The 113,203-nt window shown below is 69.5% G+C and carries 107 protein-coding genes (2 of these 107 cut by a window edge); 49 read left to right on the top strand and 58 right to left on the bottom strand.

The genetic code is table 11. The features are described 5' to 3' along the window. On the bottom strand, positions 1–15 hold the 5' end (the start) of the coding sequence (locus K0817_RS06625) for a TetR/AcrR family transcriptional regulator (RefSeq protein ID WP_219980584.1). 642 nt of this gene lie to the left of the window's left edge; only the first 15 of its 657 coding nucleotides appear in the window; its start codon is at positions 13–15; its stop codon lies beyond the left edge, outside the window. A 157-nt stretch (positions 16–172) separates the two neighbouring features. On the opposite strand from K0817_RS06625, the gene K0817_RS06620 reads away from it, so the two are divergent. Further along, positions 173–3,199 (top strand): MMPL family transporter, encoded by a 3,027-nt coding sequence (locus tag K0817_RS06620; RefSeq protein WP_219980583.1) that lies wholly within the window; start codon positions 173–175, stop codon positions 3,197–3,199. Beyond that, entirely contained in the window at positions 3,196–5,226 is a 2,031-nt protein-coding gene (locus K0817_RS06615; protein WP_219980582.1) for a YhgE/Pip family protein, read from the top strand. The genes K0817_RS06620 and K0817_RS06615 overlap by 4 nt, the downstream gene beginning before the upstream one ends. Positions 5,227–5,274: 48 nt before the next feature. Here K0817_RS06615 and K0817_RS06610 read toward each other — a convergent pair whose 3' ends face one another. From K0817_RS06610 to K0817_RS06565, 10 genes are all read right to left on the bottom strand, one after another. Beyond that, positions 5,275–5,481: a CDGSH iron-sulfur domain-containing protein gene (locus K0817_RS06610; RefSeq protein WP_219980581.1), complete on the bottom strand. Its 207-nt coding sequence runs from the start codon at positions 5,479–5,481 to the stop codon at positions 5,275–5,277. After that, the gene (locus tag K0817_RS06605) at positions 5,478–6,431 is read right to left on the bottom strand and encodes a glycosyltransferase family 2 protein (RefSeq protein ID WP_219980580.1); all 954 of its coding nucleotides are present in this window, start codon (positions 6,429–6,431) and stop codon (positions 5,478–5,480) included. The genes K0817_RS06610 and K0817_RS06605 overlap by 4 nt, the downstream gene beginning before the upstream one ends. Before the next feature lie 4 nt (positions 6,432–6,435). Further along, positions 6,436–7,500, bottom strand: coding sequence for an iron-containing redox enzyme family protein (locus K0817_RS06600; RefSeq protein ID WP_219980579.1), 1,065 nt, complete (start codon positions 7,498–7,500; stop codon positions 6,436–6,438). 129 nt (positions 7,501–7,629) lie between these two features. Then, on the bottom strand, positions 7,630–8,712 hold the full coding sequence (gene ccsB, locus K0817_RS06595; protein WP_219980578.1) for a c-type cytochrome biogenesis protein CcsB: 1,083 nt from the start codon (positions 8,710–8,712) through the stop codon (positions 7,630–7,632). A gap of 49 nt (positions 8,713–8,761) precedes the next feature. Then, on the bottom strand, positions 8,762–10,510 hold the full coding sequence (locus tag K0817_RS06590; protein ID WP_374209529.1) for a cytochrome c biogenesis protein ResB: 1,749 nt from the start codon (positions 10,508–10,510) through the stop codon (positions 8,762–8,764). Continuing rightward, a complete protein-coding gene (locus K0817_RS06585) occupies positions 10,491–11,336 on the bottom strand; it encodes a cytochrome c biogenesis CcdA family protein (RefSeq protein ID WP_219980577.1) in 846 nt (281 codons plus the stop codon). Before K0817_RS06585 ends, K0817_RS06590 begins: the two co-directional genes overlap by 20 nt. Then, complete coding sequence (locus K0817_RS06580; protein ID WP_253735228.1) at positions 11,333–11,884, bottom strand: TlpA disulfide reductase family protein; 552 nt, start codon at positions 11,882–11,884, stop codon at positions 11,333–11,335. Before K0817_RS06580 ends, K0817_RS06585 begins: the two co-directional genes overlap by 4 nt. Before the next feature lie 59 nt (positions 11,885–11,943). Further along, on the bottom strand, positions 11,944–12,573 hold the full coding sequence (locus K0817_RS06575) for a histidine phosphatase family protein (protein ID WP_219980575.1): 630 nt from the start codon (positions 12,571–12,573) through the stop codon (positions 11,944–11,946). Between the two features lie 42 nt (positions 12,574–12,615). Continuing rightward, a complete protein-coding gene (locus K0817_RS06570) occupies positions 12,616–13,344 on the bottom strand; it encodes a DedA family protein (protein ID WP_253735227.1) in 729 nt (242 codons plus the stop codon). 126 nt (positions 13,345–13,470) lie between these two features. After that, entirely contained in the window at positions 13,471–13,839 is a 369-nt protein-coding gene (locus K0817_RS06565) for a hypothetical protein (RefSeq protein WP_219980574.1), read from the bottom strand. Positions 13,840–13,874: 35 nt separating this feature from the next. Here K0817_RS06565 and aspS point away from each other — a divergent pair, with 35 nt between their 5' ends. Beyond that, complete coding sequence (aspS, locus tag K0817_RS06560) at positions 13,875–15,215, top strand: aspartate--tRNA(Asn) ligase (RefSeq protein ID WP_219980573.1); 1,341 nt, start codon at positions 13,875–13,877, stop codon at positions 15,213–15,215. Positions 15,216–15,224: 9 nt separating this feature from the next. On the opposite strand, the gene K0817_RS06555 is transcribed toward aspS, so the two are convergent. The 5 genes from K0817_RS06555 to K0817_RS06535 form a co-directional block, all read right to left on the bottom strand. Beyond that, on the bottom strand, positions 15,225–15,470 hold the full coding sequence (locus K0817_RS06555; RefSeq protein WP_219980572.1) for a glutaredoxin family protein: 246 nt from the start codon (positions 15,468–15,470) through the stop codon (positions 15,225–15,227). A gap of 53 nt (positions 15,471–15,523) precedes the next feature. Then, positions 15,524–15,817, bottom strand: coding sequence for a rhodanese-like domain-containing protein (locus tag K0817_RS06550; RefSeq protein WP_219980571.1), 294 nt, complete (start codon positions 15,815–15,817; stop codon positions 15,524–15,526). Between the two features lie 64 nt (positions 15,818–15,881). Next, on the bottom strand, positions 15,882–15,980 hold the full coding sequence (locus K0817_RS06545) for a 30S ribosomal protein bS22 (protein WP_003792170.1): 99 nt from the start codon (positions 15,978–15,980) through the stop codon (positions 15,882–15,884). Positions 15,981–16,063: 83 nt separating this feature from the next. Next, positions 16,064–16,255 (bottom strand): helix-turn-helix domain-containing protein, encoded by a 192-nt coding sequence (locus K0817_RS06540; RefSeq protein WP_127473071.1) that lies wholly within the window; start codon positions 16,253–16,255, stop codon positions 16,064–16,066. Positions 16,256–16,369: 114 nt separating this feature from the next. After that, complete coding sequence (locus tag K0817_RS06535) at positions 16,370–17,302, bottom strand: TetR/AcrR family transcriptional regulator (RefSeq protein ID WP_219980570.1); 933 nt, start codon at positions 17,300–17,302, stop codon at positions 16,370–16,372. A 97-nt stretch (positions 17,303–17,399) separates the two neighbouring features. Here K0817_RS06535 and K0817_RS06530 point away from each other — a divergent pair, with 97 nt between their 5' ends. Both K0817_RS06530 and K0817_RS06525 read left to right on the top strand, forming a co-directional pair. Then, the gene (locus tag K0817_RS06530) at positions 17,400–18,332 is read left to right on the top strand and encodes an ATP-binding cassette domain-containing protein (RefSeq protein WP_219980569.1); all 933 of its coding nucleotides are present in this window, start codon (positions 17,400–17,402) and stop codon (positions 18,330–18,332) included. Beyond that, the gene (locus tag K0817_RS06525; RefSeq protein ID WP_219980568.1) at positions 18,329–19,129 is read left to right on the top strand and encodes an ABC transporter permease; all 801 of its coding nucleotides are present in this window, start codon (positions 18,329–18,331) and stop codon (positions 19,127–19,129) included. Before K0817_RS06530 ends, K0817_RS06525 begins: the two co-directional genes overlap by 4 nt. Positions 19,130–19,150: 21 nt before the next feature. Here K0817_RS06525 and K0817_RS06520 read toward each other — a convergent pair whose 3' ends face one another. Continuing rightward, positions 19,151–19,555 (bottom strand): helix-turn-helix transcriptional regulator, encoded by a 405-nt coding sequence (locus tag K0817_RS06520; RefSeq protein ID WP_219980567.1) that lies wholly within the window; start codon positions 19,553–19,555, stop codon positions 19,151–19,153. A 66-nt stretch (positions 19,556–19,621) separates the two neighbouring features. Here K0817_RS06520 and K0817_RS06515 point away from each other — a divergent pair, with 66 nt between their 5' ends. After that, positions 19,622–21,061, top strand: coding sequence for a TrkH family potassium uptake protein (locus K0817_RS06515; RefSeq protein WP_374209528.1), 1,440 nt, complete (start codon positions 19,622–19,624; stop codon positions 21,059–21,061). Beyond that, the gene (locus tag K0817_RS06510; RefSeq protein WP_219980566.1) at positions 21,054–21,725 is read left to right on the top strand and encodes a TrkA family potassium uptake protein; all 672 of its coding nucleotides are present in this window, start codon (positions 21,054–21,056) and stop codon (positions 21,723–21,725) included. The genes K0817_RS06515 and K0817_RS06510 overlap by 8 nt, the downstream gene beginning before the upstream one ends. Before the next feature lie 11 nt (positions 21,726–21,736). On the opposite strand, the gene proC is transcribed toward K0817_RS06510, so the two are convergent. Further along, positions 21,737–22,579 (bottom strand): pyrroline-5-carboxylate reductase, encoded by an 843-nt coding sequence (proC, locus tag K0817_RS06505; protein ID WP_219980565.1) that lies wholly within the window; start codon positions 22,577–22,579, stop codon positions 21,737–21,739. A gap of 71 nt (positions 22,580–22,650) precedes the next feature. On the opposite strand from proC, the gene K0817_RS06500 reads away from it, so the two are divergent. The 5 genes from K0817_RS06500 to K0817_RS06480 all read left to right on the top strand — a co-directional run bounded on the left by K0817_RS06500 (position 22,651) and on the right by K0817_RS06480 (position 27,031). Next, positions 22,651–23,124, top strand: a complete 474-nt coding sequence (locus K0817_RS06500; protein WP_219980564.1) for a helix-turn-helix transcriptional regulator — start codon at positions 22,651–22,653, stop codon at positions 23,122–23,124. Between the two features lies 1 nt (position 23,125). Next, positions 23,126–23,800 carry an SRPBCC domain-containing protein gene (locus K0817_RS06495; RefSeq protein WP_219980563.1) on the top strand — a complete coding sequence of 225 codons (675 nt, stop codon included), beginning with the start codon at positions 23,126–23,128 and terminating at the stop codon, positions 23,798–23,800. A 118-nt stretch (positions 23,801–23,918) separates the two neighbouring features. Continuing rightward, positions 23,919–25,031: an alpha/beta hydrolase gene (locus K0817_RS06490; protein ID WP_219980562.1), complete on the top strand. Its 1,113-nt coding sequence runs from the start codon at positions 23,919–23,921 to the stop codon at positions 25,029–25,031. A gap of 36 nt (positions 25,032–25,067) precedes the next feature. Next, a complete protein-coding gene (locus K0817_RS06485; protein WP_219980561.1) occupies positions 25,068–26,033 on the top strand; it encodes a cation diffusion facilitator family transporter in 966 nt (321 codons plus the stop codon). Positions 26,034–26,104: 71 nt separating this feature from the next. After that, positions 26,105–27,031, top strand: a complete 927-nt coding sequence (locus K0817_RS06480; protein ID WP_219980560.1) for an LLM class F420-dependent oxidoreductase — start codon at positions 26,105–26,107, stop codon at positions 27,029–27,031. A 99-nt stretch (positions 27,032–27,130) separates the two neighbouring features. Here the strand turns inward: K0817_RS06480 and K0817_RS06475 are convergent, their stop codons facing one another. After that, the gene (locus K0817_RS06475) at positions 27,131–27,562 is read right to left on the bottom strand and encodes a nucleoside deaminase (RefSeq protein ID WP_219980918.1); all 432 of its coding nucleotides are present in this window, start codon (positions 27,560–27,562) and stop codon (positions 27,131–27,133) included. Positions 27,563–27,753: 191 nt separating this feature from the next. Here K0817_RS06475 and upp point away from each other — a divergent pair, with 191 nt between their 5' ends. Beyond that, entirely contained in the window at positions 27,754–28,386 is a 633-nt protein-coding gene (gene upp, locus K0817_RS06470) for a uracil phosphoribosyltransferase (protein ID WP_219980559.1), read from the top strand. Positions 28,387–28,663: 277 nt separating this feature from the next. Here the strand turns inward: upp and K0817_RS06465 are convergent, their stop codons facing one another. After that, positions 28,664–28,984 carry a DUF3467 domain-containing protein gene (locus tag K0817_RS06465; protein WP_219980558.1) on the bottom strand — a complete coding sequence of 107 codons (321 nt, stop codon included), beginning with the start codon at positions 28,982–28,984 and terminating at the stop codon, positions 28,664–28,666. A gap of 64 nt (positions 28,985–29,048) precedes the next feature. Continuing rightward, positions 29,049–32,762, bottom strand: a complete 3,714-nt coding sequence (locus tag K0817_RS06460; RefSeq protein ID WP_219980557.1) for a bifunctional RecB family nuclease/DEAD/DEAH box helicase — start codon at positions 32,760–32,762, stop codon at positions 29,049–29,051. Positions 32,763–32,971: 209 nt separating this feature from the next. Here K0817_RS06460 and K0817_RS06455 point away from each other — a divergent pair, with 209 nt between their 5' ends. Further along, positions 32,972–35,032, top strand: a complete 2,061-nt coding sequence (locus K0817_RS06455) for an NAD(+) synthase (RefSeq protein WP_219980556.1) — start codon at positions 32,972–32,974, stop codon at positions 35,030–35,032. A gap of 284 nt (positions 35,033–35,316) precedes the next feature. Continuing rightward, complete coding sequence (locus K0817_RS06450) at positions 35,317–36,801, top strand: lipase maturation factor family protein (protein WP_219980555.1); 1,485 nt, start codon at positions 35,317–35,319, stop codon at positions 36,799–36,801. 105 nt (positions 36,802–36,906) lie between these two features. Here K0817_RS06450 and K0817_RS06445 read toward each other — a convergent pair whose 3' ends face one another. Continuing rightward, positions 36,907–38,469, bottom strand: a complete 1,563-nt coding sequence (locus tag K0817_RS06445) for an MFS transporter (RefSeq protein WP_253735226.1) — start codon at positions 38,467–38,469, stop codon at positions 36,907–36,909. A gap of 103 nt (positions 38,470–38,572) precedes the next feature. Between K0817_RS06445 and K0817_RS06440 the strand changes: the two genes are divergently transcribed. Then, on the top strand, positions 38,573–39,130 hold the full coding sequence (locus tag K0817_RS06440; protein WP_219980554.1) for a nucleoside phosphorylase: 558 nt from the start codon (positions 38,573–38,575) through the stop codon (positions 39,128–39,130). A gap of 15 nt (positions 39,131–39,145) precedes the next feature. Here the strand turns inward: K0817_RS06440 and K0817_RS06435 are convergent, their stop codons facing one another. After that, complete coding sequence (locus K0817_RS06435; protein ID WP_219980553.1) at positions 39,146–42,145, bottom strand: AAA family ATPase; 3,000 nt, start codon at positions 42,143–42,145, stop codon at positions 39,146–39,148. Beyond that, positions 42,142–43,290 carry an exonuclease SbcCD subunit D gene (locus tag K0817_RS06430; protein ID WP_219980552.1) on the bottom strand — a complete coding sequence of 383 codons (1,149 nt, stop codon included), beginning with the start codon at positions 43,288–43,290 and terminating at the stop codon, positions 42,142–42,144. The genes K0817_RS06435 and K0817_RS06430 overlap by 4 nt, the downstream gene beginning before the upstream one ends. 152 nt (positions 43,291–43,442) lie before the next feature. Between K0817_RS06430 and K0817_RS06425 the strand changes: the two genes are divergently transcribed. The 3 genes from K0817_RS06425 (at position 43,443) to K0817_RS06415 (ending at position 45,077) form a co-directional block, all read left to right on the top strand. Then, the gene (locus K0817_RS06425) at positions 43,443–44,003 is read left to right on the top strand and encodes a hypothetical protein (protein WP_219980551.1); all 561 of its coding nucleotides are present in this window, start codon (positions 43,443–43,445) and stop codon (positions 44,001–44,003) included. Positions 44,004–44,006: 3 nt separating this feature from the next. Beyond that, on the top strand, positions 44,007–44,738 hold the full coding sequence (locus K0817_RS06420) for an alpha/beta fold hydrolase (protein WP_219980550.1): 732 nt from the start codon (positions 44,007–44,009) through the stop codon (positions 44,736–44,738). Positions 44,739–44,840: 102 nt separating this feature from the next. Beyond that, positions 44,841–45,077, top strand: coding sequence for a hypothetical protein (locus tag K0817_RS06415; protein WP_219980549.1), 237 nt, complete (start codon positions 44,841–44,843; stop codon positions 45,075–45,077). A 42-nt stretch (positions 45,078–45,119) separates the two neighbouring features. On the opposite strand, the gene K0817_RS06410 is transcribed toward K0817_RS06415, so the two are convergent. After that, positions 45,120–46,730: an amidohydrolase gene (locus K0817_RS06410; RefSeq protein WP_219980548.1), complete on the bottom strand. Its 1,611-nt coding sequence runs from the start codon at positions 46,728–46,730 to the stop codon at positions 45,120–45,122. Further along, positions 46,727–48,157, bottom strand: coding sequence for a cytosine permease (locus tag K0817_RS06405; RefSeq protein WP_219980547.1), 1,431 nt, complete (start codon positions 48,155–48,157; stop codon positions 46,727–46,729). Before K0817_RS06405 ends, K0817_RS06410 begins: the two co-directional genes overlap by 4 nt. Before the next feature lie 98 nt (positions 48,158–48,255). Here K0817_RS06405 and K0817_RS06400 point away from each other — a divergent pair, with 98 nt between their 5' ends. Further along, positions 48,256–48,909: a TetR/AcrR family transcriptional regulator gene (locus tag K0817_RS06400; RefSeq protein ID WP_219980546.1), complete on the top strand. Its 654-nt coding sequence runs from the start codon at positions 48,256–48,258 to the stop codon at positions 48,907–48,909. A 136-nt stretch (positions 48,910–49,045) separates the two neighbouring features. Continuing rightward, on the top strand, positions 49,046–49,849 hold the full coding sequence (locus tag K0817_RS06395) for a DUF1206 domain-containing protein (RefSeq protein WP_219980545.1): 804 nt from the start codon (positions 49,046–49,048) through the stop codon (positions 49,847–49,849). An 82-nt stretch (positions 49,850–49,931) separates the two neighbouring features. On the opposite strand, the gene K0817_RS06390 is transcribed toward K0817_RS06395, so the two are convergent. The 3 genes from K0817_RS06390 to K0817_RS06380 all read right to left on the bottom strand — a co-directional run bounded on the left by K0817_RS06390 (position 49,932) and on the right by K0817_RS06380 (position 51,243). Then, on the bottom strand, positions 49,932–50,495 hold the full coding sequence (locus K0817_RS06390) for a hypothetical protein (protein WP_253735225.1): 564 nt from the start codon (positions 50,493–50,495) through the stop codon (positions 49,932–49,934). A gap of 10 nt (positions 50,496–50,505) precedes the next feature. Beyond that, positions 50,506–50,730, bottom strand: coding sequence for a hypothetical protein (locus K0817_RS06385; RefSeq protein WP_219980544.1), 225 nt, complete (start codon positions 50,728–50,730; stop codon positions 50,506–50,508). Between the two features lie 90 nt (positions 50,731–50,820). Next, complete coding sequence (locus K0817_RS06380) at positions 50,821–51,243, bottom strand: DUF1622 domain-containing protein (RefSeq protein ID WP_219980915.1); 423 nt, start codon at positions 51,241–51,243, stop codon at positions 50,821–50,823. A gap of 68 nt (positions 51,244–51,311) precedes the next feature. On the opposite strand from K0817_RS06380, the gene K0817_RS06375 reads away from it, so the two are divergent. Further along, positions 51,312–52,439: a serine hydrolase domain-containing protein gene (locus K0817_RS06375; protein ID WP_253735224.1), complete on the top strand. Its 1,128-nt coding sequence runs from the start codon at positions 51,312–51,314 to the stop codon at positions 52,437–52,439. On the opposite strand, the gene K0817_RS06370 is transcribed toward K0817_RS06375, so the two are convergent. The 7 genes from K0817_RS06370 to K0817_RS06340 form a co-directional block, all read right to left on the bottom strand. Then, complete coding sequence (locus K0817_RS06370) at positions 52,436–52,723, bottom strand: GNAT family N-acetyltransferase (protein WP_219980913.1); 288 nt, start codon at positions 52,721–52,723, stop codon at positions 52,436–52,438. The two genes, K0817_RS06375 and K0817_RS06370, sit on opposite strands and share 4 nt — an antisense overlap. Before the next feature lie 118 nt (positions 52,724–52,841). Next, positions 52,842–54,302 (bottom strand): family 1 glycosylhydrolase, encoded by a 1,461-nt coding sequence (locus K0817_RS06365; RefSeq protein ID WP_219980543.1) that lies wholly within the window; start codon positions 54,300–54,302, stop codon positions 52,842–52,844. A 5-nt stretch (positions 54,303–54,307) separates the two neighbouring features. Beyond that, the gene (gene yicI / locus K0817_RS06360; RefSeq protein ID WP_219980542.1) at positions 54,308–56,554 is read right to left on the bottom strand and encodes an alpha-xylosidase; all 2,247 of its coding nucleotides are present in this window, start codon (positions 56,552–56,554) and stop codon (positions 54,308–54,310) included. Next, positions 56,554–57,459, bottom strand: a complete 906-nt coding sequence (locus K0817_RS06355) for a carbohydrate ABC transporter permease (RefSeq protein WP_219980541.1) — start codon at positions 57,457–57,459, stop codon at positions 56,554–56,556. Before K0817_RS06355 ends, yicI begins: the two co-directional genes overlap by 1 nt. Then, complete coding sequence (locus K0817_RS06350) at positions 57,459–58,442, bottom strand: carbohydrate ABC transporter permease (RefSeq protein WP_219980540.1); 984 nt, start codon at positions 58,440–58,442, stop codon at positions 57,459–57,461. Before K0817_RS06350 ends, K0817_RS06355 begins: the two co-directional genes overlap by 1 nt. 129 nt (positions 58,443–58,571) lie before the next feature. After that, positions 58,572–59,882 (bottom strand): ABC transporter substrate-binding protein, encoded by a 1,311-nt coding sequence (locus tag K0817_RS06345; RefSeq protein ID WP_219980539.1) that lies wholly within the window; start codon positions 59,880–59,882, stop codon positions 58,572–58,574. Positions 59,883–59,984: 102 nt separating this feature from the next. Beyond that, complete coding sequence (locus K0817_RS06340; protein WP_219980538.1) at positions 59,985–61,025, bottom strand: LacI family DNA-binding transcriptional regulator; 1,041 nt, start codon at positions 61,023–61,025, stop codon at positions 59,985–59,987. A 246-nt stretch (positions 61,026–61,271) separates the two neighbouring features. Between K0817_RS06340 and K0817_RS06335 the strand changes: the two genes are divergently transcribed. Next, positions 61,272–63,302, top strand: coding sequence for a beta-galactosidase (locus tag K0817_RS06335; RefSeq protein WP_219980537.1), 2,031 nt, complete (start codon positions 61,272–61,274; stop codon positions 63,300–63,302). A gap of 165 nt (positions 63,303–63,467) precedes the next feature. Here K0817_RS06335 and K0817_RS06330 read toward each other — a convergent pair whose 3' ends face one another. From K0817_RS06330 to K0817_RS06310, 5 genes are read right to left on the bottom strand one after another with little or no spacing between them, the layout of a single operon-like run. Continuing rightward, positions 63,468–64,610, bottom strand: a complete 1,143-nt coding sequence (locus K0817_RS06330; RefSeq protein ID WP_219980536.1) for an ROK family transcriptional regulator — start codon at positions 64,608–64,610, stop codon at positions 63,468–63,470. 9 nt (positions 64,611–64,619) lie between these two features. Continuing rightward, positions 64,620–66,938, bottom strand: a complete 2,319-nt coding sequence (locus K0817_RS06325; RefSeq protein WP_219980535.1) for a glycoside hydrolase N-terminal domain-containing protein — start codon at positions 66,936–66,938, stop codon at positions 64,620–64,622. Positions 66,939–66,944: 6 nt separating this feature from the next. Beyond that, positions 66,945–67,874: a carbohydrate ABC transporter permease gene (locus K0817_RS06320; protein WP_253735222.1), complete on the bottom strand. Its 930-nt coding sequence runs from the start codon at positions 67,872–67,874 to the stop codon at positions 66,945–66,947. Continuing rightward, positions 67,864–68,799 (bottom strand): carbohydrate ABC transporter permease, encoded by a 936-nt coding sequence (locus tag K0817_RS06315; protein ID WP_219980534.1) that lies wholly within the window; start codon positions 68,797–68,799, stop codon positions 67,864–67,866. The genes K0817_RS06320 and K0817_RS06315 overlap by 11 nt, the downstream gene beginning before the upstream one ends. Before the next feature lie 8 nt (positions 68,800–68,807). Continuing rightward, complete coding sequence (locus K0817_RS06310; protein ID WP_219980533.1) at positions 68,808–70,121, bottom strand: ABC transporter substrate-binding protein; 1,314 nt, start codon at positions 70,119–70,121, stop codon at positions 68,808–68,810. A gap of 167 nt (positions 70,122–70,288) precedes the next feature. Between K0817_RS06310 and K0817_RS06305 the strand changes: the two genes are divergently transcribed. After that, positions 70,289–71,260 (top strand): acetylxylan esterase, encoded by a 972-nt coding sequence (locus K0817_RS06305; protein WP_219980532.1) that lies wholly within the window; start codon positions 70,289–70,291, stop codon positions 71,258–71,260. Here the strand turns inward: K0817_RS06305 and K0817_RS06300 are convergent. Together K0817_RS06300 and K0817_RS06295 are read right to left on the bottom strand one after the other, a co-directional pair. Next, positions 71,255–72,265, bottom strand: coding sequence for an aldo/keto reductase (locus K0817_RS06300; protein WP_219980531.1), 1,011 nt, complete (start codon positions 72,263–72,265; stop codon positions 71,255–71,257). The genes K0817_RS06305 and K0817_RS06300 overlap by 6 nt on opposite strands. Next, positions 72,252–73,547, bottom strand: a complete 1,296-nt coding sequence (locus K0817_RS06295) for an enolase C-terminal domain-like protein (RefSeq protein WP_219980530.1) — start codon at positions 73,545–73,547, stop codon at positions 72,252–72,254. Before K0817_RS06295 ends, K0817_RS06300 begins: the two co-directional genes overlap by 14 nt. A 144-nt stretch (positions 73,548–73,691) precedes the next feature. Between K0817_RS06295 and K0817_RS06290 the strand changes: the two genes are divergently transcribed. Both K0817_RS06290 and K0817_RS06285 read left to right on the top strand, forming a co-directional pair. Then, positions 73,692–74,549 (top strand): fumarylacetoacetate hydrolase family protein, encoded by an 858-nt coding sequence (locus K0817_RS06290; RefSeq protein ID WP_219980529.1) that lies wholly within the window; start codon positions 73,692–73,694, stop codon positions 74,547–74,549. Further along, complete coding sequence (locus K0817_RS06285) at positions 74,546–75,307, top strand: SDR family NAD(P)-dependent oxidoreductase (protein WP_219980528.1); 762 nt, start codon at positions 74,546–74,548, stop codon at positions 75,305–75,307. The genes K0817_RS06290 and K0817_RS06285 overlap by 4 nt, the downstream gene beginning before the upstream one ends. A 28-nt stretch (positions 75,308–75,335) precedes the next feature. On the opposite strand, the gene K0817_RS06280 is transcribed toward K0817_RS06285, so the two are convergent. Next, positions 75,336–76,193, bottom strand: a complete 858-nt coding sequence (locus K0817_RS06280) for an amidohydrolase (protein WP_219980527.1) — start codon at positions 76,191–76,193, stop codon at positions 75,336–75,338. A 70-nt stretch (positions 76,194–76,263) separates the two neighbouring features. Here K0817_RS06280 and K0817_RS06275 point away from each other — a divergent pair, with 70 nt between their 5' ends. The 4 genes from K0817_RS06275 to K0817_RS06260 all read left to right on the top strand — a co-directional run bounded on the left by K0817_RS06275 (position 76,264) and on the right by K0817_RS06260 (position 80,031). Beyond that, positions 76,264–76,983 carry a FadR/GntR family transcriptional regulator gene (locus tag K0817_RS06275; RefSeq protein ID WP_219980526.1) on the top strand — a complete coding sequence of 240 codons (720 nt, stop codon included), beginning with the start codon at positions 76,264–76,266 and terminating at the stop codon, positions 76,981–76,983. 399 nt (positions 76,984–77,382) lie between these two features. Beyond that, the gene (locus K0817_RS06270; RefSeq protein WP_219980525.1) at positions 77,383–78,126 is read left to right on the top strand and encodes a winged helix-turn-helix domain-containing protein; all 744 of its coding nucleotides are present in this window, start codon (positions 77,383–77,385) and stop codon (positions 78,124–78,126) included. A gap of 358 nt (positions 78,127–78,484) precedes the next feature. After that, positions 78,485–79,498, top strand: coding sequence for a DNA-3-methyladenine glycosylase (locus K0817_RS06265; protein ID WP_219980524.1), 1,014 nt, complete (start codon positions 78,485–78,487; stop codon positions 79,496–79,498). Positions 79,499–79,614: 116 nt separating this feature from the next. Next, the gene (locus tag K0817_RS06260) at positions 79,615–80,031 is read left to right on the top strand and encodes a VOC family protein (RefSeq protein ID WP_219980911.1); all 417 of its coding nucleotides are present in this window, start codon (positions 79,615–79,617) and stop codon (positions 80,029–80,031) included. Between the two features lie 103 nt (positions 80,032–80,134). On the opposite strand, the gene K0817_RS06255 is transcribed toward K0817_RS06260, so the two are convergent. After that, a complete protein-coding gene (locus K0817_RS06255; protein ID WP_219980523.1) occupies positions 80,135–81,052 on the bottom strand; it encodes an aldo/keto reductase in 918 nt (305 codons plus the stop codon). Positions 81,053–81,161: 109 nt separating this feature from the next. Between K0817_RS06255 and K0817_RS06250 the strand changes: the two genes are divergently transcribed. Continuing rightward, positions 81,162–81,386: a hypothetical protein gene (locus K0817_RS06250; protein ID WP_219980522.1), complete on the top strand. Its 225-nt coding sequence runs from the start codon at positions 81,162–81,164 to the stop codon at positions 81,384–81,386. A 64-nt stretch (positions 81,387–81,450) separates the two neighbouring features. Further along, positions 81,451–81,636 carry a DUF1918 domain-containing protein gene (locus K0817_RS06245; protein ID WP_219980521.1) on the top strand — a complete coding sequence of 62 codons (186 nt, stop codon included), beginning with the start codon at positions 81,451–81,453 and terminating at the stop codon, positions 81,634–81,636. 194 nt (positions 81,637–81,830) lie between these two features. Here K0817_RS06245 and K0817_RS06240 read toward each other — a convergent pair whose 3' ends face one another. Further along, positions 81,831–83,975 (bottom strand): alpha/beta fold hydrolase, encoded by a 2,145-nt coding sequence (locus tag K0817_RS06240; RefSeq protein WP_219980520.1) that lies wholly within the window; start codon positions 83,973–83,975, stop codon positions 81,831–81,833. 116 nt (positions 83,976–84,091) lie between these two features. Here K0817_RS06240 and K0817_RS06235 point away from each other — a divergent pair, with 116 nt between their 5' ends. From K0817_RS06235 to K0817_RS06225, 3 genes are all read left to right on the top strand, one after another. Beyond that, entirely contained in the window at positions 84,092–84,835 is a 744-nt protein-coding gene (locus tag K0817_RS06235; protein ID WP_219980910.1) for an SDR family oxidoreductase, read from the top strand. A gap of 67 nt (positions 84,836–84,902) precedes the next feature. Then, positions 84,903–85,649 (top strand): NAD-dependent epimerase/dehydratase family protein, encoded by a 747-nt coding sequence (locus tag K0817_RS06230; RefSeq protein ID WP_219980519.1) that lies wholly within the window; start codon positions 84,903–84,905, stop codon positions 85,647–85,649. Positions 85,650–85,781: 132 nt separating this feature from the next. Continuing rightward, positions 85,782–87,542, top strand: a complete 1,761-nt coding sequence (locus K0817_RS06225; protein ID WP_219980518.1) for a beta-galactosidase — start codon at positions 85,782–85,784, stop codon at positions 87,540–87,542. Positions 87,543–87,608: 66 nt separating this feature from the next. On the opposite strand, the gene K0817_RS06220 is transcribed toward K0817_RS06225, so the two are convergent. The 4 genes from K0817_RS06220 to K0817_RS06205 all read right to left on the bottom strand — a co-directional run bounded on the left by K0817_RS06220 (position 87,609) and on the right by K0817_RS06205 (position 90,231). Continuing rightward, entirely contained in the window at positions 87,609–88,442 is an 834-nt protein-coding gene (locus tag K0817_RS06220) for an aldo/keto reductase (RefSeq protein WP_219980517.1), read from the bottom strand. 82 nt (positions 88,443–88,524) lie between these two features. Further along, positions 88,525–88,716: a hypothetical protein gene (locus tag K0817_RS06215; protein WP_219980516.1), complete on the bottom strand. Its 192-nt coding sequence runs from the start codon at positions 88,714–88,716 to the stop codon at positions 88,525–88,527. Between the two features lie 140 nt (positions 88,717–88,856). Beyond that, positions 88,857–89,558: a M23 family metallopeptidase gene (locus K0817_RS06210; RefSeq protein ID WP_219980515.1), complete on the bottom strand. Its 702-nt coding sequence runs from the start codon at positions 89,556–89,558 to the stop codon at positions 88,857–88,859. A 28-nt stretch (positions 89,559–89,586) separates the two neighbouring features. Then, positions 89,587–90,231: a TetR/AcrR family transcriptional regulator gene (locus tag K0817_RS06205; RefSeq protein ID WP_219980514.1), complete on the bottom strand. Its 645-nt coding sequence runs from the start codon at positions 90,229–90,231 to the stop codon at positions 89,587–89,589. Between the two features lie 87 nt (positions 90,232–90,318). Between K0817_RS06205 and K0817_RS06200 the strand changes: the two genes are divergently transcribed. Continuing rightward, on the top strand, positions 90,319–91,368 hold the full coding sequence (locus K0817_RS06200) for an agmatine/peptidylarginine deiminase (RefSeq protein ID WP_219980513.1): 1,050 nt from the start codon (positions 90,319–90,321) through the stop codon (positions 91,366–91,368). Further along, positions 91,368–93,089, top strand: coding sequence for an amidase (locus K0817_RS06195; RefSeq protein WP_219980909.1), 1,722 nt, complete (start codon positions 91,368–91,370; stop codon positions 93,087–93,089). Before K0817_RS06200 ends, K0817_RS06195 begins: the two co-directional genes overlap by 1 nt. 34 nt (positions 93,090–93,123) lie before the next feature. Here the strand turns inward: K0817_RS06195 and K0817_RS06190 are convergent, their stop codons facing one another. Next, on the bottom strand, positions 93,124–94,629 hold the full coding sequence (locus K0817_RS06190) for an MFS transporter (RefSeq protein WP_219980512.1): 1,506 nt from the start codon (positions 94,627–94,629) through the stop codon (positions 93,124–93,126). A gap of 110 nt (positions 94,630–94,739) precedes the next feature. On the opposite strand from K0817_RS06190, the gene K0817_RS06185 reads away from it, so the two are divergent. Next, positions 94,740–95,420, top strand: a complete 681-nt coding sequence (locus K0817_RS06185; protein WP_219980511.1) for a TetR/AcrR family transcriptional regulator — start codon at positions 94,740–94,742, stop codon at positions 95,418–95,420. A gap of 24 nt (positions 95,421–95,444) precedes the next feature. After that, complete coding sequence (locus K0817_RS06180) at positions 95,445–96,278, top strand: triacylglycerol lipase (RefSeq protein ID WP_219980510.1); 834 nt, start codon at positions 95,445–95,447, stop codon at positions 96,276–96,278. A gap of 17 nt (positions 96,279–96,295) precedes the next feature. Here the strand turns inward: K0817_RS06180 and K0817_RS06175 are convergent, their stop codons facing one another. Further along, positions 96,296–96,655 (bottom strand): HNH endonuclease, encoded by a 360-nt coding sequence (locus K0817_RS06175; protein WP_219980509.1) that lies wholly within the window; start codon positions 96,653–96,655, stop codon positions 96,296–96,298. Positions 96,656–96,963: 308 nt separating this feature from the next. Here K0817_RS06175 and pgi point away from each other — a divergent pair, with 308 nt between their 5' ends. Next, the gene (gene pgi / locus K0817_RS06170; RefSeq protein WP_219980508.1) at positions 96,964–98,646 is read left to right on the top strand and encodes a glucose-6-phosphate isomerase; all 1,683 of its coding nucleotides are present in this window, start codon (positions 96,964–96,966) and stop codon (positions 98,644–98,646) included. A 183-nt stretch (positions 98,647–98,829) separates the two neighbouring features. Further along, on the top strand, positions 98,830–99,762 hold the full coding sequence (locus K0817_RS06165; protein ID WP_219980507.1) for a phospholipase: 933 nt from the start codon (positions 98,830–98,832) through the stop codon (positions 99,760–99,762). A 25-nt stretch (positions 99,763–99,787) separates the two neighbouring features. Here the strand turns inward: K0817_RS06165 and K0817_RS06160 are convergent, their stop codons facing one another. Then, the gene (locus K0817_RS06160; RefSeq protein ID WP_219980506.1) at positions 99,788–100,531 is read right to left on the bottom strand and encodes an SDR family oxidoreductase; all 744 of its coding nucleotides are present in this window, start codon (positions 100,529–100,531) and stop codon (positions 99,788–99,790) included. A gap of 59 nt (positions 100,532–100,590) precedes the next feature. Here K0817_RS06160 and K0817_RS06155 point away from each other — a divergent pair, with 59 nt between their 5' ends. Beyond that, positions 100,591–101,076, top strand: a complete 486-nt coding sequence (locus tag K0817_RS06155; RefSeq protein ID WP_219980505.1) for an Rrf2 family transcriptional regulator — start codon at positions 100,591–100,593, stop codon at positions 101,074–101,076. 59 nt (positions 101,077–101,135) lie between these two features. Here the strand turns inward: K0817_RS06155 and K0817_RS06150 are convergent, their stop codons facing one another. From K0817_RS06150 to K0817_RS06140, 3 genes are all read right to left on the bottom strand, one after another. After that, a complete protein-coding gene (locus K0817_RS06150; protein ID WP_219980504.1) occupies positions 101,136–101,303 on the bottom strand; it encodes a hypothetical protein in 168 nt (55 codons plus the stop codon). Between the two features lie 411 nt (positions 101,304–101,714). Beyond that, positions 101,715–103,382 carry an alpha-amylase family protein gene (locus K0817_RS06145; protein ID WP_219980503.1) on the bottom strand — a complete coding sequence of 556 codons (1,668 nt, stop codon included), beginning with the start codon at positions 103,380–103,382 and terminating at the stop codon, positions 101,715–101,717. A 90-nt stretch (positions 103,383–103,472) separates the two neighbouring features. Next, a complete protein-coding gene (locus tag K0817_RS06140; RefSeq protein WP_253735220.1) occupies positions 103,473–105,281 on the bottom strand; it encodes a DUF2207 domain-containing protein in 1,809 nt (602 codons plus the stop codon). Positions 105,282–105,323: 42 nt separating this feature from the next. On the opposite strand from K0817_RS06140, the gene K0817_RS06135 reads away from it, so the two are divergent. After that, positions 105,324–105,764, top strand: coding sequence for a MarR family winged helix-turn-helix transcriptional regulator (locus K0817_RS06135; RefSeq protein WP_219980907.1), 441 nt, complete (start codon positions 105,324–105,326; stop codon positions 105,762–105,764). A 194-nt stretch (positions 105,765–105,958) separates the two neighbouring features. Next, positions 105,959–106,576: a thymidine kinase gene (locus K0817_RS06130; protein WP_219980502.1), complete on the top strand. Its 618-nt coding sequence runs from the start codon at positions 105,959–105,961 to the stop codon at positions 106,574–106,576. Positions 106,577–106,606: 30 nt separating this feature from the next. Here K0817_RS06130 and K0817_RS06125 read toward each other — a convergent pair whose 3' ends face one another. Next, complete coding sequence (locus K0817_RS06125; RefSeq protein WP_219980501.1) at positions 106,607–107,074, bottom strand: Hsp20/alpha crystallin family protein; 468 nt, start codon at positions 107,072–107,074, stop codon at positions 106,607–106,609. Positions 107,075–107,266: 192 nt separating this feature from the next. Next, complete coding sequence (locus tag K0817_RS06120; protein WP_219980500.1) at positions 107,267–108,862, bottom strand: L-serine ammonia-lyase, iron-sulfur-dependent, subunit alpha; 1,596 nt, start codon at positions 108,860–108,862, stop codon at positions 107,267–107,269. A 178-nt stretch (positions 108,863–109,040) separates the two neighbouring features. On the opposite strand from K0817_RS06120, the gene K0817_RS06115 reads away from it, so the two are divergent. From K0817_RS06115 to K0817_RS06095, 5 genes are all read left to right on the top strand, one after another. Further along, positions 109,041–109,241 (top strand): hypothetical protein, encoded by a 201-nt coding sequence (locus tag K0817_RS06115; RefSeq protein ID WP_219980947.1) that lies wholly within the window; start codon positions 109,041–109,043, stop codon positions 109,239–109,241. 290 nt (positions 109,242–109,531) lie between these two features. Continuing rightward, complete coding sequence (locus tag K0817_RS06110) at positions 109,532–110,542, top strand: LacI family DNA-binding transcriptional regulator (protein WP_219980499.1); 1,011 nt, start codon at positions 109,532–109,534, stop codon at positions 110,540–110,542. A 137-nt stretch (positions 110,543–110,679) separates the two neighbouring features. After that, on the top strand, positions 110,680–111,672 hold the full coding sequence (locus K0817_RS06105) for an ABC transporter substrate-binding protein (RefSeq protein WP_219980498.1): 993 nt from the start codon (positions 110,680–110,682) through the stop codon (positions 111,670–111,672). Beyond that, entirely contained in the window at positions 111,669–112,493 is an 825-nt protein-coding gene (locus K0817_RS06100) for an ABC transporter permease (RefSeq protein ID WP_219980497.1), read from the top strand. The genes K0817_RS06105 and K0817_RS06100 overlap by 4 nt, the downstream gene beginning before the upstream one ends. Next, positions 112,490–113,203: the 5' portion of an ABC transporter ATP-binding protein gene (locus K0817_RS06095; RefSeq protein WP_253735219.1), read on the top strand. It continues 99 nt past the right edge of the window; 714 of the gene's 813 nt are visible here — the first part of the coding sequence; its start codon is at positions 112,490–112,492; the stop codon falls past the right edge of the window. The genes K0817_RS06100 and K0817_RS06095 overlap by 4 nt, the downstream gene beginning before the upstream one ends.

The raw sequence follows: 113,203 nt of genomic DNA, 5'->3' as shown, positions 1-113,203 counted from the left end.
CTGCGCATCGACCATCAACCGCACCTCCTCATCGCTCGGGTTGTCGAGTCCATCGAAACACACACCGAGGACTCAGGTTCAGGCTCATTCCGCGGCCTACGATACACTCATGTATCCGATACAGCGCTGTATCGACAGTTCTCGTTCTTCTCATCCGTAACCCGGAGGCGCTGTGTCCACTCTTCTGTACGCACTCGGACGCTGGTCCTACCGCCACCCGTGGCGGGTGCTGGTGGCGTGGGTGCTGCTGCTGGCGATGGCCGGCGGCGGTGCAGCGCTCTTCATGAAGGGCACCGACAACTCCTTTTCCATCCCCGGCACCGAGGCGCAAGAGGGCATCGAGCTGCTCGACCGCAGCTTCCCGCAGGCGAGCGGCACGAGCGCGCAGCTCGTGGTGGTGGCCGCGGACGGGGATGCCGTCGGCGCCGACCTCTACGCCTCGGGTATCGCAGACTCGATCGCCGAGTTCGAAGACCTCGACGGCGTGATCGCGGTGACGGACCCGTTCGACGAGATGGTCACCGGCCTGATCGCGGACGACGAGTCAGCCGCGATCGTGCGCCTCCAGTTCGACGGACAAGCCACCGATGTCACCGAAGAGACGACGAGCGCCCTCGAGCAGGTGGCCGAAGATCTGCGCCAGACGTTGCCCGACGGCTCGCAGGTCGCACTCGGCGGCGACCTGTTCTCGACGTCCGTCCCGGCGCTGTCGATCATCGAGGCGGTCGGCGTGCTCATCGCGCTGTTCGTGCTGATCGTCACGTTCCGCTCGTTCGCGGTGGCGTGGTTCCCGCTCGTGTCGGCCCTGATCGGCGTCGGGCTCGCGATCGCGCTCATCTATCTCTCGACCGCGTTCGCCTCGATCTCGTCGACGACGCCCATGCTCGCCGTCATGCTGGGGCTGGCGGTCGGCATCGACTACGCCCTCTTCATCGTCGCGCGACATCAAGATCAGGTCCGCGCCGGCGTGGACCCCGAGGAGTCCGCCGCCCGGGCGACCGGAACCGCCGGATCGGCCGTCGTGTTCGCCGGCGTCACCGTGCTCATCGCGCTGATCGGCCTCGGCTTCGCCGGCATCCCGTTCCTCACCACGATGGGCATCGCCGCCGCAGTCGCCGTCGCGATCGCGGTCGTCGTGGCGGTCACGCTGACGCCGGCCTTCCTCGGGTTCTCGAAGGGCCGCGTGGCGGGCTGGGGCCACCGCCTGACAGCGGCCGGGATGCCCCTCCCCCGCCGCTCCCGCAAAGCGCAGCGCGTTTCGCCTCGCTCGTCCCTCGCTCGCTCAACGACCGGCCCCACCACAACCACCGGGGCGGACGAGCCTCGAACCGCGAACGACGCGGGCACAGCGGCGGCCCGGGCGGCGGACGCTGGTCTCGAGCAGACCTCAGGGCGCGCGGGAGCGCCCACCCAGGCCGCAGAAACGCGCGAACGAACTCCCAATCCCCATCCGCGACGCACCAATCGCTGGGTAAACGCCGTCACCAACCACCCCCTCATCACCACCGTCGCGGTCGTGCTGACCCTCGGCGTGATGGCAATCCCGGCCGCGAGCCTCGCACTCGCCCTGCCCAACGCCGGCGTGCAGCCCGAGTCGAGCCAGGCCCGCCAGGCATACGACCTCACGGCCGAGCACTTCGGCCCGGGCGCCAACGGCCCGCTCATCATGACCGGCACGATCGTCACGTCGACCGACCCGCTCGGGCTCATGCAGGACCTCGCGGACGAGATCGAGCAGGTGCCCGGCGTCAAGGAGATCGCCCTCGCCACCCCGAACGAGACTGCCGACACCGGCCTGATCCAGATCGTGCCCGAGACGGCACCCGACGACCCCGCCACCGCCGAGCTCGTGCGGGCACTGCGCGACCTGGCCCCGCAGCTCGAGGGCGAGTACGGCGTCGACCTCAAGGTCACCGGATTCACCGCCGTCGGCATCGACATCTCGGATCGCCTGGGCGCCGCGCTGCTGCCGTTCGGGATCTTCGTGGTGGGACTGTCGCTGATCCTGCTGATGATCGTGTTCCGCTCGATCTGGGTCCCGGTCACCGCAGCCCTCGGCTACCTGCTCTCGGTCGCCGCCTCGTTCGGCGTCGTGGCCGCGGTCTTCGAGTGGGGCTGGTTCGCCGACCTGCTGCACGTCACGCGGACCGGCCCGGTCATCAGCTTCATGCCGATCATCCTCATGGGCGTGCTGTTCGGGCTCGCGATGGACTACCAGGTCTTCCTGGTCAGCCGCATGCGCGAGGACTACGTCCACGCGCGCCGGGCGACCGCGGGTCACGTGACGCGGAGCCTGCGCGACCTCGCGCTCGGTGCGGTGCGATCGGGTTTCACCGCGTCGGCACGCGTCGTCACGGCGGCCGCGGTCATCATGTTCGCCGTCTTCGCGGCCTTCGTGCCCGAGGGCGACTCGTCGATCAAACCGATCGCCCTCGGCCTTGCCGTCGGCATCGCCGTGGACGCGTTCCTCGTGCGCATGACCCTCGTGCCGGCCGTGATGGCGCTGCTCGGCGACAAGGCGTGGTGGATGCCGCGTTGGCTGGAGCGCGTCCTTCCGCACTTCGACATCGAGGGCGAGGCCGTCGAGCGCGAGCTCTCGCTCGCGAACTGGCCCGAGCCCGACACCACAGCGTCGGTCGTCGGCGAAAGCGTCGCCGTGCGCGCCGACGCCGGGCGGGAGCTCGGCGAGGTGGTGCTCTTCGAGGATGCCGCGTTCCGCGTCGAGCCCGGCGGCACCCTCATCGCCACCGGCGATCCGCGCGCGGCGCGCGCCTTCGCGCTCACCGTCGCCGGGCGCCTCGCCCTGAGCGACGGGCGGCTGCGGGTCGGCGGGCACCTGCTGCCCGAGCGGGCCGCCTGGGTGCGCGCGCACGTCGGCGTCGCGCTGCTGGCAGACGCGGAGGATCGCGTGCAGGCCCTGCGCCGAGCGCTGGGAAGTCGAGCCCGGCTGGTCGTGATCGACGGCGTCGACGTGCTCGACCCCGCCGAGCGGGACCAGGCCGCAGCCCTCCTGCACGACAGCGCCGAGGCCCTCCGAGTCGGCGCCGACGAGAGCGCGCGCCTCACGCTCGTCGTGACCTCCCGAAGCGAGAGCGCCGCGCTTGCGCTCCTGGCCGATGCGCACCGCACCGACGTGAGCTCGCTCGCGCTGCGTGCCGAAACCACACAGAACCCCACCACCGCAGAGGTGACCGCATGACTCCCCACGCCCTGACCCTTCCCATCGAGCGCGCACGCTCGCGACGACCCATCACGTGGCTCACGATCGTCGGTGTGCTGCTGCTGCCGGTCGTCATCGGCGGCATCCTCGTCGCGGCGCTCTACAACCCCGTCGAGCGGCTCGACAGCCTCACCGCCGCGATCGTGAACGACGATGAGCCGGTCATGATCGACGGGCAGACCGTACCCCTCGGCCGCCAGCTCACGGCCGGCCTCATCGAGGGCTCGGACGAGCTCGACAGCAACCTCGCCTGGACCATTTCGAACTCCGACGACGCGGCATCCGGTCTCGCTGACGGCACCTACGCGGCGGTCATCACGATCCCCGAGAACTTCTCGGCCGCGGCGACCTCGACGCAGCCCGGAGAGGTGCCGGAGCAGGCGACCATCGAGGTGCAGACGCCGCCCGACAGCCTGATCGTCGATGACGCCATCACGGCGCAGGTCGCGAACGCCGCCGCCTCGACCATGGGCAGCGAGCTGTCGTCGGTCTACCTCGAGAACGTGCTCCTCGGCTTCACGACGCTGGGCGACGAGCTCGGCACCGCCGCCGACGGTGCGTCGCAGCTCGCCGACGGCGCACAGCAGGCGGCCGACGGGGCCTCGGCGCTTCCCGGCGGGATCGCACAGCTGGGTGATGGAGCCGGCCAGCTGTCGACGGGAGCGACCGAGCTCGCGGGTGGGCTGGACCAGATCGCCGGTGGAATCGGGGACGCAGCGAGCGGCGCCCGCGATCTGGGCGCGGGTCTCGACGCGGCCGCTGCCGGAGTGCAGAACCAGCAGCTGCTCGATGCTGCGAATGCCTCCTCGATGTACGCAGGCGACGCGGCGCGCCAGACCGAGGCGCTTGCCCTGCTGCTCGGAAACCCCGACCAGAACAATCCCGGTCTTGCGCAGAAGCTCGGCGCACTCCACGCCCAGTGCGACCCGTCGGTATCGGGCAAGAGCTTCTGCGATCAGCTCGGCGCGCTCGCCGGCGGTCTCGGCACGGCCGCGGAGGACGCGGGGACTGCTGCCGTGAGCGCGGGCACCGCCGCCGGCTACGCGGCTCCGACGGCGAGCGGTATCGGCAGCCTCATGACCGAGACCAGCGGCGGACTCGTCGGGGCGGCCAACGGCGCCCGCGAGCTCGCGTCGGGCCTGGATCAACTCCAGGGCGCGACAAACCAGTCGGCCGATGGCACTCGCCAGCTCTCGTCCGGCGCCTCCCAACTCGCCTCCGGCGCCACCCAGGCCGCCGACGGAGCGACGACCCTCGCCGACGGCGTGGCACAGCTCGCCGGCGGCACCGGTGAGCTGGCGAACGGGCTTGCCACGGCATCCGATTCCATCCCGTCTTACACCGACAGCGAGGCGACCGACCTCGCGACCGTCGTGGCGGACCCGGTCGCGGCCCAGGGAGTGGGGACGTCGCTGTTCGGCGCCTCTGCGGTGCCGCTGCTGGCGATGCTCGCACTGTGGTTCGGCGGGCTCGGAACCTTCATCGCGCTGCAGGCCGTGTCGCGGCGTGCGCTCACCTCGCGCGCACCGTCGGCGGTGCTGGCGCTGCGCTCGTTCCTTCCTGCCGCCGGGCTCGGTGTCGCGCAGGGCCTCCTCGTCGCCGGTGTCGTGCAGCTGGCCGCGTCGTACTCGTGGGCCGACTGGTCGGGGTTCGCCGCGGTGTGCGTGGTCGCCGGCGTCGCATTCGCGGCGGTCAACCAGGCGCTGGTGGCGGTCTTCGGCGGCGCTGGCCGGTGGATCGCCGCGCTCGTCGGCGTGCTCGCGGTCGCGACGGGCGTCGTCTCGACGGCGCCCGGCGTGCTGAGCGACATCGCGGGTCTCATGCCCACCGCGCCTGCCTACGAAGGCATGGTGGCGGCCCTCACCTCGGCATCCGGAATCGGTGGGGCGTTCGCGGGACTGATGCTCTGGTCGCTGGCCGCGCTGGCGGCCACCGTCCTCGCCGTCGCGCGGCGACGCACCATCTCGGGGCGAGCGCTGCTGACCGCGGTGCCGGCGACCGCCTGAACGCGTCCGGGCCGCGCGCGGCCCGGACGGCAGGGCGATGGCCGGCGTCTATCGGTCGGTGCGGAAGCCCGAGAGCTTGTGGGTGCCGTCGCACCAGGGTTTGATCGCCGAGGCTCCGCACCGGCACAGGGCGACCGTGCGGCGATGACGTTCGATGGGCCGGCCGCGATCGTCGATGAGCTGGGCGGAACCCCGCACGATGAAGGGCCCGTCGGGGTACGGCGTGATCGTGACGCGAGGCTCTTGTTCGGTCATCGGTTCTCCTCCCGGAGTCGGCGCATGGGGGTCGCGGCACGGCGCAGCCGTCCGTCGCGATAGATGACGCCGCCGCGCAGCCGGTGCACCAGGGCGATCCACACGGTGATCCCGCGTTCGGCGACCCAGGCCGGCGCCCAGAGCGCCGCGCTCGCGGGAAACACGCGGGCACCACCGTCACGACGGCGTCCCAGCTCGGCGAGCGCGATCACGGCGAGCATGCCGGCGAGCAGGGCCCGGTAGCCCCCGTGCCGCGCCGCGAAGACGACGATCGGCAGGATCAGCAGCTCTCGCATCAGTCGCATCGGCTGCGCGAAGTCGTCGTATGCCTGTCGCACCCGCTGCTCGAGAAACCTCCGCACGTCGGGCGGGCGGCGCATGACGTAGAGGTCGCGGGCGACGAGCACGCTGCCGCCGCGGGCCTGAACGGTGCGCTCCAGCTCGAGATTCTCAAACAGGACGTTCGTGTCGTAGCCCCGCCCCTGCATCGCCGAGCGGCGCAGCGCCACCGTGCCGGAGAAGTCGCCCCCGAGAGCCCGGTTCAGCAGCGTGCGGCCGGTGTCCCATCGCGCGTGCCACGGAGTGGGGTCGAAGACGTTCTGCGGCCGGACGAAGTCGACGACGTCGAGCAGGGAGATGAGCCTCTCGAGCGCCGGTCGGTCGTAGCGCACGTCGTCGTCGGCGATCACGATGCGCTCGTGCCTGCTCTCACGAATACCCGTCACCGCGCCGCGCGCCTTCCCGTTGATGCCTTCGCCGTCCGGCCTGATGTGACGGGCGAACGACCAGGTGCGCCCCTGCACGCTGAAGTGCGGGGCATCGGATCCGTCGACGACAGTCACATCCAGCCAATCGGCCAGCTCACGCAGGTAGCGCGACAGCTCGTCCAGTCCGGCGTCGTCCGACCACCGCAGCGGCAGCACGTACTCGACGGCGAGGCGCTCGGGCATCCCGTCACCCGACCGTCGGCACGTACGGCCTGCGAAGGACGCTGCGGCCGTTCGACCAGGCCTCGAGCACCTCAGCTCCGGCGAGGTCGTCCATCGCCAGGCACGCGGCAGCGCCGAAGACGATGTCCTCGAGCAGCTCCGGCTCATCCTCGGCGAGCGATCCCGCCAGATCGCGTGCGGCGATCTGCTCGTGCACGGCATCCGCTTCGACGTGCTCATCGAAGTACCACGTCACGTCCGGCCCGAAGCCGAGCCGGCGAAAGCCGTCGCCATAGGACCGGTTGGGCAGCGAGGATGTCATCTCGAACGCCGCGAGGTGTCCGACGATCGCACCGCGCAGGCGGCGGTGGAGCCCGAACATCGACATCATGTTGTGAACCGCGAGGGTGATCGCGGGGACGAGGTCGATGTGCGCGCCGTAGGTGTCGTCGAGTCCGGCGCCGCGCATCGTCTGCGCGAAGATCGCCGAATGCATGCGGAGGGGGTCGCCCGCTCCGTACTCGTCGGACTGGATCTCGACCAGGGCGGCCTTCGGCCGGCCGGTGAGACGAGGGATCGCCCAGGAGTGGGGATCGGCCTCGCGCAGGGTGTAGATGCTCCGGTTGATGAGGAACTCATCCAGCTGCGTCCGCGTCGCATTCTTCGCCACGAAGCGAGACAGGCTCGGCCCACTCGTGGGCGCTGTCATCTCGAAGAGGCGACGGGCGACCGCATCCCGTGTCGGTTCGGGAAGCGGGCCGACCTCGACCAGATCGCGCAGCCGCTGCTCGAATGCTCGCTCGAGCCGGCCGCGCACTGCGAGCAGATCAGGGTGCCACTCCCAGTGCGGATCGATCTGCGGCAGCGACCCGTACACGACGCAGTACAGCAGGAACAGCGACAGCTGCACGTCGTCGTCGCAGAGCACGTCGGGCGACGCCAGCGCCTCGTCGACCACCTCGGAGAGCCCCGCCACGGGATCGTCCTGCGGCGGCTGCCCGAGGAGCTGCACGAGCTGCCCGCTCAATGGCCCCCTGGGGCTCACCGGGATGACGGCGGTGACGCTGGCGGGGGCGAGGACATCGGTCATGGGGCACTCCTGAATCGAGCGTCACCGACCCGAGCGGTGCGCGGGATTCAGCGTCCCAGAACTGCCCAGGACTAGCCCCGGGGTTGACGCCGAGCCATACGACGGGCTAGGCGCGCCGCCGTCAGGCCGTCACTCCAGACCGGAGTAGGCGTGAAGCCCCTTGAAGAACATGTTCACGATCGTGAAGTTGAAGATCACGGCAGTGAAGCCGATGATCGACAACCATGCCGAACGGGCACCCCGCCAGCCGCGGGTAGCGCGCGCGTGGATGTAGCCGGCGTAGAGCACCCAGATGACGAAGGTCCACACTTCCTTCGTGTCGAAGCCCCAGTAGCGCCCCCACGCGTCGTTCGCCCAGATCGAGCCGGCGATCAGCGTGAAGGTCCAGAAGATGAAGCCCAGGATCGCGAACCGGTACGCGAGCGACTCGAGGGCGTCAGCGCCGGGCAGTGTGCGCAGGAAGCGGGGACCGCTGCGGGGAGCCGGCCCGCCCGCCTCGACAGCGGCCGCGGCGGCGATGATCCGCTCACGCCGCGCCTGCATCAGCTGCAGCACCGACAGGCCGAATGCCAGTGCGAAGAGCGCCGTCGCGAGGGATGCCACGAACACGTGGATGACGAGCCACACCGACTTCAGCGGATCCATGAGCGGCGTGATCTCGACGTAGAAGCTCAGCGCCGATGCCCCGAGCAGCACCACCGTGAGACCGGTGATGAATGAGCCGAGGAACCGCAGGTCGTACCGGAAGAGCACCCCCAGGTACACCGCGACGACGAGGAGCGTCCCGGTCAGGGCGAACTCGTACATGTTCGACCACGGCACGCGTCCCGCGGCGATGCCGCGCGTGAGGTCGCCGCCGAGATGGAACAGGAAGGCGAGCACGGTCAGCGACGTGCCGATCCGTGCCCACACCAGGCGCTCGCGGCGGCCGATCGGGGCGTTGAGGGCTGCCTCGGACGCGTCCTCCTGGGCGCGCATCGCGGCGATCGCTCCCGGCCGCCCGGCGCTGCCGGCAGAGCCGCCTCCCGCTGCGACGAGCTCGCGCTCCCGGGAGTTCTCGGTCCTCGCGGCGCTCTTGACATCCACAGCCACGGCGCCCCGGCGGGCGAGATCGACCGCGTACGCGATGAATGCCAGCGCGTAGACGGCGATGGCCGTCCAGACCAGCAGCACAGAGACCGATTCGAGCGTCAGGGCAGAGGACTCGGGCATGGCTTCCAGTCTACGTCGGGGTTTCTCGTCTGAGCGGGACGGGGCGCCGTCAGCGGTCGGGCAGCGAGGCGAGATGCCGCTGCGCGAACTGCTCCACCGCGGCATCCAGTGTCGGGTCCTCGCCGCGCGCGAGCCCCGCGTACTCGAGCTGCACGGTGTGGCCGCCGGGTGTGGCCTTGACCCACATGCGGCGGCGTGGCACGAACAGCGCGGCGAGGAGGCCGGCGGTCGCGAGCACCGCGAAGATCAGCACCCAGGTGGCCGCGGCATCCCGGTGCACCGACAGCGACACGTAGCGCTTGACCGAGTCCTCGTAGCCGCTCGCGCCGTCGGGCGCCTCGTTCTCGAACGTGATCGTGCCGAGCCCGTTCGGCAACTCGGCCGTCTCGCCGGGCGCGATCTCGATCGACTCGACGTCGGTGCCGCGACCGGCGAGCTTGTCCATCTCACCGGTGTCGAGCGTGTACACCGACCGCGGCACGCCGCCGTCGATGCCGAGGTCGCCGGTGTAGACGTCGAGCGTCACGACCGGGTTCGTCAGAGCGGGGTACGCCGACGTGAACGCGCCGTCCTGGCGCTGGACCTGCGTCGGATAGAAGAACCCGACGAGCCCCATCTGCTCGTCGAGGCCGTCGGGCACCTTCACGACGCCGAGCGAGGTCATATTGGTGTCCTGCGGCAGGAACGGCACCGACTCCGAGAACACCACTTCGCCGTCGCCGTCGCGGATCGTGAGCGTCGGAGCGTAGCCGTTGCCCATGAGGTAGATGCGGTCGCCGGCCATCTCGAGGGGGTGATTGACGCGCACCTCGCCGGTGCCGGTCGCCTCGCCGGGCCTCTGGGTGGTGAGGTTCGCGACGAAGTCGCCCGCCTGCCCCTCCCCCTGCGTGCCGCGCGGCTGGTAGGTCACGTCGAAGCGGTCGAGCGTGAGTGCGTACGGCGCGAGCGCGTTCTCGTCGACGAACCGCCCCGGGTTGAACGAGGTGTAGTCGAGCATCGTGTTGACCCACGTGCGGCCCTCGATGATCACCGTCTGACCCGTGTGGGTGAAGCCTCCGCCGATGCCGACCGCGATCAGCACGCCGACCAGCGACGCGTGGAAGACCAGGTTGCCGGTCTCGCGCAGATACCCGCGCTCGGCCGACACCGAGAGTGCACCGCGGGAGTCGTAGCGCTCGACGCGGTAGCCGGCCTTCTTGAGCTGCTGCTGCGCGGCTTCGATCGAGTCGGATGCCGCAGCAGCAGCCGCCTGGACGTCGGCGTATTCGAGCGTCTCGGAACGGTGCACGTCCAGCCGCGACAGGCGCGCGGGCGTGCGTGGCGGCTTTGCCCGGAGCGCCTTCCAATGGTGCTTCGTGCGCGGGATGACGCAGCCGACGAGCGAGACGAACAGCAGGATGTAGATCGCCGAGAACCACGGCGACGTGTACACGTCGAACAGGCTCAGGTTGTCGAGGATCGGTGCGAGCTCGGGGTTGTCGGTGAAGTACTGCGTGACGCCGTTGGGGTCGGCGCTGCGCTGCGGCACGAGCGAGCCGGGCACGGCCGCGATCGCGAGCAGGAGCAGCAGCACGAGCGCCGTGCGCATCGAGGTGAGCTGACGCCACCCCCACCGCAGCCAGCCGATGAAGCCGAGCGCGGGCTGGTTGACGTCGCCAGGCTGCTCGGCAGAATCGGCGTGATCCGCCGGGCGTCCCCGCTCCCACTCACCACGGCGCTGGCGCGCCGCGGCGAGCCTCGGGGTGCGGGGGCCCAGTGGATCGCCCGCGATCGGCGCGTCAGAGCGGGGCCGGGACACTGGCGAACACCCCCTGCAGCTGGGCCATGATCGCCGTCCAGACGCCGGTCACCATGAGCAGGCCCACGACGATGAGCAGCCCGCCCCCCACCAGGTTGACGACCCGGATGTGGCGGCGCACGAACGAGACCGACCGCGTCGCCCACCCGAAGCCGAGGGTGAGCAGGAGGAACGGGATGCCGAGGCCCAGCGAGTACGCGACGCCCAGAAGTGCGGCGCGCCCGGCCGAGCCGGAGTCGAACGCCATCGACAGGATCACCGCGAGTGTGGGGCCGATGCACGGCGCCCACCCGATGCCGAGTGCGACGCCCAGCAGCGGTGCGCCGACGAGACCCAGGTTCGAGCGGACCTGGGGGCGGGCGATCTGCTGCATCCAGCCGAAGGCGCCGACGAAGACGAGCCCCATGGCGATGACGACGAGCCCGAGGATGCGGGTGATGAGGTCCTGGTACTCGAACAGGAAGCGGCCCAGCGTGCCGCCGAGCACCGCGATGCTCACGAACACCACCGTGAATCCCGCGATGAACAGCAGGACGCCCAGCACGAGTCGCCCGCGTGCGGGCGCCTCGGTCGCGGCATCCGTCATCACGACGCGTTGCGTGTCGTCGCCGCGCTCCTCGCTCGACGACCGAGGGTCGCCGGTCGCTGAGCGCCCTTCGACCAGCTCAGACGTCTGACGCGGCGCGACCGCGCCACCGATGAAGCCGAGATACCCCGGCACGAGCGGAAGGACGCACGGCGACAGGAACGACACCAGCCCCGCGAGCACCGCGATCGGAATGGCGACGAGCAGCGACCCGTCGGCGACGAGGGCGCCGAGGTTCACGCCTCCTCCAGGGCGTCGCGCACGAGAGTCTCGAGGATCGACGCGTCGTCGAGTTGGCCGATGATGCGCGCAGCGACGCGGCCCTCGGTGTCGAGCACGAGTGTGACCGGTACGGCATTGAGCGGCGTCTGCCCGGCGAACGCGAGCTTGATCGACCCGTCCTCGGTGGCCAGGGCGCTCGGATAGGTGACGCCGTACGTCTCGGCGAACGCCCTCGACGCCTCCGCTCCGTCGTACAGGTTCACCCCGAGGAACGACACGTCCTGCCCTTGGAACGTCTCGTGCGCGTCTTCGAGCTGCTCCGCCTCGACACGGCACGGCGCGCACGCGGCGTACCAGAAGTTCACGACCAGCACGTCGCCGGCGTAGTCGGCGCTGGTGGCGGTGCCCCCGACGTCGAGCACGCCCTCGAACTCGATCGGCTCGGTGCGCTCGTCCGCCGGGATCTCCTCGATCTGCCGACCATCGGCTGCGATGAATCCCTTGTTGTCGCCCTCGCGGTACTGGTCGGCGAGCGGGTCGCTCGTGCATCCGGTGAGCGCCGCCATCAGCCCCGCGATTACCAGAGCGGTCCCAGCTCCGGCCCGCAGCCTGCGTCCCATCCTGGTCATACCGCCCCCACGTCCACCGCGCCGGCCGCCGACGCCGGCTCGGCGTAGGCGGTCTCGGTCCACTTCCCGTCCACCATCTCGAAGCTCGTCACACTCGACAGCCCGCACCGCCGGTCGCGCGGGTCGTGACGCAGCGGAAGACCCGCGACCGCGAGGTGAGTCACCCAGATCGGCAGCTGGTGCGAGACGATGACGACGTCGCCCGCGTCCGCGGCATCCCACGCGTGGGTCATGGCCGCATTCATGCGCCCCACGACGTCGGCGTACGGCTCACCCCAGCTCGGGAGCGCCGGCTTGCGCAGGTGTCGCCAGTTCCACGGGTTGACGAGGGCCCGCACCATGCGCTTGCCCTCGAAGACGTTCGTCGGCTCGATGACGCGCTCGTCGATGACCGGCTCGATGCCGAAGAGCTCGGTGAACGGCTCCGCGGATTCCTGGGTGCGCTGCAGCGGCGAGCAGACGAGCGTGGACACCGGGCGCTGCATCGCCTGCACGAACTCGGCGGCCTGGCGAGCCATGCCGCGGCCGGCGGCGCTCAGGCCATATCCGGGGAGTCGCCCGTAGAGAACGCGGCGAGGATTGTGAACCTCCCCATGGCGCACGAGATGAAGGCGATCGGCGGGCACCGCCCCAGTCTACGGCGGCTCGATCTGTGGGGCCGCTGAGCGTCAGTCCGACGGCGTCGAGGTGAGCTCGCGCCGACTCTCGTGCGACGACTGCTCTGCCGATGCCTGCGCCTCCCGGCGCTCGCGCGACGCCGTGATCAAGGCACGCGTGCGGACGAACACGAACCATGCCGCGGCGAGCGCGACCACCGCGATCACGACGTACTGGACGACGTCGACGTACTGCTCGATGACATGCCAGGACTCACCGAGAATGTAGCCGGCGAGCACGAAGATCGTGTTCCAGATGAGGCTCCCCAGGGCTGTGAGCAGTCCGAACCGCCACAGCGGCATGCGGGTGACACCGGCCGGGATGGAGATGAGGCTCCGGAAGATCGGGATCATCCGCCCGAAGAAGACCGCCTTGCCGCCGTGTCGCTCGAACCAAGCGACCGTGCGGTCGATGTCTTCGGGGTGCAGCAGCGGCGTCTTCCCGGCGATGCGGCGAAGCCGGTCGGCTCCGAACCACGCGCCGATGCCGTAGAGGAGGAACGCCCCGACGATCGAGCCGAGGGTGGTCCAGGCGAGCGCCTCGAACAGCGTGAACGACCCACGGCTGGCCGCCAGTCCCGCCATCGGCAGCACGACCTCGCTCGGCAGGGGTGGGAAGAGGTTCTCGAGAGCGATCGCGATTCCCGCTCCGGCGGGGCCCACGACGTCCATGAGCGAGACGGACCAGTCGAGAAGGGTGCCCAGCCAGGACGTGTCGCCAGAGGTAGAGGTGTCGGTCATCGGTCGTCGCTTCCCCGAATGTCGCAGGCGGTCGGTGATCTCCGATCCACCGTACGGGCACGTCGTGAACGGTTCCTGGGTGCTAACCCCCGAATCGGACTCCGGAGACCCCGAGCTCGCGACGGTTCAGAGCGACGTGCCCGGCACGCCCGCCGCCGTCACCGCGAAGGCTGCGACGAGGCTCAGGACGATCGCGGCGGCCCCGGCCAGCGGAACCCAGAACGACAGACGCCTCTTCACCATCAGCACGATGGCCACGACGGTGGACGCGAGGAAGGCGACCCACGGCAGGATCATGCCCATCAGCCACCCGAGGGTGATGAGCTCGCTGATGCAGGTGCGAACTCCGCAGGGGTCGGACGCCATGACGAGGAACATGCCCATCAGCGATGCCCCTGTCGCGAGCACGGCGGAGCCGATCACCAACACGATCGTGAGCACGATGTCCCACACACGCACGGGGCGCGACGCGGCTCCGGGAGTCGTGGTGGTCACGGCGACATCTTAGGTCCCCCGTATGCTTGACGCTCGTGAGTGAACGCGTTCTGGTAGGTCAGCTCAAGGGTCTCGCCGACGGCCCCGTCTCCGTGTCCGGATGGGTCGAGACCGTCCGCGACCAGAAGAAGGTGCAGTTCGTCATCCTTCGCGATGAGACGGGCGCGGTGCAGCTGGTGAATCCGGCGACCCGGCCCGCCGAGGACGGCACCGAACAGGATGCCGCGGCCCTCACCCTCACCGACCTGATCTCGAACCTCGCAACCGGCACGTTCTTGACGGTGCGGGGCGAGCTCAAGCACGACGAGCGGGTCAAGCTCGGCGGCGTCGAGATCAAGATCGGATCGCTCGAGATCGCCGCCGCGGCGCTGCCCGAGACGCCGATCGCCGCCGACTCCGGCATGGACAAGCGCATGGACTGGCGCTTCCTCGACCTGCGCCAGCGTCGCAACAACCTCATCTTCCGCGTGCAGACCACGCTCGAGCACGCGATGCGCTCGTACTGGATCGAGCGGGACTACATCGAGGTGCACTCGCCGAAGCTCATGGCGTCGGCATCCGAATCCAATGCCGAGCTGTTCTCGCTCGAGTACTTCGGCGACCAGACCGCCTACCTCGCGCAGTCGCCGCAGTTCTTCAAGCAGATGGCCCAGGTCGCCGGGTTCGGCAAGATCTTCGAGATCGCGCCGGCCTTCCGCGCCGACCCGTCGTTCACCTCCCGCCATGCGACCGAGTTCACCTCGATCGACGCCGAGATCAGCTGGATCGACTCGCACGAGGACGTCGCGAAGATGCAGGAGGAACTGCTCGCCACCGCTATCGCCGCGGTGAAGGAGAAGCACGGCGCCGAGATCGAGGAGCTGTTCGGTCTGGAGGTGCAGGTGCCGGCGATCCCGTTCCCGCGCATCCCGCTCGCCGAGGCGCTCGAGATCGTGAAGAGCCGAGGCTACGAGGTGCCCCGCACCGACGGTGACCTCGACCCCGAGGGCGAACGTCAGATCTCCGCATACGTCGAGGAGACGTACGGTCACCAGTTCGTCTTCATCACCGACTACCACCCCGAGATCCGCGCGTTCTACCACATGCGCGATGAAGAGACCGGGCTCACCAAGAGCTACGACCTGCTGTTCAAGGGCGTCGAGATCACGACCGGCGCTCAGCGCGAGCACCGCGTCGACGTGCTGATCGAACAGGCGAAGGAGAAGGGGCTCGAACCCGAGCACCTCGACTTCTACCTCGACTTCTTCCGCTACGGCGCCCCGCCGCACGGCGGCTTCGGCATGGGCCTCGCGCGCGTGATGATGCTGCTGCTCGGGCAGGACTCGATCCGCGAGGTCACGTACCTCTTCCGAGGCCCGACGCGCCTGGCCCCGTAGCGTCCGCGGTCAGCCGGCGAGGGCGGCGCGCAGGCGGTCGGGCGAGATGCGCCAGTGGCCGTGCAGCTCGTCGTCGATGAGCACCACCGGGATCTTCTCCCACCAGGCTGCGTACAGCGCCGGATCGTCGGCGATCGAGAGTTCCGTCACCTCGACGGCATCCTCGGGCAGTTCGGCGACGACGGTCTCGACGACCTCGCGCGCGACATCGCACAGGTGGCAGTCGGGCTTGCCGATGAGGGTGAGCGTCGTCACCGCTTCAGTCTAGAAGCGCCGGTGGATGACCGGACGCCGGCGGGATGCCGACTTCAGCGCTCGACGGGGTAGCCCGCGGCGATCCATTCGTTCGTGCCGCCGTCGACGTTCGTGGCGGCGTACCCGCGTGCCTCGAGCGCCTCGACCACGCGGCCGGAGCGGCCGCCGATCGCGCAGATCACGTCGAACGCGCCCTCGGGCAGCTCGTCGAGCCGGCCGCCGATCGCCGACATCGGGATGTTGACGGCGCCCGGCACGTGTCCGGCGGCGAACTCATCGACCTCGCGCACGTCGATGAGCGGGACGTCGACGCGCTCGCGAAGCTCCTGGACGGTGATGGACTTCATCGGTTCCTTCCGCGGCGGAACACGAAGCGCCCGTCCACGGACAGGCGCTTGGTGTGATGGCCGCTTACTTCTTGTTGCGGCGCTGGTGGCGAGTCTTGCGAAGCAGCTTGCGGTGCTTCTTCTTCGCCATGCGCTTGCGGCGCTTCTTGATGACAGAACCCACGGAGAACCTCACTATGTCGGGGTCTAGGCGCAACACGTGCGCGCCCAGGATCGGGGCAGATGCGAAAAATGCCTCGTGACAGTCTAGCCGACGTCGGCGATCGGCCGCTGCAGTGCAGCCGTGACCGCAGACTCGGGGACGCGATAGCTGCGACCGAACCGCACCGCCGGCAGCTCACCTGAGTGGACGAGCCGGTACACCGTCATCTTCGAGACGCGCATCAGCTCGGCGACCTCGGCGACGGTGAGGAAGCGCACGTCGGGCAGCTCCGCCATGTGGTCATTCCTTCCCCAGAAGTGTTGACCACACTCTAGATCCCCCGCGACGTGCCTGTAAACACGGGGCGCATGTAAACCCCTGTGACGTGTGGGGCGCCAGGCGCGCGGTGTTCAGCCCTCGCCGCGGTGGCGCGCGCGCCGCTCCCGCGCGTCGCGGGCCGCCTGGCGCTCGACCTTTCGGGCGTCGCGCAGTGCCTTCTCGGCGGTCCGCACCGCCTTCTGGGCCTCTCGGTACTTCTTGTCATCGAGGATCTCGGAGTCCTCCAGCTGCATCCACGGCGAGCGCGGCGCGCGCCCCTCGACGGCCACCCGCTCGATATACGCGGCGACGCCGTCGAGGCTGCGCTCCAGGCTGAAGAGGAACGGGTCGGAGTCGTCGAGGAAGACGCCGGCATCGATGGCCGCTCGCAGCGCCGGATACGCGTCGGCGCTGATCAGGGTGCGGAAGAGGGCGTCCTCCTGAGCGGTGATCTCGTGCCCGCGAACGCCTCGCTCGCGCTCGGTGCGCGCGTACCCCGCGAGCACCGTGCCCGTCCATCGCGATGCGCCGGTCACCATCAGCACGACGGCAAGACGCTCCTCGTAGGTGAGCGGGGTCTCGGCGAGCGCCGCCAGTCCGGCATCCATCCACGCGGCGCTGTTCGGTGTGATGGGCGATCCACTGATCGGGACATCGAGCACCCACGGATGACGCAGATACAGGTGGACCTGCTCGGTGTACAGGCCGGTGAGGCGCTCGCGCCATCCGCCGGCCTCCGTGGCCTCGGTGGGCAGCGCCGTGGCCTCCTCCTGCATGAGCAGCACGAGGTCGTCCTTCGCGCTGACGTACCGGTAGAGCGACATCGGGGTGAATCCCAGTCGCGCTGCCACGGCGGCCATCGACACCGCGGCCAGGCCCTCGGCATCCGCGATCTCGACCGCCGCCTCGACGATGCGCTCAACGCTCATCTCCCGCTTGGGACCGCGTTGCGGGTTGGCCGCCACGCCCCACGCGAGTGCTATGCCACGCGGCAGTTCGGGTTCGGAGTCACGCAGGTCGGTCATGCGCTCAGTCTAGGTCTGTATAGGTCGTAAACAGTGTGTTACTGTCATAAACAGTTACTGGCATAAACAGTTTCGTACCTACACAGGAAGGAAGCCGATGAACGATCCCCGCACCGCCCCGGCCGCCATCGCCGTCCGCGGTCTGCGCAAGAAGTTCGGGCGCCAGACGGTGCTCGACGGCCTCGACCTCACCGTGTCGCGCGGCGAGGTGTTCGCACTCCTCGGACCGAACGGCGCCGGCAAGACGACCACCATCAACGTCCTGACGACCCTCGTCCGACCCGACGCCGGCACCGCCGAGATCTCGAGCATCGACGTCGTGCGTCACCCCGAGGCGATCAAGCAGCGCATCAGCCTCACGGGGCAGTCAGCCGCCGTCGACGACGTGCTCACCGGCACCGAGAACCTCGTCATGCTGGCGCGGCTGTCGGGCCTGTCGAGGCGCGCGGCGCGGAAGAAGGCCGCCGAGCTGCTCGCACGTTTCGATCTGACGGATGCCGCAGCCAAGCGCGTCGGCACGTACTCGGGCGGTATGCGCCGCCGGCTCGACCTCGCGCTCAGCTTCGTCGTGACCCCCGAGGTGCTCTTCCTCGACGAGCCCACGACAGGGCTCGACACCCGCAGCCGCCGCGAGCTGTGGGACGTCATCCGCTCCCTCGCCGACGCCGGAACCACGGTGTTCCTCACGACGCAATACCTGGAGGAGGCCGACCAGCTGGCCGACCGCATCGCGGTCCTCGACGGCGGCCGCATCGTCGCCACCGGTACCGCGTCGCAGTTGAAGTCGCGGATCGGCGGCGACACCGTGGAGCTGCACGACCCGCACGGCGACCTGCTGCGAGAGGTGCCGACGGACGGCACGGTCTCTGGCCTGCGCCGAGCCTTGGACGTCCTGGACGAGTCCGGCGCCGAGGGCACCGTCACGCTGCGGCGCCCCAGCCTCGACGACGTCTTCCTCGCACTCACCGGCGGCAGCGCCGCCTCGGACGCCCGCCATCCCGCCACCGATCCTGTGAAGGAGCACGCATGACCATCGCCCCGCCCGCACCCCCCGCCCTGCGCCCCCGCGTATCGGGCCTGACCGCAGAGAGCGTCTTCGTCGGACGCAGCCTCCTGCACTCCCTCCGCGACGGCGAATCGCTGCTCATGGCGATCATGCTGCCGATCATGCTCATGCTGATGTTCACGTGGGTGTTCGGCGGCGCGATCGATCCGGGCGGTGACTACGTGAACTACGTCGTGCCCGGCGTCATCCTCACCTGCGCGGGGTTCGGCGCCGCGTCGACGGCCGTGTACGTCGCCGGCGACATGAAGGCCGGCATCATCGACCGGTTCCGCACGATGCCGGTGCGCGCGAGCGCCGTGCTCACCGGGCACGTCGTGGCGAGTCTGCTGCGCAACCTCATCGCCACCGGCATCGTCATCGGCGTCGCCCTGCTCGTCGGGTTCCGTCCCACCGCCGACGCGTGGGGATGGATCGGCGCCGTCGCCGTCATCGCCCTCTGGATCCTCGCCATCACGTATCTCTTCGCCGCGATCGGCCTCGCATCGGGCAGCCCCGAAGGAGCGAACGGGTACGGCTTCATCATCCTGTTCCTGCCGTACCTCTCCAGCGCGTACGTCCCGGTGGACACGATGCCGGGCTGGCTTCAGGGTGTCGCCGAGTACCAGCCGGTGACTCCGATCATCGAGACGATCCGCGGCCTGCTCATGGGCACCCCGATCGACGGCTACGTCGGCTGGGCGGTGGCCTGGTGCCTCGCGATCCTCGTCGGGTCGTTCATCTGGGGCGCGTGGCTGTTCCGCCGGAAGGCAGGCCGGCGCTGAGTTCGTCCCCGCTGCGCGGGGTCAGCGACCGGGGAGCTTGCGGAGGGCGTTCTCGAAGGCGTGCTTGGCGGATGCCGCGGCACGGCCGACCACCTCGGCGGCGTGAGCCGCGGGCTCGGGCAGCGACGATGGCGCTGCCGGCTCGTCGTTCACGCCGTCGAGGAATGGAACCAGCCAGTCGTCGACCTCGTCCAGGGGAGCGGCCGACAGGCTGTAGTAGCGATGCTGGCCTTCCTCTCGCACCGAGACGAGGTGCGCATCACGCAGCACCTTGAGGTGCTTCGATACGGTCGGCTGACTCGCACCCAGCTCGTACACGATGTGCGACACGCTGGTGCCCTGCTCTCCGGCGGTTGAGCGATCGAGCAGAAGTCGCAGGATGTCGCGACGAGTGCCGTCCGCGATCACGTCGAAGATGTCCGCCATGTGCTCAGATTAGTCGGGAGCCCATCGGAGTACCATGACACGGGTCTCACAGCGAAAGGGGCACGCATGGCGACGGACCCGGCTGGGTCGCTCATGCGGCGCATCCCTCGGGCGTTCGGCGCGTGGTGGGACGGGCTGCGCAACCTCACCACATCGTCGCCGGCTCGCTTCGCGGTCCTGGTCTTCGTCTCGCTGATCCTCGTCTTCACGGCACTTCTGGCGCTGCCGGCGTCAGCGACGGGGGGCCGGCCGATCGCGCTCGCCGACGCCGTGTTCACCGCCGTCTCGACGATCTGCGTCACGGGTCTCACGACCGTCGACATCGCCACGACGTTCTCGGCGTTCGGCAAGGTCGTGATCTTCCTCGGTGTCAACATCGGCGGGATGGGCGTGCTCACGCTCGCCTCGATCCTGGGTCTGGTCATCTCGAAGCGACTCGGACTGCGCGCCAAGCTCATCGCGGCCAGCGACACGAATCCGATGCGCGCCCACGCCGGCCCGGTGAACGAGAGCCAGACCGTACGCCTGGGCGAGGTCGGTCAGCTGCTGCGCACAGTCGCCCTGTCCACGCTCTTCATCGAGGCGGTCGTCGCCGTGGCGCTGTATCCCGCGCTGGTGATGGCCGAGGTCGGTCCGATCGAGGCGCTGTGGGAGGCGCCCTTCTACGCCGCCATGGCGTTCACGAACACCGGATTCACCCCGAACCCGGGCGGGCTCGAGCCGTTCGCCGACGACTACTTCCTGCTGACCACCCTCATGGTGGCCGTGTTCCTCGGCAGCATCGGGTTCCCGGTGATCTACGCCCTGTTCCGGCACTACTGGCACGTGCGCCGGTGGCCGCTGCACACCAAGCTCACCCTCATCACCACGGTGCTGCTGTTCATCGCGGGGGCCGGTGCCTTCCTGGCGCTGGAGTACAACAACCCGAAGACCTTCGGGTCGATGGATGCCTGGGACACCACCTTCCAGGCGTTCTTCCTGTCTGCCATGACCCGCTCCGGCGGCTTCGCCGTCGTCGACGTCGGCGAGCTGTACGGGTCGTCGCTCATCGTGGGCAGCATGCTGATGTTCGTCGGCGGCGGGTCGGCCTCCACCGCGGGCGGGATCAAGGTCACCACCCTGGCCGTGCTCGCCATCGCCGTCTGGTCCGAGGCGAAAGGCCGCCAGTCGGTCGAGATCTTCGGCCGTCGCGTTCCCAGCGACGTCCAGCGCGTCGCTCTGTCGGTCGTCGCGTGGGGCGCGACGATCGTCGCCCTGTCGACGATCATCATCGCCCAGATCAGCCAGGAGCCGATCGCCGACGTCCTGTTCGACGTGATCTCGGCATTCGGCACCGTCGGCCTCTCGACCGGGCTGACCGCCGAGCTCAGCGACCCCGCCGTGTACGTCATGGCCGTGACGATCTTCATGGGCCGCATTGGTACAGTGACACTCGCCGCGGCCGTGGCCGCGACATCCCGTTCGCAGCTGTACTCGCTGCCTGTGGAAAGGCCCATCGTTGGTTGAGCGGATCAGAAGCGACGCGCCCGTCCTCGTGATCGGACTGGGACGCTTCGGCGCCGCCTGCGCCGGAGAGCTCGACCGGCTCGATCGCGAGGTGCTCGCGATCGACGACAACCTCGAGCTGGTGCAGAAGTGGTCGGAGCGCGTCACGCACACGGTGCAGGCCGATGCCCGCAACCTCGACGCCCTCAAGCAGATCGGCGCTCAGGACTTCCAGGTGGCCGTCGTCGCCGTCGGCTCGTCGATCGAGGCATCCGTCCTCATCACCGCCAACCTCGTCGACCTCAAGGTGCCGCAGATCTGGGCGAAGGCCGTCTCGCAGTCACACGGCAAGATCCTCGCCCGCGTCGGCGCCAACCACGTGATCTACCCCGAGCGCGAGGCCGGCGAGCGCGTCGCCCACCTCGTCAGCGGTCGCATGCTCGACTTCATCCGGTTCGACGACGACTTCGTCCTGGCCAAGATGTACCCGCCGAAGTTCGTGCGCGGCATCGGCCTGAACGAGTCCGGCGTGCGCACGAAGTACAACGTGACGGTGGTCGGCGTGAAGAGCCCGGGCAAGCCGTTCCGCTACGCCGAGGCCAACACGATCGTCACCAACCACGACCTCATCATCGTGTCGGGCACCAACGTCGACATCGAGCGGTTCGCAGCCCTCGACCGCTGATCCGCCCGCACCTACGCTCCCGCCGCGAGCTCCCGGGCTCGGGCCAGCGCGGCGTCCGTCGCGCGGGCGAACACGTCGTCGAGGCGCGCGTCCTGCAGGACGGCGATGGCACGCTCGGTGGTGCCCTTGGGGCTGGTCACACGCCGGCGCAACTCGGCCGGCTCCTCACCGGATGCCTCCAGCAGCGCCGCCGCGCCGATGAAGGTCTGCTCCGCCATGAGCCGCGCGTCGGCCTGGGAGAACCCCTTGGCGATGGCGGCCTTGGTGAACTCCTCCACGAGCAGGAAGAAGTAGGCGGGCCCCGAGCCCGAGATCGTCGACAGCGCGTCGATGCTGTGCTCCGGTACGTCCACCACGGTCCCGACCGTCTCGAACAGCCGCCGCGCGAGAGCGACCTCCGCGGGTCGGGCGGCACTGCCGGCGGCGAGGCCGGTGACGCCGCGGCCCACCAGAGCGGGGGTGTTCGGCATCGATCGAAGCACCGCGACGTCCGGCCCGAGAACCTCCTCGAACGTCGCGATCGTGACACCGGCGGCAAGACTGATCACGATGACGCCCGGCCGCAGCACCGGCGCGATCTCACGCAGCAGATCCGGGACCATCGCCGGCTTGACCCCCACCAGCACGACGGCGGCGCCGGATGCGGCATCCGTGTTGCCGTTCGGCGCTTCTTCGAGCGCGATGCTCGTCACGCCGGCCAGCCCGGCGAGCTGTGCGGCCTTGCCGGCGGTGCGATTGGTGGCTGTCACGCCCGTGGCGAGCCCCGAGCGCACGACTCCCTGGACGATGGCACCTCCCATGGAGCCTGCCCCGAGGACGGCGATGGGGGGAAGGACTGTGGCGTCGTTGGTCATGCGGCCATCGTACGGTCGGCTGCCACTAGTTGAGGCTTGACTTATATAAGTCGCGATGCAAATATTGCTCCATGCACGCCCTCGACGTCCTCGGCGATCCGGTCCGCCGGCGCATCCTCGAACTCCTCTCGGAGGGCGAGCACAGCGCCGGCGACATCGGAGAAGTCGTGCAGCGAGAGTTCGGCATCTCGCAGCCCGCCGTCTCGCAGCATCTGCGGGTGCTGCGAGCCTCAGGCTTCGCGAACGTGCGACCCGAGGGCACGCGCCGGTTCTACACGCTCGACCCGGAGCCGCTCGAGGCGGCGGCGGCCTGGTTCGATCCCTTCCGACGGTTCTGGCAGCCGCACCTCGATGCGCTGGGCACCGAGCTCGCGCGCGGTCGGCGGCAACGGCGTCTCGTCGCCGCCCGGGATTCCGCGGCGAAGGCAGACGCCGTCGACGAGCCGGGCGCCCCGGCATCCGGCTCGCCCGCCACCGCCCGTGACGACACCTCAGCCGCCGCAGACACCGCCGACCCCGATCCGCACACCACAGAGGAGAACTGACATGGTCGATGTCAATGCACAGATCGACGCCGTGACGCGCGGCGTCCGCACCGCCGATATGGACGGCGAGCCGTCGCACGTCCAGACGCTGACACAGGAGTACCCCAGCCCGATCGAGGACGTATGGGATGCCGTCACGAGCCCCGAACGCATCCCGCGCTGGTTCCTGCCGGTGGCCGGTGAGCTTCGGGCCGGCGGGCACTATCAGCTCGAAGGCAACGCCGGAGGCGACGTACTGACGTGCGACCCGCCCCGCGACGGCGCGGCCGGCTACCGCGTCACGTGGGAATACGGCGGCGGCGTGAGCTGGGTCGCCGTGCGCCTGGTCGCGACCGGCGAGGACACCACCCGACTCGAACTGGAGCACACGGCCCGCGCGGCCGATGTGCCCCCGGGGTTCTGGGAGCAGTTCGGCCCCGGGGCGACCGGCGTCGGCTGGGATGGCGGCCTGCTCGGGCTCGCGCTGCACCTGGGCGGCAGCGACGCCCTCCCCCCGGGTGCGGCCGAAGAGTGGGCCGCAACGGAAGAGGGCAAGGCCTTCTACCGCGGGGCGGCGACGGCGTGGGGCGCCGCCCACGCCGCAAGCGGCGCGGATGCTTCCGAAGCAGCTCAGGCGGCCGACAACACGTTCGCGTTCTATACCGGCCAACTTCCCGTCGACATGCCGGAGTCCTGACGACGCTCGCGCACGCCGTCGTCCGGCTGCGGCATCCGCCGTTGCCGGACGACGGCGCGGGACTATCCTCGAAGCAGCGGAGCACGGGCGCCTCGGCCCGGATCCGGGGAGGATCGACATGACGCTCTTCGACGGCATCACGGCACGAGTGATCGAGACACCTCGACTGATGGTCAACGTCCTGGAGCGCGAGGGAGACGACCCCGAGACTCCCCCGGATCGCACCGTCGTCTTCATCCACGGCAACGTGTCATCGTCGCTCTTCTGGCAGGAGACGATGCAGGATCTGCCCGCCGACCTCCGCGTGATCGCCATCGACCTGCGCGGTTTCGGCGGCACCGAGCACGCGCCCATCGACGCGACCCGCGGCGTACGCGACTTCAGCGACGACGTGCGAGCAGCACTGGCCGTCCTCGGCATCCCCACTGCCCACCTGGTGGGATGGTCGATGGGCGGCGGTGTCATCCTGCAGTACGCACTCGACCACCCGGTACTGAGCCTGACCCTGCAGGCGCCCGTCTCGCCGTACGGCTTCGGCGGCACGCGCCGCGACGGTTCGCGTCTCACGGACGACGACGCCGGCTGCGGAGGCGGTGGGGCGAACCCGGACTTCGTGCAGCGGCTCAACGATCATGACCGCACCGACGAGGCGCCGACCTCGCCGCGCAGCGTCTTCCGCTCCGGCTACGTCGCCGCCGGCTACGAGAGCCCGTACGAAGACGTGTGGGTGGAGTCGATGCTCACCACCTCCACCGCGACCGGCAACTACCCGGGCGACTCGGTGCCGTCCGAGAGCTGGCCGGGATTCGCCCCCGGCCGTGTGGGCGTGCTCAACACGATGACGCCGGGACACTTCGACGTGTCGGGAATCGTCGAGCTCGCCGACAAGCCCCCGATCCTGTGGATCCACGGCACCCTCGACGCGATCGTCTCGGACGCCTCGTTCTACGACCTGAACAACCTGGGCAAGCTCGGCGTGATCCCGGGGTGGCCGGGAGACGATGTCGCCCCGCCGCAGCAGATGGTGTCACAGACCCGCGACGTGCTCGAACGTTATGCCGCCGCGGGCGGCGAGGTCACCGAGCTGAGCCTCGAAGGCGTGGGGCACTCGCCGCACCTCGAGCGCCCGGTGGCGTTCCGTCACGCACTCCTCGAGGCGATCGGCTACGTCGGTCACCCGATCGATCCAGCGCCGCCGACCGAGGCGATCATCATCCGCTCGTCCGACTGATCGTGTGAGCCTCGGCCCCGTCCGTAGACTCATCGCATGAGTGCTTCGGGCGGCAGCAGAGCGATCATCGCGGCATTCCTGGCCAACATGGGCATCGCGATCGCGAAGTTCATCGCGTGGTTTCTGTCGGGTTCGGCCTCGATGCTCGCCGAGGCCATCCACTCGGTGGCCGACTCCGGCAATCAGCTGCTCCTCCTGCTGGGTGGTCGACGGGCCAAACGATCGGCGGACCGCGCGCACCCCTTCGGGTACGGGCGCGAACGGTACGTGTACGCGTTCGTCGTGTCGATCATCCTGTTCTCGGTCGGCGGCCTCTTCTCGATCTACGAGGGCATCGACAAGCTCACGCATCCGCACGAGCTCGAGAACGTCTGGATCCCGATCGGGGTGCTCCTGGTCGCCATCGTGCTCGAGTCCTTCTCGCTGCGCACCGCCGTGAAGGAGAGCAACCGCGTCCGCGCGAAGGGACAGTCGTGGGTGTCGTTCGTGCGGCACGCGAAGGCCCCCGAGCTGCCTGTGGTGCTGCTGGAAGACATCGCCGCGCTCACCGGTCTCGTGTTCGCCCTGATCGCAGTGAGCCTGACCGCCATCACGCACAACCCGGTCTTCGATGCGATCGGCACGCTCATGATCGGCACGCTGCTGATCCTCGTCGCGATCACGCTGGGCATCGAGACCAAGAGCCTGCTCGTCGGAGAAGGAGCGACGGATGCCGATCACGAGCGCATCGTGGATGCCATCCTCGCCGGACCCGAGGTGCACAAGCTCATCCACATCAAGACCCTCTATCTCGGCCCCGACGAGCTTCTCGTCGCGGCGAAGGTCGGCTTCGCTGCGGATGACTCGCTCGCGCGCATCGCCTCCGACATCAACCGCATCGAAGACCGCGTGCGCGCGGCCGTTCCCACCGCGCGGGTGATCTACTTCGAGCCCGACATCTATCGTCCCGGCGACGACCCGACCCCGCCGACCTCGGACTTCGTCATCAAATCCGCCGACTAAGCCCCGCCGCGCTCGAGGGTCGCCGTCCTGGCGCCCTGCCGACGACGCGCGAGACCACCCGAAAGGACACCGTGCAGTACTGCCTGTTCACCGAACCCCAGATGGGCGCGACCTACGCCGACCAGCTCGCCTACGCGCAGGCCGGCGAGCGGCTCGGCTTCCACGGATTCTTCCGCTCCGACCACTTCCTCAGCGGAATGGGCGATGGCCTCCCCGGCCCGACCGACGCATGGACGACCCTCGCCGGGCTCGCCCGTGAGACCACGCGGCTGCGGCTGGGCACGCTCGTCTCACCGGTGACCTTCCGGCACCCTGCGATCCTGGCCATCCAGGTCGCACAGGTCGACCAGATGTCGGGCGGACGCGTCGAACTCGGCCTCGGCGCGGGGTGGTTCGCCCGCGAGCACGAGGCGTACGGCATCCCGTTTCCCGACCGTCGGTTCGATCTGCTCGAGGAGCAGCTCGAGATCGTCACCGGGCTGTGGTCCACCCCGGCCGGTGAGACCTACTCGTTCGAAGGCCGCAGTCACCGGCTCGTCGAGGCGCCCGCGCTGCCCAAACCGGTGCAGAGTCCTGTGCCCGTGATCATCGGCGGCGGCGGGCCGCGGCGCACACCCGAGCTGGTGGCGCGGTTCGGCACCGAATACAACGTCGGCTTCCCGGAGGACCACCAGATCCAGGAGCGCATCGACAATCTCCTCGCCGCGTGCGAGCGCGTCGGTCGCGATCCGGGCACGATCAGGCTGTCGATCGCGATGTCGACGTTCGCCGGCAAGGACGACCGGGCGGTTGCGGAGCGGGCAGCTCGCATCGGCAAAACCCTCGACGACGTGCGCGACGGCACCAATATCGTCGGCGGACCCGACGAGATCGCCGAGCGCATCGGCGTCTATCAGGGCTTCGGAATCGAGCGGGTCTACTTCCAGCTGCTCGACCTGCAGGATGTCGAGCATGTGGAGTACCTCGGCGCGGATGTCCTGCCGCATCTCCCCCGCTGAGGTGGCGCCCGCTACGGCAACAGCCGTCGCGTAGCCGCAGAACCTGGCCCCCGAGTTCGGTGACAGGGCGGTCGCGGCGTGCTCAGACCGGCAGCCGCGTCAACGACGCTCGTCGAAGAACGCGCGCAGCAGCGCGGATGCCTCGGCCTCGCGCACGCCGGCGACCACTTCGGCGCGATACGGCAGGCGCCGATCGCGGACGACGTCGTACATCGAACCGGCCGCGCCGGCCTTGTCGTCCCACGCGCCGAAGACCAAGCGCGAGACGCGTGACTGCAGGACGGCCCCCGCGCACATGAGGCAAGGCTCGAGGGTCACCACGAGCGTGCATCCCTCGAGGTTCCACGATCCGGTCACCGCCGCGGCGGCCCGCAAGGCGACGACCTCGGCGTGCGCCGTCGGGTCGTGCGTGGCCTCGCGCAGGTTGCGGCCCTCGCCGAGGGCTCGGCCCGCGGCATCCGTCACCACCGCGCCGACCGGCACATCCCCGGACTCCCCCGCGGCCGAGGCCAGGGCGAGAGCCCGGTCCATCGCGGCGAGATCGGCGGGGTCGGCGTGCACCCCTCGAGGCTATCCCGACCCTGCTCGCCCCACGCTGCCCTGCGAAAACACTGGCCGGTCAGCCGACACGCCGGGGCGAGGCATCCCGAACCGGCGTGTCGCCGTGTTCGACGCGTCTTTTCGCGCCGGAGGTGGCGGACGGCACGCACTACCCTGGGCGTATGCGCTTGCACGTCGCCGACCACCCGCTCATCACCCACAAGCTCACGGTGCTCCGCGACCAGCGCACCTCCTCGCCGGTCTTCCGGCAGCTGACCGAAGAGCTGGTGACCCTGCTGGCGTACGAGGCGACGCGTGGCGTGCGCGTCTCGCCGATCGAGATCCAGACGCCGGTCACCACCACCATGGGGGTCAAGATCAGCGAACCGCGGCCCCTCGTGGTGCCCATCCTGCGCGCGGGACTCGGGATGCTCGAGGGCATGGTCAAGCTCATCCCCACCGCCGAGGTCGGATTCCTCGGCATGGTGCGCAATGAAGAGACGCTCGAGCCGTCGACGTATGCCGAGCGCCTGCCCGACGACCTCAGCGACCGGCAGTGCTTCGTGCTCGACCCCATGCTGGCCACCGGCGGGTCGCTGGGCGCGGCCATCGAGTTCCTCTTCGCGCGCGGCGCGCAGGACGTCACCGCGATCTGCCTGCTCGGCGCCCCCGAGGGCGTCGCCGCGATCGAGAAGCAGGTCGACGGCCGCGATGTCACCCTCGTCCTCGGCGCGATGGACGAGCGCCTCAACGAGAAGGGCTACATCGTGCCCGGGCTCGGCGACGCCGGCGACCGCCTCTACGGGACGGTCTGACCGGGCAGCCTGGGCCCGCGGCGGGCGGTCCGGCGGCGGGCGGGCCGGCGGCGGGCGGGCCGGCGGCGGGCGGGCCGGCGGCGGGCGGGCGGTACGGCGGCAGCGAGCCTGCTGCGAACGAGGAGCGCGGGCGCGACATCCGCCCCTCGCCGAACGGATGCCGCACCCACGCCCCTCGACGCTTGGTCAGGTTACGTGCGCCTGATCGGGCACCCAACGGGGTTGACACGACCAGGGCAGTTGTCTAGGGCCCGACGCCGGCCTCGGGCCCAGGTCGTCAATCGCCGAGCGGTGGATCCTGCGACGTGCGCCGGCCGGTCTCCTGCTCCCAGAACTCCAGCTGCTGCGTCAGGGCCTTGGCGAGCTCGAAGACCTGTTCGGGCGGAATCCGGATGCGGCTGACCACGCGCGCCGGTACGATCGTGTGCCGCTGCCCCGTGTCGGCATCGACCTGCTCGCGAGGCGGCTGCGCGAGCGTCAGGAAGTCCATGACGAACACCGTGGGCGTATGCCACACGTTGGCGAAGTCCGCGTACGCACCGCCGATGAGCTCGGGGGGCAGATCGATCTCGAACTGGCGGGGGGCTTCGTCGGCCATGGTGCGTGCCTCCTGACGGATCGGTCGCGGGCTGGTCTGGGTCGAGCGCGAGTCTACGCGGGGGTCAACCGCGACCGACGAGCCGCGCGAACCCGCTCAGGCGAGCGACGCCGTCGGGCGTGTAGGGCAGGTCGTCGAGGAGCCCCGGCGAATAGATGACGTAGGCCGTGTGCATGGCGCGCGAGATCGCGACGTTCAGACGGTTGCGCAGCAGCAGGAACTCCAGCCCTCGCGGCGCATCGCGCCCGCTGGAGGCGGCCAACGACACGATCGCCACCGCGGCCTCCTTGCCCTGGAACTTGTCGACGGTGCCGACGGGCACGTCGGCGAATCCGGCAGCGCCGAGCGCCGCCTCGACCGCGACCTGCTGGGCGTTATAGGGCGTGACCACGATGATGTCGGATGCCGCCAGCGGTCGCGTGGGCAGCGACGTCGATGTGTCTGCCCCGTCGACGTGCGCGTCGGTCCATTCCCGTCCAACGAGGTCGGCGACAAGTCGCGCCACTTCAGCCGCCTCCTCGAGCGACTGCGTCGCATTGCCGTGGTGGCGGAGCGGGATCGGGACGAGACCGGGCGCGACCCCCTCGATCCGGCGCAGAGCCGTGGACGGGTGAGCTTCGAGCTCACCCCGGTACGACAGTGCCGAGACCGGCGCTGCGACCTCGGGGCGCATCCGCCGAGTCTGGGCGAGGAAGTACCCGTACTCGTGGGGGATGACGTCGGCGCCGTCCATCACCCAGCCGAGAGCGGAGGTGTCGACGGGCGCCGGGTGCGTGCCCTGGCTCACCTGCGGAAGCTGCTGCGGATCGCCGAGCAGCAGCAGGCGGGGGGCCGCGAGTGAGACGGCGATCGTCGAGGCGAGCGAGAACTGACCGGCCTCGTCGACCACCAGCAGGTCGAGACTGGCCCGGGGTACCCGGCCCTCGTGGCTGAAGTCCCACGCCGTCCCACCGATCACGTAGCCGTCGCTATCGTGCTCGGCCGTGAACGCGGCGATCCCGTTCTTGGGCACCACCGTGAACGCGTGCTGCGCGCTCGGATCCTTCGGAGCCTTGCCCACCTGCGACGCCGGCACGCCGGCTGCGATGACGCGATCCAGCAGTTGCTCGATCGTCGCGTGTCCCTGGGCGACGACGCCGACCTTGTAGCCGTGGTCGCGCACGAGCCGCGCGATCACGTGTGACCCGACGTAGGTCTTGCCGGTTCCGGGCGGTCCCTGCACGGCCAGGTAGCTGCGGTCGAGGTCGCGCACGGCCTGCGCGATCGCGTCCACGACATCACCGTCGACCGGGGGCAGCGCACCGTCCCGCGCCTGCCGCAGGGTGCGGGGCGGCCGACGGCACAGGATGTCGGTGGCCGGGTCCTCGGGAAGCCGGGGGTGGGCATTGATGACGGCATCCGCCCACGCATCGATCGCCGCCTGCTGGTTGCCGGCTCCGGGCGGAGCCGGCGGGGTGAGGGCGAGGGGCAGGGGTGCCCACGTGTTGCCGTCGACCGCCGTCTCTTCGACGACGGCACCGTCGTCGAGTACCTCGAGCACTTTGACGGAGCGATAGGAGTGGATCCACCGCGGCGACGCCTCGAACGGGTAGGGCGCGGGCAGCTCGTACAGCGCGAACGGGCTCGTGCCCTCGCTCAGGCGCGTGCCGGGCGCGAGGTCGCCCCGCAGCTCGATGATCCGGCGCTCGCCGCCGCGCCCGCTCTCGCCGAAGTGCCAGTCCTCGAGCACACGGCTGCGGGTGGGGTCGACGGTCACCACGTCGCGCGTCTCGTCCCACAGCGACACCGGCTCTCGCAGTCGCAGGAAGTGGGTGGCCCAGAAGGACTTCGACTCGCGCGGGTAGTAGTCGATCGCTGCGGCACCGAGATGCAGCGTGCGCGCCGGAACGGAATCGTCGGGATGCTGCTGGGCGAGCGCCTCGAGCATGGTCGCACGCGGCGACGGCTCGTACGCCCGCTCATCCGGCTCGGGATCGGGAGAGGGCCGCAGCTGCGCCTCGCGGGCGCGATCGACCAGCCAGTCACGCAGACGCCGGGTCGACACACAGTCGTACCGGTTGTAGTCGGCGAGATCGTCGAGGATGTCGCGCGCCGCGACATCGTCGCCGTCGTCGGCCAGGGCGCGCGCCTCGACATAGCGCACGATGGAGTCGTCGCCCTTCTGCACGTCGCTGGTGCGCACCTCATCGCCCATGTAGAGCGGCTCGAGCTTCTTGATGGAGTAGGACCGGGACCCCACCCGCAACGCCCGGCGGACGATCGGGTACAGGTCCACGAAGACGCCGTCGCGCAACAGCCGGTCGACATCGGCCTCGCGCGCGCCGTGCCGCGCCGCCATCGCGAGCAGGTGCGTCGGCTCGTAGGGCGCGTAGTGGTAGATGTGCATGCCCGGGAACTGCTGGCGCCGCAGGGCGACGATGTCGAGGAAGCTCTCGAGCGCGCGTTTCTCGTCGGCGAAGCTGTGCGCCCACAGAGCGGTGTACTGCTCGCGCGAGTCAACCCAGCCGAACAGGTAGTCGATGCCCCACAGGGTCGGCTCCCCCGGCACCGGAGGCTTCCCGGCTTGCCTCGGTTCACAGTGCAGCGGGTCGCCCTCGAAGTCGAAGAACAGGTCGCCGTGATCCGGCCGCGGCAGCGCGCCGAGAGCCTGGGGCGCGACGACCTCGAACACCGGCACCGGCGGCGCCTCGTCCGGCACGGCCACCGGTGTCTCGACGAGTGCCGCAACGGCATGGGCGACGCGGCCCGCCGAGACGGCTGCGGCTTCCGCGATGATCTCGGTGCGCGCACCGTCATGGTGCGCGTGCGCGGTCTCGGCGCCGGGAGTCGGCTTCGGCGGGAAGAGCGGGGGCGTACCGGCGGGACTCTCGAGCTGCAGTCGCGCCTGCGTCCGCAGCGACGCGAACACATCCGGATTCATGGCGGGCGGCGCAGCAGCCACCGTCGCCAGCTCGTCGATCGTGGTTACCCCGGCGGCGCGCAGCCGCTCACGCTGGACCGGGCGCATGCCGGCGACGAGGAGAAGATCGCGGGATGCCACGACCTCGGCGTCGCACGTCGCACAGCGTCCGCACGCGATCACGCCGAGCTCGCCTCGCTCATCGCCCCACGCGATCGGGTCGCCGGCCGCGCCGAGCTCGAGGCGGCGGTCGAGGATCAACGCTGCCAGACGCTCACGGCGCAGGCGGAAGACCGGAAGGAGGTCGTCGACCTCGTGGACGCTGACACTGCCGTCGCCCAGCAGCAACTCGACCCGGTCGGAACGGACCACCCCGAGCCGGTCAAGCTGGTCGACGTATGCCGCCAGCTGCATGAGCGCCGTCACCCGCGCGCGACGAGCCAGCTTGGTGTCTTGCACGATCCAGGGCCGGACGCCGGTCCCCGGCGCCGGCAAGGGGTCTCGCACGAGAAAGTCGGCGAACCCGACGAAGTCGCTCGTCGAGAACGCGGCCTGGTAGATCACCTCGGCGTCCGACGTCAGGGCCGCGTTCGTGCGAGCCACCGCGTCGGCCAGAGCCACGGCATCTGACGACCGCACTTCAGGAATCTCGACCACGCTCGCACCGAATCGCGCGACGTAGTCGGCCAGCACCTGCCGCTCGTGCATCGTGCCGAGCCGCCCGGCCCGCTCGAGCGTGAGGTCCTCGGGCTCTTCGACAGCCTCGACGCGCCCCAGCCGCGCGTCGATCGCACGCAGCCATGCGAACTCGCACTCGGCTGCGGCTTTGAGGTCGCTGGCGCTCCAGACGATCCGGCCTTCGTCTTCGATGTATCGCATGCCCTGCCCTTCGCTACGACCCTAACCGCGCCCGCCGACACTCCCCGCGCGTCGTCCCCCCGAGCGCGAGCCGTCGCAAACGGCCGCGCGCGTTCGCCGCGGGCGGCCGATTGCGACGTTTCGAGACGCGGTCGAGCGGGACGGCGAGGAGGGAAGAGGGGGATGCCGTCAGTAGGCGCGTCCGGCCTGGTACCTGCCAGACTGGGCGCATGAGCCTGCCGTTCGAGAGCGCGTACCGGCACGGGTTCGCGCGGGTCGCCGCGTGCACGATCCCCGTCGCGATCGCCGATCCCGCCGCGAACGCCGACGCCGTCCTCGCCGCAGCGCGCGAGTGCGACGCCGAGGCGGTCGCCGTGGCCGTCTTCCCCGAGCTGTGCCTGACCGGTTACGCCATCGAAGACCTCGTGATGCAGGATGCCGTGCTCGACGCGGTCGCGACCGCCATCGAACGACTGGTCGAGGCATCCGTCGATCTCTTCCCGGTGCTCGTCGTCGGTGCGCCGCTGCTGCATCGCAACCGGCTCTACAACTGCGCCGTCGTGATCCACCGCGGCGAGCTGCTCGGCGTCGCACCGAAGTCGTACCTGCCGACGTATCGCGAGTTCTACGAGCGGCGCTGGTTCGCCCCCGGCGACGATCAGGGCGATCAGGACATCCGCGTCGGCGAGCTCGAGGCGCCGTTCGGCCCCGACCTGCTGTTCGAGGCGCTCGACGTGCCCGGTCTCACCGTGCACGCGGAGGTGTGCGAGGACGTCTGGGTGCCGATCCCGCCGTCCTCGCGCGCTGCGCTCGCGGGTGCGACGGTGCTGCTCAACCTCAGCGGCAGCCCCATCACCATCGCCCGCGCGGAAGACCGCAAGGACCTCTGCCAGTCGCAGTCGCTGCGCTGCCTCGCCGCCTACGCGTACGCCGCCGCCGGCACCGGCGAGTCGACCAACGACGTGTCGTGGGACGGCCAGACCCTGATCTACGAGGGCGGCAACCTGCTGGCCGAGACCGAGCGCTTCCCCGACGGCCCGCGGCGCTCGGTCGCCGACGTCGACCTCGACCGCCTGCGCCAGGACCGCCTGCGTCAGGGCACCTTCGATGACAACCGCAGGACGCACGAGGCGGATGCCGCCTTCCGCACGGTGCATTTCCAGCTCGACCCGCCGTCGACCGACGTCGGCCTGCGTCGCAGCCTCGACCGCTTCCCGTTCGTGCCCGACGACCCCGAGCGTCTCGCACTGGACTGCTACGAGGCGTTCAACATCCAGGTGTCGGGGCTCGTGCAGCGGATGCGGGCGATCGGCGACCCCAAGCCGGTCATTGGCCTGAGCGGAGGGCTCGACTCCACCCACGCCCTGCTCGTGGTCGCGCGCGCCATGGACCGCATGGGGCGCCCGCGCAGCGACATCCTCGCGTACACGATGCCCGGGTTCGCGACCAGCGAGCACACCAAGTCCAACGCGATCGCCCTCGCCGAGTCGGTGGGAGCCTCGATCGAGACCATCGACATCCGCCCCGCGGCGACCGAGATCCTCGAGGGCATCGGCCACCCGTTCGCCGAGGGCGAGCCGGTGCATGACGTCACCTTCGAGAACGTGCAGGCCGGTGTGCGCACCGACTTCCTCTTCCGCCTGGCCAATCACAAGGGCGGCATGGTCATCGGCACATCCGACCTGTCCGAGCTCGCGCTCGGCTGGGCGACCTACGGCGTCGGCGACCAGATGAGCCACTACGCGGTCAACGCGGGAGTGCCCAAGACCCTGATCCAGCACGTCATCCGGTGGGTCATCTCGCACGGCGAAGGCGTCGACGAGGCCGAAGCCGCGGTGCTGCAGTCGGTGCTCGACACCGAGATCTCGCCCGAGCTCGTGCCTGCCGGCCAAGACGGCAGGATGCAGTCCACCGAAGACCGCATCGGCCCCTACGCGCTGCACGACTTCGCGCTGTACCACGTGCTGCGCTTCGGGTTCCGGCCGTCGAAGATCGCCTACCTCGCGGCCCACGCGTGGTCGGATCCGGATGCCGGAGCCTGGCCGCCGGGCTTCCCCGACGAGGACCGCTACGCCTACGACCTGCCGACCGTCGTGAAGTGGCTGCAGATCTTCTTGCAGCGCTACTTCGCGTTCGCCCAGTTCAAGCGCTCGGCGATCCCGAACGGGCCGAAGGTCTCGCCCGCCGGGTCGCTCTCGCCGCGGGGCGACTGGCGCGCGCCCTCGGACGGCAACGCCCGGGCGTGGCTGGCCGAACTCAAGGCCGCCCTGCCGGAGCTCGTCGAGGACTGACCGGCCGGTACGCTACGCCGGATGCCGCAGGCTCTCACGCGCCGCTGGCGCGTCGACGACCCGACCCTCGGACCGTGTGGCCCAGCCTCGGCTCGAGGCATCCGATTCCCTCCTGCGCGCGCGTGGTGAGATCAGGGGATCTCGCGAGCGTAGGACGTTTCGACCGGATTCGTCCTTCGCCGGTGAGATCGCCTGATCTCGCGACGGCGGCAGGGGTGATGCGCGCCGCCTCCCGCAGCGTCAACCCCTCCGCGGGAGCCGCGCAGTGATGCCAGGATGAGGCGATGGACGGCTTGGCGGCGGTCGACTTCGAGTTCGCGCGGCAGGTGCTCCAGCGGGGCATCGCGGCGCTGTTCGTGGTCGCGTTCGCCTCGTCGTTGAATCAGTTCCGCCCGCTCCTGGGCGAGCACGGGCTGCTGCCAGCGCCGGACCTGCTCGATTGGGCGCGCTCGTCCACGCGCGCGGCGAAGATGCTCCGCCCGACGCTCTTCCTGCGCGTGCGGTACACCGACCGCCGGCTCGTGGCACTGTGCGTCTTCGGCATCGTGGTCGCGGCGACGCTGGTGGCCGGCATCCCGCAGCTCGGCCCGCCCTGGGTGCCGATGCTGTGCTTCCTGGCCCTTTGGCTGGGCTACATGTCGATCACGAGCATCGGGCAGACCTTCTACGGCTTCGGATGGGAGATGCTGCTGCTCGAGGCCGGCTTCCTCGCGGCATTCCTCGGCTCGGACTCACAGCCGCCGTCGACGGTGGTGATCGTGCTGTTCTGGTGGCTGATCTTCCGCCTCGAGTTCGGCGCCGGCATGATCAAGATCCGCGGCGGGCGGGAGTGGCGGGATCTCACCGCGCTCACCTACCATCACGAGACCCAGCCCATGCCGGGGCCGCTCAGTCGCCAGGCCCACCTCCTCCCCCGCTGGATCCACAAGGGTGAGGTGCTCGGCAACCACTTCGCCCAGCTCGTGGTGCCGTGGTTCCTCTTCGCGCCGCTGCTGGGGCTGGTGGTGCCCGGCCCCGTGCCGGCGATCGTCGGGGCGGTCGCGGCGGCGATCGTCATCGCGACGCAGGCCTGGCTCGTGATCACCGGAAACTTCGCCTGGCTGAACTGGATGACGATCGTGCTGGCGTTCTCGGCGATCGGGGTGCCTGGAATCGGCGCCGAACCATGGCCGGCAAGGACCGACCCGCCCTGGATCATCGACGGGCTGCCCTTGTACTGGGTCGTGATCACGGCAGCCGTGGGGCTGCTCTGCGTCGTGCTGAGCTGGGCGCCGCTGCGCAACCTGTTCGCACGCCGGCAGCTCATGAATGCGAGCTTCAACCGGTGGCAGCTGGCCAATGCGTACGGGGCATTCGGCACGGTGACGAAGGAGCGGATCGAGATCGTCGTCGAGGGCACGATGGAGGAAGATCCGGATGCCGCCTCTTGGCGCGAGTACGAATTCAAGGGCAAGCCCGGCGATGTGCGCCGCGTGCCGCGTCAGTACGCGCCGTATCACCTGCGGCTGGACTGGCTGATGTGGTTCCTGCCGCTGGGGCGTTCGCTCGAGGACTGGTTCACCGTGTTCCTCGTGAGGCTCCTGGAAGCGGATGCCCCGACCCTGCGCCTGCTTCACCACGACCCCTTCGACGGTGAGCGGCCGAGATGGGTGCGCGCGGTGTCGTACCGCTACCGGTTCACCTCCCACGCGGAGTTCCGCAGCACGCGGGCCCGCTGGAAGCGCGACCGGCGGCGTCCCGTCATGGGGCCGTTGTCGTTGCGCCGCTGAGTCGCTGCGCCGCTGAACCGCTCCGCCGCTCCGCCTCCGTCCGCGGTCACCTTCGGCGAGCACACGGCCCCGGGCGCCGCACTAAGTGACTGCGGAACGGCCGGGTCAGAGGACCGGGGCGTCGCCGGCCGGGTCGACAGTCGCGCGGCGGCGCGCCGAGAGGTCGACGATCGCCACGACGAGCGCGAGCGCGAGGAACAGCCCGACCGACATCATCCCGAACGCGAAGGCGTCGTGATAGACGACCAGGTCGTCGTGCAGTCCCGACTCGCGGTAGATGGTGGCGTAGAAGAGCGACAGCGCGACCGCGGTGCCGACCGCGGCCCCGATGCGCTGACCGAGCTGGCCGACCGAGCCCGCGAGGCCGCCCTGCTTGACCGGCACGTCGGCGAGCGCGAGCGTCTGGTTCGGGGCGATCACCAGCCCGCCGCCGGCGCCGCCCACCGTCATGATCGCCGCGAACGCGTATGGCGCCCACGTCGGGTCGACGAATATGGCGGTCAGCACCAGGCCGCCCACGCACGCCAGCATGCCGACCAGACCCCACACCACGATGACCCGGCCGTAGTCGCCGACGAGGTTGCCGCCGATCCACGAGGTGACCGCACTCGCGAGCGCGAAGCCGATCGAGGTCATTCCGGCGTACACCGGTTCGAGCCCGAGTCCCAACTGCAGGTACAGCGTCGTGACGAGGAAGAGCGCCGGCGCCGCAGTGAAGTACGCCGTCTGCAGCAGCGTGCCGTTGCGGTACGACACGACGCGGAACAGCTTGAGCGGAACGAGCGGACTTCGCCCGCGCGCGGCGTAGCGGCGCTCCCATGCGACGAACGCCGATACGAAGAGCGCGAAGGCGACCAGCAGCCACCAGCGTGCCGGGTTGTCAGTCGGTGCGCCTGTGGTGAACAGGAACGGCCACATGAGCGAGATGATGCTCGCACCGAAGAGCAGCACGCCGACCGGATCCAGTTGCAGCGGGCGATGCGAGCGGGTCCGCGTGTCGGGCAAGAGCCACAGCGCGAGACCGATCGCCGCCAGGCACAGCGGCACGTTCATCCAGAAGATCAGCCGCCAGCCGTCGGTGGGGCCGCCGAGGGCGATGAGCAGTCCGCCGAGAGTCGGACCGAAAGCGGTCGCGACGCCGATGGTGGCGCCGAACAGCCCGAAAGCGCGGCCGCGCTCCTTGCCCTGGAACAGCTCTTGAGCCATGCCGAGCACCTGCGGCATCTGGATGCCGGCGGCCACGCCTTGCAGCAGTCTCGCGACGAGCAGCACCTCGGCCGACGGGGCGAGCGCGCACGCGATGCTGGTGAGGGTGTACAGCGACAGGCCCACCACGAACAAGGTGCGGCGGGAGCGCTGATCGCCCAAGCGGCCCATCGGCACGAGGACCAATCCGAACGTGAGGACGAATCCCGACACGATCAGCTGCAGCTGGGTGGACCCGGCACCCAGCACGTCGCCGATCGAGGGCAGCGCGACGTTGACCTTCGTCATGTCGAGGATCGTGATCGCGGCGACCGACACGCACACCCAGAACGCCCGCCATCGCGCGCCGGATGTGAGCGGGATCGCCGCGGTGTGCGGTCCGGCGGTACCCGGCGTCTGCGCCGCGAGCGGGCGCTCCGCGCGGGCACCACCGGTGGTCTGCGACGGCTCTGGATTCGGCATCGTGCCCAGGCTAGCGCGGGCATCACGCCCGAACGGTGCCGGATCCCGGTGTGCGGGAGGCTGCCGTGCCCGGCGCCGCGGGTGCAACGGCGAGAATGGAGACATGAGACTTCTCGTCGCCGCGCTGGAATCCGAGCTCGCAGCCTTCCCGCGGGAGCTTCCCGGTTTCGACCGGCTCGTGACGGGACCGGGAAAGCTGCAGGCCGCGTACGCGCTGACGCGAGCACTGGATGCCGGAACGTACGACGAGGTGGTCGTGGTGGGCACGGCCGGCGCGATCGACCCGCTCCTCAACGAAGCCGTGTACGAGATCGATGCGACACTCCAGCACGACGTGACCGACATCGACGGGATCGTCGGTCAGCACGTGTCGCTGCCCGCCAGGCTGGAGCTCGGCCGCGAGGGCGTCACCATCGCGACGGGCGATCACTTCGTGGACGACTCCGAGGCCGTGGCCGTGATCCGGCCGCTCGGCGCGGGGTTGATCGACATGGAGACATACGCGTACGTATGGGTCGCGCAGCGCTTCGGCGTCCCGATCCGTGTGCTCAAGGCGGTGTCGGATCGTGCCCAGGACGGCGCGATCACCGACTGGCACGCCGCAGTGACGGCATGCAGCCACCAGCTGTGGGACCGGCTCCGAGCCGACTACGGCGTCTGACGGCGAGTCCCGGCGTCAGACCACTCCGGCGAGCGCGTCGTCTTGGAGGATCGCGCTCGGTCCGTGGGGGCTCGCCTGGACGATCAGCTGAGCAGGCAGCTGCTCCTTCATCGCCGCGACGTGGCTGATGACGCCGACGGTGCGTCCTCCCTGCCGCAGCTCGTCGAGCGTGCGCATCGCGAGCTCGAGGGTCTCTTCGTCGAGCGATCCGAATCCCTCGTCGATGAAGAGCGTGTCAAGCCGCACGCCGCCGGCGCGGGCCGTCACCACCTCGGCAAGCCCCAGCGCGAGGGCGAGCGAGGCGAGGAAGGTCTCGCCGCCCGAGAGCGACTGCGCGGGCCGCGCCTGACCGGTGAAGGCATCGACGATCTCGAGTCCGAGCCCCGATGCTGCTCCGCGCGCGGCGCGGGCGTCGCTGTGCTGGAGTCGGTAGCGTCCCGACGACATGTCGCCGAGCCGCAGGTTGGCGGAATCCACGATCTCTTCGAGCTCGGCGGCGAGCACGAACGTCTCGAGGTCCATCTTCATCGAATTCGGCGCGCGGCCGGCAACGGTGTCGGCCAGCCGGGCGATCGCGGCGGCGTCAGCGGCTCGCTCGGCGACACCGGCGTATGCCTCGTCCAGCTGCAGCACGAGATCGCGCAGTGCGCTGCTCAGGCTGCGTGCCTCGCTTTCGGCGGCGAGCGCAGTGGTGCGCGCCGCGTCCGCCGCATCCAGCGCCGCCTGTGACGTCGCCACGTCGACGGGCTCGTCAGGCGTTCCGGCGAGCTCCAGCTCTAGCTCGAGCACGCGGCTGCGCGTCGCGGTGAGCTGTGCATCATGCTCCGCGATGCGGGCCGCGAGGGCCGTGACCGTGCCCGGCTCGCGCAGCGCCGCGGCAGCAGTGTCGGCGTCGGCGAAGACGGATGCTGCGACCAGCGCTTCGGCGTCGGCGAGGGCGTTCGCGTGGACGGCCTCCGCGTGTCGAGCGGTCGCTCGCGCGTGACTGTACGCGCGCGCCGACTCACGGACGCCCGTGACGGCCGCGACGCGCTCCGCGACGGAGGCGTACTCTCCGCGGGCCTGCGCGACGACGGCGCGGACGCCGGCGACGCGCGCCGTCAGCGCGGCCACCTGCGAGCGCGCCTGCGCCAGCTCGTCCGCGAGCGCACCCCGTGCCGCCTCGGCCTCGGCATCGAGTGACACCAGTGCGGCGCGCTCGGCCTCCAGCGCGGTGCACCGCGCGGCAGCGTCCTCTGCAGCCTGGACGAGCGCGGTGGCCTCTTCCAGCTGCTCTTCGAGCACGCCTGGCGCCTCGCCCGCTGCCCGCGCCGCGGCGACGGCGTGGCGCTCCCGCGCGGCACGCGCCGCGTCGGATGCGCTGCGCTCGCGCGCGGCGGCGGCCTCACGCTCGGCTTCGGCGGCAGTGAGGTCGTCGTCGGTGACGGGGTCGTCGGAGACGGGAGCCGGATGCGGGTGGGTGGCCGAGCCGCACACCGCGCACGGTTCGCCGTGCACGAGCGTCGCGGCAAGCTCGCCGGCGTACCCGTCCAGCCGACGTTGCAGCAGGCTTGCCACGGCGGCACCCGCGGCGGCCGAGACGGTCGCCGCGTCGCGGTGGGCCACCTCGGCGTTGCGGAGGTCGCCGGCCAGCTTCTCCGCTTCGCGAGCGGCCTCCAGCCGTCCTGCCAGCTCGTCGCGTCGCGTACGCGCCGGGTCGGCGTGTGCCGCGTCCTGTCGGGCGGCGGCAAGTTCCCGGTCGAGCCGTTCGAGCTCGCCCGGCACCAGCGCACGCTGGGAGTCCATCGCCGCGAGATCGGCCTCCATGGCCGTCACGCGCTCCGCACCGGCGCGCAGCTCATCCTCACGCGCGACGAGTTCTGCCTCCTGCGCGGCAGCGGCGGACCACATCGCGAGTTCGCCCGTGAGTCGCTCGATCACCGCGTCGAGGTCGTCGGCACGGTCGATCTGAGCGCCCTGGGCCGCGGCATCCCATGTCTGCTCGGCAATTGCGGCGGCGGCCGAGGCTGCGGACGAGTCGGCCTCGGTGCGCCGGACGGCGTCGAGCGTGGCGCGCAGCGCCTCGGCGGCTCGGGCGCGATCGAGGTCGGCGCGGTCATCGGCGATGCCTGGCGACGCGGCTTCGAGCGCGGCCAGGCGGTCTCGGGCCTGGCGCAGCTCGGATTGCGCCCTGGCCACCGCGACCACGGCGCGATGATCGGCGTCTGCGGATGCCCGGGCGGCGTCGGCGAGTTCCCGTGCGTGCGTCAGAGTGTCGAGCCGGTACGCGGCGCGCTCCGCCCCGAGCACCACCGCGGCGCGGCGCGCCGTGAGATCACCCGCCGCATCGGCACCGCCGAGCTCGTTCCCGGCGATGAGGCGCTCGGCCTGGTCCAGCAGGGTGCGAGCCCGTTCCGCCCGCGCGTCGAGCTCGCGCTGGGCCGCCTTGCTGCGCTCCCCGAGCTCCCGGGCGTACTCCTCGTAGCGCCGGCTGCCGAACAAGGCCCGCAGCAGACCTTGCCGCTCCGAGCCCGACGCGAGCAGGAACCGCGAGAACTTGTTCTGCGCCAGCAGGATGACCTGCTGGAACTGCTGGGCGTTCAAGCCCAGCACGTCGTCGAGGAGCAGCCCCACCTCGCGCGGTTTCGCGGCGCGCCCGATCCACGTGTCGCCGACGAGCTCCTCGAGCTCTGCCCGGGTCGGCTCGGTCGTGAGCCCGCCGCCGCGTCGTGCCGGACGCTGGTACTCCGGAGCGCGGGTGATGCACCACCGCCGCTCTCCGACGGTGAACTCCAGCCGCACCTCGGTGGGGTCCTCGGGCTCGCAGTGGTCGCTGCGCAGCCGCTTCTCGCCGGAGTCGTAGCGCGGCACCGTCCCATACAGTGCGAAACACACGCCGTCCAGGATGCTGGACTTGCCCGCGCCGGTACGCCCGGCGATGAGGAAGATGCCGTCCCGATCGAACGCGTCGAAGTCGACGACCTGGCGTTCACGGAACGGCCCGAATCCCGTCAGCTCCAGCTTGTGGAGCTTCACGCCGTCACCTCCGCGTGCGCACGCTGCTCGACGACCTCGGCGATCAGCCGCGCCTCGCGCTCGCTCGCGCCTTCGCCCTCGCGCACGTGGGCGAGGAACGCATCGACCAGTTCCGCTTCGTTGCGCGTGGCCCGCACGCGTTCGACGTACGTGCGCGCATCGTCGGTGCGCGCCAGTACGGGTGCGTGCGCCACCGCCGCGCAGTAGGGGAAGCGCGCCAGCAGGCGGCGCATCGGATCGCGCTGCGGCAACGGGTCGGTGTACTCGACGTTGATCCAGTCCGACTCGTGCGGCGCATGGCGCTCATCGGTCAGGAGTTCCTCGAGCGGACCGGTCAGGGTGGTCAGCGTCCGCGGCACGGGGAGTTCGAGCCACCGCACCTCCTGCAGACCATGCGCGTCCAGATCGATCAGCCACGAACCGCGCGGCTTGAAGCGTTCGCCGAAGCTGTAGTGCAGCGGTGCACCCGAGTAGCGCACACGCGGGCTCAGCTGCTGCTGACCGTGGATGTGCCCGAGTGCCATGTAGTCGACGCCGTCGAACACCGACAGCGGCACGATGTCGAGACCACCCTGCTGGATGTCGCGCTCGAGCTGCGGCGTGGGCTCGACGCCGGCGGCGAAGCAGTGGGCCATCGCCACCGCGCGTCCGCCGCGCTCGGCGAGGTCGGCGCGCACGAGGTCCATCGCGTGGGCGAGCACTCCTGCCTGCGATCGCACGCCCGGCCACTGCGCGCGCAGCAGCACGGGCTCGAGATACGGGATGCCGTAGATGCTGACCGGGCCGTGCGCGTCCTCGACGATCACCGGCGTCCCGACGGCGGCGGGATCGGTGATGACGTGCACGCCCGCACGCAGGAGCGAGGACTGGAAGCCCAAGCGGGCGGCGGAGTCGTGGTTGCCGCTGGTGACGACGACGGTGGCGCCGGCGTCCGCCAGGCCACGCAGGACGTCGGACAGCAGCGTGTACGCGCCGGCTGCCGGGGTCGCCGAGTCGAAGACGTCGCCGGCGACGAGCACGACGTCGACCGCGTGCTCGTGCACCTGGGACACCAGCGTCTCGAGCACGCCGCGGAGGGCATCGATCGTGGAGTGCCCGTGGAAGGACCTCCCGATGTGCCAGTCCGAGGTGTGCAGGATCCGCATGCAGACACCGTACGTTCGCCCTGCGACATCCCGGGCGAGGCAGGCCGCGCCGCGCGCGAACGCGCCGGAACCGATGCCATGGCCCGCAGCGGATGCCGCGTGCCCCGGCGGTGTGTCGCGCCCGTAGAGCGATCCGCGACGTATCGTGGAATATGGCGCACAACGCAGATACCGCCCCGCGATCCACCGTCGTGGCGCTCGTCGGTGCCGACAGCGACGACCTGCTCACCGGACTCGCCGATGTCCCGGCGCTCGTGGCGCTGTCGCTGCGCGAGGCCGATCCGGCCGTGGCCGCGCACCTGGTGGCATCGGTGTCGCACCCCTATGTCGTACACGACGCCGACCCGCTCGAGCACGTCGCGGCCGCGTGGGTCGAGCTGTACGAGGAGCGCGCGACGCTCGGGTCGCTCGAGGTCGAGGTCGAGGCGCTGCTCGCGCTGTTCTCGTCGGGCGACGCCGTGATGCCCGACTACTACGTCGTTGCTGGTCCCGAAGCGATCGAGGGCACCTGGCGGCATTGGTGGCTCGGCGCTCTCGCGCACCACGCGCCCTCGCGCGTGCTTCCGGTCGAGGCATCCGGTTCCGCATTGCGTGCGCGACTGCGGGCGCTGCCGGCGTCCCGCCCGTGGCCCGATCCGCAGACGTGGCTGCCCCGCGTGCAGTTCGACATCCCCGACCGCGTCGGACTGCACGACCAGCCGGGCGCGGCCTGATCCGTGGCGGTGGTCCAGTCCTTCACGCACGCCGGCGCGACGCTCATCGCCGAGCGGCGCGGCGCCGGCGACCCCGTCTTCGTCCTCCTGCACGGCATCGGAATGGGCAGGAGCGTGTTCGCAGCGCTCGCCGATCATCTCGACGACGGCGAGGTGCTCGCCCTTGACCTCCCCGGCTACGGCGAAGCGCCCGAGCCGCCGCGGGTGCTCACGATGGAGCGCAACGCCGACCTCGTGGCGCAATTCCTCCGTGCTCGCGTCGGCAGACCGGCCGTGCTGGTCGGGCACTCGATGGGCGCGCAGATCGTCGTCGAGATCGCCGCGCGTCACCCAGAAGTCGTCGACCGGATCGTGCTGATCGGCCCGACGGTCGACCCTTCCGCCCGGACGGCGCCGCAGCAGCTGTGGCGCCTGCTGCGCGACATCGCCGTCGAGAGTCCCCGGGTGATCGCGATCGGCGCGCGCGAGTATGTGCGCGCGGGGCCGCACCTGCGGGCGAAGTTCCGTGCGATGCTCGTCCATCGGCCGGAGCGCACCTTCCCCCGGGTGACCGCGCCGGCTCTCGTGCTGCGCGGCGAGAACGACATCGTGGCGCCACCCGAGTGGTGCCGCAGTGTCGTGGCGGCGCTGCCCGACGGCCGGCTGGTCGAGGTGCCGGGGCACGGCCACGAGACGATGATCCGGGATGCCGCGACCTCGGCCCGTGAGATCCTCCGATTCGTCCACGACAGGTGACGGCGCCCTGCCGTCCAGCATCCGATTCCTGCCAACCACTCCTGCGTCGGCAATGTCGGAACCCCCGCGTAGGTTTCCACTGTCGGAAACCACGGAGGAATCATGCTCTCGCTCGTCACCGCCGCCGAACACCAGTACCGACACGACACGTGGACCCGTGATCGTGAGATCGCCCTGCTCGCCTCGATCCGTGAGCACCGCGCCGCCGAACCGGAGCAGGCACCCGCGGTGTCGCCGCCGGTCGCCGTCGTGCCCCGCGTCAAGCGCGCGGCATGGCCTCGGCCGATCGGCGCCCACCGTGCCGCCGACGCCTGCACCACCGTCTGCGCGACCGCCTGACGCACGGCGCCTCGCCCGGCATCGCGGGCGGGGCGCGGTGCATCAGCTCGCGTACCGGCGGCGCCCCGCCACCACCGTCTGATCGACCCGCGCCGTCAGCAGAGACTCGGCGCCGGTCGCGAACGGGTCCGCATCGAGCACCACGAAGTCGGCGGCGCAACCCGCAGCGATCCGACCGCGCCAATCACCGTCGCCCACCGAGGCCGCCGCGTCACGCGTCGCGTGCGCGATCGCGCGGTCCAGCGGAAGGGCGTAGTGCGGATGGATGGCGGCGACGCCGGGATCCAGCGCGGATGCGCGCGTCGTCGCGACGTACATGTTGGCCAGCGCTTCGTGCGGCGCCGTCGGGGCATCGGTCGAGAAGGCCAGCAGGGCGCCGGCGTCCTCGTACTCGGGCCACGGAAAGGCACGGTCCACGCGTTCGTCGCCGAGCATCTCGGCCCAGTTGGCGAAGATCGCGGGATCCGCGTGGACGGGCTGCATGGATGCCGTCACCCCCAGTCGTGCCATCCGCTCGGCGGTGCCCGGCGCGGCGTACTCGAGGTGTTCGAGGCGGTGTCGCCGCGGGCGGTCGCCGTTGGTCGCCGCTGCGCGCTCGATCGCATCGAGGGCGATCTCGCTGGCGTAGTCTCCGATGGCGTGCAGCGCGACCTGGAGGCCGGCGGCGTCAGCGGCCGCCACGACGGGCGCCAGCTGTTCGAGCGGCCAGATCGGCTCGGCGTTGGAACCGTCGGCATACGGATGCCGCATCGCGGCCGTGCACGCGTCGATCACGCCGTCGAGCACGAGCTTGATCCCGACGATCCGCAGCCACGGTGTCGACGAACTCGTGGCCAGTTCTGCGGCGCGAGCGACCTGACGGAGGTTCTCGGCGGGGTCACCGGTGTTCGCGACGAACCAGTGCGCCGCCACGCGGATCGGCAGCTCGCCGTCACGACGCGCCAGCGCGCGCTGGAAGGCCTGGAGTCCGAGGTCATCGAATGCCATGTCGACCACCCCGGTGACCCCCGCCGCCGGGTACGCGCGGAGCACGCGCTCCACAGCCACGTCCCGATCGGCATCCGTCATCGTGGCGTCTCGGTGCGCCCACGCGTACTGGGTCGCCGCGGTCTCGTACAGCATGCCGTCGGGTTCGCCGTCCGCCGTGCGCCCGATCGACCCGCCCAGCGGATCGGGGGTGTCGCGGGTGATGCCCAGTTCGGCCAGCGCCGCCGTGTTGACCCAGCAGGAGTGGTAGTCGTTCGCGTCGAGGAAGACAGGAACATCGGGCACGGCCGTATCGAGCATCTCGGCGGTGGGCCTGCCGCCGGGAACGGAGTCGAACAGCCAGCCGCGGCCCCACAGCGCCGGCGCGTCCGGTGCGTCGGCGCGCGCCCCGCGGAGCCTCGCCTGGATGTCTTCGAGACTGCGGGCATCGGTGAGGTGGAGCTGTCCGAGCGCGGTCCCCATACCGAGGAGGTGGGTGTGCGCGTCGGTGAACCCGGGCACGACGAGGCTTCCCTCCAGGTCGACGGTGTCCTCCGCCGTGGGTGCATCGACGGCCGCTCCGGCGAACACGATCATGTCGTGGTCGACGACGAAGGCATCGGCCCACGCATGCTCGGGGCGGGGGTCGGCCGTGAAGATGCGGCCGTTGCGGTAGAGCGTGGTCATGGGCGTCCTTCCTTCGCGAGGGGCGTCCGCACCAGGATCGCGTACGCCCCGCCGGCGACGAGCATCCCGAGCGGGACGGAGAGATCGATGAAGCCGGTCGCCTGCGCGAGGGGACCCGCCCACACATCGGTCGCCAGGCACAGTGCCGTCGTGATCCCGCCCGCGAACAGCGACGCGAGTCCCGGGATGCTCCACCCGCCGGTGTACCAGTAGCGCCCGCCGGGACGGGCATCGAACAGGTCGACGCCGTCGTAGGCGTAGCGGCGCAGCGCGACGTCCACGACGAAGATCGCCATGGCCGGCCCCGACACGATGACGAGGAACTGCAGCATGAGGTTGGCCGCCTCGATGAGGCTCGACGACAGCACGAGATAGATCGTCAGCGCAGTCCCGACGACGCCGACGATGATGGCTGCCGGGATGCGACGAAGCCGGAAGCCGATCGCCTGCAGCGCCATGCTCGACGTGTAGGCCGTCATGGCGTTGAGGGCGATGGTGTTGAGGATGACGCCCACGACCAGCACGGGGCCGAGCCATGTCGGGAGAAGGTCGACCAGAGCCACGTCGATGCCTGCGTCGAAGGCGGCGGCACTCATGCCGGTGGCCAGCAACGCGCCGATGCTCGTGAACACGATGAACGGCACCGCTCCGCCGAGGGCGGTCGCCGCGGCGATGTGCGACGGCTTCGTCGACCGCGGAAGGTAGCGCGCGATGTCGGGACTGTTGATGAACGACAGCGGAGTCGAGGCGAGGATCGTGAATCCGATCGACATCGCCGACCACGTCTCGGCGCCACTCAGCGGCACCGGCGCGGTGTAGCCCCAGTCCGCCGTCGGCAGGATGAACGCGGCGACCACCAGGAAGATGACGAACAGGGCGGCAGCCATCGCGGGATAGATGCGCAGGATCAGGCCGTGGCCGAAGATCGCAACGAGGATCGTGACCGCGGAGATCACCAGTGTCACCCCGATCGGCACCCAGAGCGGATCCTCGAGGCCCAGCCGACGAAGGAGGTCGGCGCCCATGAACGAGGACGCGAGCCACGTCAGTGACAGGAACACCGCCCCGATGAACCATCCGACGAACGCGACGAACAGCTTGTTGCCGAGGATGCCGTACATCGCGCGGGTCACGACGGAACCGGATGTGCCGGCTGCGGGCCCGCTCGCAGCGATGACACCCGGCAGGATCCAGAGCACCGATGCGGCCAGGATGACGGCGATGGCCTGCCCTACCTGGAGCCCGAGCAGGATCAGCGTCGCGCCGACGGTGAAATTGAGGATGCTGACGTTCGGCGCCGCCCAGATGAAGAACAGGTCGCGGGCGCGGCCATGGCGCTCCGAATCCGCGATGAGTTCGATCCCTCGCGTCTCGGGCCGGCTGGGGGCATCGATGAACTCGCCATCGAGGGCTTGCAAGTGGGACATTCGTTCCTCTCCAGACCACGCATCGTCGCTGGTCAGCCGCCCGCTATTGGTCACGTGGCCAATGGACTATTGGTCACACATTCAATAGCATGGCGATCATGACGTCAAGCGCGATTTCGACGCGACTGCGGAAGCGTCCGGAGGAACGGCGCGACGAGATCCTCGCCGCAGCCGCCACGATCGCGATCGAGGAGGGGCTGGAGCGCATCACGCTGCGAGCGGTCGCCGAACGGCTCGGCGTGCGGCCGGGGCTGATCACGCACTACTTTCCGGCGGCCGACGACCTGGTCGTGAGGGCGTTCGCGCGCGCCGCCGAGGCTGAGCGGGAGAGATTCTTCCCCTCCATCGGCGGACCCGTCGAGCGGCTGGCGCACTTCCTCCACCACATCGAGACCGGCGCGTCCGAGCCGCTCGCGCGCCTGTGGCTGAACGCACGGCACCTCTCGCGGTTCCGGCCGGCATTGAACGACGAGCTCGAGGAGCAGGATGCGCTCGACCGGGCGCGGCTGGTCTCGCTCATCCGCGACGGTGTCGCGTCGGGAGACTTCGCAGAGACGGATGCCGAGGCCGCCGGCATCCGGATACTGATCGCGATCGACGGCAGCGGGTCCTACGTGAACAGTTCCGGCGACTACACCCGCCCGGTCTACCGCCACTTCGTGGCCGATGTCGCCGAGTGGGTGCTGCGCATCACCCCCGGGTCGCTTCGCACGGCGATCGACGCACGCCGGGCATCGTCCGGCTCGTCATGACCGGCGTCGCATCACGTGGACGTCGATGCTGTCGCCGCCGGTCTGCTCGCGACCGCTGCGCCGGACTCGGTAAGCACAGCCGAGGTCCGAACGCAAGCATCTGCGACGAATCGCATCTCGTCGCTACGCTCCCGCTGTGACCAATCCCGAGAGTGCCGCTCGACGCGCTCAGAGTTCGACCGTCTTCCGCGTACTGGCCCGATCCGGCTACGTCGTGCTGGGTATCCTGCACATCCTGATCGGGGCGATCGCGATCTCCATCGTCGTGAGCGGAGGTGGAGGGGAGGCGAACCAGAGCGGCGCAGTGGCGAAGATCCGCGAAGCACCGGCGGGCATGGTGATGCTGTGGGTCATCGTGCTGGGTCTCGTCGCCCTGGCCATCTGGCAGATCGCGGAGGCGGTGATCGAAAGCGACCCCGACGCCAAGAAGAAATGGGGTCGTCGCGCCAAGTACGTCGGCACCGCCGTGGCTTACCTGGCCATCGCGGGAACGGCGCTCATCGCGGCCCTCGGCGGCGGCACGCAGTCGTCGGATCCGGCGCAGTCGTTCAGCGCGCAGCTGCTGGCGACGCCCGGTGGCGTCGTGCTGCTCGTGCTCGTCGGCGTCGTGGTGGCAGCGATCGGAGTGGCATTCATCGTCCGCGGCGTGGGGCGCCGGTTCGAAGAGCACCTCGACCTGCCCGACGGGGCCGCGGAGAAGGGCATCGTTGCGTTCGGCGTCGCCGGCTACGTCGCGAAGGGCATCGCCGTGGGTGTGACCGGAGTACTGTTCGTGGTCGCGGCCCTCACGCACGACCCAGACACGGCCGGCGGGCTGGACGCGGCCCTGCGGGCACTCACTGAACTGCCGTTCGGCGCGGCGATCCTGTGGATCGTGGGCGCCGGGCTCGTGGTGTACGGCCTCTACTGCTTCGCCCGCGCCCGCTACGCCCGGATGTGACCCCTCGCGCGGACCGGAGACGACGTCGCCCCGCCCGGAAGCGGGCGGGGCGAGTCGCAGACGCGCGGGGTTCAGGTCCGCGTCACCCCGAGGGGCTCTGCGCGTCGCCGGTCGACACCTGCCGTGCGAGCTCGTCGACGTCGGAATCGGGCAGATCGACACCCGACTGGTCCAGTCGCTGGTGCAGCACCTCGACGATTCGCTCGTGCGGCTCGGTTCCCACGTCTGCGCGCGTCTGTGCGACGATGCCGGCCACCTTGTCGATGTCCGGAGCATTGTTCTGATCCATGGCCGGCAGCCGCTGCTCCTGCTCGGAGCCGAGTCCGTTCCGGGTGTGCTGGGCCGCGTCGGCCGTCACGGTGTCGCGGCCTTCGTCGTGTCCGTGGTGGTCGGTGCCGTCGACCACGCCGATCCCGACCGCCTCGTGACTCACGTCGTCCGGCATGCCGGCATCGCCGCCGGCCTGGCCGGCGGCATCGTCGGTCTGCGCCACACCCGGCGCGCCGCCGGTCGCGCTCGGCGCACCCATGGAGGCTTCGTCTCGCGTGGCATCCTCGGCCTCCGGCGTGTCTGTCGCCCCGTCCGCATCTTCACGGTCGGGATAATTGACGCCCGGGCGCTCGAACTCGTTTCCTGTCGTGCTCATGCTCTTCCTCTCAGGGCTCTTCGCCGCGGTCGGCGTCGCCGGCCAGGTCCGGGTCTGCGCCACGCCTGGCTGCTTCTCCCTCGACCGGATCGTCGGGCTGCAGTGCAGCATCCGTCAACAGCAGATCGGCATCGGATGCTTCGGCGCTGCGTTCCTGGCTCTCCAGGTCGTCGACCTCATCCCAGCCACCGGCCGGATCGGCGTTGATGACTCCTTCGGGCAACTCGCGTTCCATGGCGCGCTCCTCTCGTCTGCACCAGCGTCCCGCGTCCCGCCCTCCTACGTCATGGGCTTGACAACGCGCATCAGTCCTGCGACGTGGCGATCACTCCGTCGCGGCGGTGCGCGCCGCCGTCGCGGCAGCCTGGTCGCGAGCGACTGCGTCGCCGATCATCTGGCCGCCGCTGCGCAGCAGCGCACGCCGCCACGGCAGGGTCCCTTCGATCTCGATCTGGATCGATATCGACAAGATCGTGCGGATCAGCACGATGAGACCGAGGATGAGGGCGTCCTCGAGGGACGGCTTGGAAGTGATGGTGCGGATGAGATCGGCGGCGACGAGGATCTCCAAGCCGAGCAGGATCGCCGAGCCGAGCGTCGTGCGCAGCACCAGGAAAGCTGCTCGCCCGCCCTCGCCCCGCGCGATCGATCGCACCCCGAGCACGAGGGCGATGACGAATCCGGCCATCATCGCGGCGGCGCCGAGCGCCTCGAAGCCGACTGCGATCGCCGTGAAGACGTCCTCCATGTGCACGTCGTCAGCTTAGGGCCGCCCTCGTCCGAGCGACACGTCTTCGAAGATGGCACGCTGGTCTGGTGTCCACCCCTCACACCCCCACCTCGACCGAGGATCTTCGCCGCCTGCTCGCCCGCCACGTCGACGCCGGCACGATGCCGGGTGCCGTCGCGACCGTCGGCGCCGACCTCGACACGATCGTCGTGGGCGCCGCCGGCCCTGATCAGCCGGCACTGCGCCCCGATGCGATCTTCCGCATCCAGTCCATGACGAAGACGATCACTGCTGTCGCGGCTCTGCAGCTCGTCGAGAAGGGCGAGGTCGGACTCGACGACTCCCTCGAGCCCTGGCTGCCCGAGCTCGCGGCGCGTCGCGTGCTGCGGCACCCCGAATCCGACCTCGATGACACGGTGCCCGCCGCGAAGGCGATCACCCTGCGGGATCTGCTGACGAACCAGTCCGGGTACGGCGTGATCCCCGCCGACACGCCGTTGCAGCGCGCGATGGCCGCGGCCGGCCTGCAGCCCACGAATGAGTCAGCGGATCGCGCCGCGCAGGAGTGGCTCGACGCCCTCGCCGCCCTGCCCCTCGCTCATCAGCCGGGCCGGGGATGGCGGTACCATCTCTCGTTCGGCCTGCTCGGCATCCTCCTGGGCCGCCTCGCCGGGATGCCGACGCCCGACCTGCTCAGGGCATCGATCTTCGAGCCCGTGGGAATGCCCGACACCGGATTCCGGGTGCCTGCCGATCAGGCGCACCGCCTGCTACCCGCCTATCGTCGTGGTGAGTCCGGCCTCGTCGAGGTGGAACCGGCCGGCGGCGGGTTCCACACCGGACCCGCCCCGTTCGACGAGAGCCATTCCGAGCTCGTCTCGACGGTCCGCGACTACCACGCGTTCCTGCGCGCACTGTTGGACGGCCGTCTGGTCGGCGCTGATCTCGCGGAGCAGCTGCGGACGGATCAGGTCGACGCGGCCGTCAAGACGCCCGACAGCTTCTTCCCGGGGTTCTGGAACGGCATGGGCTGGGGATTCGGCGCGGCCGTGAGGACCGAGGGCCCACGGCGCGGGCGCTTCGGATGGTCGGGCGGCTTCGGCACCGACTACTTCGTCGACCCGGACGGGACCATCTGCATCGTCATGACGCAGGTCGAGATGGACGAGCGGGTCTTCGGCCTGCTCTCGGACCTGCAGGAGCTGCCCGGCTAAGCGGGGCGGTGTGCCAGGATGCCGCGCCGGTCGGGATTCTCGTCGAACCAGTCCGCCACGTACCAGCACACCGGGATCACCGTGCGGTCGCCGCTGCGCTCGAGCTCGGCCACCGCCCGATCCACCACCTGACCCGCGTACCCGTGACCGCGGAACGTCGGGATCGTGTAGGCCCGTGTCATGGCGACCGTACGGCCGTCGTCGCGGTAGTCCAGCACGCTCACCAGCTCGTCACCGCGATGCAGCGTGTAGCGCGAGGCATCCGCTTCTTTCGTGAAATGCATCTCAGCCACGCCGACAGGCTACGCCTGCCCTCCCACATCGGGACGAAGCGGGCGGGATGTCGCGGCGATCACCCGGGGAGATCCCGGCGGACTCCCAGGGCGTCGCCGCGGCGAGTGCTCAGTCCGGCAGCACGCCCGTCTTCGCCAGCTCGGAATACCAGTGCCCGCTGTCTTTGACGGTGCGCTCGAGGGTGTCGAAGTCGACGCGGACGATGCCGAACCGCTTCGCGTACCCGTAGCCCCACTCGAAGTTGTCCAGCAGCGACCACACGAAGTAGCCGCGCAGGTCGACTCCGCGCTGGATCGCCCGGTGGGCCGCGGTGAAGTGCCGGCGCAGATAGTCGAGGCGCTGCGGGTCGGGCACCGAGCCGTCCTCGGCGACGACGTCGTCGAACGCCGCCCCGTTCTCGGTGACCATGAGGGGCTGGCCGGGGAACTGGTCTCGCAGCGAGATCAGCAGCTCCTCGAGACCTTCGGGCGCGATGTTCCACCCCATCGCGGTGTACGGCCCCGGCTGCTCGACGAACTCGAGCACGTGGTCGCTGCCGGGCCAGGCGGTCCCCCCGGGGGCGCCCTTGTGCCCGTCGTTCATCTGCTTCGGCGAGACGCCGTCCCACAGCTGCACGGTCGCCGTCGAGTAGTAATTGACCCCCAGCACGTCGATCGGCTGATTGATGACCGCAAGGTCGCCGTCATGCACGAAGGACCAGTCGGTGACGGATGCCGTGTCTTCGAGCAGATCCGCGGGGTACTCGCCCTTCAGCAGCGGGTGGGTGAACGCGCGGTTGGCGAGGGCATCCGCGCGGCGCACCGCCTCGGCCGCTCCATCGCCGAGACCCCGGAGCACATGGAAGTTGAGCGTGATGGAGTAGTCCGGGTCGCCGGTCGAGCTCGCGCGCAGGGCCTCAACCGCGCGGCCGTGCGCGAGGTTGAGGTGGTGCACCGCGGCGAGCGCGGCCGCCGGCTCATGACGCCCCGGCGCGTGGCCGCCCTGGCCGTAGCCGAGGTACGCCGAGCACCACGGCTCGTTCAGCGTGGTCCACGTGTGCACGCGGTCGCCGAGCGCCGTGCCCATGATCTCGGCGTAGCGCTCGAAGGCGTCAGCGGTGGCGCGTGACTCCCAGCCACCGGCATCCTCCAGCGGCTGCGGCAGATCCCAGTGGTAGAGCGTCGCGACGGGACGGATGCCGCGCGCGAGCAGGCCGTCGACCAGCCGTGAGTAGAAGTCGATGCCCGCCTGGTTCACCTCTCCGGTCCCATTCGGGACGATGCGTGGCCACGCGATCGAGAAGCGATAGGCGCCGAGCCCGAGCTCCTTCATGAGGTCGAGGTCGCCCTCCCACCGGTGGTAGTGGTCGCATGCGACGTCACCCGTGTCGCCGTTCCAGACCTTGCCGGGAGTCTTGCTGAAGGTGTCCCAGATGGAAGGAAGACGGCCGTCCTCGGCGGCCGCGCCCTCGACCTGGTACGACGCGGTGGCCGAGCCGAAGGTGAACCCCGGCGGAAAGACGAGCCCCGAGTCTCGGTAGTCGGGGCTGCCCTGAACGAGCGAACCCGGGGCATCGGGCGTCGAGGTCACGGCACTCACTCTGTCACCTCCGCACGATCCACCGCGAACGTCTGCGAGCGCCCGTCGGGGGTGGTGACCGTCACCTGGGCCGTGCCCGTTCCCCCCGGGAAGACCCGCAGGGCGAGGCCATCGAGGTAGTCGTAGTCCGGCCGGTCGGTGCGCGCCCCCCATGGCAGCACCGCGCCTGGCCGGACGTACAGCGGCAGGCTCAGGAACCCGTGGGTCTCACGCACCCACCGACCGCCCTCGAGTCTCTCGCCCGTGAGGAGGCTCGTCCACGTGCCCTCGGGCAGGTAGAACTCCACCTCACCTGATTCGGTGAACACCGGTGCCACGAGGATGTCGCCGCCGAGCATGTACTGGCGGTCGAGATATGCCGTCGCGGGGTCGTCGGGGAACTCGAGCTGCATCGGCCGCATCACCGGAACGCCCGTGCGCGCCGCGTCGATACCCACCTGATTCAGGTACGGCATCAGCCGCATCTTCAGCTGCGCGAACACGCGCGTCACCTCGACGGCTTCGTCGTCGAACGCCCACGGCACCCGGTACGAGCCCGAGCCGTGGAAGCGGGAGTGGCTGCCGAGCAGGCCGAACGCGGTCCAGCGCTTGAAGACGGCGGCATCCGGAGTTCCCTCGAAACCGCCGATGTCGTGACTCCAGAACGCGAACCCGCTCATCGCGAGCGACAGCCCGCCGCGCAGCGTCTCAGCCATCGACGGGAAGGTCGAGGTCGAGTCGCCACCCCAGTGGACCGGCATCGACTGCCCGCCGGCGGTCGCCGAGCGTGCGAACAGCACGGCCTCGCCTTCACCGCGCGCCTCGACGAGGACGTCGTACACCGCCTGGTTGTAGAGGTGCGTATAGAGGTTGTGCATGCGCGACGGGTCGGAGCCGTCGAAGTAATCCACCTCGAGCGGGATGCGCTCGCCGAAGTCGGTCTTGAAGCAGTCGACGCCCTGGTCGATCAGGCGACGAAGGTGGCCCTGGTACCACGCGGTCGCATCCGGGTTGGTGAAGTCGACCAGGCCCATGCCCGCCTGCCACAGGTCCCACTGCCACACCGACCCGTCGGGTCGCGTCACGAGGTACCCCTGCGCAGCAGCCTCGGCGAACAGCGGCGAGCGCTGGCCGATATACGGATTGATCCACACGCAGACCCGCAGGTCCTTCTCGTGCAGACGGGCCAGCATGCCCTCGGGGTCGGGGAAGGTACGCGGGTCCCACTCGAAGTCGCACCAGTTGAACTCGCGCATCCAGAAGCAGTCGAAGTGGAAGACCGACACCGGCAGCTCGCGCGCCGCCATCTCGTCGATGAACGACGTCACCGTCGCCTCGTCGTAGTCGGTGGTGAAGCTCGTCGAAAGCCACAGCCCGTACGACCATGCCGGCACCACCGGAGGGCGCCCCGTGAGCGCCGTGTACCGCGAGAGCACATCCTTCGGGGTCGGCCCGGCGATCACGAAGTACTCCAGCACCTCGCCCGGCACCGAGAACTGCACGCGCTCGACAGCCTCGGAGCCGATCTCGTACGAGACGTGACCCGGGTCGTTGACGAGCACGCCGTAGCCCCGGTTCGAGACGTAGAAGGGCACGTTCTTGTACGCCTGCTCGCTCGACGTGCCGCCGTCGGCGTTCCACACGTCGACCGTCTGGCCGTTCTTCACGAGCGGCCCGAACCGCTCGCCGAGTCCGTAGATCAGCTCCCCGACGCCGAGATCGAGCTGCTCGTGCACGAACGTGTCGGGCTGCGGCACCTCGACGCCCGCGCGCGCGTTGCGCACGACGCCCGGGTCGACCTGCGCGTCGGCGGCGAGCCGGATGTATCCGGCCGACTTGTGACCACTGCCGGTCACACGCCGCCCGTCGACCTCGAACGACAGATTCCACGGCGCGCCAGGGGTCACCCGTGCGGTCAGGGCACCCGTGGTGAGCACCCCGCCGTCGGCGGTGGCGGTCCCCACGCCCGCTCCAGGGCGATCGTCGTGAAGGGCGCCGGTCAGCTCGAAGCCGCCGTGCCAGGCTCCGCCCTCGTGGTGGGCGATGCGCACCCGCACCACGCCCTCCAGCGGCGAAGACAGCGTCACGGTGAGCACGGCGCGGTTGAGGGTGTCGCCGCGCTTGGCGATCACACCGGTGGGCGCGGTGACGACCAGCGCCTGCCCGTCGGCCGCGGTGTCGGTCTGCCAGATGTCGTACGCCTCCTGGGCGTACAGGGCTGTGACGCCCGGTCGAAGCTGCCAGAACCCGTCGGTGAACTTCATTACTTGACTGCTCCTGCCGTGATGCCACGCGTCAGCGTGCGCTGGAAGATGAGGAAGAAGATGAGCGTGGGAATGAGGCCGAGCAGGGCCGACGCGCTCGTGGTGGTGACGTCCATCAGGCGGTCGCCCTGCAGCACGCTGATCGCGACCGGGACCGTCTGGTTGGCGTTGGAGACCAGGAACGTCAACGGAATGAGGAACTCGTTCCACGTCCAGATGAAGAAGAAGATCAGCAGCACCGAGAGCGTCGGACGCGAGATCGGGAAGATGACGCGCCACAGGATCTGCCAGCGGCCGGCCCCGTCGATCGACGCGGCCTCGAGGACCTCCTTGGGGAAGGTGCCGTACACCGACGCGAGGAGGTAGGTGCCGAACGCGGCCTGGATCACCGTGAAGATGATGATCACCGACCACACGTTGTTGTACAGCCCGACCGCTTTGAACATGTAGTACAGCGGGTACAGCAGCGCCTCCTGCGGCAGCAGGTTGGCCAGCAGGAACAGCAGCACGACCCACGAGCGCCCGCGCACGCGCCCGATGCCGATGGCGAATGCGTTCAGCACCGAGATGAGGACGGCGAGCACCGCGACGGCGCCCGAGATGAAGAACGAGTTCCACACCTTCTCGGGAAAGTTCACGCGCTCCCAGAACGCCGCGATGCCGTCGACGTAGAACTCGGTGGGCAGCGACAGCGGACCGCTGTTGGAGTAGTCCGCCGGCGACTTGAACGAGTTGACGAGGATCAGATAGAACGGCGCGATGATCAGGATCGCGGCGGCGACGGCGAACGCCAGCATCAGCCAGTCGACGCCCTTCTTCTTGTACATGCCGCCGCGGCCGCGCCGCGCGCGCCCGGGCCCTGCGCCCGCTTTGTCGGCGGTGGTGAGAGTCATCGTGGCGGCCATCACAGTCCCGCCCTTTCCTTGCGCTCCGCGGCGTTCTGCGCGCGGATGAAGAGCACCGACACGATCGCGATCACGATCGTCAGGGCCGTCGCGATGGTCGCGCCGTACCCGACCTGCTGCGACTGGAAGAACTCGGTGTACGCGTAGTACGCGGGCACGTTCGTGGCGTCGCCCGGGCCGCCCCGCGTCAGGACGTAGACCGGGCCGAACACCTTGAGCGCGGCGATGGTGCAGGTGAGCGTCACGACGTAGATCTCGGGTCGGATGATGCTGACGGTGATCGCCCGGAACCGCTGGAACCAGTTCGCGCCGTCGAGCTCGGCCGCCTCGTACAGCTCAGGATCCACCCGCTGCAGCGCCGCCATGAAGACGACGATCGGGTAGCCGATCTGGATCCAGACCAGCACCACCATGAGGCTGGCCAGGGCGGTGTCGGGACTGCCGAGCCAGTTGCGGGTGAGGGCGCCGAGGCCGATGTTCTCCAGGATGGTGTTGAGCGCGCCGTCTTGAGGACGCAGGATCCAGCCGATCACGATGCCCGCGATCGCGGCGGGCAGGATCTGCGGCAGGTAGTACGTGGCGCGGAGGAAGCTCGCGAGCCTGCCGCCGAACTTGCGGCCGACCAGATCGAACAGCAGCGCGGCAAGAATGAGGCCGATGACCGTCGGGAAGATCACCATCGCGACGATCATCCAGATGCTGTTGCCGAACGACGTCCAGAACTTGGCGTCGCCCATCAGCTCGATCCAGTTCTCGAGGCCGATGAACTCCGGAGGCCTGATGCCGCGCCATTCGGTGAAGCTCAGAAAGATGTTCCAGCCCAGCGGGATGAGCACGATCACCGTGAGCAGCACGAATCCCGGCAGCAGGTAGAGCCAGTAGGCGCCCGAGCCGCCGCGCCCGCGCTGCGGGATCAACGGCTCCTCGGGAGGAAGCTTGGTGCGCGTGGCTTTCTCGGGGCGCACGAAGGGGACGGCGGTCATGTCCTTCTCCAGGTTCGAATGGGGTGGGATGCCGCGGCACCGCGTGCCGCGGCATCCCGCTGCCGACTCGACTTGTCCACGAGACGAGCCGGCGGGGTGCCCGGGCGGCGCGGCCGCCCGGGCAGGTGATCAGCGGAAGTCCGCCGCGTAGGACTCGTACTCGTCGCCGAGCGACTGCTGCACCTCGGCCGGCGTCTTGGTGCCGTTCACCAGCTCTTGCAGCTCGGCCACCAGCGCGTCGTAGAAGGTGGGCGTGGGCCAGTCGGGGTAGAACGACAGTCCGTCGTTCTCGTTCACGGCGTTGAACGCCTGGATCAGCTCGAGGCTCTTCTCATCGGTGATGTCGGCCTCATCCGCGGCGACGGGGAGACCGCCGTTGTTGCCGATGAGGGCCTGGATCTCGGGACGCATCGTGATGTCGATGAACTCGTACGCGAGGTCCTTGCTTCCCGAGCGCTCGGGAACGACCCACAGGTTGCCCGACGAGCCGAGGCTCAGCTCGCTGTCGGGGAAGGGGAACAGCCCCCAGTCGAAGCCGTCGATCTCGTCGACGAAGCGGCCGTACCACCAACTGCCCGACACGAAGATCGGGGAGTTGCCGTTGATGAACGAGACGCCGGCATCCTCGGCCTTCAGGCCCGTCACGTCGGGCGAGATGTAGCCCTTGTCGACGTACTCGAGGAGGGTCTCGGTGGCGTACGTGATCTCGTCGCCCTGCCAGTCCACGGGGTTCTCGTAGAGCTGGTAGTCGTTGACGAACTGGCGGTCGGCCTGGCTCAGCGCCAGCTGGTACCAGAGCTGTCCGAGCGGGTACTCCAGACCGGACTCGGCGAGCGGCGTGATGCCCTGGGCCACGAACGCGTCGAGCACAGCGGTGAACTCGTCGTACGTCGTCGGGATCTCGAGCCCGGCCGCGGCGAAGGCATCCTTGTTGTAGTACACCGTGACGAACTCGCCGTAGTTCGGGATGCCGTACCAGGGGCCGGAGCCCATGACGCCCTCGTCGTCGTAGCGCGCGGTGGTCTGCAGCGCCGGGGCGAGCTGGTCGGCCCAGCCGTACTCTTCGACGGCGTCGCTGATGTCGGCCAGCAGACCCTGGCTCGCCAGGAGGCCCGCGGTCGCGTTGCCCTTGTTGTACTCCATGATGTCGGGGGCCTCATCGGAGTTGAGCACCTGGCTCGAGGTGGAGCGGATCTGCTCGAAGCTCTTCGCCTCGAACTCGACGGTGGCGCCGGTCTCCTCTTCGAAGACCTTGATCGCCTCCTCCCACGCGATGCCCATCGCGCTGTTCTCGCCCTCGAAGTGCCAGAGCGTCAGGGTGTTGTCGTCGGCCTCTTCGCCTCCGCCGGCGGCGCACGCCGACAGCGCCAGTGCGCCGATCGTGAGGGCGCCGACGGCGGTCAGTGCGCGCCGGCTGCTCTTGCGGGTGATTCGTGCCATCGGTGGCACTCCTTTCTTGGTGACCTGCTGGTGGTCGGGACGTTGGGTGTGAAGCTATCGAAGCGCTTCGACTCGAAGCATGCGGCGGTGACCGAATGCGTTCTACCGAACCGAAGCGCTCATCTCGGATCGGACTGCGGGCGGGGCGATGGATCCATGGGGGGTATAGGTGGGAGGGATGAGGCGCAATCCGGGCTCGGGCGCAGCGTCGTCCAGGGCTTGCACCGCGAGTTCGACGGCCAGCTCGCACGAGGCTTCCGGCAGCAGCGGGATCGAGTCGACCGGAGTCGACAGTGCCGCGGTGTCGAAGGACGCGCCGACGGAGATGACCGAGATGTCATCGGGCACGCGGAGGCCCCGCTCGGCCAGCTCGGCCAGGATCGAGGCCTGCGCCTCCTCCGCGCAGTGCAGCACCAGGGCGGTCGCACCGTCCTCGATCATGCGAACCGCTGCGGCGCGCGCCACGGTCCGGCTGACGCGCTTGCCGCCGGACGTGCCATACGCCGCTGCGACTCCGCGTTCCGCCGCGTGCGCCCAGAAGGACGCCCGGACGCGAGGCGGGAAGTTGGACATCTCGTACGCGGTCTCGGCCTGACCGATGAGTCCGATCGAGGTGTGACCTGCGTCCGCGAGCACATCCACCGCCTTGGCCGTCGCGGCCTCGAAGTCGAGGTCGACGCACACGAGACCGTCGTTGTCGTTCGGGATGCCGATAAAGACGGTCGGGGTGGAGATCTGGCGTGCGAGTTCGACACGCGGATCTTCGGGAGCGACGTCGAGAACCAAGATCGCGTCCACCAAGCCGTTCGCCGCGACCCGCCGCATCCCGGCGTGCGCCTCTTCGTCGGTCAGCAGGAGGATGTCGTAGTCATGACGGCGTGCCGCCACCGCCGTGGCGAGGACGAACGCCATGTGGGTCGGGGCGTGGGTGTCTTTGCGCAGCGGCTCGGTCAGCGCGAAGATCTGCGTTCGCCGGCCGGCAAGCATCCGCGCGCCGGCGTTCGGGCTGTACCCGAGCTCCTGCACCGCGGCTTCGATGCGCCGGCGCGTGTCGGCAGCGACGGGGCGCTTGCCGCTGAGCGCGTACGAGACGGTGCTGATCGATACACCGGCGGCCGCAGCCACTTCGTTGATGTTCGCCATGCCGACCTCGTCGTCTCAGGATGTTCGGGGTGGAGATCGAAGCGCTTCGCGTAAGCGCTTCGACAGGCATGTTAGGCACAGTCATGGATCAAGTGCAAGTGGTTTGTCGAATTCGCCAACAAATACGTTCGATGCGTCCGTGGAGCCTTCCTGGACCGATAGCCTGACGAACGCCAAGGCTTCAACCTCGCGATCACCCCAGCCTGTGGTGAGGCCGCCCAAGCCGAGACAGGAGACCCGCGCGCCATGTCGCACCCGCCCTTCAGCCCCGGCCGATTGCTCTTCGGCGGCGACTACAACCCCGAGCAGTGGCCTCGCGAGGTGTGGCTCGAAGACATCGAGCTGATGAAGCGAGCGCGGGTCAACACCGTCACGATCGGCGTGTTCTCGTGGGCGATGCTCGAACCGCGCGAGGGCGAGTTCGACGCAGCCTGGCTCGACGACATCATCGCGCTGCTGACGGATGCCGGTATCGGGTTCTTCCTCGCCACGCCCACGGCCTCGCCCCCGCCGTGGTTCACGAGCGCGCATCCCGACGCCCTGCCCCTCCGGGCGGATGGCACCCCCGTCCTTCATGGCTCCCGTGACACGTATGCGATCAGCGCGCCGGCGTATCGCGACGCCGCGAGGCGCGTCGCGCGCTTCCTCGGCGAGCGCTACGGCACGCACACGGGGCTCCGCGGCTGGCACATCCACAACGAGTACGGGACGATCGACCACGGCCCCCATGCCGCGCGCGCCTTCCGGCAATGGCTTGAGCACAAGTACGGCACGCTCGAGAACCTCAACGGCGCGTGGTACACCGCGTTCTGGTCGCAGCGCTACGGCAGCTGGGACGAAGTCCTCCCGCCGCGGCAGACCCAGTACCTGCACAACCCCGCGCACGCGGTCGACTTCAAGCGCTTCTGCTCCGACGAGATGCTCGCGGCGTACCGCGAGCAGGTAGACGAGATCCGGTCGACCGGATCGTCGGCGCCGGTGACCACCAACTTCATGCTTCCGACATGGAACCATCTCGAGCAGTGGGCCTGGAGCGACGCCCAGGACTTCGTCTCGGTGGACCACTACCTCGACACCGCGGGTCCGGATGGCGAGACGCACGTCGCGTACGGCTCCGACTTGACCCGCTCGTGGGCAGACGGCCCATGGGTGCTCATGGAGCAGAACGCGACGGGCATCCGGGTCGGCAATGGCACCCTCGTCAAAGAGCCCGACCGCATGATCCGCAACTCCATCGGCTACATCGCGCGGGGGTCGCAGAGCTCGCTCTTCTTCCAGTGGCGCGCGGGCGCCGGAGGCTCCGAGGTCTGGCATGGCGCGATGGTGCCGCACGTCGGCGCGGACTCTCGCGGCTTCGAGGCGATCGTCCGGCTGGGCGAGATCCTCGAGCGGATCGGCGAGGTCGCTGAGCCCCCAGCCGACGGCCGCGTCTTCGAAGCCGAGATCGGGATCGTGTGGCACGCAGAGGGATGGTGGTCGCTCGAGACACCGCACCTGCCCAACGACGCCCTCGACTACGCCGACGAAGTGCGGGCGACGCACCGCTCCTTCTGGCGCGCAGGGCTTCCGGTGGACTTCGTCCGCCCCGGGGGCGACGTGCAGCGATACCGTCTGCTGGTCGTGCCCGCGCTGTACGCCATGAACGTCGACACGGCCGCGTGGCTCGAGGCGTACGTCGCCGGCGGCGGGCACGTGGTCGTCTCCTTCTTCACCGGCGTCGCCGACCCGTCGCAGCGGGTGATCCCCGGTGGCTACCCGGGCATGCTTCGCGACCTCCTCGGCGTCCGGGTGGAGGAGATCCGCCCTCTCGCCGATGACGAGCAGATCGAGTTGTCGGACGGTCTACGTGGTGAGCTGTGGAGCGAGCGCGTCCACCTCGACGGTGCCGAGGCGACAGCGATCTACGCCGCCGGTCCGCTCTCCGGTTCGCCCGCAATCACGCGCCGCGCGTACGGGGCCGGAACCGCCACGTACGTCTCGACGCGCCTCACGCAGGAGGCTCGCGACGCCCTCCTGGCCGGCCTCGCCTCAGGTCTCGGCATCCGGCCGACCGTCGAGGGTGCGATCGAACTGGGAGTCGAGGCGATCCGCCGCCGCGGTGCGGCGTCCGACTACCTCTTCCTGCTGCATCACGGCTCGGCTCCGGTGCGGGTCGAGGGCCGCGGCGTCGACCTCGTCACCGCCGCTGCGAATGTGTTCGCACTCGAGCCAGGCGGCGTCGCCGTGATCCGCGAGGATGCGGCGGAGTGGCGCATCACGGCCGCAGCAAGCGCCTGACCACCACCGGAACGCCGGGAAGGCGTCCTGCTGCGGGGCGACGAGCTCAACCCGCGGCATCAGTCGGCGGGGCTTGCGGCTCGACCCGGAGCAGTCGGAACTCACGGCCGGTCCCGCGATAGCTCTCCCGGCGTGCGTTGCGTTCGAGGGTCGTCCGCGCGATGTTCAGGCGAGCACCCGGCGCATCGCCGCGACCGCGGCGCCGCGGGCGTAGAGCCCGAAGTGGAAGTCCGGGCGCTCGATCCTGACGGCCTCGGCATCGCCCTGTTCGAGGAACTCAGCCAGTGCCTCCCGCACGCTCGCGGGCGCGATGTCCAGCATGTCGGTGCCCTCCCCCATCACGACCACGACCTGGGGGTCGAACGCGTTCACCGCCTCGGCGATCGCGCCACCCAGGCCACGGCTCGCGCCCTGGAACGCCGCGAGGGCTGTCTTCTCACCCCCGCGGGCACGCGCGAGGGCGTCGGAGTACCTGCCCGCCGCGACGCCGGCGTTGTGCTCGATCGCAGGCATCGTGACGAAGCTGTGCACGCAGTCGACGTGCCCGTTCGCGCACTGCCTGCCACGTCCGCCCACCCGCGTGTGGCCGACCCTGCCGGCTCTGCCGTTGGCTCCCAGATGCAGTTCCCCGCCGAGCACGACGCCGGAGCCGATTCCCGCGCCGACACCGTAGACGACGAGGGATCCATGCCGGGCATCCGTACCGAACCAGTGGTGAGCGCCGGCGAGGGCGTGTACATCGTTCGCGACGGTGGCCGGCCGCCCCGACGCCGCGGTCACCAGGCGAGCGAGAGCGACGGCATCCCATCCCAGGAAGTTCGAGTGATGGAGGATGCCGCCGTCCGGCGTGTCGGTGACGTCACCGGCCACGGCGATGCCGATGGCCGCGATGGGGCCGCCGGCGATCGATGGGATGGACCCCGCGATGAGGTCCACGACGTCCTGCACCTCACGGTTGGGCAGAGGGTGGGATGCCTCCGTGACGACGCGCGCCCGGAGGTCGGTCACCACGAGATACATCATGTCGGCGGTGAGCTTGACTCCGACGAAGTGCGCGGCGTCGGGGCGCAGGTGGAGCATCTCCACCGGCCGTCCCCGGGCGCCCGACGCCTGCACCGCGCCCTCCACCACCAGTCCGGCCTCGATCAGGCCACGGGTGACGCGCGTGAGGCTCGTGCGAGACAAGCCCAGTCGTTCCGCGATGCGCACCCGCGGCTGCTGCCCGAGCAGCAGCAGATCCAGAAGCACACGACGCTCGGTCTCAGGAAGGTCGGGCCACGCAGCGACGGTCGGCGACACGGCGGACACGACCACAGCCTAGGACTTCCCGACGCGGAAGTCCGCGGCCGACAGTTCGATGGTCTCGCCCGCGCCGAGCGGGCGCGAGATCTCGGACCCTCTGTAGCGAAGCCGTAGTGAGCCGGGGTCCACGCCGGGACGCGCCTGGAGCGTGGCTCGGACGAGGTCGCCCTCTCTCCACTCGACGTGAACGCGCACACCAGGCCGTGCGACGAGGCCATGTGCCGCCCCGTTGCGAAATGCCGGCGGCAGGGCGGGTAGCAGCTCGATGCCGTCGTGGCTCTGCAGAATCGCTTCGGCCAGGACAGCCGGGAAGCCGAGGTTCGCGTCGATCTGGAACGGCGGGTGGGCGGCGAACAGATTCGGATAGAGGCCACCGGCCCAGGGCCCCGTGGCGGACTGAGCGTCGCGGAACAGCAATTCGAGCACGGCGCCCGTCCTCTCTCCGCGACCGAGCCGAGCCCACAGCAGCGCCTTCCAGATGAGCGACCAACCGGAGGAGTCGTCGCCGCGCGTCGTCAGCGTGACGGTGGCCGCACGCCGAGCCTCATCGGACCACCGGGCAGTGCCGGGGTACAGTCCGACCAGGTGGCTCAGGTGCCGGTGGTGCGCGTCCTCCGCCGTGCGATCACGCGACCATTCGGCGATCGCCCCGTCGCCTCCGACCCGGGGCTCGCTCGGGAGCCGCACGAGCAGTGCCTGCATTTCCTGCGTCTCGCTGGGATCGATGCCGAGCCGGTCGGCGACGAGCATCGCCGTGCGAAGGGCCTCCCGGATCAACGCGAGGTCCATCGTCGTCGTCTCGTCGACCGCGCCCACGCGACCGTCCGGCAGGACGAAGGCGTTCTCGGGCGAGGTCGCCGGCGATGTGATCCACCGGCCCTCGGCGTCCTCGTGCACCCAGTCCACAGCGAATCGGGCGGCGCCGCGCACCGCCGGCCACAGGTCGTGCAACCGCGCGTCGGAGATCGCACCGAACTCGACGGCATCCGCGATGTGCATCACGAGCCACAGCGAAGCGAGGGGCCACGCCGACCAGCGCGCGTCACCGTGGCCGCCGCCGACAGGATGCGTGAGCAACCAGGCGTCGGAATTGTGGTGCGCCACCCAGCCTCTCGTTCCATAGAGGCGGGCGGCCGTCTCGTTGCCGCGCTCGGCAAGGTCCTGCACGAACTGCAGCAGCGGCTCGGCGCTCTCGCTCAAGTCCGTGACGTGTGCGGCCCAGTGATTCATCTGAAGGTTGATGTTGAGGGTGTAGTTCGAGCTCCACGGTGGCCGGAGCTCATCGTTCCAGATGCCCTGGAGCGTGGGCGGAAGCCCACCCGGCCGCGACGACGAGAGAAGGAGGTAGCGGCCGAAGTCGAACAGCAACTCGGCCAGGGCGGGGTCGGTCTGCAACGTGCCGGAGCGGCTCGCGAACGCGCGCTCCAGCCTGACGGGGAGGTGCAGGGCGGCGCCGTCGGCGCCGGTGGGCGCCGCGCCGAGGTGTACTCGGGTCCGGGTCATCCGCGGCACGAAATCGGCTTCGTGCGCGTCGCGCAATTCCGACCAGCCGAGTGCGGCGGCCGCCTCGGCGCGCGCCCGGGCACGCTCGAAGGCCGACTCCCCGTCTCCCTCGGGAGGCGTCCCGGCTCCGGCGAACGTCGTCTCGGTGGCCACGACGACGAGCGTCGCGCCGCTTTCACGGCGGATCGTCACGGCGACCGCTCCTTCGAGCGCCGCGCCCCGGGCATCCGACCAGGTCACCGGCGGTGCGCCGGGATCGTGCGTCGGGGCGACGTCGGACGGAAGCCTCACGATCAAGCCGAGCGACCCGTCCCCCGCGACTCGCCGAAGTTCGCGGTGCGGGCTCTCCAGCGCGAGGTCGATGGATTCCGCGTTCTCGATGCGGTGCGCCAGAACGCCGTGGACCGCCGACGCGAGCGTGTACTCGCGGATTCCGCCGCACCGGGTCTCGTGTATGCCCGACATCAGGTCCAGGAGACGCACGTAGTCCGGAGTCCGCGCGCCGGTGCGGGTCAGCACGAGACTCGCGAAAGGCAGGTAGGCCTGCGAGTAAGGGACCTGGAGCCGCTGAAGCGCCCGTGCGGCCGCGACCGGGTCGTCGGCGGCGATCGCCGCGCGGGATTCGGCGACGGCTTCGGCGGCGTCCTCGGCGCTGATCAGCCCGCTCGCAGACTCGCTCGCCGGGCTCCCCGACCATGCCGTCTCGTCGTTCAGTCCGATACGGGTGGCTGGGAACCCGCCGTCGAGCATCGCGCCGAGCCTGCCGTTTCCCAGCGGCAGGCACTCCAGCCATGAACCGGCCGCAGCCGGGTAGGAAAGGACGCTCGTCATGATCGCTCAGCCTCGCACGCTGCCGGCGGTGAGCCCCGACCGCCAGAATCGCTGCAGCGACACGAAGACGATCGCGATCGGGATGATCGAGACGAGCGAACCGACGACCGTCAGGATCTGCAGTCCCGGGATCGTGATCGATGCCTGACTCCAGCCCGTCAGCCCGACCGTGAGCGGCATGAGCTCCTGGTCGGTGAGCACGAGGAGCGGAAGGATGTAGCTGTTCCAGCTGCCGAGGAAGGCGAACAGCAGAACGGTGACCAGGCCCGTGCCCATGAGTCGCAGCCCCAGTGAGCCGAAGATGCGCAGCTCGCCCGCGCCGTCGAGCCGCGCCGCCTCCACGAGCTCGAGCGGGACGGCCGACTGCGCGTAGATGAAGCACAGGAGTACGCCGAACGGATACACGAGTGCCGGCAGCAGCAGACCGGCATATGTGTTGTCGAGGCCCAGACCCACGAGCAGGACGTAGGTCGGCTGCGCGATGACCGTGCCGGGTACCAGCAGGCTCGCGAGGATCACCGAGATGAGCACCTTCCGGCCCCGGAAGCGGTAGACCGCGAGCGCATAGCCGGTGAGCGCGCACACGAGCGTCGTGAGCGCTGATCCGATCACCGAGTAGATGATCGAGTTCAGGCTCCAGCGCCAGAAGATGCCGTCGTCGTACGTGCTGAGCGCCGCCAGATTCTCGAACAGGTTGAAGTCTGCAAACGCGAATCCGGGGGTCGAGAAGAGGTCGCCGGTTGTCTTCGTGGACGCGATGACGAGCCAGAGGACCGGGATGAGGAAGTACGCGGCGGCGATGGTCATGACGATGGTCACCACGACCATCCATCCGCGGCTCACGCGATCGCCGTTCACGAACGTGGTGCGTCTGCGGGGCTGAGGGTCGGTCGCGACGGATGCCTCGACCTCGCGCAGGATCGTGTCAGATGCCATCGGAAGCTCGCTTCGTCGTACGTCGGTTCGCTGCCAGCAGACCCAGCGACACCAAGAGCGTGGCGAGGCCGAGAATGACAGCCATGGCGGAAGCGAGGTACGGGTCTTTGCCCAGAGTCGACGCGGCATAGATCGCCATGTTCGGCGTGTAATCGCTGGGGATGTTGGAGGTCACGGACTGCAGCACCTGCGGCTCGTTGAACAGCTGGAGCGTGCCGATCACCGATGACAGCGTGGTGAGCAGGATTGCGGGCCCGATCATCGGCAGCTTGATCTGCAGCGCTGTGCGCAGCTCGCCCGCTCCGTCCAGGCGCGCCGCCTCGTACATCTCGCGGGGAACGCCCTGAAGCGCAGCGAACAGGATGATCATGTTGATGCCGATGAGCGACCAGAGATTGATGTTCGCGATGGACCACAGGACGGTGCCGGGAGCCAGCACGTCGACGTCGATCCCCCATCCGCTGAGGAGCTGCAGGATCGGGCTCACGGACGGCTGATACAGGAAGCCCCACAGCAGTGCCGCGATCACGCTCGGAACGGCGTATGGGAGGAAGATCGCGAACTGGAAGAAGCGCCGGCCCCTGACGAGGGCACTGTCGAAGAGGAGCGCGAATGCGGCCGCGACGGCCATCATGACGGGGACCTGCACGACCCCGTAGAGCAGCACCCTCGGGAAGCCCATGAGAAAGTCGGTGTCGGCGAACGCCCGGGCGAAGTTCGCGAGTCCGATGAAGTCGACCGTGGAGCCCCCGAAGCCGAGCCCGCTGGACTGCCTGGAGAACAGGCTGTTCACGATCGCCACGCCGATCGGCGCGACGAGGAAGAGAAGGAACAGCACGACGAAGGGTGCGACGAACGCGTACGGAACCCAGGGCGCCCCGGCGCCGGTGAACCGGCGCCGGGGAACTCGGGCAGTGGAGGCCACAGACATCGCTACTCGACGACGCTGAGGCCGCGCGCCTCGAGGTCGGCGACCGCTGCGGCCTGCGCCACGTCGAGCGCCTCGACGAATGTCTGCTGACCGGCGACGACCTTCGCGAACTCGTCGAGGATCGCCGTCTGGATCGTGCCGTAGTTCGGCCCTTCGACCCAGGTCGACGGCGTGTGCTCCGCCGACTCGATGAAGACCTCGTTGACGACCTGACCACCGTAGAACTCGCTCTCCTCGAGCAGCGCCGGAGACGAGAGGCCGTTGAGCGTGGACGGGAAGAGCCCGCCGACGGTGATGAGAGCCTCTTGGGTGTCGTCCGAGCCGTTGAGCCAGCTGGCGAACTCCGCCGCTGCCTCCGGTGCGTCCGCATTGGCGAGGACCACGACGGCAGCACCGCCCGAATCGCCGGAGTTGTCGGAGCCCGCGTTCTTGGGCAGCGGTGCGACCGCCCACTTGCCTGCGAGGTCGGCGGCGTTCTCCGCGAGGATCGACGGGAACCATGCCGCATACGAGATCGTCGCGATGGAGCCGTTGTTGACGAGGGCCCAGTACTCCGGCGTCCACATCTGCTCGGTCGTGACCAGGCCCTCATCCAGCAGGGTCTGCCAGCGCTCGGCAACCAATCTGCTGCCCTCGTCGTTCACGCCGACCTTCCACGCGTCGCCCTCGATGCCGTACCAGCTGCTCTCGGCCTGCTGGATCTCCTGCGCCCATTGCCCGATCTCGCTGGGCGAGAGGTTGGCGATGAACACCTCGGGGTTCGCGGCCTTGAGCGCCCGCGCCGCGGCGAGGTACTCGTCCCACGTTTCGGGCACCTCGAGGCCGTACTGCTCGAAGATGTCGGTGCGGTACATCATGCCGGCCGGGCCGATGCCCTGCGGGACGCCGTAGACGCGCCCGTCGAACGACACGGACGCCCACGAAGCAGGCGTGTAGTTCGCCTCGTCGTCGGCCACGTACTCGGTGATGTCCACGACGCGCTCGGCGATCACATAGTCGGGCAGAGAGTGCGTACTCAGCTGCACCAGGTCGGGGCCTGAACCGGCGTCGACGGCAGCTTCGACCTTCTGCCCGTCGTCTCCGGTCATCCGATGGAAGGAGACCTGGATGTCGGGGTTCTCCTCGTTCCATTGGGCGACGAGGTCCTCCAGGCCGGGAACCCAGCCCCAGAACTCGACCTCCGTGCCGTCGGCGGATGCGGGGTCGGAACCTTCGCCTGCGGCACAGGCCGTCAGCCCTGCGAGCGCGAGGGCGCCCGCGGCGATGACGGCGGCCGACCGGAGTGCGGGTCGGCGGATGAGCGTCCTTGCATTCATCTGATGTCCTTTCGAGACGACATTGTCGTTCCCGTCGGCGGGAATCGCTGGCTTTCGGCCAAGAGAGAGTGCCTCCTGCCCCCGGGCCGACTACATTTTGTGCTTGCATGAAACAAAAAGTCAAGCGAATACATCGCTAAACATCGGATGATTGGATCCATAGACGCATGGCTCTCTCGCAAACGGACATGCCGCTGGAGGCTCTCCGCGCCTACCAGCCCTCGCTTTCTGCGCCCCGTGACCTCGACGAGTTCTGGGCGAGGACCATCGCGGACTCCCGCGCGGCGGGAGGAGGGTTGCAGCTCTCCCCCGTCGAAGCCTTCAGTGACCTGATCGTCGAGGATGCAACGTTCTCGGGGTACGGCGGCGAGCCGATCCGCGGATGGGTCACGAGACCGACCCGGGCCGACGAGCGCCGCCCGGCCGTGATCGAGTACGTGGGGTACGGCGGCGGGCGCGGGTTGCCGGGCGAGAAGCTCGCGTGGGCGGCCGCCGGCTACGTGCACATCCTCATGGACACGCGCGGCCAGGGCAGCGGATGGGGCCACGGCGGCGATACGCCCGATCCTCACGGCTCCGGGCCGGCCACAGCGGGCTTCATGACGCGCGGCATCCACCACCCTGACACGTACTACTACCGCCGGGTGTACACCGATGCGGTCCGGCTCGTCGACCACGCGAAGGCCCTCCCCTTCGTAGACTCCGCCCGGATCGCCGTGTCCGGCGCCAGCCAAGGGGGCGGAATCGCGATCGCGGCGGCAGCCCTGTCGTCGGATGTCTCGGCGGTCTTGGCCGACGTGCCGTTCCTGTGCGACTTCCCGCGCTCGATCACCCGCACTCCCGAGCCGCCGTTCACCGAGATCACCCGCTATCTGTCCGTGCATCGCGACGACGCCGAGCGCGTCCTGCGAACTCTCTCGTATTTCGATGCGGCGATCCTCGCTCGCCGCATCCACGCCCCCGCATACTTCTCAGCGGCGCTGATGGACGAGGTCGTGCTGCCGTCCACGGTGTTCGCCGCCTTCAACGCGGTGCCGGCATCCGACAAGTCCATCGAGGTCTACGAGTACAACGGACACGATGGCGGAGCGTTCCGTCATTGGCATCGCCAGGTGGAGTGGCTGCGCAGCCGACTATGACGTCGCCGGGGCCTCCCGCCCGACCCGATCTTCCTGGGGGATCAGGCCCGCGGCCGCGAGATCTGCCCACAGGGCCTCTGGGATCTCCTCGTTCATCCGGGCGGCGTTCTCGGACACCTGCGCCGGCCGGCTTCCTCCTACGACGACCGAGCGGACGACGGCCGCACGCAACGGGAACTGGATCGCTGCGGCAGGCAGCGGCACCTGGTGCGCATCACAGATGTCGGCGATGCGAACAAGCCTGTCCCACAGCTCGTCGGGCAGCCGGCCGTACTCGTACCGGGCATCTCGCTCCGGTCGAGGGGAGGCGAGCAGACCGGAGTTGAACACCGAAGCCGCTACGGCCGAGGTGCCTCGTCGCGACATCTCGGGCAAGACACTCGCGGCCGGCTGCTCGAGGAGGGTGTAGCGACCCGCGATCATGACCAGGTCCAACGCGGCCGCCGCCGTGACCGCCTCGATCGCCGCGGTGGTCATCGTGCCGACTCCGACCGCGCTCACGACCCCCGACTCACGCAGTTCTACCAAGGCAGGAAGTGCTTGCGCGACGGCAAGGTCGAGGTCGTGCCGCTCGGGATCGTGGAGGTAGAGAATGTCGACACGATCGAGCCCGAGACGCTCGAGCGACTCCTCCAGGCTCGTGCGGATTCCCTCGCCGCTGAAATCCCAGACCCGTCTCAAGGCGGCCGGCACGTGGAAGTCGTTGTCGAGGTCGAGGCTTCCGTCGTCATCGGGGTTCACACGGAGAAGACGCCCGACCTTCGTCGACAGAACGTACTCGTCGCGCGGCTTGGCGCGCAGGAACGCACCGAGCCGGCGCTCGGACAGGCCCAGCCCGTAGTGCGGAGCGGTGTCGAAGGCGCGCACGCCGCTGTCCCAGGCGGCATCCAGCACCGCCCACGCCTCGTCGTCGGTGAGTTCACGATGGAGGTTGCCGAGATTGGCGGCACCGTAGCCGATCCGCCCCATCCGATCCAGGACGCCTGCCGGCTCAGACAGTCGCATGCGCGACGGCCCATTCGTACCGGGCCCTGCTCTCGGCGTGCATCTCCATGCCGGCGCCGGGGGCGAGGGGTGCGAGATACGAACCGTCGCGGATCACGGTGGGGACGACGAAGTGCTCGTGCAGGTGATCGACGTACTCGATCATTCGTCCATCCCTGCTTCCGCTCACCGCGACGTAATCGAACATCGAGAGGTGCTGAACCGCCTCGCACAACCCGACACCTCCGGCGTGGGGACACACCGGCACGCCGAACTTCGCCGCGAGAAGAAGGTTCGCGATGTTCTCGTTGACGCCGCCGACTCGCACCGCATCGATCTGCATGACCGCGATCGCCGAGGCCTGAAGGAGCTGCTTGAAGATGACGCGGTTGTGCGCGTGCTCCCCGGTGGCCACACGAATCGGAGCGATCGCACGCGCGATCTCGGCGTGACCGAGCACGTCGTCGGGGCTGGTCGGCTCCTCGATCCACGTCGGGCGCATCGGTGCCAGAGCCCGCATCCAATCGATGGCCTCCGACACCTCCCACCGCTGGTTCGCGTCCACGGCGATGGGGAACTCCGGCCCGCAGATCTCCCGAGCGATGCGAAGGCGCCGGATGTCGTCCGCCAGACTCGCTCCGACTTTGAGCTTGATCTGGCGGAAGCCGTCCGCGAGCGCCTCACGGCACAGCCTCGCCAGTTTCTCGTCGGAGTATCCCAGCCAGCCGGGGCTCGTCGTGTACGCGGGGTATCCCTCGGCGAGAAGCCGTTCCTCCCGCTCGTTGCGTCCCGGCTCCGCGGCGCGGAGCAGGTCGAGGGCTTCGCTGGGGGTGAGCGCATTCGTGAGGTAGCGAAAGTCCACCAGGCCGACGATCTCCTCAGGGGACATGCCGGCGAGCAGACGCCACAGCGGAAGCCCGGCCCGTTTGGCCTTGATGTCCCAGAGCGCGTTGATGACGGCACCGATCGCCATGTGCATGACGCCCTTCTCCGGACCCAGCCATCGCAGTTGCGAGTCGCCGACCAGGGCGCGCCAGGTCGCTCCCATATCGTCGAGCATCGGCTCCAGACTGTGCCCCACGAGATACTCGGCCAACGCGGCGAGCGCGGCGACTTGGACGTCGTTGCCCCGTCCGATGGTGAAGACGAGGGAGTGACCTTCGACGCCGTCTGCGGCATCCGTCACGATCCTCGCGTACGCAGCCGAGTAATCCGGGTCTGGATTCATCGCGTCCGAGCCGTCGAGGGTGAGCGACGTGGGAAATCGGATGTCTGTAGTCTCGAGGGCGACGATACGGCTCACGCAATACTCCTGATTCCCGCAAATGCAGTGGCTCCGTGGTGCTGTGGCGCTAGATGGAAGCCCTACAAGAGCTAAACATCCGATGTCTATACTGTCAATGCGAGGATGAGCCGTCATCCCCGTCCGCACTGACAGGAGCCCTGCATGAGATTCGCGCGACTCGGCGATCCCGGTCGAGAGATCCCCGTCGTCATCGACGACGGGCGCCACCTCGACCTCCGGCCGATCACTCCCGACATCGACGGTGCGTTTCTCGAGAGCGACCCGGTGGGCTTGACGCGCGACGCGCTCCGCGACGAGCGGTTGAGCGAACTCCCCGGTGCCGCATTGCTGCGCGTGGGCCCTCCGATCGCTCGTCCGAGCGCGGTCATCTGCATCGGCATGAACTATGCGGCGCACGCGGCCGAGTCCGGCTCAGCCCCGCCCGAGGTGCCCATCATGTTCCTGAAGACGCCGAACACGGTCGTCGGACCGAACGACGACGTCCCGATCCCTCCGGGGAGCACCAGGACCGATTGGGAAGTCGAGCTGGGGATCGTCGTGGGCAGGCGGGCGAGCTACCTTCGCTCGCCCGAGGAAGCTTCCCTCCACATCGCGGGGTTCGTGACGGCGAACGACGTCTCGGAGAGGACCTTCCAACTGGAGCAGTCAGGGGGACAGTGGTCGAAGGGCAAGTGCGCGCCGGGGTTCAACCCGACCGGTCCGTGGCTGGTCACTCCCGACGAGACCGACCACCGCGACCTGCGACTGCGCAGCTTCGTCAACGGCGAGCCTCGCCAGGACTCCACCACCGCGGACATGATCTTCCCGGTCGACCACATCGTGTGGCATCTGTCGCAGTATCTCGCGCTCGAGCCGGGCGATCTGATCCTCACGGGTACGCCCGAAGGTGTCGCCCTGTCCGGCCGCTTCCCTTACCTGCGCGCGGGAGACATCGTGGACATCGAGATCGAGGGCCTCGGCGCTCAGCGCCAGCGTCTGGTCGCTACGGACGTGCGATGAGTGGGAACGAGCTCGCAGGTTTGGTCGCTGTCGTCACCGGCGGAGCATCGGGCATCGGCGCGGCGATCGCCGCCCGCCTCAGCGCGGCCGGAGCCTCGGTCGCGGTGCTCGATCTCGACCCGTCCGAAGCGGACTCGCGATTTCTCTCGCTCGCAGCGGATGTCGCCGATCGGGCGAGCATCGAGGTTGCGATGTCGGCCGTTGCCGAGCGCTTCGGCCGCATCGACATCGTCGTGAACAACGCGGGCATCGGTGCGCAGGGAGACGTGACGGCGGGGGACGACGGGGAGTGGGCGCGCGTGCTGTCCGTCAACGTCACGGGGATCGCACGCGTGACGGCGGCGGCCATGCCCTGGCTGCGCCGCTCTCCCGCGGCGTCGGTGTGCAACATCTCGTCCATCGCGGCGACCGCCGGTCTTCCCCAGCGCGCTCTGTACAGCGCCTCGAAGGGTGCGGTGCTCTCGCTCACGCGGGCGATGGCGGCGGACCATCTCCGCGAGGGGATTCGCGTCAACGCCGTCAATCCGGGTACTGCTGCGACGCCGTGGGTCGACCGGCTCCTCTCGAGCGCGGCCGATCCCGACGCGGAACGGTCCGCACTCGAGTCACGGCAACCGCACGGGCGGCTCGTGTCGGCCGACGAGGTGGCCGGCGCGGTGCTCTACCTGGTGAGCCCGCAATCAGGTTCCACGACCGGAACGTACATCGAGGTGGACGGCGGAATGTCGGGGCTACGGCTCCGCCCGCCGGGGACCTGAGCGACCGAAGCATACGGACGACGAGGATTCAGACGAGGCGGTAGACGCGCTCGGCGTTGCGCCAGAGCACGGCGTCGGCTTCCTCCGGGGTCGTCCTGGTCGAAAGCCACGACATCACGGCTCCGCTCCAGCGCGGGTAGTCCGCGCGAACGGACACGGGCCAGTCGCTTCCGAACATCACCCGGTCCGGCCCGAACGCTTCCAGTGCGGTGTCGAGAAAGGGCACCAGCTGGTCGGCCGACCATTCGCCGCTGCTCTCGGCGGGAAGACCGGAGAGCTTGCAGCTGACGTTGGGGCGCGCTGCGAGCTCACGGATGTCGGTCTCCCATGTGGTCGCGTCCGGATATGCCGGACGCTCGGCGGATCCGACCGGCGGCTTGCCGAGGTGATCCAGCACGATGATCAGTTCGGGAAGCGCATCCGCCAAGGCGGCGACATCCACGAGCTGCTCGGGGCGCACGCATGCGTCGAACACCAATCCCAACCGGGCGACGCACCCGGCGCCTTCGACGAACCCATCTCGCCGGGCGAAGCTGCGCGGCTCGTCCTGCAGGTTGCGGCGGATGCCGACCACCAGAGGATTCGCGCGCAGCTCCTCGAGCAGATCTCCTGCCTCTGCCCCCTGCTCGAGAGGAGCGCGGGCCACGATGCCCCGCACCGCGGCCTGGACAGCCAGCGAAGAGACCCAGTCGACCTCTGCGACCGTCTGCTCGGGCAGGCACTCGGCCTGCACGAAGATGAATGCCCGCTCCCGCTGTTCGGGCATCTCGCCGAGCGCGGCGTGCAGCTCGTCGGGCCCGAACCGCCGGCGGAGCGGCCCCTCGAGCCACCCGTACGTCAACACGGCGGGGTCCCACAGGTGAAGGTGGCTGTCCAGGATGCGCATGCTCGCCATTCTTCCGTCCTCACCCACAAGCAGGGCCCCGGACATCCGATGTCTCGCCTATCATTGCGGCATGGCGGTCACGGACGAGGCGATCCAGCGGATCAAGGCCATGATCGTCGGCGGGCAGCTCCGCCCGGGAGACCGTCTGCCGCCCGAGAAGGAGCTCGCGGACCAACTGGGGCTGTCCCGCAGTTCCATGCGCGAGGCGGTGAAAGCCCTCGAGGTCATCCGCGTGCTCGATGTGCGGCGCGGTGACGGCACGTACGTCACCAGCCTCGAGCCCCGTCTGCTTCTTGAGGCCATCGGCTTCGTCGTCGATCTGCAGGACGACCGCTCGCTCCTGGAGGTCTTCGGAGTGCGCCGGATGCTGGAGTCACAGGCCACGGGGATCGCCGCGCGGATTGCGACGGGCGACGACGTCAACGATCTGATGCAAGAGCTGGAGTCCATCGACACCGATACCGACATCGAGACGCTCGTCGAGCACGATGTGCGGTTCCACCGTGCGATCGTCGAACTCGCCGGCAACCGGTATCTCGCGAGCCTCGTCGAGAGCCTCACCAGCCAGACCGTCCGAGCACGACTGTGGCGCGGTCTCACCGAGGCCGGAGCGGTTGAGCGGACCCTGGCCGAGCACCGTGCGATCGTCGCAGCCATTGCCGCGCACGACGTTGACTTGGCCACAGCTCTGGCCACGACGCATATCGCCGGCGTCGAACAGTGGTTGCGGCAGGCGCGGGACGCCACGGGGGACGCGGCCGCCGAGACCCCGCCCGTGACATCGGACTGAGCACTTTGTCATATTCGGTCACGATCTGGCCGTGGCATCCGTGCGATTTGACGTATTGGGACAATTTCCGTAATAATCGGCCTCATGACTGACAACGCACGCTCTCTGTCCGCCTGGGAGGCGAACGGGACTGCCGGCATGATGATGGCCGGTGGCGTCGTCATGTGTTGTCGAATGTGCCACTAGCACGGTGACCCCCGCCGGACTCCTCGCTCGTTTCTGAACACGCTCGAGGTCGTCCCCCGAAGCACCGGGACCGCGCGTCGATCACGCACGCCCGCTGTCGCTTCGCATACAAGCCCACTGTCGGGCACGGCCTTCCGCAGGCCCCGGCCGATCCTGGCCGCAGCACATCCGAACCCGCGCGCACATCGGGTTCCTCCCGCAAGGACCATCATCATGTCGACCACCGCTCTCCTCGACCGTCCCGCCGATACGACCCGCCAGCCTCGCACGGTAAGCCACCCCACCCGTGTCGATGCGCCCTCCGCACCGGCGGCCGAGCCGGCGCAGCCCGCCGCTCGCAACCTGCCCGCCGGCACCGCGCCGCGCGGCTTCGCCCTCTACGTGGGCCTCGACGAGGCCAAGGCCGCCGCATCCGGTGTGAGCCTCGGCGTCCTCGTCGACGCGCTCCGCCGCACCATCGCCGAGCTCGCCCCCGGCGCCGAGACGTACGCCACGGTCGCTCTCGCCCCGGTGGGAGCCGGCGGCCGTGACGTGGATGTCGTCAGGCTGGCACTGCACGAGCCCTCCGCGATCGCTCGCACCAAGCAGGACGAGCCCGAGGACGAGGACCGCAACGCCGGCGGCGTGGTCGTCGACATCTCGCGCAAGCGCGTGCTCATCGACGGTGAGTCGGCCGCATTCACCTTCAAGGAGTTCGAGCTGCTGCAGTACCTCGTGCTTCGTGAGGGCCGCACGATCGAGCGCACCGAACTCGTGACGTCGCTGTGGCAGGGCGCCACAGAAGAAGAGGCGCCCGGCGAGCGCACGATCGACGTGCACGTGCGGCGCCTGCGCGCCAAGCTCGGCCGCTACGAAGACATCGTGCGCACCGTTCGCGGCGTCGGCTACCGGTTCGACCGCCACGCCGACGTCGTGATCCGCTACGGCCACGGCACCCCGTCGCCCGACCGCTTCTGAGCTTTTCACCCCCCCTCTCCCCCGCCGAGCATGTCGGTCCGGCGCCGACCATGTCGGTCCCGCGCCGACCATGTCCGTCCCGCGCCGAGCATGTCCGTCCCGCGCCGAGCATGTCCGTCCCGCGCCGAGCATGTCCGTCCCGCGCCGACCATGTCCGTTCTACGCCGAGCATGTCTGTTCTACGCCGAGCATGTCCGTCCCGCGCCGAGCATGTCTGTTCTACGCCGAGCATGTCGACATGGTCGGCGAGAAACCCACATGGTCGGCGAGAAACCCACATGGTCGGCGAGAGACACAGACGGCCGAGACGGGAGCGAGGGGCGCGTGGATGTCGGGGGCCCGAGCGTAGGGTGAGGGCATGACGACGTCGCTTTCGCGCATTCCTCGCACGAGGGATGCCGCGACGTACGCCGGGCGCTCTCGCAACGGTCCCCGCGATCCGAGGCCGGATCACGGCCGTCCCCTCGAGACCGAGTACCGGCCGCGGCACCCTCTCGATCTGCGGCGCACCGTGCTCTATCAGCGCCACGGTGCCGGCGACCCGACGATGACGGTCCACGGGTCGGTGATCTGGTGGGCGAGCAGAACGCCGCTGGGCATCGCGACCCTCGCGATCCGCGAAACGCATCCCGGAGTGATCCGCGGTGCCGCGTGGGGCCCAGGACGCGAGTGGGCGCTGAGCCGGCTGCCGGCACTGTGCGGAGCCGACGACGATCAGGGCGACTTCGACGCGTCGCGGCATCCGCTCATCGCCGATGCGCATCGCCGCAACCCCGGCATCCGGATATCGCGCACCGATCTCGTCTTCGATGCCCTCGTCAGCGCGATCCTCGAGCAGAAGGTCACCGGCATGCAGGCGTTCGGGGCCTGGCGACGCGTCGTCACCTGGTGCGGCGAGCGCGCACCGGGCCCGACGCCCACTCCGATGTTCGCCCCGCCGACGATCGAGGGCTGGCAGCACGTGCCGTCGTGGGCTTGGCATCGCGCAGGGCTCGAGCCTCCGCAGTCGAAGACCGTGGTGCGCACCGCACGCCGCGGCGAATCACTCGTGCGCGCCGTGCGGGCAGCCGACGACGGCGAAGCCGTCGACCGCGTCCTGATCAGTCAGCCGGGCATCGGCCCATGGACCTCGGCCGAGACGCGCATCCGCGCCCTGGGCGATCCCGACGCGGTGAGCGTGGGCGACTACCACCTCGCTCACGAGGTCGGCTACGCGCTGACGGGTCACCGGGTGGACGACGACGGGATGCTGCGCCTCCTGGCACCTTGGGCGGGTCAGCGCCAGCGGGTCATCCGTCTGATCGGCGCGAGCGGCGTGCGCGAGGCCCGCCGCGGCCCGCGGCTGCATCCGGAAGACCACCGCGGCCGCTGAACGTGCGCTGTCGCACCGCCCGGCGGAGTTCCTTGCGGATGTCGGAGGCCCGCACCACACTGGGTCACGCCACGCGGCCGGGCGCGGCATCCATCTTCTACCTCCAGGAGTTCGATATGCCCAGCCTCAATCCCTATCTGTCCTTCAAGAACGAGGCCCGCGAGGCCATGACCTTCTACCAGACCGTGTTCGGGGGCGACCTCGACGTCAACACGTTCGGCGAGTACGAGGGCATGGTCCAGGATCCCGCCGAGAACGACCTCATCATGCACGCGCAGCTCACCAGCCCTGACGGCTTCGTGCTGATGGGCGCCGACACCCCCTCGGGCATGACCTACGAGAAGCCGGCCGGTATCTCGGTGTCGGTCAGTGGCGACGACGAACCGTCGCTCCAGGGGTACTGGGACAAGCTCGCCGATGGCGGCACCATCGTCATGCCGCTGGACACCCCGCCATGGGGCGGCAAGTTCGGGATGCTCACCGACAAGTTCGGCATCGACTGGATGATCTCCATCGACCCCGCGCAGGACTGACGCGGGCCGTCCGGCGCGATGGGTGAGCCCGTCGTACCGGACGGACCGCCCATCGCGCCCGCGTGCCGCGCTCGTTGATCTGAGCTCGCCGCGATCAACGAGCTCAGGCGTAGCGGCTGTCGTCGACCGGCGTAGGCGCCGGCCCGAGATCGTCCAGCTCCTGCCACACGGCGTCGGGGATCTCCGCTGCGGCGAGTTCATCCAGCTGTTCGCGGCGGCCCGGCGACGCGACGCCGACCACCGTCGAGTCGACCAACGGCGACCTCAGCGAGTAATGCAGGGCGACCGCGGGAAGCGACACGCGATGGGCCGTGCAGACCTTCTCGAGCTGCTGCACCCACGCGACGAGCTCCGGTGTCGCGGGGCGATAGTCATAGATCGCGCCTTCCCGGGAACCGGTCGCGAGAATCCCCGATCCGAAGGGAGCCGCGTTGAAGACCGTCATCCCTCGCTCCTGCGCGTCCGCGAATACCGGCGCCGCCGACTGATCGACCACCGTGAACCGGTTGTGGATGAGCACGGCGTCGAAGACTCCGGTCTGCACATACCGGGCCATGAGCGGGATCGGCGCCGCCGCCACCCCGATGCCGCCGACGCGACCCGACTCGCGCAGCTCGATGAGACCCTCGACCGCCCCACCCCGAGCCATCGCCTCTTCGAACGTCACGGTGTAGGGGTCGTGAAGGTGCAGCAGGGGCAGCCAATCCACGCCCAGCCGTGCCGTCGTCTCGTCGAACGAGCGCAGCACGCGGTCGCGGTCGAAGGCGCCGGTGTCGGGGTCGCTGTCGACCTTCGAGATGACCCGCGTCTGCGCGTTGGGGCCGATCCGTCCGATGGCCAGCCCCAGGACGGCTTCGGAGCGTCCGGCGGCATAGTTGTTGGAGGTGTCGACGAAGCTGTGGCTGCTCGAGAGCAGATCGGTCGCGATCGCGACCGCGGCCTCCTCTTGGGGTGAACCTGGCTCGGTGTCGCGGCCGAGGCCGGAGGTGCCGAGGGTGAGCGGGCTGACGTTGAGTGCCATGGCATCCGTTTCGTATCGCGCGGTCAGTGCAACCCAACCTAGCGATCCAGCCGGGCGACCGCCGCGCAGGATGAGCAGCGGGCAGCACATGTGGCCCTAGGCTGTGGCCATGGCATCGAAGGGCAGAGGTTGGACGCGCGGGCATTCCGGTTGGGCGTTCGGCACGGCGCTCATGTTCACCCTCGGCATCGTCTTCGGAATGATCTGGGGCAACCTGCTGCTCGGACTGGTGCTGGCGGCGGCGGTCTCGATCGGCTGGCTCATGGCGTACGAGTCGTGGCGGGGGCGCAACGTGGGACTCGAGAACCGCGACGACGACGGCGCCCAGCTCTGAACCCAGTCGGGCCCTACACAACCGGCCGCTCGCGTCGTATCGTGAGCGCGAGGAGGTGGTCTGCATGCACGCAACCGTCGGCGACCGTGTGATCATCCACGGACGGGTCGTCGGTGCCGCCGAACGCGCCGGCGAGGTGATCGAAGTTCGTGGCAGCGCAGAGAATCCGCTGCTCGTCGTGAGATACGACGACGGCCACGAGGCGATCCTGTCCCCCGGCAGCGACTGCGAGATCCGGCATACGCCCTGAGACGAGGCCCCGCCGACTGCGTGGTCGCGATCGCCGGAACGGCGCCCGCGCTGAGCCCGCGCTGAGCCCGCGCCGGCGCCGGCGCCGGACACAGAATCGGAGATCTTTCGCGACACGCCGTGCTGCGGCATCCGCTCCCAGCGTGTCGAGCTGCGAATCCGATTCTGTGTCCGCCGGCAACCCTGCCGGCCGGATCAGCCGAGAAGCTCGGGCCGAGCGAACTCGTCGCCCCGCACGTGCTCGTCGAGGAATGCGAACACGGTCTGATACCAGACGATCGCGTGCTGCGGCTTCAGCACCCAGTGGTTCTCATCGGGGAAGTACAGGAAGCGGTGCGGCATGCGACCGTCCTGGTCGGCGTGGTGCTCGGCCAGCTCCGACCACAGCCGCAGGCTTTCGCCGATGGGAACGCGGTAGTCCTTGTCGCCGTGCACCACGAGGAGCGGCGTGCGGATGTCGCGCACGAACCGGTGCGGGGAGTGCTGCACCATGGCCTCGGTGGTGAAGATCCGCTGCCAGTACTCCGAGCTGTCGGTGGTGCCGGCGAACTGGTCCAGCGCCCACAGGCTCGCGTGCGTGACGATCGCGCGGAACCGGTCGGTGTGACCGGCGATCCAGTTGGCCATGTAGCCGCCGAAGGATCCGCCCATCGCCGCGGTGCGCGTCTCATCGATGTCGTCCCGGGCGATCACGGCATCGGTGATCGACTGCAGGTCGGTGTATGGCTTGCCACCCCAGCTGTTCCATCCCCGGGCGATGAAATCGAGCCCGTAGCCGGTGGACAGCGCCGGGTCCGGAAGCAGCACGGCGTACCCGCGCGCCACCGCGAGCAGCGGCGCCCACCGCCAGCTCCAGGCGTTCCAGCTGTTGAGGGGACCGCCATGAATCCACAGCAGGAGCGGGGCCGGGGCATCCGTCGACGTCCCCTCGGGCAGCAGCAGCCAGCCGCGTACGCGCGCGCCGTCCTCGGCGGTCGTCTCGACCTCGGTGATCGTCCCGGGAGCGGCCGGGGCGGGGGCGGGCGTAGAGAGCGGCGTGACGACGCCGTCACGTGCGACGCGCACCGGGTGCGGCGGCACGACCCACGACGAGCGCAGGGCGACCAGCTCACCGCTCGTGCGGTCCACCACGACGTGCGAGTACGCGAAGTCGTCGTGGGAAAGTTGGACGGGCGCCGACCCGTCCAGCGGCACGCGGAACACCGGCCCGCGACCATCCGAGTCCGCCGTCGCGATGAGGGCGGAGTCATCGGCGTCGAACTGGAACGAGGTCGGCCAGCGGTCCCAGCCCTCGGCGATGCGCCGCGGCTGCGAGCCGTCGAGGGAGGCCACCCACAGCTCGTAGTCGGTCGGCGCGGCCGGCGTGCTCTTCTCGGTGCGCAGGTAAGCCAGCAGCGTGCCGTCGTGGCTGATCGCCGGCATCTCGTAGTCGACGCCCACCTCGTCGAAGAGGGTCGCCTGCTCGCCGGTGTCGGTGTCGATCCGCACGATCACTCGGCGTCCGCTGCGCTGCTCGCGCCGCTCTATCGAGACCACGAGCGTGGCGCCGTCCGGCGTGAGGGCAGCCTCGGCGTGGTCGGCCGAACGACCCGGCTTCGGCGTCAGGTCGCGCGGGCGTGGCAGCGTCGCGGGGTAGGGCTTGTCGTCGGATGCTGCTGCCGCAGGCGCATCCGCCCCGTCAGCCGCGTCGTCCGCGCCGCCCGCGTCGCCCGTGTCGCCGGCGACTTCCTCAGCCACCGCCGCGATCGTGTCGGCGAGCCGGTCGACGTCGAGCGCGAACAGGTGCGGCTCAGCGGGGCCGAGGTCGTGGTCCCAGAAGCGCACCGGGTAGGTGTCGTGCAGGATCGCCGACACCTTCTTGTCCTTGCGGCGTGCCCGCAGCGCGGCGTCGCCCTCGAGCGAGTCGGAGGCTGGCAGCAGGGCGGCCGAGATCACGACCCGCTCGCTCGCCTCGGCCGTCGCCGCGATGCCCTCGACGCCGCCCGCGAGCCGGGTGACCGGCCGCGCCTCACCGCCCGCCGCGGGAAGCATCCAGAGCTGTCCCGACTCGTCGTCGCCGTCGCCGTCCGGGCGGGCCGAGACGAACAGCAGATCGCCGCTGGCGGTGAAGGCGGCGCCGCTCTCGCCCTTCGCGGAGCGGGTGAGTCGTCGTGGCGCACCGCCCCCGCCGGCGGGTACAGCCCACAGCGACCGCTCGTACCCGGTTGCATCCTTCTTGAGGGTGGCGACGGTCAGCACGGCGGTCCGCCCATCCGGCGACAGCGCCAGCGCCTCCACGCGGGGAAGCGCGATGTATTCGGTCAGCTCGTGGAACGGAGTGGAGTCGGAAGGGGTCGCCATGGCTCCACGCTAATGGAGCGGGAACAGCGCGCCCTTCCGGGGCGGGATTGACGAAAGCCCTCGCGCTCGGCCATCGTCGAGTGGAGATGATCGATCCCCAAGACCTCCCGCACCCGCTGACGATCGCCGTCGCCGGCGGCACGGGCGTCGTCGGGCGCTGCACCGTCGATGCCGTGCGAGCCGCCGGCCATCACGCGATCTCGCTGAGCCGGGGGTCGGGCGTCGACCTCGTCACCGGGGAGGGCCTGGACGCGGCCCTCGCGGGCGCCGACGCCGTCATCGACACCGCGAATCTCTCGACGCTGTCGGCCGACAAGGCGACACGGTTCTTCCGCACGGCCACCGGCAATCTCGTAGCCGCGGCCGCGCGCGCGGGCGTACGGCACGTGGTCCTGCTGTCCATCGTCGGCATCGACCGCATCCCCCATCAGTACTACGCCGGCAAGCTCGCGCAGGAGGCTGTGGTGGAGGCATCCCCCGTTCCCTGGTCGATCCAGCGGGCGACGCAGTTCCATGAGTTCTCGGCCCAGCTGTTCGCCCGCGCGGGCATCGGCCCGCTGCACCTCGCGCCGCGGGCGCGCGTGCAGCCGGTCGCGGCGCGCGAAGTCGCCACCCATCTCGCACGTCTCGCCGCAGGCGGGCCCGTCGGGCGGGCGGTGGACCTTGCAGGACCACGCGAGGAACGTCTGGACGACATGGTGAGGGCCTACGCGCGCCGGATCGGACACCGGGGCTGGATGCCGTCGGTCAGCCTGCCCGGGGCCCAGATGAAGGGCATGCGGGCCGGTCTGGCACTGCCAGGACCGGGCGCCCAGGTAGGCGCCGAGACGTTCACCGAATGGCTGGAACGGACCGGCTGACCGCTTCCGTGGTGCGCGAACGTCGGACACCATGGCGACCCGAACAAGGCAGACACGAGAGGACGCTGTGAAGCTCGCGATCGCCGGCGGCACCGGCCTCACCGGCGCCCACCTGACGGCTCGTGCCGCCGCGCGCGGGCACGACGTCGTCGTCCTGTCGCGGAGTACCGGCGTCGAGCTGCTGAGCGGAGCGGGCCTGGCCGGACGGCTCGACGGCGTCGATGCCGTCATCGACGCGACGAACGTCACCACCTCAAAGCCCGACGTGTCGGTGTCGTTCTTCGCCGGGGTCACCAAGAGCCTCCTCACCGCCGAGCGCCTCGCGAAGGTTCCGCACCACCTCGCCCTGACGATCGTGGGAGCGGATGCCGCGCCCGACGGCTACTACGCGGGCAAGCTCGTGCAGGAACGACTGATCGCCAATGGGCCCACGCCCTGGACCCTGCTGCGCACGACCCAGTTCCACGAGTTCGCGGCGATGCTCTTCCACCGGGGACGCGCCGGCATGCATGTCGCGCCGCACGGACGCGTGCAGCCGATCGCGGTGGCGGAGGTCGCCGAGCACCTGCTCGACCTCTCCGAGGGAGAGCCCGCAGGACGCACCCCAGACCTGGCCGGCCCGCGCGAAGAGGACCTCCTGGCGATGGTTCGTGCATACGCGCACGCGATCGGGTCCCGCGGGCTGGTCGCCGCAATGGACCCGCGGGGCGCGTACGGGCACGCACTGCGCAGCGGGGCACTCCTCCCCGGCCGGGAGGCGCTTCTCGGCCGGCAGACCTTCGCCCAGTGGCTCGACGCCCTGCCCGACGCGTGAATCTCCACGCGGGCGCGCGGGCCGATGCTAGGCTCCGCGAGGCCCGCCCGGACGGGCTCGCCTCCTGCACGACGACACCGACCCAAGAACACCGACACCACGACACCGGCACGACAGGACACGAATAGAGCGATGAGCGACTTCCGCATCGGCGACGACGACTTCCTGCTGGATGGGCGGCCGTTCCGCATCCTGGCGGGGGCGCTGCACTACTTCCGCGTCCATCCGGACCTCTGGCGCGACCGCATCCGCAAGGCGCGTCAGATGGGCCTCAACACGATCGAGACGTACGTCGCCTGGAACGCGCATGCTCCCCGCGAGGGCGAGTTCGACCTCTCGGGCGGGCTCGACCTCGGGCGATTCCTCGATGACGTCGCCGCTGAGGGCATGCACGCGATCGTGCGCCCAGGCCCCTACATCTGCGCCGAGTGGACCAACGGCGGACTGCCCGCGTGGCTGTTCACCTCGGAATCGGTGGGCGTGCGCCGCGACGAGCCGCGCTACCTCGCTGCGGTCGACACATACATGAGGCAGCTGGCGCCGGCGCTCGTCCCCCGCCAGATCGATCGGGGCGGCGCGATCATCCTGGTGCAGATCGAGAACGAGTACGGTGCCTACGGCGATGACCCGGTCTACCTCGAGAAGCTCGTCCACCTCAATCGCGATATCGGCCTCACCGTCCCCTTCACCACGGTCGACCAGCCCACGCCCGAGATGCTCGAGAACGGCAGCATTCCCGGGCTGCACAAGACCGCCTCGTTCGGCTCCCGCTCGCTCGATCGCCTGGCCACGCTCCGGCGGCATCAGCCGACCGGGCCCCTCATGTGCTCGGAGTTCTGGGACGGGTGGTTCGACCACTGGGGCGCGCACCACCACACGACATCGGTCGAAGAGTCCGCGCGCGACCTCGACGACCTGCTCGGCACCGGGGCATCCGTGAACGTCTACATGTTCCACGGCGGCACGAATGCCGGGTTCACCAGTGGCGCGAACGACAAGGGCGTTTATCAGGCGCTCGTCACGAGCTACGACTACGACGCCCCGCTCGACGAGGCCGGCAACCCGACCGCCAAGTACTGGGCCTTCCGCGAGGTGCTCGGCCGGTACACCGCTCTGCCCGAGGATGCGCCGTCCGAGGCATCCGATGCCCCCGTCCTGGACGCCCGCCTGACCTCCGCTGTGCCCCTCGCCGCCGTCGCCGAATCACTCGGCACGTGGGCGGCCTTCGACCATCTTCCGACGATGGAGGATCTCGGCCGCTACGAGGGCTTCGCGCTGTACCGCGCGCAGATCGACGTCGCCGGTGCGGGTGTGCTGGAGTTCGCCGAGGTGCGCGACCGGGCCGTCGTGAGCTTCAACGGCGCGCCCGTCGGCGTGCTCGCGCGCGACCACCACGACCGCGCACTCGCCCTTCCCGCCGACGCTCGCGGAGAGCTCGAGATCCTCCTCGAGGACCAGGGCCGCGTCAACTACGGTCCGCGCATCGGCGAGGCGAAGGGCCTCATCGGGCCGGCGGCCGTCAACGGCCGGCCGCTGACGCACTGGCAGGCGATGGCGCTGGATCTGAGCGATCTGTCGGCGGTGCGGGATGCCGCATCCACGATCGCCGGTGAACCCGGAGCGCTCGCCGGCCCGGCGTTCGGCGTGGGCGCTTTCGTGCTGGACGAGCCGGCCGACCTCTTTCTCTCGACGCAGGGATGGGGCAAGGGCTCGGTGTGGATCAACGGTGTCAACATCGGCCGCTACTGGTCTCGCGGGCCGCAGCACACCCTCTACGTGCCGGCACCCCTGCTGCGTGCCGGGCGCAACGAGATCATCGTGCTCGAGCTGCAGGCAGCCCGCACCGACGTGCGCTTCGTGGCCGCGCCCGACCTCGGGCACACCGAGTCCTGAGGCTCGGCGCAGCGTGCCAGCGCTGTGTCGCCAGCGCGGCGTCGGCGGGGGCGTGGCGACCGTCCGCTACATCTCCTCGTGGGTGTTCGGGTCGCCGCCCCACAGCCGACCTCGCTCGAGCGCGCTGACCGCGGCCACCTGGTCGTCGGTCAGCTCGAAGCCGAAGACATCGGCGTTCTCGCGCTGGCGGTCCGGATCGGCGGACTTGGGGATGGGCGTGCTGCCGAGCTGCGTGTGCCACCGCAGCACGACCTGCGTCGGCGTCACGTCGTGGACGGCGGCGAGCTCCTGCACGATCTGCTCGGTCATCAGCTCGGTGCGCCGCGCGAGCGGGCTCCAGCTCTCGGTGCGGATGCCGTGCTTCGCGTGGAAGGCGCGCAGCGCGTCTTGCGGGAAGTACGGATGCAGCTCCACCTGGTTCACCGCGGGCGCGACGCCGGTCTCTTCGATGAGTTCCGTGAGCATCGCCTCGGTGAAGTTCGAGACGCCGATCGAGCGCACCAGGCCCTGGTCACGCGCCTCGAGGAGCCCCTGCCACGTCTCGACATAGCGACCCACGCTCGGGTTCGGCCAGTGGATCAGGTGCAGGTCGATGCGCTCGAGCCCCAGCATCCCGAGCGATCCCTTGACGCTGTCGATCGCCTCCTGCCTGCCGTGGTGGCGGCCGGGGATCTTCGAGGTCACGAGCAGCTCGTCGCGGCCGACCGCACTGCGCCGCACCGCCTCGCCCACCTCGCGCTCGTTCTCGTAGTTCACCGCGGTGTCGAGCAGCCGGTAGCCCGAGGCGACGGCCGCGACCATCGCCTCGATACCCTCCTCGCCGCGCAGGTTGTACGTTCCCAGCCCCACTTCGGGGAACCAGGTGCCGTCGTTCAGTGTCACGGAGGGGATCGCGCTCATGCTTCCATCCTGGCCCGGTTCGCCGCACGTCGGGGCGCCGCGCGATCTGCGCAGCGCCCCATCCGCACGATGCGCGGTGCTGTCATGGACGGTCGTCGGTGTCGAGGGTGCCCTCGGTCGCCGCGCGCTCATCGGCTTCGGCGCTGTCGATCCGGTCCTCGTCGAGGTCCGGATCGAGCGGCCCGTCGGCATCGGTGAGCGCGGCGTCGTCGACGCCGAGGTCGTCGTCGCCGTCTTCGGGCGGGACAATGGGGGGAATCGGCTGGCTGGACATGGGGGCCTCCGTTCGCTCTGCTCTCTCTGGCTGTTGCGAACATAAGCCGGGGCGCCACCGACGGGCACGGGGCTTGCGCGTCGGGCACCCGCGAGGTAGCCCGACCCCTCGCGGCACGCGGGCGGGTCGGCGCCCGCGTATCAGCTGATCGAGCGGATCCTCTCGCGGCGACCAGGGATGCCGCGCTCGACCCGCGTCCACGTCCGGTCGCCCGCGCGCACGTCGTATACGGCGAAGGCGCACGCGATGCCGCGAGCCGACATGAGGTCGGCGGAGTCCATGAGCTGGAAGTGGAGGTGCGGCGAGGTCGAGTTGCCGGTGTGTCCGACGCGTCCGATGACCGATCCGGCTGTGACCTCGTCGCCCGCTCGCACTGCGACGCTTCCGGGCACCAGGTGTGCGAACCCGGCGTACAGCTCCCTCGACCCACGGGCCCTGAGGATCACGTGGTTGCCGAGGATCGCCGGGATCCTCTCCGGGCGGAAGGTGATCCCGTTCCAGATCTGGCGCCCTGCCTCGCGGAAGGGATTGATCCAACTGCGCTCGGGCACGCCGCCGACCGCGGCCACAACGACCCCGTCCAGCGGTGCATGCACTTCGGCACCCCACGCGTAGCACTGGTCCGTGCGGCCGCCGACGGTCGACGCGACGAACGTCGAGGCAGGGTGCACGTGCACGCCCGGCCGGTCGTCGACCTTCACGAAGTCGTACGCGAACCGCTGCCCGAGGAGGTCCACGCCGTGGCTCGGAACTCGCGCGGCGGGCGTCGTCACCGCCATCCACCCCTCACCGCGGAGCGGAAAGTCCACGACGACCGGCGTGGCGAGCTCGGGCGAAGTCACAGTGAACCCCAGCGGAGATCACCCGCGGTCACGGCTGCACCTCGAGGTCGTCGACCGCCAAGGCGCCGGGGGCTGCTCCGACGAGCACCTCGGCCGCACGCGCGGTGCGCGCGGCGAAGCGGCCGGAGTCGGTGCCGCGGGCGAGGGACTGCGCGTTCAGGCCGTCGATCATGCCGATGAGCTGCCAGGCCACGGCGCCGGGATCGGTGGTGGTGAAGCGCCCCTGGCGGCATCCCTCGGCGATGATGCCCTCGACGAGCGTCTGCCAGCGCTGCATCTGGGTGCGCACGGCGTCGGCGAGCACGGAGTTGCGCCGTGCCATCGCCCATCCCTCGACCCAGACCACGGTGAGATCCTCGCGGCCGTCATCCATGAGGGTCGCGAGCAGTGCGGCGATTCGCGCAGCCGGGTCATCCATCGCTGCGAGAAGCCGCTCGACGTCGCGGATCTCCTCGTCGACGAGGTGGGTGTAGACGGCAGCGACCAGATCGTCCATCGACGGCTGATAGTGGGCGACAAGTCCGGACGCGACCCCGACGCGCTCGGCGACTCCGCGCAGCGTGAGGGCGCTCAGGCCGTTCTCGCGTGCGATGGCGGTGGCCGCGGCGACGATCTCGGCTGCTCGCTCGGCGGGGGCCTTGCGCGTGCGCGGGCGGGGCGGAGTGCTTGACATCGTCTCGCCAGTGTAGATATCTTCTCTATTGATCGCTAGATCAATTACGGCATGAAGCTGTGACGACACGATGCGAAGGGGCACGCGATGGCCTGGAGGATGCCGCACGAAGGGGATCCGCACGAGCGCACCTGGATGGCCTTCCCCGCCGAGGGCCCGACGCTCGGCGAAGACATGGCCGATCATGAGCGCTTCTACGCCGCCTGGAGCGACGTCGCGAACGCCGTCGCCGAGTTCGAGCCCGTCACCATGCTCGTCGATCCCTCCCGGGTGAACGACGCGCGGCGACTGCTCGCCCCCGAGATCGAGATCGTGCCGACGCCGGTCGACGAGTTCTGGTTCCGCGATCACGGCCCGACCTTCGTGATCGACGACGAGCGACCGGGCATGCTCGGCGCGGTGGACTGGGTCTTCAACGGGTGGGGCGCTCCCGAGTGGGCTCAGTGGCACAAGGCAGCCGATCATGCCCGCTTCACCGCCGAACTCGTCGGCGCCGAGCTCGTCAGTTCGCTGCTCGTCAACGAGGGCGGTGGCATCCATGTCGACGGCGAGGGAACGGTGCTCCTCACCGAGACCGTGCAGCTCGACCCGCGGCGCAACCGCTTCGCCGACCGGGCTCGCGTCGAGGCCGAGCTGGCCCGCACGATCGGCGCCACGAAAGCGGTGTGGCTCCCCCGCGGCCTCACCCGCGACTACGACGAGTTCGGCACCAACGGCCACGTCGACATCGTTGCGACGATCGCCACGCCCGGCCGGCTCCTGCTCCACAGGCAGCACAACCCCGACCACCCGGATTTCGAAGTGTCGCGCGCGCTGCGCGAGTTCCTCGGACAGCAGACGGATGCCGCGGGCCGCCGATTCGAGATCATCGACCTCCCGGCGCCCGAGGCCCTCCGGGACGAGGAGGGGTTCGTCGACTACAGCTACGTCAACCACCTCCTGGTGAACGGCGGCATCATCGCGTGCGGGTTCGGCGAGGCGCGAGCCGACGCCCGCGCGCGCGAGATCCTCGAGGCGGCGTACCCCGGCCGCCGCGCCGTCACCGTCGACGCCCGGCAGATCTTCGCGGGCGGCGGCGGCATCCACTGCATCACCCAGCAGCAGCCGGCGGCGCCGGTCGCAGCCGAGGAGGCATGATGTTCCCCGTCGTGGAGAGGACGATCGCCGACCTGCGAGCCGCGCTCGAGTCCGGTGCCGTGACGGCCGTCGACCTGGTCGACGCGTATCTCGCGCGCCTCGCCGCGTACGACGAGCCGGGAACGGCCACCGCGCTCAACTCCGTCGTGGTGCGCAATCCCGACGCGCGTGCCGAGGCCGAGGCCTCCGACGGCCGCCGCGCCGAGGGACGCACGCTCGGCCCGCTCGACGGCATCCCGTACACCGCCAAGGATTCGTTCCTGGTGCGTGGGCTCACGGTCGCCGCCGGCTCGCCGGCGTTCGCCGATCTCGTCGCGCAACGCGACGCGTTCTCGATCGAGCGGCTCCGCTCGGCCGGCTGCATCCTCCTCGGACTCACGAACATGCCCCCGATGGCCAACGGCGGCATGCAGCGAGGGCTCTACGGCCGTGCCGAGAGCCCGTACAACGCCGCCTACCTCACGTCCGCGTTCGGATCAGGGTCGTCCAACGGCTCGGGCACCGCCACGGCGGCGTCGTTCGCCGCCTTCGGCCTGGGTGAAGAGACCTGGTCGAGCGGGCGCGCGCCCGCGTCCAGCAACGCGCTGTGCGCCTACACGCCGTCGCGCGGGGTGATCTCGGTGCGCGGCAACTGGCCGCTCGTACCCACGATGGACGTCGTGGTGCCGCACACCCGCACCATGGCCGATCTGCTCGAGGTGCTGGAGGTGCTGGTCGCCGTCGATCCCGAAACGCGCGGCGATTTCTGGCGCGCTCAGCCGTGGGTCGAGATCCCGGATGCCTCGGCCAGCCGTCCACCGTCATATCCGGCGCTGGCGCCGGCCGGCACCGCCGATGCCCGTGCCGCACTCGCGGGCAAGCGCTTCGGCGTGCCGCGCATGTACATCAACGCCGACCCCGACGCCGGCACGAACGCCGACGGGGGTATCGGCGGCCCCACCGGGACGCGCATCGAGACCCGCCCGTCGGTGATGGAGCTGTGGCGGGCCGCGCGCCGCGACCTCGAGTCCGCCGGCGCCGAGGTGGTCGAGGTCGACTTCCCCGTCGTGACCAATTACGAGGGCGACCGTCCGGGTGCCCCCACCATCGCGACCCGCGGACTGGTGAGCCCGGAGTTCCTGCGCCGAGAGATCGTCGACCTCTCGGCCTGGGCATGGGACGACTTCCTCCGTGCCAACGGCGACCCGGCGCTGGACCGGCTCGACGCCGTCGACGGAGCCGCGATCTTCCCGCACCCACCAGGTGCGCTCCCCGACCGGTACACCGGGTTCGACGACGACATCGCGACCTATCCCGCGCAGGTGCGCGAGCACCCCTACGCCTCTTTCACCGAGATCCCGGAGTTGGAGGCGGGCGTGCGCGGACTGGAGCAGACGCGGCGCGCCGACTTCGAGGACTGGATGTCACAGCACGGCCTCGACGCGGTGCTCTTTCCCGCAGTCGCCGATGTCGGGCCGGCCGACGCCGATGTGAACGCGGACTCAGCAGACGCGGCCTGGCGCAACGGCGTATGGGTCGCCAACGGCAACCTCGCGATCCGTCACCTCGGCATCCCGACGGTCACCGTGCCGATGGGCACGATGACCGACATCGGGATGCCGGTGGGTCTGACCTTCGCCGGCCCCGTGTACGCCGACCCCGGCCTGCTGGCCTGGGCTGCCGCGTTCGAGGCACTGCGCCCCCGCCGCACACCTCCCCCGCGAACTCCTGAGCTCGGCTGAGCCGGATCGGTCGCCGGGGGCTGTGGCGCGGAACTCAGCGGACGCTGGACCGCAGATCCTCGCCCGCCTCGCCGATCGCCTCTACGGCGTCGGAGTCGAGATCCGCGGGCGCCTGGTCGGTGGCACCCGGCTCGGCGGGCGCCTCGGCCGCGGCATCCGTCGTCTCCTCGGTGGGCAACGACGGCGGAGCGGCCGCGTACGCCGCGGAGAGATCGCGATACGGCTTGGACGCGAACGCGAGCAGCACCACGACCAGCAGCACCGCGCTCGCTCCGACGAACGCCAGCGCGATGCCGCGGGCCTCGCCCTCTCCGAGCAGCCAGCCGAGCGAGTCCCGACCAGGCTGCGAGTCCATGTACGGGATGAGCCAGAATTGCGCCAACGGCCCGACGAGGAAGGCCGAGACGGGCGCGGCGGCCGACTCGACGCTCTGGGCGAACCCGAACACGCGACCCTGCTTCTCATACGGCACGACTCGCTGGACGATCGTCTGCTCGGACGCCTCGGCGATGGGCATAAGGCACATGAAGACGAGGATGCCGAGGGCATAGAGCCACCACAGCTCCCGGATGGCGAACGTCATGCCGAGCACGGCGATGCCGATGTTGACCATCAGCATCGTGCGCACCGGATTCTTGCCCAGTCCGAACTTCGCCACGAGTCCACCGCCGATGATGAAGCCGAAGCTGGCGATGCCCAGGATGATGCCCCAGATCTCGACCGAGAAGAGAGTCAGCCCGTACGGGTCCATCAGCGCCATGAAGACGCCGCCGACGAGGTTGTTGAAGGTCGAGAAGAGGATCAGCGCGAGCAGCCCGGGCACCACCATCACCGCGGGGATCACCTCACGGAAGCCGAATCCCTTGGGCGCCTCGCCCTCGATGTGTGCGATGCCGCGCTCGGGGATCGGCACGAAGAGCATGTGCAGAAGAGCGATCGCGGTCGCGACGATCGCGATCACGACGGTCCAGCCCATGCCGAGAAGGCCGACCGACAGGCCAGAGAACACGCTCGTCACCATGAACGCGATGCCGTGCACAGCGCCCACGAGGCCGTTCGCCTTGTCACGGCGGTCGCCGGGGACGAGCAGCGTCACCGTCGTCGACAGCGCGATGTTGCGCATGTTCTCGACCACGCCGCCGATGAGGATGACGCCGGCGAACACCCAGAACCATGGCCCGCCCCAGTTCACGAGCACGCTCTCGGGGAATGACAGATACAGTGCTCCGGCCAGCATGTACGTCGACAGCGTCACGACGCTGGAGATGACCATGACGGCCTTCTTCTTCATGTGGTCGACGATCGCTCCGAACACCACACCGAGGAGGGCGACCAGGAGCATGTACGAGCCGCCGATGATCGCCGTCGCCATCACCGAACGGGTCTCGAGGTATGCCCAGAAGGTCAGCGCCCACCAGAGATAGCTCGAGGTGATGTTGGCCAGCGCGGTGTTGATCAGCACCTGGTAGAAGTAGCGCAGCGTGCGCGGCCCCGGCGTGTACTGCAGGGGCTCTTCGATCGCCGGCGATGACTGGCTCATGGCATTCCTTGGCGTGTGGATTCAGCAGAGAACGGGAGGAGGGGTACTCTCAATGTGGACACCGTGCACATTGATGTTCACACCGTACACACTCGAGCGGGACGGCGCAATTGACTCCAGCGGTACGCAGCTATCATCACGGAGACCTCCGACATGCCCTCATCGACGAGGGGATGAAGCTCGCCCGGACGGGCGGCCCCGAGGCCGTCACCCTGCGCGAGGTCACGCGCGCCGTCGGCGTCTCGCCCAACGCCGCCTACCGCCACTTCGCGGACCGCGAGGATCTCGTCCGCGCGGTCGCCACCGAGGCACAACTGGCCCTCGCCCGGGCGATCGGGCAGCGCGTCGCGGCCACGCCGCCCGGACTGCCCCAGGCCGAGGCATCCGTCGAGCGACTTCGCCGTGTCGGCCACGCCTACATCGACTTCGCCCGCGCCGAGCGCGGATGGTTCGAGATGGCGTTCTCGATCCAGGACGTCCAGCCGAGCGAAGGCATCGTGACGCTCGACGACGAGGTGGTCGCGCCCTTCCAGCTGCTGCTGGACACCCTTGACGAGATGGTGGATGCCGGAGCCCTCGACCCCGAGCGTCGTCCGTTCGCCGAGTGGGCCTGCTGGTCGTCGGTGCACGGGTTCGCCGAGATCGCCGTGCACGGTCCGGTGCAGTGGCAGCCCGCACCCGTGATCGATGCCCTCGCCCATGCCGTCGTGGAGTCCACGATCACCGGCGTACGTGGCACGACTGCCGCCCTGGATGCCGCAACCCGCGGCGCCCGGTCTTCGGCCACCTGAACCCCAGCCTCCTAGACTTCGCGCATGACCCCTGCATCGCCGGCAGCCGGAGCCCGGCCCGGACCGGTGCGCCGCGGGCTGTGGTGGGCGGCCGACTATGCCTACGCCCTACGACGACAACTCGCCGTGCTGACCCTGCCGTGGGCGATCGGTCGTCGCCGGCCGACTCCGGACGCATGGCGGCGGGCCGACGCCACGCTACCCGAGGTGTACCTGCTGCCCGGCGTGTACGAGCACTGGACCTTTCTGCGGCCGCTCGGCGACGCACTCGCGGCGGCGGGGCATCGGGTTCTCGTCGTCCACGGCCTCGGGGTGAATCGGCGCAGCATCCCCGACACCGCCGAGCGCCTCACGCGGCTGCTCGCCGCCACGCCGCCGCCTGAGGCCGGGCGTGTCCTCGTGGCGCACAGCAAGGGCGGCCTCATCGGCAAGCATGTGCTCGTGCGTTCGGGAGCAGCGATCGACGCGGCGGCCGAAGCGGCTGCGGGCGGGGAGCCGGCGGATGCCGCGGCCACCGCTACCCCGCCTGCCGGGGGCGCCGCGCTCGGGCTGCTCGGACTGGTCGCCGTCGCGACCCCGTTCGGCGGCGCCCGCCGTGCGCGGCTGCTGTTCGCGGACCCGAGCATCCGCGCCTTCCTTCCCGAAGACGAGACGATCGTCATGCTCGGACGCGAGACGTCGATCAATGGACGGATCGTCTCGGTGTTCGGCCCGTTCGATCCGCACATCCCCGAAGGCAGCGCGCTGGACGGTGCGACCAACATCGCCGTGACCGCCCGGGGCCACTTCCGGATACTGGGCTCACCTGTGACCCATCGCGCCGTGCTGGACGGCATCGCCCTGCTCTCGCGCCCCTGACTCCCGGCATCCGGCGTTCAGGGTGCGCTCGTGCCCACCGAACGCCAGGCCGCGAGGATCTCGACGTGCCGCAGCAGGAAGGCGCGCTCATCGAGGCGCTTGCGCCGCAGCCACCCCGTGACTTCGTCGTTGCTCTTGCTGGCGTTGCACGAGCGGCACGCGGGAACCACGTTCTCGAAGGTATAGCGGCCGCCGCGCGAGATCGGCAGGACGCAGTCCTTCTGGAACGGCCCCTCGGCGAGCCCGCAGTACGCGCATGCTCCCCACGCCTCGAGGATCGCCGCCCATTCGTCGAGCGTGAGGTCGTTGTCGACGGCCGCGACGCGGCGCGCCCGGCGCCGCGCGGCGCGCGCACGACGGGTCTGACTCACGGGCATGCTCGCAGGCTACCCGCGCCCGGCGCCCGGACGGCGGCGCCGGGCCGCCCCGCCCTTCATGTCGAGTACGTGCGTTCTCGCCGAGACAGCACGCCGTCGACGTCGGCAGCATGCGGTTTCGGCGAGACCATGTGTACTCGGCGGGAGGTCACAGCGAGCGGGCTCGGCGAGACCGGGCGTACTCGGCGGGAGGTCACAGCGAGCGGGCTCGGCGAGACCGGGCGTACTCGGCGGGGTCACAGCGAGCGGGCTCGGACTGTGAGGATTGCGAAACCAACGCGCGCCCCGGTGCGGGTACCGTAAAGGACGTGACCGCCCCCGTCGACGCCACCGCCACCTCCGCCTGGGCTGAGCTCAGCAGCATCCGCGACTCGTTCTCGCCCGATCTGCGGGGCTGGTTCGCCTCCGATCCGCACCGTGTCGAGCGCTTCACCTTCGACCTCGCCGACCTGCACGTCGACCTGTCGAAGAACCTGCTGACCGACGAGATCCTCGCCGCGCTGGTGCGCCTCGCGGAGCAGACGGGCGTGGCCGAGCGCTATGCCGCGATGCTCGCCGGCGAGCACATCAACACCACCGAGGACCGCGCGGTGCTGCATACCGCACTGCGGCGCCCGGCCGGGGCATCCCCCGCCCTCGTCATCGACGGGCAGGACGTCGATGCCGACGTGCATGCTGTGCTCGACGCGATGTCGCTCTTCGCCGACCGCGTGCGCAGTGGCGAATGGACCGGCGTGACCGGCAAGAAGGTCACCCACATCGTCAACATCGGCATCGGCGGATCCGATCTCGGGCCCGTCATGGTCTCTGCCGCGCTCGAGCCCTATGCGACGGCCGGCATCGAGGCGCGTTTCGTCTCGAACATCGATCCCACCGACATCGCGCAGAAGACGAAGGGGCTCGATCCCGAGACCACGCTCTTCATCGTCGCCTCGAAGACCTTCACGACGCTCGAGACGCTCACCAATGCCCGCCTGGCCCGTGACTGGCTCTGGGCGGGTCTCGAGAGCGCCGGTGCCATCGACGGCTCCGACGATGCGAAGACGGATGCCGTCGCCCATCACTTCGTGGCAGTCTCGACCGCGCTCGACAAGGTCGCCGCGTTCGGCATCGACACCGACAACGCGTTCGGGTTCTGGGATTGGGTCGGCGGGAGGTACTCCGTCGACTCGGCGATCGGGCTCTCGCTGATGATCGAGCTCGGACCGGACGTCTTCCGTGAGCTGCTCGCCGGTTTCCACGCCGTCGACGAGCACGTGCGCACCACTCCTCTCGAGCAGAACGTTCCGGTCGTGATGGGCCTGCTGAACGTCTGGTACTCGAACTTCCTCGGCGCGCAGTCGCACGCCGTGCTGCCGTACGCGCAGCAGCTGCACCGTTTCGCCGCGTACCTGCAGCAGCTCACGATGGAGTCGAACGGCAAGTCGGTGCGCTGGGACGGCAGCCCCGTCACCACCGACACGGGCGAGGTGTTCTGGGGCGAGCCCGGCACCAACGGGCAGCACGCGTTCTATCAGCTCATCCACCAGGGCACGCGCCTGATTCCGGCGGATTTCATCGCGTTCGCCAACCCGGCGTACCCGCTCGCCGACGACGGACGCGATGTGCACGGACTGTTCCTGTCGAACTTCCTCGCGCAGACCAAGGCCCTTGCGTTCGGCAAGACCGCCGAAGAGGTCGAGGCCGAGGGCACGACCGGCGCGCTCGTGGCCGCACGGACATTCGCCGGCAACAAGCCGACGACGTCGATCTTTGCCCCGGCACTCACGCCGTCGGTGCTCGGCCAGCTCATCGCGCTGTACGAGCACATCACCTTCACCCAGGGCGTGGTGTGGGGCGTGAACTCGTTCGACCAGTGGGGCGTCGAGCTCGGCAAGCAGCTCGCGCTGCAGATCGCGCCCGCGATCGAGGGCGACGAGCAGGCCGTTGCGGCACAGGATGCCTCCACCCGGGCGCTCCTCGCATACTACGCCGCGCACCGTAAGGACTGAGTGAATCCGGATGCCGGTGGCCCCGGCATCCTTCCCGCGTCGAGGGCCGCGTACACGGTTCGTCCAGCAAAACCGGAGGACTCGTCCAGACCGGCGGCGCAGACTCGGGGACTTGTGCGTCCACCCGAGGGCGCCCCGCACGGCTGAGCCCGCGCGGAACACCCGAAGGATCGTACGTTCGTCATGCTCTCAGACCCCTCGTCCTCTCCTGCCCGCCGCACGCTCCGCGCCCGCCGGACTCGCCGGCGCCGCGCCCTGCCGGTGATCGCCGTCGCCGCGGCCGGGATCGTCGCATCCGTCGGCCTCACGCTCGCGCCGCCGAGCCTCGCCGCCGCAGCCGCCTCCCCCCTGACGGCTTCGTCGGCAGCCGTCGCCGCCGCCGCGAGTGTGCTCCCGGCCACCGAGTCGCTGCGCGACGTCGCCGCCGACGCGGATGCCACTCTCGAGACGGGACGGCTCGCATTGGCAGAGGCCGCCGCCACCGATGCCGAGATCGTCGGGTCAGGACTGGAACTGGGCGCCGAGAACAGCACGATCGACACCACTCGCCTCCGCGTCGCGATCGCCGAGCTCGCGAACCTCGACATCGTTCCGCTGCTGCTGCTGCCCGACGCTGCCGATGACGTCGCCACCCAGACGCGGACGATCACCGCTCGCATCGCCGAATTGCGGGAACGTCTCGACACCGCGCGGACCCAGCGGGCCGCCGAGGAAGCAGCCGAGGAGGCTGCTGCCGCGGCCGCTGCGGCGGCAGCCGAAGCGCAGCGGCAGGCCGAAGCGGCCGCAGCCGCGCTCGCTGCTGCGAACACTCCCGAGGGTGCCCGCGCGACGGCCCAGGCGATGGCGGCCGAGCGCCACGGCTGGGGCGCCGACCAGTTCTCGTGCCTGAACTCGCTGTGGGAGAAAGAGTCGAACTGGAACTACCAGGCCTATAACGCCTCCAGCGGTGCCACCGGCATCCCGCAGTCCCTCCCCGGCAGCAAGATGGCCACGGCCGGCGCCGACTGGCAGACCAACGCCGCGACGCAGATCGCGTGGGGCCTGGACTACATCTCGCGCGCCTACGGCTCGCCGTGTGCCGCGTGGGGCCACTCGCAGGCGACCAACTGGTACTGACGCACCGGCGCCGTCGCGATTCAGGTCAGAGCGCGGCGAGCCAGTCGTCGAACGTCGTCGGCGTGATCCGCGCGCCGTCGCCCGGCAGCATGACCTCTCCGGCGAACTCGACGCCGAGGGCCACACCCCGCCAGCTCGCCCGGAGCGGCCGGGCATCCGCGTGGGCCGCACGCGTGCGACGCGCCATGTCGACGGCGTCCTCCGTCAGGGGGCCCGCGATGTCGGCGTAGCGTCCCTGCGGCTCGCCCTCGGCCAGTTCGACCAGCACGTCGGCGACGTCTTCCGGTGCGGCCGGCTGCAGCAGGAGCGGCGGCACGTGCGACACTCCGTCGACCGTGCTCCAGTCGGCGATCATCGCCGGAAAGTCGTGGAACTGCGTCGCGGGAGCGATCGTGTACGGCACCGGACCGGCGGCAACGACCTGCTCCTGAACCCGCTTGCCGTAATAGTGCGGGTTGCCGAGCACCCGGTCGGCGGCGGCGATCGACAGCGCGATGTGGTGACCCACACCGGCCTTCGCCTCGGCGGCGAGCAGGTTCTCGCTGACGGCGGCGAACACTCGCTCCGCAGTCGCGACCTCGGCGACGGCCGGATTGCTGACGTCGATGACGACGTCGACTCCGGCGAGCGCGCCGTGCAGCCCCTCACCCGTGACGAGATCGACGCCCTGCCCGCGGCTGAGAGACACGACGTCATGGCCGCGAGCGCGAAGACGCTTCACCACGAGGGCTCCGATCCGACCGGTACCGCCTGCCACTGCACTGCGCATGAGACCTCCTATTATGGATATTTAGTGTCCACAATAACCGTGACAGGTATCCTGGACAAGTGAAACTTCCCGAGACCACGGAGTGGGCGCTGCACACGGCCGCAGTGCTCGCACAACTCCCCGCGGACTCGACGATCTCGGGAGCGCAGCTGGCCGTGCACTTCGGCGTACCCAACCCTTACCTCTCGAAGCAGCTCGCGAAGCTCGTGCGCGGCGGCATCCTCACCGGCAGCACCGGACCGCGCGGAGGCTTCCGCCTGGCGCGGCCGGCATCGCAGATCACCCTCCTCGACGTCGTCGCGGCCGTCGACGGCGTCTCGGATCCCTACGTGTGCCGCGAGCTGCGACAGCAGGGCCGCGGGAGTGCCCGGCCCGAAGACTGCACGCGGCCGTGCGCACTGGCGGCGGCCATGCATCGCGCCCACGACGCATGGCTGGAGTCGCTTCGAGCGGTCACGCTCGGTGAGATCGCCGCGGGCCTCGCCCCCGAGGTGATCGCGAAGAACCGCCGGCTGCTCGTCGAGGATCCGCTTCCGCACCGCTGAAGCCGGCGCGCCGCGAGTGGATGCCGCGAGTCCATCCTGGCCGACGGACGGACGGGCGTTCAGTGAACGGGCGTCTGCGACCCGTAGTACTGCGCGACCTGCTGCGAGCTCAGCCAGCCGTCGAAGGTCTCAGCCTGCGGCCAGCCCTCCGGAGAGTTCTGCCACGCTTCTCGACGCCCGTAGGGCGGAACCTCCGGTATGCAGGTGTGGATGTTCACACTGTACACATCTACACTCCTCCCTCGGTCACGAAAAGATAACGGCAAACCCTTGCCCTCGTTATCTCGCCGTTATACAGTGCTTGCACGGTAGTTGTTTTGCTGTGGCAGCTACCGGCATGTGATTGCAGGACACTCTTGGTGCAAAGGGACAAGGGCCGGTCGGTAGCCTCTCCGACCGGCCCTCACCTTTGCCCGCCGCGCCGCCAAGGCGCGACGGGATTCAGATCACAGAAAGATAACGAGAAGACCTTGCCTTCGTTACCTGGCCGTTATAGAGTTCAGGAACGGTAGTTGTTTTGCTGTGGCAGCGACCGGAATGTGATTGCAGGACACTCTTGGTGCAGGGACAAGGGCCGGTCGGTAGCCTCTCCGACCGGCCCTTTTCTGTGCGCTGACGCCCTCACGCCTCGACCGGTCCTACGTGACCCGCCCGTCTCCGGGACGGGCGACACGCAGCCAGCGGTAGCCGTATGCGGGCACCTCGAGCTCGATGCTCCCGCGATCCCCGAGCGGGATCCGGTCGGCGCCGAGCAGGTCGACGAGGGATGCGCCGTCCGGCTCGTCCTCGACGGTGAAGGCCGTGGTCGCCGGCGCGTCGCTGAAGTTGTGCACGGCCACCATGCGCCCGACATCCGCCTGCAGCGAATGCACCAGCACCCGCGACCCCTTCGGCGACAGCACCTCGAATCTGCCCCAGCCGAGCTCTGGAGAGATCCGATAACGCGAGATCAGGTCGCGGAAGAAGTGCAGCAGCGATTCGCGATCCTCGAGCTGATCGGCGACGTTGACGTGCTCCGGTGCGAAGCCGTCGCCCGGGGGTCTCGCGACGAGGCGCGAAGCCGCGGCATCCGAGAATCCACCGTTCTTGTCGCGTGACCACTGCATCGGCGTGCGCACGGCCTGCCGGCCGGGGATGTCGGCGTTCTCACCCATCCCGATCTCTTCGCCGTAGAACATCACAGGCGTGCCAGGCATGGTGAACAACAGGCTGTACGCCATGCGGATGCGCCGCGGGTCGCCCTCGAGCATCGCCGGCAGTCGCCTCACGATGCCACGCCCGTATACGCGCTGCTTCTCGTCCGGCGCGAGCGCCGCGAACACTTCTTGCCGCTCGTCCTCGCTCAGCTGGTCGAGTGTGAGTTCGTCGTGGTTGCGCAGGAAGTTCGCCCACTGCGTTTCGATGGGTAGCTTCGGCCGCTCGCTCAGCACCTCGACGAGGGGCGCAGGGTCCTGGCGCACGAGCGACAGGTACAGCCGCTGCATGGCGGCGAAGTCGAACTGCATCGTGAGTTCCTGGCCGTCATCGTTCGCGCCGAAGTAGGCGACCTGCTGGTCGTACGGCAGATTCACCTCGCCCAGCAGCACCGCTTCGCTCGAGCGTCGCTGCAGGAACCGCCGCACGTCGCGGAGGAAGTCGTGCGGATTGGCCATCTCGGCGCCCTCGGGCACCTCGAGCAGGAACGGCACCGCGTCGACCCGGAACCCGGCGACGCCGAGCTGCAGCCAGAACCCGACCGTTCGCGCGATCTCATCTCGTACCCGCGGATTCGCGACGTTGAGGTCGGGCTGGTGCTCGTAGAAGCTGTGCAGATACCACTGCCCCGACTTCTCGTCCTTCGTCCAGATCCCGTCCGCCTCGCCTGGGAACACCGAGTTCTTCTGACCCTTCGGAGGCGCGTCGTCTCGCCACACGTAGTAGTCGCGGTACGGCGAGTTCACGCTGCGCTTGGCCGAGACGAACCACGGATGCCGGTCCGATGTGTGGTTGATCACGAGGTCGACGATCACGCGCATCCCCCGGTCCTTGGCCGTGCGCACCATCTCGACGAATGTGCCGTGATCGCCCAGCCGCGGGTCGACGCCGTAGAAGTCCGTGACGTCGTATCCGTCGTCCCGGTCCGGCGTCGGGTAGAACGGCATGAGCCAGATGCAGGTCACACCCAGCTGGGCGAGGTAGTCGATGCGGGCGGCCAGGCCCTGCATGTCGCCGACCCCGTCGCCGTTCGAGTCGAAGAACGTCTCGACGTCCAAGCAATAGATGACGGCGGACTTCCACCACAGGTCGCTCGTGTCGGTGATTCTCATTCCCCCGAGCCTTGTCGGGACGGATGCCTCGCAGAAGCCCCTTTCGCGGGCCGCGCGGATCGGCTAGGACACGAAGAAGCGCATCGGGGCCTAGACCCCACCGCCGCCCCCACCGCCACCGCCACCGCCGGCCGAGCCGCCGCCGCTCGAGCCGCCCGATGTCGATGATGCCGACGCCGAGCTCGATGACAGATGCGAGATGCCGGCCGAGAAAGCGGCGGCGTTGAACCCGGAGCCGCCCGCGTACCACGTGGGCGAGTTGCCCTCGCCGTACAGCACAGCGAGCTCGCGTGCCCACTGCTTCTCCTGGCCGAAGACGACCGCGTAGGGCAGCAGTGTCTCGTACAGCCGCAGCATCTGGCGCGGGTCGCCGGTGTCGACGGGCACTCTCTCGGCGCCCTCCGGCGACTGCAGCATCCGGATGCGGTCGGCCTCGGCCCACTCGATGAACTGCTTGAGACCCAGGAGATGATCGCGGGTCTCGGCGCCCGCCGCCGTGAGCGGCTTGTGCACGACCAAGACGATGACCAGCAGCACGGCGAGCACAGCCGCGACGATCAGAACGATGGGCACGAGCGGCTGCACGAACCCGATGAGCCCGGCGATCCCGAAGCCGACCACGAGCACGGCGGCTCCGATCGCGACGAGGACGGGCACCGCCCGCACCCCGCCCCGCACCTGCCGCTGCAGTCCTCGCGTGACGAGCTCCTGCCCGGCGCTCTTGAGGATCGACTGCGCGGCCGACGAGAATCTCGTGTCGGTGCGACCGAACTCGAACTCGTCGCCTGGTCGGCCGTCCGGAAAGAGCCCCTGCAGCAGCATCCGCCCATCACCATCGGCCCTCGACGGATCGACGAGCACCGCTTTGAGCTTGGTGCCGCCCCACCATTTCTGCGCACCCTCTTCGATGCGGATGCTGCCCACGACAGCCTGCTCGAGCACCTCGGCCGGAATCGCCTTGGTGGTCATGCCCAGCATCACCGCGCTCTCGAGCGCGTCGATGCCCCGCGGCGGAGTGAACTCGGCCACGACGACCGGGCGGCCCGGCGCGTTGCGCAGGTGCCGCCGGCGCGTCCGCGCGGCGAGGACGACCGCGCCGCCGAGGCCGAGCGCCGCGGCGCCTGCCTGCAGCCAGCCCCACGGCGAGGCGAAGTACGTCGAGTCGAACGGCGTGAAGGTGCCCTGCTCGAAGCCGATCGCGATGGTCATGGTCTCGTGAGGAGCCAGGGGGCCGACGGATGCCTCGGCCGCGGTGCCGTCGCCGGTGATGGTGCACGTCTGGGTCGAGCCCTGGGCGCCGACGTAGCACGCCTGTTCGCCGGTACGCGCTTCGGCGAGCGCGTCTGTCATCGTGACCCGCGCGGTGACGCTGCCGAATGGCTGCTCCCAGCGGGTGCCGTTGACGTTCCAGTAGAACTCGTCTGCCGCCGTATCGGCGAAGTGGCGCGCGACGTTGGTCAGCGTGTACGTGAAGACGTAGGTCTGGCGTCCGTGCACGAAATCGTCGGCACGTGAGGTCATGACGTACCAGCCGTCTTCGGACTCCACCTCGGACGGCCGCGGGGCGCCGCTCCCGTCGGTGATCGAGACGAGCTCGGGATGCAGGGGCGCACCTTGGTACGAGTCGGGGACGGCTCGCTGCATCCCCCGGTTCTGATCGTGCTGCGGGAACAGCGCGACGAAGGTCTCGACGACCGTCAGCGTGCTCGCGCCGTCCTCATCACGGCCCAGCTGATACTCGACGTCGAGGCTCTCGAACGTGAAGTCGTTGACATCCGCGTGCGCGGCGGCGCCCCCGAGCCCTGTGAGCGTGGCGAGCAGCCCTGCGACGATCGCGACAAGCAGTCCGACGGCAGAGCGGCGGCGGCTCCGCGCACGCGCGGCGAATCCAGTCCCCATGAGGTCAGCCTACGGGTGCCGGTTCGCCGTAATCTTGTGGCTATGACCGATCGCCGCCTTGCCATCGACGCCTGGGAGAGCCTGTTCCGCGCGCAGCACGAGGTGTTCGGAGACCTCGGCGAGGACTTTCAGGACGACACGCTCAATCAGGCCGAGTACGACGTGCTGCTGACGGTCACCCGCGGCGAGAACATGACCGCACGGCTGCGAGACGTCACTGCGAACATGCTCATCAGCCAGCCCAGCGTGTCACGCCTGGTCGATCGCATGGTCGCGCGAGGCCTGATCTCGAAGTGTTCCGACCCCGATGACGGCCGTGGCTCGCTGGTGAAGGCGACGGATTCCGGAGCCGCCCTGTTCCGCCGTGTTGCGAGCGCACACGGCCGGGCGATCGCCGAGCGGATGTCGCTGCTCAGCGACGACGAACTGCAGCAGCTGCGCGAACTGACAGCCAAGTTGCGAAAGAAGCAGCCGAGCTGCTGAGTGAGCCGCCCTGCCGGACAGCCCCAACCCCACAAACGCATTCCCGCTGTGGGATACCAGAACCCCACCCTTCGCCGTCCCGCGACGGCGGGGTCTGCGTCCACCGATGCGATCACGCCTGCCTCGCGCACAATCTGGGTTCGGGCCAGGAAGTGCGAGAGTGCGGTCATTGTGAGCGCATTAGGGTGGCGGTCATGCACACGCCCGCTCCCGCCCGCCTGCAGGTCGTGGCCGGCCCGATGTTCGCCGGCAAGTCAGAGGAACTGCTGCGCCGCGTCCGGCGCGCGCGCATCGCCGGCCTGTCGGTCGATGTCGTCAGTCACGCACTGGACGACCGGCGCGGCGAGGGGCAGATCAGTTCGCACTCGGGCCTCGCCGTGCCTTCGCGCTCGGTGGCGGACGTCGACGCGCTCGTCGCCGGTGTGAGCGGTCGCGGACTGGATGTCGTCGCGATCGACGAGGCGCAGTTCTTCGGGAGAGACCTCGTCGAAGCCGTCGACACACTCGTCGCCGCTGACGTCACCGTGATGGTCGCCGGATTGTGCGTCACGTTCGACGGTCGCCCGTTCGAACCGCTGCCGTCGCTGATGGCGATCGCCGACGACGTACTCAAACTGACGGCCGTGTGTGCGGTGTGCGGCGCCGACGCGGCATACCACCAGCGCCTCTCTCCCGACGACCCCGGTGACCCGCGCGTTCCGACACCCGCCCAGGTGGGCGGCATCGAGTCGTACCAGGCGCGCTGCCGCCGTCACTTCACCGGCTCGATGGGGCCCGAAGACGACGGAACGGATGCCTCATCCCGGGGGTGAGGCATCCGTTCCTGTCTTGTGGGTCTTGGCCTACTGCTCGATCGGCTGCGGCTCTTCCGCGTTCGACTGGTTGCTCTCCTGCGCCTGGAGCACCGGGGCCGAACCCTCGGAGCTGACCTCGATCTTGCGCGGCTTCGCCCTCTCGCTGACCGGGATCGTGACGCTCAGGACGCCGTTGTTGTAGTTCGCCGAAATACGGTCGGTGTCGATGCCCTGGCCGAGGTTGAGCTGTCGCAGGAAGCTCGCGGCCTCGCGCTCGCGCGTGATCCACTTGACGTCTTCGCCGCTGGTCAGGGTGCGCTCGGCGCGGATGGTCAGGAGCTGGCCATCGACGTCGATGTCGACCGAGCCCGGGTCGATGCCGGGAAGGTCGGCGGTCAGCACGTAGTGGTCTCCGTCGCGATAGAGGTCCATCGGCATGCGCCGCGGGCCGCGGCGGGTGTCGAAGAGGCTCGACGCGAGGCGGTCGAGGTCGCGGAACGGGTCGTACGTGGCCATGGTTTCTCCTCTCTAGTCTGGAAGTTGAGCCCACTCGGCTCAACTACGACCAGATTAGCACTCTCGGTATGCGAGTGCTAATGGATTCTCCGTTCGCTCTGAGCGAACTTGCCGCCGACCGGGGCCGGACGCTGACCTCACGCGGCAACCCCACCAACAACCCGCACAACGCGCCACCCCAACCGGCGGATCTCAGCACTCGATGACGTTGACCGCGAGGCCGCCCTCGCTCGTCTCCTTGTACTTGTGCGACATGTCGATGCCGGTCTGGCGCATGGTCTCGACGACGGTGTCGAGCGAGACGTAGTGCGAGCCGTCGCCGCGCAGCGCGAGCCGCGCCGCCGTGACCGCGGTCGAGGCGGCGATCGCGTTGCGCTCGATGCACGGGATCTGCACGAGGCCGCCGACCGGGTCGCACGTGAGGCCCAAGTGGTGCTCCATCGCGATCTCGGCGGCGTTCTCGATCTGCCGGTTGGTGCCGCCCATCACCGCGGTCAGGCCGCCGGCGGCCATGGCGCACGCCGATCCGACCTCGGCCTGGCACCCTCCCTCGGCGCCCGAGATCGACGCGTTCGCCTTGAACAACGAGCCCAGCGCGGTGGCGGTGAGCAGGAACCGGCGGATGCCGCGGCGGCGGTTCGCTTCGGCGATCAGGCGTTCGTCCTCCAAAGCACCGGGCGCAGGCGCGTGCGCGCCCTCACCGAACCCGAGCAGGGCACTGCCGACGAGCTCGCCGTAGGGTGTGACCGCGTTCCCGGCGCCGAGTCCCGAATCCGCCAGGAACCGCCACCAGTACATCGCCACAGCGGGGACGATGCCCGCGGCGCCGTTGGTCGGGGCGGTGACGACGCGCCCGCCCGCGGCATTCTCCTCGTTCACAGCGAGCGCGAACGCGCCCAGCCACTCCCCCGGCAGCTCGCGCCTTCCGTCGGCCTCGGCGGCTTCCAGCTGCGCGCGGATCGCAGCCGCCCGCCGCTTCACGCCCAGCATGCCCGGAAGCACGCCTTCGGCCTGGAGCCCCGCTCCGACGCAGCCTGCCATCGCATCCCAGATCGCGTCGAGGCCGTCGGCGAGTTGTTCGTCGCTGCGCAGTGTCACCTCGTTCAGCCGCGCGGCCTCGGCGATCGTGAGTCCGCGTTCGTCGCACAGTGCGAGAAGCTCTTCCGCACTGGCGAAGTCGACGGGGAACGTGTGCTCGCGGGTACGCGCCGCTTCGCCTTCCCGCCGGACGAACCCGCCGCCCACTGAGTAGTACGTCTCTCGCGCGAGAAGTCCGGGCGACGCCGCAGCGGAGGCCACGGCTAGCTCCCCCGCACCGGCACCCGTCGCCCGCACCCCGAGCGCACGGTCATGGCTCTGGCGCGCCGGTCCCTGCTCCGTCGACGCCCACGCCTCGAGCGTCATCGCGTTGGGATGCCCGGGCAGGCGGGTCCGCGGCTCGAAGAGGATGTCGGCCCGGTCGAACGACACCGATTGCTCGCCACCCAGGTCAAGGGGGCGATCGCGGGGCCATTCGCTCCACGAGGAACGTACGTCATCCGGATCCGCTGTCTCGGGTCGCAGCCCGCGCAGCCCCGCCACAACGGCATCGGGCGTTCCGTGCCCGATGCCAGTGGCCCCCAGCGATCCGTACAGGGTGCACGTCACGCGCTCGACCCGGGCCAGCAGCCCCGCCTCACGCAACCGGACGACGAAGTCATGCGCGGCCCGCATGGGGCCGACTGTGTGGGAGCTCGAGGGTCCTACGCCGATGGAGAACAGCTCGAACGCCGAGACGTAGGCGCTCACACCTCCAGGCTACGCCGTCGGTCGGGCAGAGTGCACGCCTGGGCTGATGATGGACGGGCAGGATGCCGCGGCACGGGTGGGCGCGTCATGCAGTGTGCCCGTTCGAGAAGAGAAGGGCCACAACCGCCGAGGATGTCAACCCCCGAGACAGCCGAGAGCATGTCGGGCTAGCAAGGAAGTGACCGATCTCTGGAGGTGGACGGTGCTCATCGTTCTCTACTCGATCCTGCTCATCGGAGGAATGTGGCTCGTCGGGGAGTCGTTCAACTCGCCGATCCTGCCCGGCCTCGTCTTCATCGCCGGCGTGCTGTGCCTCGCCGCGGCGGTCGCCGTGCCCGTGGCAGCCCAGCGGATGGACAGCGACCCACCCGGTCACTGAGACCGTGGCCCCACACGCGTGAAGCACCGCGGCGACGCGGTGAGTGTCACGTGTGCTTGACTACCCGAACTCGGAGATCGTCTTCGGCGCCGCGGACGGCATGATCCGGTACGTCTTGAGCACCTGAGTCATCCCTCGTCGAACATCCTTCACGACGAACTGCTCTCGGTCGACTGACGGGCGCAACGGCCGCCGCATACCAAGCCGCAGCCGACGCGAGACTCTTGGCGTGTTCCGAATCCGCCCGCCTAGACTCGCTTCGGGATCGATCCCGACGAAGGGGGCGCAAAGTGGCCGCAGAAGCGGGGCGAAAGTTGACGTTGGCCGACATCGCCGAACTGGCGGGTGTCAGTCGTTCGGCCGCCGGACGGGCCTTGGATGCGGTGGCTCCCGTGGGAGGGCCACGCGCCGATCGTGTTCGTGCGATTGCGGCGGAACATGGGTACGTTCCGAACTCGTGGGCGGCCAACCTTCGGAAGCAGCGCACCGGATTGATTGGGGTTGTTGTCCCCCGCCTCACCGACACAGTGATGGCGATGCTCTACGAAGCAATCGTCGACGGAGCATCGGAACGCGGCTATCAGGCGGTGGTGGTGACGGCGGGCGACGATCCGCTGAAGCAGTTGCAACGCGGTCGGGCGCTCGTGAAACAGCGCGTCGACGGCTTCATTCTCACCACCGCGCGAACGGATGGGGCCGATCCCTTTCTGCTAGAACTCAAGGAGAAGGGGATTCCCCACGCACTGGCTCTGCGCACAGACGGTCACTCGCCGGCTGCCCGCATCGACGACCGGTTGGGGGGCGAGCTCGCGACACGGCATCTGCTCGAACACGGTCATCGCCGAATCGCGTTCATCGGCGGGCCCGCCCACGCGTCGAGTTCGCAGGGGCGAGAAGCCGGTTTCCGAGAGGCGATGGAAGCTTACGAGATGCCGATACGACCGGGCACGGTCCATCATTCCGACTTCAGCGTTGACGCCGGCATGGAGATCGCTGACCGACTCTTCGCTCTCGCCGAAGTGCCGACCGCGGTGTTCACAGCCAACGACAGCTTGGCGCTCGGCGTCATGTCCGCGGCCCAGCGGGCAGCCATTCGTGTGCCTGAGGACCTGTCCATCATCGGATTCAACGACACCCCGCTGGCGCAACACCTCGCCGTTCCGTTGACGAGCATGCGCGTCTCCTTCGAAACCGTGGCGGCGAATGCGCTTACTCTGCTCCTCGAGCCAGAAGGGGATGCGGCGGCGGTAAGCCCCGTAACACCGGTGCTGGTGGAACGTTCGTCGGTCGCGACGCTGTAATCCTGCATACTCTCGAGTCGCACTTCTGCGATGGGAAAGCGCATACCGTTGCGTAGCGGGATCGATCCCGATACAGTTGCCATCACTTGCACGAGGATGTGAAGGAAGTGGTGAGAATGCTTACAATTCCGCAGAAGATGGAACGCATCGGTTCAGCACGAGAAGCACGGGATCGTTCCCGGTGGTATGTCGCGGTCGGCCTCTCCGTCGTAGCCTTGACGCTGGGCGGATGCGCGAGCGGCAACGCTGCTGAGGATGGCGCGGACTCGTTCACGGTCGCGCTCATCGAGCCCGACCTGACGACCGTTCCGCTGATGGAAGCGGTCGACCAACTCAACGATGACGGGTATGACATCGATATCGTCGAGCTGGCGGAACCCGAGCTCGCCATCGAGGGGCTCGCGAAAGGCGACTACGCGATCTCGGCGGAAGCGACGAGTCCGGCGCTGATCGCCATAGAACAGGGTGCTCCGATCCGCATCATCGCCGACGTCATCGGCAACCAGTGGGCGGTCTATGGAGCCGAGGGAGTGGAGTCCTGCGAGGACCTTGTGGACCGGCCGGTCGGGATCTTCAGCGAAGGCGCTGTGGCGACCGCGATGGTGAAGGAATGGGTTGCCGAGGAGTGCGCGGAAGGCGAGCCCGACTATCTCGTCATCGGCGGATCGGACGTCCGCGCGCAGGCGCTCCTTACCGGCCAGATCGATGCGACCGCCCTCGAGATCGCCGACGTGGTCACACTGGCCGAGACGACGGACGCCGACTTCACGACCGTGGTGGACTTCGGTATGGCGCTGCCGGACCTGCACCCGCAGACGGTGTATGCCAACGCCGACTTCCTCACCGACTCGCCCGAAGCCGCGCAAGCTTTCGTCGATGCGCTGATAGAGATCCACACCAGCATCAATGACGACCCGGCATACCTGGTCGAGCTGGCGGTGAAGCACCTCGGCGCGGAGGACGACGCAACGCAGCAGGAAATCGCGCAAGCCTACGTCGACGCTGGATTGTTCGACGCCGCAGCGCTCACTCCGGAGAACGTCCAGTCCACCATCGACTTCTTCACCGAAGCCGGCGTCGTCGGCGACCTCAAGGCGGAAGACGTCGCCGACCTCTCCTTCCTGCCATGACCGCCATGACAGCGGGGCCCGCCACCGCGGAGAGGGCTCGGTGGCTGCAGATCCTGGACTCGAACCGGAGTTGGCAGATACTCACCTTCGTCCTGTTCGCGCTCTTCTGGCAGATCTACGGCACGTTCTGGGGAGGACTGCTCGTACCGACGTTCACCGAGACGGTGGTCGCATTCGGGGAGCTCATGGTGACCCCCGGGTTCTGGGACGCTTTCGTGGTCAGCAACCAGGCTCTCGTCCTCGGATTCTTGGCCGCGATTGTCATCGGTATCCCCGTCGGAGTTCTTCTGGGCCGGTTCCGCACTCTGGAACGCTTCACCGACGTCTACCTGAACATCCTTCTCGTGACCCCTATGGCAGCGATCATCCCGCTGCTGGTGATGTCGGTCGGATTCGGGTTGCTGTCCCGCGTGATCCTGGTCACGCTCTTCGCGGTGGTGATGGTCATCGTCAACGTGCGCGCCGGCGTGCGACAGGTCGACCCGAACCTCATCCAGATGGCACGGTCGTTCGGGGCGAAGGAACCTCAGATCTGGCGTGAGGTACTCATTCCCGGTGCACTGCCGGCCATCATGACCGGTGTTCGTCTCGGTCTCGGCCGCGCTGTCACTGGCATGGTCATCGTCGAACTGCTCATGGTCTCGCTCGCACTCGGCGGTCTCATCCTCGAATTCCGTGGCATGTTCAACGGCCCCGCGCTGTACGCGGTGATTGCCGCCATCCTCATCGAGGCCCTTGTCCTCATCTCGCTCGCCCAGTGGTTCGAGCGCCGTGTGGCGCCGTGGGCGGTCAACAACCAGAAGCGGAGCGCACGCTCATGATCGAAATCTCAGGACTCACCAAGACATTCGTCGGCCAAGACGGCTCTACCGTCCGGGCGCTCGGCGGCGTCGACCTCATCGTTCGCGACAACGAATTCCTCACGGTCCTCGGCCCCAGCGGGTGCGGAAAGACCACGATGCTGAAGATGATCGCGGGACTGCAGTCGTGGGACAGCGGCGAGATCACCATCGACGGGGAACCGGTACGTGCGCCGGGGCCTGACAGAAGCATGGTCTTCCAGAACTTCGCGTTGCTGCCCTGGGCGACCGTCATGGACAATGTGGCATTCGGGTTGAAGCTCAAGGGCGTCACCAAGAATGAGCGCGACGAACGCGCAAAAGATCTGATCGCCAAAGTGGGGCTCGACGGGTTCGAGACCAAGCGCCCGGGCGAGTTGTCCGGTGGCATGCAGCAGCGGGTGGGGATCGCGCGAGCGCTGGCCGTGGAGCCGAAGGTTCTGCTCATGGACGAGCCGTTCGGTGCCGTCGACGAGCAGACCCGCCGTCTGCTTCAGGAAGAACTCCTGGCGATCTGGGAGGCCAATCGACTGACGGTCGTGTTCATCACCCACTCGATGGAGGAAGCGGTGCTCCTCGGTGATCGAGTGGTGCTGATGAGCGCACGTCCCGGCCAGATCGCCGAAATCGTCGACGTGCCACTCGCTCGTCCGCGCTCATCGGACGTGGGCAGCCTGGAGCGCTCGGCGGAG

This window comes from Microbacterium sp. HD4P20 (assembly GCF_019449275.2).
GTDB lineage: Bacteria > Actinomycetota > Actinomycetes > Actinomycetales > Microbacteriaceae > Microbacterium.
Note: the sequence above shows the minus strand (reverse complement) of the source record. Positions and strands in the feature narration are given on the sequence as shown.

Excerpts from the sequence above, each read along its gene's own strand:
- K0817_RS06200 (WP_219980513.1), top strand. The coding sequence starts at position 90,319 with ATGGCCTGGAGGATGCCGCACGAAGGGGATCCGCACGAGCGCACCTGG.
- upp (WP_219980559.1), top strand. The coding sequence starts at position 27,754 with ATGCGCTTGCACGTCGCCGACCACCCGCTCATCACCCACAAGCTCACG.
- ccsB (WP_219980578.1), bottom strand. The coding sequence starts at position 8,712 with ATGCCCGAGTCCTCTGCCCTGACGCTCGAATCGGTCTCTGTGCTGCTG.
- K0817_RS06570 (WP_253735227.1), bottom strand. The coding sequence starts at position 13,344 with ATGACCGACACCTCTACCTCTGGCGACACGTCCTGGCTGGGCACCCTT.
- K0817_RS06485 (WP_219980561.1), top strand. The coding sequence starts at position 25,068 with ATGAGTGCTTCGGGCGGCAGCAGAGCGATCATCGCGGCATTCCTGGCC.
- K0817_RS06615 (WP_219980582.1), top strand. The coding sequence starts at position 3,196 with ATGACTCCCCACGCCCTGACCCTTCCCATCGAGCGCGCACGCTCGCGA.
- K0817_RS06335 (WP_219980537.1), top strand. The coding sequence starts at position 61,272 with ATGTCGCACCCGCCCTTCAGCCCCGGCCGATTGCTCTTCGGCGGCGAC.
- K0817_RS06310 (WP_219980533.1), bottom strand. The coding sequence starts at position 70,121 with ATGAATGCAAGGACGCTCATCCGCCGACCCGCACTCCGGTCGGCCGCC.
- K0817_RS06460 (WP_219980557.1), bottom strand. The coding sequence starts at position 32,762 with ATGCGATACATCGAAGACGAAGGCCGGATCGTCTGGAGCGCCAGCGAC.
- K0817_RS06430 (WP_219980552.1), bottom strand. The coding sequence starts at position 43,290 with ATGCGGATCCTGCACACCTCGGACTGGCACATCGGGAGGTCCTTCCAC.
- K0817_RS06425 (WP_219980551.1), top strand. The coding sequence starts at position 43,443 with ATGGCGCACAACGCAGATACCGCCCCGCGATCCACCGTCGTGGCGCTC.
- K0817_RS06165 (WP_219980507.1), top strand. The coding sequence starts at position 98,830 with ATGCTCTCAGACCCCTCGTCCTCTCCTGCCCGCCGCACGCTCCGCGCC.
- K0817_RS06515 (WP_374209528.1), top strand. The coding sequence starts at position 19,622 with ATGGCGACGGACCCGGCTGGGTCGCTCATGCGGCGCATCCCTCGGGCG.
- K0817_RS06345 (WP_219980539.1), bottom strand. The coding sequence starts at position 59,882 with ATGGCACGAATCACCCGCAAGAGCAGCCGGCGCGCACTGACCGCCGTC.
- K0817_RS06135 (WP_219980907.1), top strand. The coding sequence starts at position 105,324 with ATGACCGATCGCCGCCTTGCCATCGACGCCTGGGAGAGCCTGTTCCGC.
- K0817_RS06465 (WP_219980558.1), bottom strand. The coding sequence starts at position 28,984 with ATGGCCGACGAAGCCCCCCGCCAGTTCGAGATCGATCTGCCCCCCGAG.
- K0817_RS06520 (WP_219980567.1), bottom strand. The coding sequence starts at position 19,555 with ATGGCGGACATCTTCGACGTGATCGCGGACGGCACTCGTCGCGACATC.
- K0817_RS06495 (WP_219980563.1), top strand. The coding sequence starts at position 23,126 with ATGGTCGATGTCAATGCACAGATCGACGCCGTGACGCGCGGCGTCCGC.
- K0817_RS06540 (WP_127473071.1), bottom strand. The coding sequence starts at position 16,255 with ATGGCGGAGCTGCCCGACGTGCGCTTCCTCACCGTCGCCGAGGTCGCC.
- K0817_RS06240 (WP_219980520.1), bottom strand. The coding sequence starts at position 83,975 with ATGGCGACCCCTTCCGACTCCACTCCGTTCCACGAGCTGACCGAATAC.
- K0817_RS06255 (WP_219980523.1), bottom strand. The coding sequence starts at position 81,052 with ATGGCACTCAACGTCAGCCCGCTCACCCTCGGCACCTCCGGCCTCGGC.
- K0817_RS06385 (WP_219980544.1), bottom strand. The coding sequence starts at position 50,730 with ATGGAACGCGAGTTGCCCGAAGGAGTCATCAACGCCGATCCGGCCGGT.
- K0817_RS06610 (WP_219980581.1), bottom strand. The coding sequence starts at position 5,481 with ATGACCGAACAAGAGCCTCGCGTCACGATCACGCCGTACCCCGACGGG.
- K0817_RS06535 (WP_219980570.1), bottom strand. The coding sequence starts at position 17,302 with ATGACCGACCTGCGTGACTCCGAACCCGAACTGCCGCGTGGCATAGCA.
- K0817_RS06140 (WP_253735220.1), bottom strand. The coding sequence starts at position 105,281 with ATGGGGACTGGATTCGCCGCGCGTGCGCGGAGCCGCCGCCGCTCTGCC.
- K0817_RS06550 (WP_219980571.1), bottom strand. The coding sequence starts at position 15,817 with ATGAAGTCCATCACCGTCCAGGAGCTTCGCGAGCGCGTCGACGTCCCG.
- K0817_RS06305 (WP_219980532.1), top strand. The coding sequence starts at position 70,289 with ATGGCTCTCTCGCAAACGGACATGCCGCTGGAGGCTCTCCGCGCCTAC.
- K0817_RS06370 (WP_219980913.1), bottom strand. The coding sequence starts at position 52,723 with ATGCATTTCACGAAAGAAGCGGATGCCTCGCGCTACACGCTGCATCGC.
- K0817_RS06440 (WP_219980554.1), top strand. The coding sequence starts at position 38,573 with ATGAGACTTCTCGTCGCCGCGCTGGAATCCGAGCTCGCAGCCTTCCCG.
- K0817_RS06125 (WP_219980501.1), bottom strand. The coding sequence starts at position 107,074 with ATGGCCACGTACGACCCGTTCCGCGACCTCGACCGCCTCGCGTCGAGC.
- K0817_RS06600 (WP_219980579.1), bottom strand. The coding sequence starts at position 7,500 with ATGACCGATGTCCTCGCCCCCGCCAGCGTCACCGCCGTCATCCCGGTG.
- K0817_RS06445 (WP_253735226.1), bottom strand. The coding sequence starts at position 38,469 with ATGCCGAATCCAGAGCCGTCGCAGACCACCGGTGGTGCCCGCGCGGAG.
- K0817_RS06130 (WP_219980502.1), top strand. The coding sequence starts at position 105,959 with ATGCACACGCCCGCTCCCGCCCGCCTGCAGGTCGTGGCCGGCCCGATG.
- K0817_RS06290 (WP_219980529.1), top strand. The coding sequence starts at position 73,692 with ATGAGATTCGCGCGACTCGGCGATCCCGGTCGAGAGATCCCCGTCGTC.
- K0817_RS06220 (WP_219980517.1), bottom strand. The coding sequence starts at position 88,442 with ATGAGCGCGATCCCCTCCGTGACACTGAACGACGGCACCTGGTTCCCC.
- K0817_RS06340 (WP_219980538.1), bottom strand. The coding sequence starts at position 61,025 with ATGGCGAACATCAACGAAGTGGCTGCGGCCGCCGGTGTATCGATCAGC.
- K0817_RS06490 (WP_219980562.1), top strand. The coding sequence starts at position 23,919 with ATGACGCTCTTCGACGGCATCACGGCACGAGTGATCGAGACACCTCGA.
- K0817_RS06530 (WP_219980569.1), top strand. The coding sequence starts at position 17,400 with ATGAACGATCCCCGCACCGCCCCGGCCGCCATCGCCGTCCGCGGTCTG.
- K0817_RS06580 (WP_253735228.1), bottom strand. The coding sequence starts at position 11,884 with ATGGCGGCGCTCACCGGATGCACGAGCGACCCGCTCGCCGACCAGTAC.
- K0817_RS06285 (WP_219980528.1), top strand. The coding sequence starts at position 74,546 with ATGAGTGGGAACGAGCTCGCAGGTTTGGTCGCTGTCGTCACCGGCGGA.
- K0817_RS06325 (WP_219980535.1), bottom strand. The coding sequence starts at position 66,938 with ATGACGAGCGTCCTTTCCTACCCGGCTGCGGCCGGTTCATGGCTGGAG.
- K0817_RS06400 (WP_219980546.1), top strand. The coding sequence starts at position 48,256 with ATGACGTCAAGCGCGATTTCGACGCGACTGCGGAAGCGTCCGGAGGAA.
- K0817_RS06280 (WP_219980527.1), bottom strand. The coding sequence starts at position 76,193 with ATGCGCATCCTGGACAGCCACCTTCACCTGTGGGACCCCGCCGTGTTG.
- K0817_RS06500 (WP_219980564.1), top strand. The coding sequence starts at position 22,651 with ATGCACGCCCTCGACGTCCTCGGCGATCCGGTCCGCCGGCGCATCCTC.
- K0817_RS06105 (WP_219980498.1), top strand. The coding sequence starts at position 110,680 with ATGGAACGCATCGGTTCAGCACGAGAAGCACGGGATCGTTCCCGGTGG.
- K0817_RS06390 (WP_253735225.1), bottom strand. The coding sequence starts at position 50,495 with ATGAGCACGACAGGAAACGAGTTCGAGCGCCCGGGCGTCAATTATCCC.
- K0817_RS06175 (WP_219980509.1), bottom strand. The coding sequence starts at position 96,655 with ATGCCCGTGAGTCAGACCCGTCGTGCGCGCGCCGCGCGGCGCCGGGCG.
- K0817_RS06320 (WP_253735222.1), bottom strand. The coding sequence starts at position 67,874 with ATGGCATCTGACACGATCCTGCGCGAGGTCGAGGCATCCGTCGCGACC.
- K0817_RS06270 (WP_219980525.1), top strand. The coding sequence starts at position 77,383 with ATGTCGACCACCGCTCTCCTCGACCGTCCCGCCGATACGACCCGCCAG.
- K0817_RS06180 (WP_219980510.1), top strand. The coding sequence starts at position 95,445 with ATGACCCCTGCATCGCCGGCAGCCGGAGCCCGGCCCGGACCGGTGCGC.
- K0817_RS06245 (WP_219980521.1), top strand. The coding sequence starts at position 81,451 with ATGCACGCAACCGTCGGCGACCGTGTGATCATCCACGGACGGGTCGTC.
- K0817_RS06355 (WP_219980541.1), bottom strand. The coding sequence starts at position 57,459 with ATGGCCGCCACGATGACTCTCACCACCGCCGACAAAGCGGGCGCAGGG.
- K0817_RS06260 (WP_219980911.1), top strand. The coding sequence starts at position 79,615 with ATGCCCAGCCTCAATCCCTATCTGTCCTTCAAGAACGAGGCCCGCGAG.
- K0817_RS06525 (WP_219980568.1), top strand. The coding sequence starts at position 18,329 with ATGACCATCGCCCCGCCCGCACCCCCCGCCCTGCGCCCCCGCGTATCG.
- proC (WP_219980565.1), bottom strand. The coding sequence starts at position 22,579 with ATGACCAACGACGCCACAGTCCTTCCCCCCATCGCCGTCCTCGGGGCA.
- K0817_RS06190 (WP_219980512.1), bottom strand. The coding sequence starts at position 94,629 with ATGAGCCAGTCATCGCCGGCGATCGAAGAGCCCCTGCAGTACACGCCG.
- K0817_RS06225 (WP_219980518.1), top strand. The coding sequence starts at position 85,782 with ATGAGCGACTTCCGCATCGGCGACGACGACTTCCTGCTGGATGGGCGG.
- K0817_RS06250 (WP_219980522.1), top strand. The coding sequence starts at position 81,162 with ATGGCATCGAAGGGCAGAGGTTGGACGCGCGGGCATTCCGGTTGGGCG.
- K0817_RS06215 (WP_219980516.1), bottom strand. The coding sequence starts at position 88,716 with ATGTCCAGCCAGCCGATTCCCCCCATTGTCCCGCCCGAAGACGGCGAC.
- K0817_RS06475 (WP_219980918.1), bottom strand. The coding sequence starts at position 27,562 with ATGGACCGGGCTCTCGCCCTGGCCTCGGCCGCGGGGGAGTCCGGGGAT.
- K0817_RS06205 (WP_219980514.1), bottom strand. The coding sequence starts at position 90,231 with ATGTCAAGCACTCCGCCCCGCCCGCGCACGCGCAAGGCCCCCGCCGAG.
- K0817_RS06265 (WP_219980524.1), top strand. The coding sequence starts at position 78,485 with ATGACGACGTCGCTTTCGCGCATTCCTCGCACGAGGGATGCCGCGACG.
- K0817_RS06275 (WP_219980526.1), top strand. The coding sequence starts at position 76,264 with ATGGCGGTCACGGACGAGGCGATCCAGCGGATCAAGGCCATGATCGTC.
- K0817_RS06605 (WP_219980580.1), bottom strand. The coding sequence starts at position 6,431 with ATGCCCGAGCGCCTCGCCGTCGAGTACGTGCTGCCGCTGCGGTGGTCG.
- K0817_RS06160 (WP_219980506.1), bottom strand. The coding sequence starts at position 100,531 with ATGCGCAGTGCAGTGGCAGGCGGTACCGGTCGGATCGGAGCCCTCGTG.
- K0817_RS06450 (WP_219980555.1), top strand. The coding sequence starts at position 35,317 with ATGGACGGCTTGGCGGCGGTCGACTTCGAGTTCGCGCGGCAGGTGCTC.
- K0817_RS06405 (WP_219980547.1), bottom strand. The coding sequence starts at position 48,157 with ATGTCCCACTTGCAAGCCCTCGATGGCGAGTTCATCGATGCCCCCAGC.
- K0817_RS06145 (WP_219980503.1), bottom strand. The coding sequence starts at position 103,382 with ATGAGAATCACCGACACGAGCGACCTGTGGTGGAAGTCCGCCGTCATC.
- K0817_RS06455 (WP_219980556.1), top strand. The coding sequence starts at position 32,972 with ATGAGCCTGCCGTTCGAGAGCGCGTACCGGCACGGGTTCGCGCGGGTC.
- K0817_RS06195 (WP_219980909.1), top strand. The coding sequence starts at position 91,368 with ATGTTCCCCGTCGTGGAGAGGACGATCGCCGACCTGCGAGCCGCGCTC.
- K0817_RS06350 (WP_219980540.1), bottom strand. The coding sequence starts at position 58,442 with ATGACCGCCGTCCCCTTCGTGCGCCCCGAGAAAGCCACGCGCACCAAG.
- K0817_RS06415 (WP_219980549.1), top strand. The coding sequence starts at position 44,841 with ATGCTCTCGCTCGTCACCGCCGCCGAACACCAGTACCGACACGACACG.
- K0817_RS06300 (WP_219980531.1), bottom strand. The coding sequence starts at position 72,265 with ATGCGACTGTCTGAGCCGGCAGGCGTCCTGGATCGGATGGGGCGGATC.
- K0817_RS06100 (WP_219980497.1), top strand. The coding sequence starts at position 111,669 with ATGACCGCCATGACAGCGGGGCCCGCCACCGCGGAGAGGGCTCGGTGG.
- yicI (WP_219980542.1), bottom strand. The coding sequence starts at position 56,554 with ATGAAGTTCACCGACGGGTTCTGGCAGCTTCGACCGGGCGTCACAGCC.
- K0817_RS06410 (WP_219980548.1), bottom strand. The coding sequence starts at position 46,730 with ATGACCACGCTCTACCGCAACGGCCGCATCTTCACGGCCGACCCCCGC.
- K0817_RS06380 (WP_219980915.1), bottom strand. The coding sequence starts at position 51,243 with ATGGAGGACGTCTTCACGGCGATCGCAGTCGGCTTCGAGGCGCTCGGC.